This is a genomic window from Sphingobacterium hotanense (assembly GCF_008274825.1).
Taxonomy (GTDB): Bacteria; Bacteroidota; Bacteroidia; order Sphingobacteriales; family Sphingobacteriaceae; genus Sphingobacterium; species Sphingobacterium hotanense.
In genome coordinates this window covers 3,227,535-3,342,877 of the sequence record NZ_CP030848.1, presented here as the reverse complement: position 1 = coordinate 3,342,877, position 115,343 = coordinate 3,227,535, and the positions used below count along the sequence as shown (strand labels likewise).

Below are 115,343 nucleotides of genomic sequence, written 5' to 3'. Positions count from 1 at the left end.
TCTTTTGTAAGGCCGTCCAGTCGCATCAGCTTGAACTTGCTGGTTGGTTTTATCAATTGACGGTTACCATCTTTATCAAAAATATGAACCGGCATATCGAAGTTTTCCACTTCTGAAATCCAGCGAATCATGAATACTCCAGGGCTGTTTTCAATGATCTCTAACGTAGGGATGCTCCTGTGTTGAACATACTGTTCGAAGACCTTCGTCAGATCGATTCCACTTTGCTCGTTCATGTAGTTTAGGATGTCTTGATAATTGACGGTCTGATGATAGAATTTTGCATTCATTCCGCGTAGCAACGATCGCCACTTTTCATCGTCATCGATCATGGTGCGGATCATATTGTGCAGAACGCCGCCCTTGTTATACATGTCGCCCGAACCTTCTTTATTTACGTTATATGGACCCTGAAGCGGGATATCATTTTGGATGCCACGTCGATTCCCATTGACATAAGCTTGACTTGCCTTTTTGCCGTAAAAATAATCGATAAAAAGTGCTTCGGAATAGTTCGTGAAACTCTCATGTATCCACATATCGCCTAGGTCTTTGGCTGTGATGTTGTTTCCAAACCACTCATGTCCAGACTCGTGGACAACAATGAAGTCCCATTTTAGACCCCATCCTGACCGTGAGGCATCGCTTCCCAAATAGCCGTTTTTAAATTTATTTCCGTAGGCGATTGCACTCTGATGCTCCATGCCTAAATGCGCAGTTTCTACAAGTTTATAACCATCCTCATAAAAGGGATATGGGCCAAACCAGTGTTCGAATGCCTTTAGTGTTTCGTTTGCATTCTTTTTCAGATGTTCAATCTTATCCTTGTTTTCCTGCAATACATAATAGTCTAACGACAGCGGCCCCTTCTCGCCAGCATAAGTCTCTTGGAAATGTGCGTAATCAGCAATATTTAAAGCGATATTATAATTGTTGATCGGATTGTCCACTTTCCAATGATACTTGGTATATCCGCCCTTTATCTTCTCGGTTTTAACCAACCTGCCATTCGAAACATTCATCAATCCGTTGGGAACTGCTACAGAGATCAACATGCCATCCACTTCATCGGATTGATGGTCCTTGTTCGGCCACCATACGCTCGCACCAAGCCCCTGACAAGCCGTTGCTACCCAAGGCTTACCCTGACTATCTTTCTTCCAATCAAACCCTCCGTCCCAAGGAGCACGCGTCGCCTGAATTGGATTGCCCGAATAATGGACAGTAAAGGAGTCTAATTTTCCCTTTTCAATATAACCTGGAAACGTGACGAAGACCGCATTGTACTCTCGTGTAAATGGTAGAGCCTTGCCCCGATACTCCACCTTGTCGACCGATAGATTGTCGAACAGATCAAATTGAAGTTTATTGAAGCGATCTTCGGCTGCAAACTTAAATAGATTGCTGCCAGAGATAAACTTATTATCAATATCAACTTTCACATCCAGGTGATAATATTTGATGTCATAGCAGGTGCGTAGGGGAGTAAGTTCTCCGCGTAATGAATCTGCTTTGGTATATATTTCTTTTGCCTTCATCAGTTGCGCCTGTGGCGCTGAAATGCCAGAAAGCATCGCTAAACCGATGAATAACGGTTTCAAATTGATCATAAATAGACTTTTAAATTAATTTAAGCATTAAGCCTTCGACTTGCGATTATTGAAGTAGGTCGTAATCTCCTCTAACGAAAAAGCATTCAGACATCTTTCCGCAGATAGACCTCCCTTTCTTGCCACGTAGATGCCGAATTCCATATCCAGGAAGCCTTCCTTGCGGTGAGCATCCGGGTTTACTGAAAGTAAAACTCCTTTATCTAAAGCGTATTGATGCCAACGCCAATCTAGGTCTAAGCGAAGAGGATTTGCGTTGATTTCAATCACAACATTGTTCGCTGCGCATGCGTCGATCACTTTCTTAAAATCGATTGGATAGCCCGCGCGAGACAAGAGTAATCGGCCCGTAGGATGTCCTAGCATTGTGGTGTAGGGGTTTTCGATTGCTTTGATCAAGCGCGTGGTCGCCTTTTCTTCATCCATCTTTAAGTTGCTATGGATAGAGGCAACAACGAAGTCAAACTTTGCTAACACGTCATCGGGATAATCGAGAGAGCCGTCGGAAAGAATATCCGACTCAATGCCCTTGAATATTTTGAAGGGTGCCAGTTCTGCATTTAATCTGTCGATCTCCGCCCATTGTTGTTCTAAGCGCTCGATAGAAAGACCATTTGCATAGACCGCGGTCTTGGAGTGATCACATATACCTAAGTACTCCATCTTCAATTCATCACGAAGATATTGCGCCATTTCTTTTAAGCTGTGAACCCCATCGCTATAAGTCGAGTGGTTATGCAGCGAGCCTTTCAGATCAGCATAAGTAATTAAACGAGGAAGGGCGCTGTTTTTTGCAAGCTCGATTTCATTCGTTCCTTCGCGCAGCTCGGGTTCAATATAAGCTAAGCCCAATGCTGAATAGATGGCATCCTCGCTATCTAATGATGGTATTTCTCCAAAGCCCTTTAATAGTTCAATATGCAAAGCAGAGCCGGTAGTCAATAGCAAATTCTTAGCGAAGTCATCCGTCTTGCTCAGGTGGACCTTAAAAGGCGTATTATTTTCGTCACGAAAGTTAAGGGTCAAGTGTTCAGTGTCGACGGCAAACTCATTATCAAGCGCTCTAATCGCTTCTATGGCGACTTCGTTTGGCGCGTCAGTAATAAGCTCCACATGTTGTAATACCTCCGCTTTGCGACGGAAATCACCCGTAAATTCTACCTGATAATCTTTCAAGCTTGCCTTCAGTGAAGCAAGGATCGTATGAGCAGAGTTTAAGACTTTAGCAAACAAATACCAACCCTGATTGGCAATCGAGAATTCGATCGCCTTCTTGATGTCTTCTTGCGTCTTTAATCCAAACCCTTTCGCTTCGACCAATCTATTCTCATTGCAAGCATAATATAGTTCGCCGACTGACTCAATTGCCAGATCATTCCAAATAATTTGAATCTTCTTAGGGCCTAATCCTTTTATCTTCAGCATTTCAACAATACCCTCAGGCGTTTTCTCCAACAACTTCTCCAAATCAGGGAAAGTTCCTGTCGTTATCACCTGCATAATCTTTTCGGCGGTGCTTTTCCCAATATTCGGTTGCTCGCTAAGCTCTTCTAGATTAGATCCGCTAGCAGCAAACGGCAATTTGTCGATACGAAAGGCAGCGCCTGCCATAGCTTTTGTTCGGAAAGGATTCTCATTGTGAAGCTCCATAAGCTGTCCACATAATTTGAATACTTTAGCTATGTCTTTATTTGTCATGATGATGTTGTTGGTGAAACTCAAAAATACAAATCTTATTTCAATAAAAGCTTTGCAGGACTTGTTGGAGCAGTAATAGCTGGCGCATGGACTACAAACCATCTGAAAGCCACCTTACATAAAAAATCCTGAGGCGGGGAACCTCAGGATTTTTACCAAACCAATTATTAACCTAAATTATGAAATTTTTACTCTTTTACTTTTTACTACACTAATAACGCAATACTGATGCCTTTCGTCTCAACAACGGGTCAGATTAACATCTTTTAACAGATCAGCCTCTCAAAGACCCTAGATAGCAATAAAAAAGGCTATCTATTTCTATAGACAGCCTTCTCATATGTTTAGTTTGTTTTGTTTTCAATTATTGTTGTTCAGAAACCGATACAACAGGTTTGCTCGGCTCCGGGCGATTGTATTTGTGGATAATTAAACGGATACCTGAGTTTCTCGTTAAGAATTTAATTGTCCAGTTCACAAAAGTAACCACACGATTTCTGAATCCAAATATAGAAACTAAGTGAACAAACATCCAAGTAGCCCAAGCTAAAAATCCTTTCATGTGGAAGTTGCCCAAATCTACAACCGCTCTAGCACGTCCGACAGTGGCCATTGAACCCTTGTCAAAGTATTTAAAGTTTTCAGTGCTTTGTTTATTTAAGGAGTTGATAATATGTCCTGCAACATACTTACCTTGTTGTTGAGCAACAGGTGCTACACCTGGCAATCCTCTCGGATTTTCGTCCGTTATCAATGCTGATACATCACCGATAGCATATATATCATTCTCACCCTCTACACGGCACTGCTCATCGATCTTGATGCGGTTACCACGTTGGATGATCTCTTCTTTAATCCCTGTTGGCATCTGTCCCATCACACCAGCACCCCAAATCACCGTTTTTGTAGGGATTTGTTCACCAGAAGATAAGGTCACAGTGTTACCGTCGTATCCATTAACCGTGGTGTTCAAAACGATATTAACACCGAGTTCTTTCAAATAACGCTCCGCATCGCGGGAAGACTTCTCTGAAAGTGCACCTAAGATTTTTCCAGTACCCTCTACCAAGTGGACTTTCATCTCATAAGTAGACAATTCCGGATAGTCGATCTTAAGCATGTGTTGCTGATATTCGGCAATCGCCCCAGAAAGCTCAACACCTGTAGGTCCACCACCAACAACTACGAAATTCAAATAACGCTCGCGGTCAGAGGCATTTTTACGTAATACTGCTTCCTCTAAGTTCTGCAATAGGTAACTACGAATATTGAGTGCCTCTACAATGTTTTTCATTGGTAAGGCGTATTTCTCAACTTCTTTATTGCCGAAGAAATTCGACGTAGCACCCGTAGCAACAACTAAGTAATCATAGTCGTAATCTGCAACAGATGTCTGTACGATTTTGTTAGCTGTATCAATATGAAGTACTTCTGCTAATCGGAAACGGAAGTTCTTTTGGTTCTTGAACATCTTCCGAATAGGGAACGAGATAGAATCTGACGCCAATGTCCCGGTAGCAACTTGGTACATCAAGGGCTGAAAAGTATGGTAGTTGTTTCGGTCTATCAGTAAAACCTCCACCTCTTTGTTCTTCAATTGTCTCGCAACTTCAACACCACCGAATCCAGCTCCAATTACGATAACTCTAGGAAAGTTTCTTTCAGAACGATTTAATAACATAATGCTCTCTTGTTATAAGAATTTTAAAATAAGGCACAAATATCCAACATTTTATCGTCTAATTCATTAAAATATTACATTATTTTAAGTTTAAACGATTGTTAATTGCCGGAATTGAATCTATTTATCTTCTAATCAGTAGTTTACATTATGTCTATTTAGTGTTAAAAATACACTATCAAATCGCTACTGCAAACTACCTCGAATTTTTACCCTTAAGCCCTCATTACTATTGTTTAACCTTAATTGGCAGGCAAGCCTGCTCGAATCGGTTAAATCGGGCAAAGTATCTAACATGTCCAACTCCTGATCTTCTGGCTCGGACAAGTTCTCAGCACCTTCTAAAACCTCCACATGGCAGGTCGCGCATAAAGCCATTCCGCCACAGGTAGCTAAGATGTCGTACTCCGAAGCCTTCAAGATTTCCATTAGGCTTAAGTTGATGTCCGTAGGGACTTCAACCGTCCTTGTTGTTCCGTCGCGATCTTCGACTTCAATGTTAATGATATTCTCCATAGTTAAAACGCATTGATACCATTAACGGTAGTGTATTTAAAGCTTAATTTCTGATCCGGATAAACATACTTGAATGCCGATTGCGCCATTAATGCGGCTTCGTGGTAACCACATAGAATCAGCTTCAATTTACCTGGATAAGTATTGATATCCCCAATTGCAAAAATGCGTTCAATATTTGTCGAATAGTCAAATGTGTTGACCTCGATCGCATTCTTATCGATTGTCAATCCCCAGTCGGCAATTGGTCCAAGCTTCGGACTCAATCCATACAATGGAATGAAATGATCCGTAGGAACAATAACTTCTTCTTTCGCTTTATTTAGCAAGTGGATACTCTCTAAGGTTCCATTTCCATCCAGCTTTTGCAGATTATGAGAAAGCAACAAATTTATCTTTCCATCCTGCGCCAGGTTAAAGACTTTCTCTGCCGAATCTGGTGCTCCGCGGAAGCTATCGCTGCGGTGAACTAAAGTCACTTCCTTAGCAATATCGGCTAGGAAGATTGTCCAATCTAATGCCGAGTCGCCACCACCTGCTATCACAATGCGTTGATCTCTGAATCGCTCAGGGTTCTTCACCATATAATGAACATTCTGACCCTCAAAACGTTCTAAATTTTCTAATTCTGGCTTTCTAGGTTCGAAACAGCCCAAACCACCAGCGATTACTACCACTTGGCAATGTATAACTGTACCTTCGGTTCCAATGACATAGTATGAGCCATCATCTAATTTCTGTAGTTGATCGACGCGCTCACCAAGTGTAAAGGTAGGGTGGAAGGGAGCAATCTGCTCCATCTGATTGTCGATTAACTGCTGCGCAGTAATACTTGGGTAACCCGGGATATCGTAAATAGGCTTGTGTGGATAGATCTCTGACAGCTGACCTCCAATCTGAGGCAATGCATCGATCAAATGACATCTCATCTTTAACAAACCGGCTTCAAATACTGCAAATAGACCAACTGGTCCTGCTCCGATGATACAAATATCTGTTGTAATCATATCTATTTTGTTTCTAGATTATTATAAATAGTGTTCAATATTCTCGTAAAATGGTCGAAATCTTCCTGCGAAAGGTTCTCCCATGCTTTCATCCGAAATTCTTTAACTAAAGGAGCCAATGCTTCTACTTTAGACCTTCCTGCTTCAGTTAGATGCAAAAGCAAACAGCGGCGATCCGTAGGATGTTCAACGCGGACAACATAGCCCTTTTTCAAGAGAAGGTCAATGATTCTCGTCATTGTAGGTTGGTCCTTTCCGCACAATTCCGCTAGTTCCCGATGCGTATGATCTGCATCTTCGTACAAGGTTTTCAATACAGACCATTGATCGACCGTCAAATCAATGCCATGTGCAGCGAACGAACCTTGCGCACACTGCTTCACACGACGTGCCGTCTGATCTAAAATGAAAGAATATTGATTAAATGATTCCGTTAGCATAACAATTATTAGTATGTCAAGTAAAGCTAAGGAATATTTGTGTGATAACAGATAATTAACGAAGTTTTGACATAGAATTAACTTTAACGCTGAGAGTTAGCGGAAAAGGAATCAGAAATGCGCTAGACATAAAAAAAAGCTGTCTTTCGACAGCTTCTTCATATATTTTTGATAGCGGAATCACTATCCATAAATCCATTTGAAATTATATTGCTTTTCAGGAATACTCATTCTATCCGCCAAGCGTGTTAGACGATCAGGAAGACGCATTAAATAATCTCTAGCTTTCTCGCCCTTTTCGTTCAGCCCGGACACCTGATCGATTTTCCAATCAGCAATAAGTTCCTTTAAAATATCTACGTAATCTAAAGCCGTGTAAACACCTAAGCGCTGTGCAGCGTCGGAGAAGTGTGCAAATGCCTCGCCTTGCGGCTCGCCCGACTCTCTTAAGAAATGCGCCGGCATCACAATTTTCTTACGCATCATATCTTCAAATGCAATCATGACCTCCGAAGGATCAACAGCCATTGCATGCGAGATAAATGACATATAGGCTTTCGCATGGCGAGCCTCATCGGCTGCAATTACGCCACACATTTTCGCCAACAATTTGTCGCCGCTCTTTTTCGAAATACCAGCAACACGACGGTGCGATACATTCGTTGCTAACTCCTGAAATGAGGTATAGATAAAGTTACGATAAGGATCTGCCCCTGTACCGATATCAAATCCGTCTTTAATTAAGTATTGTACTGAGATTTCGAACTGACGCATATCAATACGTCCGGAAAGGTAAAGGTACTTGTTCAATAGGTCGCCGTGACGGTTCTCTTCAGCTGTCCAAGCGCGAACCCATTTCATCCATCCACCTTGTTCGTTCTTCTCCACGTCATCAACCATTGTCAACCAAGATTCGTAAGTAGGAAGTGCCTCTTCAGTTACTGTATCACCGATCAATACCGCTACTAAATCATAAGGAAGTTCTTTTGCGCTTTCTTGTAAATCGCGCACCTCCTCAAAAAAAGTGTCGCGTGAAGAGTCCGGTAAGAAATCGGCAGGTTGCCACATTTCTTCAACCGGCTTTAAATACTCAGACATTTCATTGATCATGAAAGGTTCTAAGTAAGCCATCACTTCTTTTCTTGAGCCCTCTGGTATGTTTAATGGTAATTCTTGCATAATTACAACAAAGTTAATCAAAGTAAATTTAATATAAGTTTTATATTTTCATAATTCCTGCCGGAATAATTAGCCATATCCTTAATCTAAAAGACAGCAATAAACGCCATTTGTTTGCGCTTTTGTCCCTAATTATTACGTTTATATTAGATAATATATACTAAGATTGTAGGCATTATTGTTAACTTTGCCTTCACATCAATACGGAATAAATTGAGTAATCTAGATATACAGAAAATCCGTGAGGATTTCCCCATATTAAAACGCCAAGTGAATGGTAAACCGCTGATTTACCTAGACAATGGTGCTACAACACAGAAACCTAAGCTAGTGATTGATGCAATCATGTCATATTATACCGATATGAACAGCAATGTGCATCGCGGTGTTCACTACTTAAGCCAAATCTCTACCGATGCCTTCGAAGTTACACGTAGAAAGCTGCAGGAATTTATCAATGCCGCGCATGATTACGAGGTCATCATCACCAAAGGAACAACCGACAGTATTAATTTAGTTGCGACCTGTTACGGACGCGAGTTTGTGCATGCGGGTGATGAGATTATTGTTTCGGCAATGGAGCATCACTCGAACATTGTGCCCTGGCAGATGCTTTGTGAAGAACGCGGAGCTACATTAAAGGTAATACCGATGAATGAGGAAGGCGAACTGGATATGGAAGCCTACAAAGCCTTGTTGAACGAGAAGACGAAGTTAGTTTCTGTAAACTATGTTTCCAACGCGTTAGGAACGATCAACCCTGTTCGAGAAATTATTAAACTTGCGCATGCGCAGGGCGTACCGGTTTTATTGGATGCGGCTCAGGCAGTACAACATATCAAGATCGATGTGCAGGAACTGGACGTGGATTTTCTAGCGTTTTCCGGTCACAAGATGTACGGCCCGACAGGAGTTGGTGTGTTATACGGCAAAGAAGAATGGTTGAATAAGATTCCTCCTTATCAAGGCGGTGGTGATATGATTAAAGATGTAACCTTCGAGAAAACAACCTATAACGAGCTACCGTTTAAGTTCGAAGCCGGAACACCGAACATTGAGGCGGGAATTGCGCTAAACGCTGCAATAGACTATATCAACGATCTGGGAATCGACAATATTAAAGCTTATGAAGACGAACTTTTAGCCTATGCTACAGAACAGTTGAGCACGGTGGAAGGTATTCGTTTTATAGGAACAGCTAAAGAAAAATCCTCTGTTATCTCCTTCGTAGTCGATGGAACACACCCATACGACATCGGAGTGATTCTGGATAAATTAGGAATCGCCGTTCGTACGGGGCACCATTGTGCGCAGCCGGTGATGGATCAATTCCATATTCCTGGTACGGTGCGTGCTAGTTTAGCGGTCTATAATACAAAAGAAGAAATTGATGCGTTAGTCGCTGGCGTAAAACGCGCGACGGCAATGCTGGTATAAAAGGATATGACAATTAACGAAATACAAGACGAGTTAATCGAAGATTTTGCTTTCTACCAAGACTGGATGGAGAAATATGAATATATCATCCAGCTAGGGAAGGAACTCCCTTTGATCGACGAAGCAAACAAACAAGACCAATATATCATTAAAGGGTGCCAATCTAAGGTATGGTTATTCCCTGAGGTAAAAGACGGTAAATTATTCTTTACGGCAGACTCGGATGCTGTTATCACCAAAGGCTTGGTCAGTCTGATGGTAAAAGTACTATCCGGCCATAGTCCTAAAGAAATAGCAGAAGCCGATCTATATTTTATTGAACAGATAGGTTTAAAAGAACATTTGTCGCCAACACGTGCCAACGGATTGTTGTCTATGGTGAAGCAGATGAAGCTCTATGCACTGGCTTTTCAAGCACAAGGCATTTAACAAACTATATATACAAGGAAAGAAGGTGTCTAAAAAGGCACCTTCTTCTGTTTTATAGCTTTTGCGATTTCATTACTGTTTTCATTTTTGAGTTTTAAGCAGTAAGTCGATATTTTATGGTTTTAACGCTCCTGACTCGAATTTTTATTGTATATAGTGTTTTATCGCTATAACCATTCCCAAAGAAGACATCGTTTGCCCACTTTTTCGCCCATTTTCTGAGGTTATGGGCAATGGCCATCAATCCGAACTCCACAGCGACTTTCTCCAGTCCTTTCATTGTGAACCGGGTAAACCTGTTGTTGCTTTTCATCTGACCGAAAACGGATTCCACTTCTATGGGTCGCTTGCTTCGATGGTACATTCCCTCTTCCGATACCAGTCTTTCCCGGGCTTTATCCTTGAGCTGATTGAGTCTATGGTTCACTTCAATGAGCCGATCGCCTTTTGCTTTATGACACCCACTGCGCATCGGGCAGCCTTCGCATCGCTGAGCCTGATAACAGCTGACCTGGGCTGTGTATCCGTTGGCACTAACTCTGGTTGCATGACCGATAAAGCTGAGCTTCTGTCCTGCGGGACATACATAATAGTCATCTTGCTGGTTGTAATACAGATTCTGTACCGAGAAAGGATCCTGTTTATGCTTGCGCTTCTGTTCCACATGAAAGTAATTGTACTTGACAAAGGCAGTTATGCCCTGTTTTTCCATCAATTCATAGTTCTGCTCGCTACCATAACCGGCGTCTGCTACAAGCTGTTCGCTTTGTTTTCCGTAATGGCACTCAAAGCCTCCCAAATGTTCCGGCAGGGTTGTGGTGTCGGCAGTTGTTTGATGGATGCTGTAATGGGTGATGAACTGATCTTCGGTGCTGATTTGGGTATTATAGGCTGGCTTAAGCTGGCCATTCTTCATGTGGTCCTCTTTCATCCGCATAAACACAGCATCGGTATCGGTCTTGCTATAACTATTGCGATCTCCCAGTACTTCCAGTTGCTCTTCATATTTCTCTAGTCGAGGCAAATAGTCCTCTTCAAGTTTCTTAAGTTGCTTATCAGTAGATTTATTGGCTCCTTTGAACTTGGCATTGATCGCTTCGATCTTTTCCTTCAACTGACTGCTATCGATGGCCTTACTAACTTCTTGATTACCTAATGAAGATTGGTCTTGGGCGATCTGAGCCTCGATTTCCGAAAGAACCGAAGCAATGTTTGCTTCTAACTTTACCTTATTCTTCTCGACCGATTTCTTCCAAACGAACGTATAACGACCAGCGACAGACTCGATCTTGGTACCATCTACATATTGAACTTTCAAGCTAACATACTCCATATCATGTAGCATACGAACGATACTGGCAAACAGCTCTTGTATCTGTCCTTTAAGACGCTTCCTCTGAAATAATTGATCGTACGATAATCAGGTGTACTGTTCCCTGAAAGCCACATGAAATGGATGTTCTCGTGAAGGGCCTGCTCGATTTTTCGGCAAGAATAGATATTGCTTAAATAGGCGTAGAAGAGCACCTTAATGAGCATTCTAGGGTGAAAACTAGTGGTGCCTCCGCCTTTATACTGACGGATAATAGGTTCAAGATCCAACTGGTCAACAACCTGACTCACCAAACGAACCGGATGATTCATTGGAATACGATCTAAAATATTCTCAGGAAATAGACTCGGACTATTGGATGGAAGCGCTTTGAATTGTATGTTTGCCATATTGTTTTTTTGGGTGCACCTTAAGATACAAAATCTTAAGGACAAAAAAACAGAAAAACCCCGCCATTTTTTAATGACGGGGTTCTTTCTTTAAGAGACCTTTTTAGACAGCCTCTTTCTTTGTTTATCTAAAGTTATCTAGACTTTGATCGTCTCAGACGCAATTCTCTTTCCAAAGAAAATCTCCGCCTTTTCATTGAAATCATTCGCATCATCGGTCGTGAAGAATTGCAGCTTGCTACCTTTGCTACACTGTGCCTCTACCTCCGGATGTCGTTTTAGATAATCGACCAGACTATCAGCAACAAGCTTCCCTTGCGATATAATATTGATGCCTTCAGGCACATATTTTTCTATGATAGGCAATAGCAGTGGGTAGTGTGTGCAGGCCAATAAGATCGTGTCGATATTCGGAGAAAGTGCAAGAAGCTCTTCAATATCTTGTTGCACAAAGTAATGAGCGCCCTCGCTCTGCAATTCGTTATTCTCCACCAAGGGTACCCAAAAAGGACAAGCATGCTGAAAAACATCAATCTGCGGATGAAACTTGTTGATCTCGATAACATAGGATTCGGAGTTTACCGTTCCTTGTGTTGCCAAAATGCCAACCTTATTGCTTTTGGTAAATTGGTCCACAATCTCCGATGTTGGTCTGATGACGCCCAGTACCTTTTTTCCTAGAGGCAAATCATTTTGTTGAATAGAACGTAAAGCTTTTGCAGAAGCCGTATTGCAAGCTAAGATAACCAGGTTGCAACCCAAATCAAATAACTTGAAAACACACTCTTTGGTGAATTCATATACGGTTTCAAAAGACCTAGTCCCATAAGGCACGCGTGCATTATCTCCTAAATAGATGTAATCATATTGAGGAAGCTGTTTATGTATTTCTTTAAATACCGTGAGGCCACCGTATCCGGAATCAAATATCCCGATCGGGCCTGCTATTGTTGTGTCGCTCATAGAGAATTTTGATGAAGCAGCTTCTCTAACTCCACTGCTTCCATATGTAGACAAAGATGAGGTTTCTTTTTTCCTTTGTCAATAGAAAAAGGCTGCCCGAAAGGCAGCCTTCAACTATATCTCCAGATTAGACTTTCAAAAGATGCGGTTTTTCTTTGTATAATTTCCACATCAATTCACCGAATAAGGTGTTGGTCCAAGCAAACCAATGACGCGTAAATTTCTTAGGGTCATCCTTATGGAACGACTCGTGCATAAAGCCTGTGCCGCCATGCGTATTTTTTAGCATTTGAACACATTTCTTAATCTCCGCATCGTCCTTTGATGTAAATGCGCGCATAATGATAGACATTGGCCATATCATATCCCGACCGATATGCGGTCCGCCGATACCTTCGCCAGCCGAGCCTTTGAAGAAAAATGGATTCTTCTCCGAAAGAATGAATGCACGCGTGCGTTGGTAAACTTCATCATTCACATCGACAGCACCCAAGTAGGGAAGAGCTAGCAAGCTAGGCACGTTCGCATCGTCCATCATCAAATAGCTACCGAAACCATCGACCTCAAATGCATAAACACGTCCATGTGTTGGGTGGTCTACAATACCATATTGTTTGACTGCTGCCTCTACCTCGTTCGCTAAGGCTTCAAATTTTGCAGCTACATCAGGCTTGTTTTTAACTTTTCTCATGATTTCCGCAGACTGACGTAAGCTCACCACAGCAAATAGATTCGAAGGAATCAAGAAAGGGAAGATGCTGCAGTCGTCCGACGGGCGGAAGCTCGATACGATCAATCCGACAGGGTTCACCGGATAACCATAACCATCAACCTGAAGCGTGTCTGTTCCACGTGCTGTCGTCCGTTCAAATTTATAAGGACCAAGGTTTTCTTTACGCTGCTGTTCGACAAAAGTTTTGTAGATCAATTCTTGCGCCTGTACCCATGTATCGTCGAATGGGGTCGTGTCGTTCGTAGTTTTCCAATAATGATAAGCCAAGCGGATAGGGTAGCATAGCGAATCGATCTCCCATTTACGCTCATGTAGCCCCGGTTTCATGTCTGTGTGATCCGAAAACCATTCTCCTTTTTTAGTAGGGTCGTTGTAGAATGCATTTGCATAGGGATCAATTAATATACATTCCGACTGCTTATTGATCAAACCCAAAACCAGGTCCTGAAGATTCTTGTCCTTTTTCATAAAAGGCAAGTAGGGCCATACCTGCGCACTACTATCTCTCAGCCACATCGCATCGATATCCCCAGTGATTACATAGGTCAATCGACGGTTAGGCTTATTTTCTAAATAAATAGTTGTATCAAGCGTATTAGGTAAGCAATTGTTAAATAGCCAGCCTAATTCTTTATCCGCTACATTTTTCTGGAATTCTTTTATCATCCCTTCAATTACCTTGCTATTGAAGTGGCGCTTTGGTTCCGCTGTTCGAACCACCGGAAAGCTAGGGTTTGTTTCCGCAAAGGAAAACTTGCTGGCGAGAACGCCGGCACCTAACAAAGCAGAGTTCTGAATAAATGCTCTTCGTTTCATATCTTTATTCGTGAGGTTTTATAATTTCAATCGTTAGCAAGATACAAATTGTAGTCGATTCTAGAAATAACAAATCGTTTTAGCGTAGCATTACTAGTTAATACGGGTGGATTGAGAATTAAAAACTATTTTTGTTCCGTTTTAGGAATAGTATTTGTTAGTATAGGCCCAAACACCCAATCCATTATATGAAGCATATTATCAATGGTGCTTTAGCTACGGTTTTACTTATCGGAACCGCAGACTCTTTGCAAGCACAGATTAGAAATCAGCCTTTCTCGCATCAACAATATCAAAAGTTGAATGAGGAATTGTATTCCCCATATACCCGTTATCATACTTCTTCAAAGCCGGTCTTATTCAAAGGCGCTTTGTTGGACAAACTTGATTCCATAGAAACAGCGAATCAGACGATGTCGGATAATTGGTTTATGCGAAAGATATTCAATGAGCATCTGATCGAAGTTGAAAAAGAAGATCATACATTTTATTTGGATGTATTACCTGATTTTCAAATCGGGTCGGAATTGATAGCGGCGGACAAAAGAACGACTTGGTTAAATACGCGTGGTATTCAAGCGGGGTTGACGATCAAGGATAAATTTACCTTCTATGGTAACTTCTTCGAGAACCAAGGTGTTTTCCCGGAGCATATTGATGATTACGTTGCTAGGAGTATGGTTGTTCCAGGACAGGCAGCATCAAAAAGACATACGGAACAAAAGAAGGATTGGATGTATGCAACTGCTAACTTGACCTATGACTTTAGCGATTATTTCCAAGCAACTTTAGCCTACGATAAGAACTTTATAGGAGATGGATACCGTTCGGTATTACTATCGGATTTCTCTTCAAACTACGCACATTTAAAATTTACCGGTAAAATTGGTAATGTACAATATACCTCTATTTGGGCTTATATGCTAGACCCGACGAATCCTCGTGTTGATTCTCTAGACTCGGGCGGTCGCTATGGCGACGGCATCAAATGGGGAGCATTCCAGTACTTAGATTATAACGTAACGAACCGTTTGTCGGTGGGTTTCTTCCAATCTGTAATTTGGGCAAATAGAAATGAAGCTGGACACCGTGGTTTCGATTTTAACTACGTTAGTCCGGTTATATTCCTGCGTCCGGTTGAAAACTCCAACCGCTCTTCACCGGATAAGATGTTCCTAGGTCTGAATGCAAAATACAAAGTTTTAGATAATGCAACGGTATACGGACAATTCTTGCTAGGAGAATTCACCGCAAAAGAGTTTTTCGCAAACAATGGCTATGTGCATAATAAATGGGGTGCACAGTTAGGTGCAAAAGCATTTAATATCTTCGGTGTGAAGAATTTGAACATCTTAGGAGAGTACAATATGGTTCGCCCTTATACTTACCAACACTATGTTTCGATTTCCAACTACAGCAATAGAGGCGAGCCTTTAGCCCACCCTCGTGGAGCAAACTTCCGCGAACTTCTAGGTATTGCAAATTACTCTTGGAACAGATTTGATTTCTCCGTACAAGGCTTATATAGCCGTTATGGAACCGATGAAGCTACTCCGTCAGGAATCATTAACTGGGGTGGCGATATCTTCCAATCATACCGTAGCGCGCCAAATACCTATGGCAATAAAATCGGACAAGGTGTACAAAATGATTTATACTATGCAGATTTCAAAGCTGCCTATGTTTTGAACCCTAAATATAACTTGCGCTTAGAACTTGGCTACACACAGCGATACAATAAAATAGAGAACCAGCCAACTCAAAAATCAGGAGTAATCAACGTTGGATTACGTTCTAGTTTCCGCAATTTCTATGGTGATATGTAAGATTCTATTATCTTTATTGTATTAATCAAAACCATGAAGAAAATACTGATACTAAACGGGCCGAATCTGAATCTATTGGGCGTTCGCGAAAAAGGGATATATGGAGATCAATCTTTCGAAACCTATTTCGAAACCTTGAAAGAACGATTTGCCGATAATGCAGAATTAAGCTACTTTCAAAGCAATACCGAAGGATTTATCATTGATAAACTCCACGAAGTAGGATTCAGCTATGACGGTATTGTATTAAATGCCGGAGCTTACACGCATACTTCCGTGGCTATTGCTGATGCAATCGCTGCCATCAATACGCCGGTAATAGAAGTCCATATTTCCAATGTACATCAGCGGGAAGCGTTTAGACATCATTCTTACCTATCTAAAAATTGCAAGGGAGTCATTTTAGGCTTCGGGCTTGATAGTTATCGACTCGGAATTGAGAGTTTAATATAAAACTTTCATGTTTCCTTTGAAACACCAACAGGGATGAAAGTTCTTGATGGCCTCTGAAAACAGACACTTTCAGAAAAAAGAGAAGGGGCTGACGATAATCAGCCCCTTCTCTTTTATATACTTTCATACATTTTTATAAATCTACTTTTACCGTCCGTCTCGCGATCAGGTGCAGAATCAAAGAGATTACCGCGCCGGCACACATAACCGAAAGCATTGGCCAAGGTGTTTCATTGTGCAAGACGCTTACCATCCCGGACGAAAATGCCCCGATTGCCATTTGAATACAGCCCAATAGTGCGGAAGCACTGCCAGCGAGATGGCGCATAGGCGACAATGCAATCGCGGAAGTATTCGGAAAGATAAAACCATAACCAAAAAGGAAGAGAAAGATTAATCCCAACAATACCGGAAAGCTCAAAAATCCAGCTCCCAAGGCGATAATCATACAAACACCGATAGCTGCTTGCCAGATGTTTGCATATTTACTAATGTCTGCACTCGTACGATTCTTCAGCAACCATCGATTCAACTGTGTCGCCACGACCATGGCCGAGGCAACGAAGGCGAATGCAAGCCCATATTGACTTTTATCCAATCCAAAGTATTTCTGCATGACGAAGGAAGATCCTGCCAAGTAGGCGTAAGTGCCCGATGAAGCAATGGATCCGATCAAGCAATAGGTGATAAACACTTTATTGCTCAGTACTTTCCAAAAGGTTTGGAGAATAGATTTTGGTGCAAGCGATAAATTCTTATTTCCGGCATAGGTTTCGGGGAGTAGGAACATGGTTCCCAAGAAAATCAAAGATGCCATGATTGCTAGCAGAAGAAAGATATAGTGCCAGTCTAGGTAATTCAATAACATCGCTCCCGCACTCGGTGCAAGAATAGGGGAGATACCGATCACGAGCATCAGCAAGCTGAACACCCTTGCAGCCTCCCTGCTGTTATAATAATCGGTTACCATAGCTCGGGCACCGACCATCCCTCCGCAGCTTCCTAATGCCTGTAAAAAGCGTAGAAAGATCAAGTGATTGATGTCGCGTGTGAATACGCATAAGATCGACGCGACCACGTAAATCCCTAAACCGACCAGTAGGGGTTTCTTCCTGCCGAATTTATCCAGTAAGGGACCGTAGATAATCTGGCCGAATGCAATACCGATAAAGAAGCTGGTTAAGGACAATTGAACTTTTTCTAATGGACTGTTGAAGTCATTAGCAATATTTTCAAATGCCGGTAGATACATGTCTATAGAAAATGGACCGATTGCCGACAATAGCCCCAAGATGAGCAGTGTGACCTTTCTATTGTTTCTCAGTTTTTGCATAGTATTAAAAATGCCCTCTTTTTAGGGAGGGCAAATGTAGTATTTTAAACGCGTTTAGTTTCCTTTGGTTTTCGAAGTAACAAAAATATTCCAACCAAAATAAACGGTATACTCAATATCTGTCCCATATTCAGCAACATGCCTGCTTCAAATTCGACCTGATCTATCTTCACATACTCGATTACGAAGCGGGCTCCAAATAATAGAATTAAGAAAAGACCAAAAAGTTTGCCTGGAATAGGTTTATGATTCTTTTGGTACATGCTCCACAAGAGAATAAAGATCAGCGTATAGGCGATCGCTTCATACATTTGTGCCGGATGCCTAGGGATGTTGTCGATATTGCTGAATACGACTGCCCATGGTAATTCTGTCGGGTTTCCAATTATTTCCGAATTGAAGAAGTTACCCAGGCGGATGAATGCACCGGCAATCGGTACGACTAGCACCAAGCGGTCGGCAAGCCATATGAAGTCGGTTTTGGTATTGCGACAAAAGAGCCACATCGCGGTCAGGATTCCTAAGGCACCGCCATGACTCGCAAGTCCTGTAAAACCAGTCATATGCCAATTGCCGGCAGGATCTTTTTGGAACGGAATAAAAATTTCTAGGATATGATCCTTGTAGTATTCGAAATCGTAAAATAAACAATGCCCTAAACGAGCACCTACTAACGTACCGACGAAAATATAGATCGTAAGCTTGTCTAAAAGGTCTTGAGATTTGTTTTCCTTCTTAAATACCTTTAACATAAAGTAATATGAAGCAGCAAATGCCAATAACCAGCAAACGGAATAATAACGAAGGCCGAAAGAGCCAATTTTAAAGATTTCAGGCTTAGGATCCCAAATTATATAGCTTAATAAATCCTGCATAATTGTGTTTATTGTTCGGTAAAGATAAGCTTTCGGTTTTTATTTTTGCGAAAATTAAGGAAATACTTAATTTGCAAGAATTAACAACAATATGATGGCAAAGAAGAAGATAAAAGAGGAATCTACACCTACCGTTGTGACCGAAGAATCATTAGCTTTTTTTGAAAAATATATCAACAACCCATCGCCGACAGGCTTCGAATGGGAAGGGCAGCGCATGTGGTTAGATTATTTGAAACCATATGTGGACGACACCTATATTGATAACTACGGAACAGCAGTAGGGATCATCAATCCGAAGGCAACCTACAAGGTAGTCATTGAAGCACATGCCGATGAGATTTCCTGGTTTGTAAACTACATCTCTAAGGATGGTTTAATTTACGTAATTCGTAATGGTGGTTCTGATCATCAGATTGCACCCTCCAAGCGTGTGAATATCCACACGGATAAAGGTATTGTGAAAGCGGTATTCGGTTGGCCGGCAATTCATACCCGCGCGGGGGAGAAGGAAGAAGCTCCAACCCTAAAGAATATTTTCTTGGACTGTGGCTGCACCTCGAAAGAAGAAGTAGAAGAACTCGGCATACATGTCGGATGCGTAGTGACTTATGAAGACGAGTTTATGGTCTTAAATAACCGTTACTATGTAGGTCGTGCATTGGATAACCGTGCCGGTGGTTTTATGATTGCGGAGGTAGCGAGATTGCTAAAAGAAAACAAGCAGAAACTTCCATTTGGATTATATATCGTCAATTCTGTACAGGAAGAGATTGGGCTTCGTGGAGCAGAGATGATCGCGCAATATATTAAACCCAATGTGGCTATCGTAACTGACGTAACGCATGATACAAACACACCGATGATCAATAAAATTACACAGGGTGATCTAGCCTGCGGTAAAGGTCCGGTGGTATCTTATGCCCCTGCGGTACAGATCAATTTGAATAGACAATTGATCGAAGTGGCGAATAAGAACAATATTCCAATCCAACGTCAAGCGTCTTCCAGATATACCGGAACGGATACCGATGCATTCGCTTATTCAAATGGTGGGGTACCATCTGCATTGATTTCCTTACCTTTGCGCTACATGCACACAACGGTGGAGATGGTTCATAAAGACGACGTAGATAATGTGATCAAATTGATTTATGAAGTACTACTTTCCATCGAGAAAGATCAGGACTTTAGAACATTTAGTAAATAATAGTAAAAAACCAATTAACCATGGAAGACAATAATGTAAACAATCCGGAAGGTCAAGAGATTAGCATCGAGCTAAACGAAGATATTGCGGAAGGGGTATATTCGAACCTAGCGATCATTACACATTCTAACACGGAATTTGTAATCGATTTTGTGCGCATCATGCCAGGTGTGCCGAAAGCGAAAGTGAAATCTAGAATCGTATTAACTCCCGAGCATGCCAAGCGCCTGATGACCGCGCTGCAAGATAACATCAACCGATTTGAAGGTCAAAACGGAAAGATTGACTCGAAAGATGTCGCATTTCCTCTGAATTTTGGCGGAACAAAAGGCGAAGCGTAAATTTTAGACCTTATAGCCAGGTTTGAGATCAATGAGATCTCCAATGAATAACAAGATTAAATGAGTGAAGCTGCCCCAAAAGGGCAGCTTCTATTGTTTTGGATAATTCAATTAATCCTTCAGTCTCCTGTAAATATCCGAACAACCCTTAAAACACCAATCGTTACTGATAAAAAGCGTATTATTATCTCTAAACCCAGCAGGATGTTCGCGTATATATTCCACTGAAGGCTTGCCATTCACTTCACAAAGCTGTGTGATTATTATGCTGTAAACTTTATGGGTTAGGTTTTCCCTCGCTACAAAACTATATCGACCTGCACATCCCATTCTGGAGCTATTGATAATACCTTTGGAATCTAATGTCATAATTATGTTTTCGCTTGTTCTGTCACTTACAGTTAGGTCGCCTCCTCCATTATCAGTTTCAGTACTCACCAATTTCCATTTGCCAACAATACCAACTTTCTCGTTTCCAGTAGCATACTCATTATCTTTTTCTTCTTCTTTACTACATGAAGTAAAAAGTAACAATAGCACAAATAAATATAACTTACTCATTTGATAATTTTTAAGGTGTATAATTAGGTATATTAAACATAAGAATATTACTCTATGTTTAGAAGTTTTCCCATCAAATAATATTGATTCATGTCAAGATTTTTTTTTCTCAACGAAGCTTATTTCAAAATATTTATTAGATCCGTCTATTTTCTGTGTCGGATTACTAATAGTTGATAATTTAAGGCGTTTGGATTTTAGACTAGTGGCTACTCTTATTTATAAGTATGAAAAACGTTAAATACGTTTATGATGTGAGATTTAATTTCAGAAATTTAAAGGAAAATCGAGATAAGCCAAAAGGTTTGTTGGTTGAAGGAAAAGAAAAAATATTTTCAATAATTCTTTAATATCTAATTGTTCAATTCATTTAGATATTCTAAAATCATATCATTCTGTTTTTCAGAATAACCCCTAAATTCTTTCAATATTTCTCCTTCTTTATCAATTAAAAATGCTTTAGGTATCGCTTGAATCCTATATTTCAGAGCTTCAGGAGAATAATGCCCTTGTAAATCTGAAACATTGGCCCAAGCTATCTGATCATCTTTTGAGGCTTTACTCCATGCATCATACTTCTTATCTATACTGAAGGAAAAGATCTCAAAGCCTTTATCCTTATAGTTTTCATACAGCGTGATTAGTTGTTTATTGCTTTGTCTACAAGGGCCACACCAAGCAGCCCAAAAATCTAACAGCACTAGCTTACCCTTGAAATCACTTAATTTTAAAGAATCCCCTTTCAATGTTTTCCCTTTGATATCAGGAGCCAAATCACCTATTTTTAGAGTTTCCGTTTCTATGAAATCATTGATATATTTCCCATTGGAGCTATTCTTAATTGCTTCAGGGAATCTATAGAAAGCCAATCTAAGGCTATCCTTAGGTAAGGAATTCCTTAAGAAGTATAGTTCCTGCATCAAACGGTAAGATGGTTCTAAAGTGAAAACATTCATTTTCCTGATATTGTCGATGGAAACACTAAACACGGAAAGTTTATTAAAGAGAAGTTTTTTTTCTTCCTCATTTTCTTCTTTATCTGCTTCATTATATAACTCATCATACCGTTTCCATAAAGAGTCGAGTTGGTTATCAATGGCTTTATGTTCCTTATTTATTTTTGAGTTCATTATTTCGGTCCTACTAAAAGATGCACTGTCTCCCAAAAGGTTCCATATGCCTTTATCTATCCAAATAGAACAATAAGGACCAGTTTTAGCTTGTGATCGATAAATTGTTGGCTCATCTACTATTCCACTAAAAGACACTTTTCCCTCATTTAATGTTGAGATATAACTATTATTGCTTTTTCCAAGACTGGATAGGTAAAAATCGGTGCCATTAGAAATGCCTTTTAAATGTGCAATTAATGTAAAACTCGATTCTTGAGCTTGAACACCGATAAAGGTTATAAGAAAAATAATTGAGGATAAAATTTTCATAAAAAAAGGTTTTGCATTATGAACATAAATTTATTTCCTGAATTAGCACTTTCAGAACTCTCCAATAGATCGAGACATGGAATTGATTGTCCAATATCGACTAATCTAGGCGGTGATCAAATTCATGATCAATAATAATGGTTTTTAAAAGCCTACGCTTTCATGGAAAGTTTCGCTTAATTTAAGAAAAATTATTTTAACGAATAAATAATTTTTGTAGTCAAATATTCGCTTTCGTATAATATTTGCTTATACCAATTGTTAGTTGTTTCCAAAACAAATAGATTCTAATCTATTATTAATCATTACGCTAAAAAGTAAATCTTATTTCCGTTGTAGTTGGAACCTACAAGGGGAATTAAAATCTAATAAAATATGAACAATCAGTTCTTTAATAGTAATGGTGCTGAAATAGAAATCGAGGCGTTTCACCCAGGTGAATTTCTATTAGAGGAGATAGAATATCGCCAAATTCAAAAAAAGGATTTTGCAAAACAAATTGGTATATATCCTAATAATTTAAGTCTCATTTTCGCAGGAAAGAGAGATATTTCCGCGCACCTTGCCATAAAACTTGGTAAAGCACTCGGTACCTCAGGCGAGTTATGGTATAACATGCAATCTGCATTTAATTTCCAAAAAGCAATGCAGGAAGAATGCAAAAACGCTTAAAATTTATTTAATAATCCATATGAGAGCCTCGTTTAAGCGGGGCTTTTTATTATTGCAAATAGCTAAGGAACACTAATCTTTCAATCGCTTAAATTCATATACGCAAACTTCAATACACTGTATTGCATTCAGAACAAGACGGTTATTGTCTGCAAAACCCATGCTATATTTATAATCTCGTAAATCTATTTCAGTATTTGTCTTATTACAATCAAAAGATATTGATAGTATATTTCGTTTATTTTCAGGCTCTGATGCGTCTTCAACAACAAAGTATTTCCCCTCACAGGAAATTCGCGAATCAGTAGAGTTACCTAAAGAGTCAAAAGAAATAACATAATTTTCACTAGTTTTATCTTGTGTCACATAATTTCCCCAACTATCAACAGTAACATACTCGACTAATTTCCATTTGCCAACAATACCAACTTTATCGTTCCCGGTAGCATACTCATTCGTCTCATCTTCTTCTTTGGTACATGAGGTAAAAAGTAACAGTAGCGCAAATAAATACAACTTATTCATTTGATAATTTTTAAGGTTTATAATTAGTTAGTTTGAAAATAAGGATATTGCTATTTGTTTAGAGTTTTTCTTGTCAATAATATTGTTTAATGTCAAGATTTTTTGCTTCGAATACTTTTCAAAATGTTCATTAGATCCGTCGATTTCCTATGCCGGATTAACATTAGTTGATTATTTAAGTTGTTTGAATTTTCGAGTAGTGGCAACTCTTATTTATAAGTAAGGCAAACGTTAAATACGGTAATCTAACCTCCTGATTTTAAACTAAAAGAAGAGCCTGGAATTAACAATCTAGGCTTTGTTTTTTCAAAAACGCTCATCAATTCAATAGTGTTTTTATATCCCTCAAATATTATTACGAATAAAAGCTTAGAAGTAGACGTAGTAAGTTTTCATCGTCCATTTGTCGAAACTAGTTCGACACTAAACCCTTATTAACCCAATTCAAACCCAATACAAACCCAAATCAAAACCGTTTGAAAAGGGCTTTGATTTGGGTTAGTAAGGGGTATACATTAGATTTAACTAATCGCATCTCCAATAGAATATGGATATAGGCTGCTTCAGAAAATCTAATAATTTAAAGTAGAGTAGTCCCTGGCAGCTAAACTAAAAGCCAAAGTTTCAATTCCAGTAAACTCAAATTCAGGCTAAGACTTTAACTTTTTCTTCTGCTAATCCATTGAAAATTAAGATATCCAAAAAAATAAAATCTCCGTTGGTTCGAATTTTTATATTTTTGCAGGGTTCAAAATCATCATCATTTAACGGCTAAAAACTCAATTCTGACCCAATAAGTGGAATGGCTTTTGTATTATATTCGGTAACATATGGATATTAAAGTAAGGAACCTAAGTAAGAGAGATTACAAGGATTTGAAGACTTCCATGGAGGAAGCTTATCATGGATTAGTAGGAGATGCCTGGACGAAGGAGAATATCGTCGATTTGATCGATATATTTCCGGAGGGGCAAATTGCAGTGGAGGTGAATGGAAAGGTGGTAGCTTGTGCGCTATCCATTATTATCGACTCGACCAAAACCAATATATACGATAAATATTACTCGATAATCGACGACGGAAAGTTCGATAAGCACGATTATGAAGGGGATACCATGTATGGTATCGAGGTCTTTGTGCACCCGGATTTCCGCTCATTAAGATTGGGTAGACGTTTATATGATGCGCGAAAGGAATTATGTGAGGAAATGAACCTGCAGCGTATTGTTGCCGGCGGACGTATTCCGAACTATCATAATTACGCGGATTCGATGACACCGCGTACCTATATCGAGAAAGTAAAGCGGAAGGAGATTTATGACCCTACCCTTACGTTTCAGCTTTCCAATGACTTCCACGTAAAGAAAGTACTAAAGAACTACCTGCCTGAGGACACTGAGTCGAAGGAAGTGGCGACGTTATTGGAGTGGAACAACATCTACTATGAACCAGACTCGCGTTCGGGCTCTGCCTCTAAGCGTACCATTCGTTTGGGCTTGGTGCAATGGCAAATGCGTTTGTTCAAGGATCTGCAGGAGTTTTATGATCAGGTGGAATTCTTCGTTGATACCGTAAGTGATTATGGTACAGACTTTATCATGTTTCCGGAGTTTTTCAATACCCCATTGATGAGCCCGTATAATGAGTTGCCGGAGCGTATGGCGATGGAGAAACTTGCCGAACATACCAAGGAAATCATTGAAAAGATACAGCAATTCGCAGTGTCTTACAACGTCAATATTATTGCCGGTTCGATGCCGTTGATGGAACGTGGTAAGTTATACAACGTCTCTTATTTATGCCATCGTAACGGTAGCTTAGACTCTTATAAAAAGGTGCATATTACGCCTAATGAGATGCGGTATTATGGTTTGGTAGGCGGAAATGAGATTAAAGTTTTCGATACAGACTGTGGTAAGATTGGATTATTGATCTGTTATGATGTGGAATTCCCTGAGCTAGGTCGTATTCTGGCAGATCAAGGGATGCAGATCCTGTTTGTACCTTTTATGACAGATACACAGAACGGTTATATCCGTGTCCGTTCTTGTGCACAGGCACGAGCGATTGAAAATGAGTGCTATGTGGCTATTGCAGGTTCGGTGGGCAACTTGCCGAGAGTGAATAATATGGATATTCAATATTCCCAATCGGCTGTATTCACACCTTCCGATTTTGCGTTCCCAAATAATGCAATCAAAGCCGAAGCAACACCAAATACCGAGATGGTATTGATTGCGGACGTGGATTTATATGCCTTGAAGGATCTGAACGAATACGGAACGGTGAAGATCTTACGCGACCGTCGAAAAGATCTTTATGAAGTGAAGCTTTTAAAAGATTAGAGTAAAAATAAAGAGCCGTAGTTGAATACGGCTCTTTATTTTTATCCTGATTTCTGATTATCCTCGTTTCAAAACCGATTGCTTATAATTCCCGTACCCAGATATTTCTAAAGCTTACTAAATCGCCATGATCTTGGAGCGATATGGAGCCTGGCCCATGTACTCTTATCTTAGGTAGACCAATATACTCTGTTGTTCCTTGCAGTTCTGTATTATATTGAACCACGACACCATTGTGCAATAATGTAACCTGCCCTCTTTTGATTAGATGTCCGTCCTTATTGAACTTTGGCGCTGTATATAAAAGATCATAGGTATGCCATCCGTCGGCAGGTTTCCGCGCTTCGACCAAGGGAGGTGCTTGTTTATATAAACTGCCCGCTTGTCCGTTCACATAAGTTTTATTATCGTCATTGTCTAAGATTTGGATTTCGTAGGCTCCATCGCTCAGGAATAGTCCGCTGTTGCCGCGACCTTGTCCCTCACCTTTGATAACTTCGGGGCTTTTCCATTCGATATGCAATTGCATATCGCCGAATTTGCGCTTCGTTTGAATTCCGCCGGTCTTTGGAGTTACCGTCAGTACACCATTCTTTATGGTCCATTGCGGCGCGCTGGATTTATCTTTCTCGCTTACCCATTCGTTTAAGTTGCTGCCATCAAATAATACGATTGCATCGCTAGGGGCAGCGTTGGCTTGCGTCGTTACCACACGAATTTTTGGTTCATAAAATTCGGTATCCTGCGGTTGAAATTTAGTCTGCGCGTTCGTGGTAAGGGCCAAGCCTACTAGCGCTAATATCATGCTGAATCTGTTCATAGGTTTAAGTTAATTTAGGTTAATATAAGAAATATGTCTAATTTTATCTGAAAATATCCGCTTAAACTTTTGATAATGGCTCAGATAACACAGAAAATCGCACTCGATAACGTACGTTTCTTTTCACCTATTGGCTTCTACGAAGAAGAACAATTATTAGGGAACGAGTTTTTTGTGAATGTTTCTGTGAGCTTCCCCTTCAAAAATCCAGATGCCGAAGACCTTAACAATACCCTCAATTACGAAGATTTATATCGGATACTAGCCGAAGTGATGAGCCCCCGCCGGAAGTTACTGGAGTCCGCAGCTGAAGACATTCTCAATAAATTATTAGAAGGCTATGCTTATCTAGAGCAAATTGAGGTTAGCATTAAAAAGATGAATCCTCCTTTTGGTGGCGATTTGGCGAACTCGGTAGTCTCACTTTCCTTTCAACGTTAAACTTTTATTACCCATATTAAACCGAATAATTTTTGCGTTATCTTCTATAAAGAAGAGCGCTTAACTGTTTTTGTTCGGACATTTTGACTTATTAAAACCTTGATTAAGTGTCAAAATAGCAGTTTGTTGCTTCTAAATTCGCTTGGTACATAAGTTGAATAGTAGCTAGTGTATTTGATTTTAAAAAATAAATAAGTAAAAAATATAAGGAGGAAATATAAAATGGCATTAATTAAATTACCTGGAAAATCTTACAACACTGATGCAGTGAACCCATTTGTTAACAACGTGTTTGACAATTTATTCAACGATTCATTTATTTCTGATCGTTTGGTAACTCGAGTTCCTGCAGTAAACATTACAGAATCAGCAGAGGCATTCAGCATTGAAGTAGCAGCTCCTGGTTTACAAAAATCAGATTTCAAGATCAATGTGGACAAGAACATTATCTCGATTTCTGTAGAAAAACAAGAAGAAAAAGTAGAAGAAGGAAAAGTTTATAGCAAAAAGGAATTTAGCTATACATCTTTCTCAAGATCCTTCACTTTACCGGAAATTGTTGACTATTCGAACATCGATGCTGTTTATGAAAATGGCGTGTTAGAGGTTAAGATCGGTAAAAAAGAGGAAGCGATCGTAGCAAAGAGACTTATAGAGGTTAAGTAAGAAGATTAGTTGTGGTTAGTTGAAGAAGGGCCGTCTTTTAGACGGCCCTTTGTTGTTATTTGTCATTTGAATGTCTTAAGATTAAAGAATGCTTTTATTACTTAACGGTGTTAAGTAGTTTTGTTTGGTAAAAATAGAAATGAAAGACAAAAAACAAAAGCATAAAGAAGATCTTAAGTTGGCCATTTTAGAGGCCGCGAAGAAGTTGTTTGTACAGGAAGGGTATGAGGCTACGTCTATTCGGAAGATCGCCAAGGAAATCGAATTTAGCCCCACAACCATTTACCTATACTATAAAGACAAGAATGATATTGTTTATGCCTTACATCAAGAGGGATTTCAACTCCTACGTCAGCAGTTTATGGCTTTGGATTCGGTTGATGATCCTTTTCAACGATTCAAGGCGCTAGGGCGTAATTATATTGATTTTGCCTTCCGTAATCCTGATTATTATCAGGTTATGTTTATGATGAAAGAGCCCATGGAATTCTTGGATGCTAACTGTATCGAGGAGCAATGGCCCGAAGGAGAGCGTGTGTTTGACTTTCTGCGCCTGACTATCGCTCAGTGCCAGGAGCAAGGATGGTTTAAAGATAAAGAAACGGATTTAGTTGCATTTCAAGCTTGGGGCGCCGTACATGGTCTTGTTACGCTATACCTGTCAAATCATTTAAGTAAAATAACTGAAACGCTAGAGATGCAGTACACTGTAAGGGATTTAGTCAATAAAACCTTTGAAGTTTACGTGTCTTTTATAGAGCAGACGAAATAAAAAATTTTAAATCATAACTTAACACTGTTAATAATGAAAACCTTCCTTATACAGTTTTACAGCATAGCCTTTTTTATATTGCTAGGGCTTCCCTCTAAAGCACAAGAGCCCATTCTTGACCAATATATAAGGCAGGGTTTGGATAGTAACTTGGTGCTGATTGAAAAGGATCTTTCTTTGAAGAAGGCTATGAACGGATTGGAGGTCGCACGAAGCATGTTTCTACCAAACATTACATTTGATTTGACCTATTCGCATGCCGATGGCGGTAGATCAATTGACTTGCCGATTGGGGACATGCTAAATCCAGTCTACGCTACGCTCAACCAACTTACCAATTCGCAGAACTTCCCGCAAATCGAAAACGAACAGATCAACTTTTTGCCCAAAAACTATTACGACGCAAAAATTAGAACGGCGGTCCCTATCATCAATACGGATATCAAACATAATCGCACGATTCGCGAGACGATGGTAAAGATGTCGAAGCGCGAAATAGAATTATATCAACGTGAGCTCGTAAAGGATATTAAAGTGGCTTATTTTAATTATCTGAGTGCGTTGGATGCCGTTGCTATCTATAAGAATGCAATCGTCTTAGCAGGAGAGGGAAAACGGGTGAACGAGAAGTTACTGGAAGCGGGAAAAGGCTTGCCGGCCTATGTCATTCGTGCGAACGCCGAGATTGCGCAACATGAGGCTAAGCTGGCTGAAGCCGAACAGCAATTGCGCAATGCACAGTATTATTTCAATGCCCTGCTGAATCGTCCCGCAGACGCTGCTATCGATCTTATCCCCCAAAATAAGGATTTGCAATCCAATGGCGAGGCTTTAGCCGTGGAAGTTGAGGGACGGGAAGAATTGAAGTCGCTCAACGATAATATCGAAATTCAGGAAACCATGCTTGCGATGAGCAAACAGGTTTTTGTGCCGAAGTTGAGTGCGTTTCTTGACTTGGGTTCGCAAGCGGAAGGGTTGCGCATCAACAGCAATTCTCAATATTATATGATCGGCGCACAGCTCAGCTTTCCCATCTTCGCAGGGAATAGAAACCGCTTAAAAATTCAGGAAAACCAAATCGCTGTCGCGGAGGCACAGAATAAATTGGATCAGGCACGACAACAATTGGAGCTAGCTGCAAGTGTGGCAAAAAATGAACTGATCGCGACCCAAAAGAACTTTGAGAGCTCAAAAGTTCAATTAGATGCTGCAGCTACATACCAACGATTGATACAGCGCGGGTTTAACGAGGGAGTCAATACTTATCTAGAGACGATAGACGCGCGATCGCAATATACCAACGCTAAATTGGCCAACAATATCGCGGCATACAAACTATTATCCGCTATGGCAAAATTCGAGAGAGAAACTGCAAGCTACCCATTAAACTAATCAAGACATGAGAACAACACTAACAAGCATAGCATTCGGAATATTTTTATTGAGCAGCTGCCATCAGGCGGAACGCAGTGCGGGGATTCCGGTTCAGGATACAATCCCTGTAAAACTGGTTCCCTTGCAGCAGAACGGAACGATAAGTGTGGTGGAAGCCACCGGCGTTTTTACAACCGATGATGAAACCTTATTAGGATTTAAGAATGGCGGCGTTATCTCGCGTATATTCGTCAAAGAGGGCGATGCTGTTCGTAAAGGACAGGTATTAGCGGCAGTACATACTTCCGAGGTAGATGCGAAGGCCGGTCAAGCACGATTGGGAGTAGAAAAGGCTAGAAGAGATTATGAGCGAGCGGAAAAGCTCTACAGAGATAGCGTAGCTACACTGGAACAGCTGCAGAATGCAAGAACCGTTCTAGCGGTGGCACAGGAAGACCTCAAATCAGTCGGTTTCAATCAACAGCAATCACAGATACATTCTCCTGTATCGGGTTTTGTATTGGCGAAATTGGCTAATGAAGGGCAGGTTGTAGGGCCGGGTACTCCGGTTCTACAGGTTAATGGCGCTAGCAACGGCACCTGGATGCTGAAAGTAGGGGTAAGCGACAGCCAGTGGGCGCAAATTAAGGTGGGCGATAAAGCGACCATTCAGACGGATGCCATCCCAAACAGTACCCTAGCCGCCGCGGTTGCTAAGAAGTCCGAAGGTTTAGATCCTCAGTCAGGAACATTTACTATTCATTTGGCGCTCCAAGGCAAACCTGCCGGGAAACTAGCCTCCGGGGTATTTGGTAAATCGCAGATTGCAGTAAGCCAGAGCAGCGCTAGCAACGGCTGGCGTATTCCATTTTCTTCCTTATTAGATGGCAATGGAGCGGAGGGCTATGTCTTCATTAGTAAAGATGGAAAGACCGCCAGAAAGCAGAAAGTCAAAGTTGCTTCGATGGAGAAGGATGAGGTACTTATTGAATCCGGATTGGAAGATGCCAGTGCGTTGATCGTATCGGGCTCGCCCTATTTACAGGATGGCTCGCCAATTAAGGTGATAAAATAGGAGGAGAGGACATGAGTTTAATTAAATATCCCATAAAGAACTACCAATTCACCATGATTATGGTGCTTATGATCATGTTGGTAGCTGCGACCTCCTTGCTCACCATGCCGAGGGCAGAGGACCCAGATATGAAAGCCGTCAGCTTCCCGGTCATTGTTGTTCAGCCTGGGACGAACCCCAAGGATATGGAGCAATTAATTGTAAAGCCTTTGGAGGCGCGATTCTATGCGTTGGATGATATCAAAAGAATAAAAACGACCATCAATAATAGCGTGGCTTTTTTCTTTGTCGAATTCGAGTACGGAACGGATTATGATGATAAATATCAGGAATTGGTGCGTGAGCTGAACGCTGCAACTCCGGAGCTTCCGGAGAATATCTACAGCATGGAAGTGCAAAAGATCGATCCTACCAATGTATCGGTCATTCAGCTTGCGCTTGTTTCGGAAAATGCTTCTCAGACGACGATCAAGGAGCTTGCTGATAAATTGAAACAAGATCTGGAGAAGGTTAAAGCATTAAAGGAAGTTGAGATATCGGGGCTTCCGGATCAGCAAATCCGTATTGACATCGATCAGGCGAAAATAGCGGAACTCGGCATTCCAATGAATCGTATTATCCAATCGGTGCAGAGTGAAAATCAGAATATCCCAGCCGGCTCTGTCATTGCGGGCGACAAGACTTTCAGCGTTAAGACATCTGGTAATTACCAGCAGATTGACGATATCAAAAATACAATCGTTGCCAGCGGGCAGGGTAAGAATATTACTTTGAAGGAAGTAGCCAGTGTTTATCCAACGTTCGGAACGAATAACCATATCACACGTCTGAACGGTTATAACGCGGTATTGATAAATGCCGCACAGAAAATAGGGATGAATATTTCTGATACTCAGAAGGAATATCAGAAGGTCTTGGATAAGTTTGAACAATCGCTTCCCGCTAATGTCGATATGATCGTGAATTTCGATCAGGCAAACAATGTCAACAAGCGCTTGAGTGGGCTCGGTATTGACTTTGCCATTGCTATCGTCTTGGTGCTTTTCACCCTCTTGCCATTAGGAACGCGCGCCTCCCTTGTCGTTATGATCGCTATTCCGCTTTCGCTCGGACTGGGGGTTATTGCGATGAACTCCTTCGGATACTCCTTGAACCAGTTGAGTATCGTAGGCTTTGTGGTTGCCCTGGGGCTAGTCGTAGATGATAGCATTGTGGTCGTCGAGAATATAGAGCGATGGATGCGTGAAGGTTATAGCCGTTTGGAGGCTTCCATCAAAGGGACTGAACAAATAGCTTTAGCGGTGCTAGGCTGTACGGTTACTCTTGTAATTGCATTCATGCCATTGGTTTTTATGCCCGAAATGGCGGGTGAATTTATACGTAGTATGCCGATTGCCGTTATCACCTCCGTGATCGGCTCCATGCTGATCGCCCTATTGGTGGTTCCTTTCTTATCCAGCAAACTCCTTAAGCCGCATGAGCATGAGGGAGGAAATGCTATTCTGCGAGGTATGCAGAATATTATCCATAAAAGCTATGGTGTATTTTTGGATAAGGCGCTGAAGCATCCTGGCAGAACGACGCTGATAGCACTTGCGATATTCCTAGGCTCCTTAGCCTTGATTCCCGTAGTGGGCTTTAGTCTGTTTCCACCTTCGGAAAAGCCTCAATTCATGATTCATATCAGTAGTGAGTTGCAGGATAATATACATACTACCAATCGTATCAGCAGAGAGATTGAGAAGGAACTTAAAGCGATGGACGATGTGAAGTACTTTACGACCAATGTCGGCAAAGGGAATCCTCGGGTTTACTACAATATGCAACAGGGCCAGGAGAATGTTTCCTATGCGGATATATTCGTCCAATTGCATGAGGATGTAAAGTCCAGCGATAAGATTCAGATCATCGAGAACTTGAGGAAGAAATGGACGCCTTACTTAGGTGCGAAGGTGGAAGTGCGAAACTTTGAGCAGGGGGTGCCGGTCATTTCGCCCGTGGAGATACGTATTTTCGGAGATAATCTAGATACGTTGCGCTCGCTCGCAGCGAAAGCGGAACTATTGCTGAAGAATACTCCAGGAGCGGAGTATGTGAACAACCCGATAAAGAACAACAAGACAGATATTCGGGTAAATATTAATCGGGAGAAGGCGATGGCCTTAGGCGTTCCGACTTCTTCTATCGATCAGACCATTCGTGTGGCATTGGCGGGCTATCAGGTAGGCACATACTCAGATCCTGAAAAGGACGACAATGATTACGATATCATTGTTTCTGTTCCTCGCGCGCAGGATGCCACCCTCGAAACGCTAGAAGGGATCTTCGTGGACAATGTCGCAGGGCAGGCCATTCCACTTTCGCAACTCGCTAGTCTCGAGTTCGAAGTTTCGCCTTCTAATATCTATCATATCGATAAGGAACGTACGGTTTCGGTGAACTCCTTTGTGCAGAAGGGCTATAATAACGATGAGGTCATCAACGCAGTCATTGAACAGATGGATAAATTCCCTTTTCCTGCGGGCTATAGCTATGAAATGGGCGGCGAGGTGGAAAGTAGAGAAATGGCTTTTGGAGGCTTCGGAACCATTATCCTGATTACCGTCTTTATGTTTATCGCCGTACTGATTTTAGAGTTCAAAACCTTTAAAAGCACATTGATCGTGCTTTCTGTTATTCCATTAGGAATTGTAGGAGCTGTGCTCGCCTTGCTCGTTACTGGAAATACGCTCTCCTTCGTAGCGACGATCGGTATTGTTGCGCTTGCTGGTATTGAGGTGAAGAATACCATCCTTTTGGTCGATTTTACCAATCAATTGAGAAGGGAAGGGACGGAGTTGAATGAAGCTATCGAGAAAGCGGGGGAGATTAGGTTTCTTCCTATTATTCTGACTTCGCTCACCGCGATCGGCGGTTTGATGCCGATAGCATGGTCGTCAAATCCTTTGATCTCACCGCTAGCGATCGTAATGATTGGTGGCTTGATCAGTTCGACATTGTTGTCCCGCATCGTGACGCCGGTTGTTTATAAGCTGATTCCACCAAAAATTGAAGTGGAAGAAGCGGAGAGTAAGGAATAAATAAGCTTGGATGAGGCTTCGTTAGTTGCACAGGCTTTACAGTAGAGATTGAGTTAAAAGAAAAATGCCTGAATAGTATGGGTGTAGGCACTAACTATTCAGGCATTTTCTTTTTAGCGATTTACTTGGCGTCGTAGTATTTCTGTACTTGATCCCAATTTACGATAGACCAGAAGTTTCCTACATAATCAGGACGTTTGTTTTGATATTTCAAATAATAAGCATGCTCCCAAACGTCTAAGCCCAAGATTGGCTTTCCTTGTAAGGCAATACCTTTCATCAAAGGATTATCTTGATTTGGCGTTCCGCCAACTTTCAGCTTCCCATTCTCGACAACCAACCATGCCCATCCCGAGCCAAATTGTGAAGTTGCAGCTTTAGCAAATTGCTCTTTAAATTGATCGAATCCACCAAAATCTTTGTTGATAGCTTGTAATAGCGTTCCGCTAGGTTTATTATCAGCCTTAGTCGGACGCAATAACTTCCAGAACATCGCATGATTAAAGGCACCGCCTGCGTTGTTTCTTAATTTCGCACTGTATTTGTCCATGGACTTGAATATGCTCTTTGCATCTTTTGCTTGAACTTTCTCTTCTACGATAGCATCATTCGCATTTTTTACATAAGCGCCATAATGTCTCTCGTAATGTATCTGCATGGTTTGCGCATCGATAGCCCCTTCTAATGCATTAAATGCATAACCAAGCGGTTCCATCTCGAACTTAAATGCTGTTTGTCCCAACCCTAAAAGGCTCTCAGTCGCACCGGTGTTTTTTGCAATTAACACCCCTGCAGCTAATCCTAAGCTATTTTTGATAAAATTTCTTCTGTTTGCCATTTTATAATTATTAGTTTTTTATTCGTTCAACATATTTAGAAAGATGTTCTAAAGATAATTGTTAAAACATTCAAAGCATTATTAAATTATTATGAATTCGTCACAAGAACGTCATTTGGAATATTATTGAATTGCGATAAATAGGAATTGTATGAGATCGACTATGACTCATTGCTTTTTCATTATTCATGCACAGCCTTTGTTTAACCCAATCAAACCCAATTTGAAGCGGCTTTCATCGGGTTGTTAATGGGAAGAGAAAGGGTTTTACAAAGGGTTTAAGTGAAAGAAATTCAAAGCTAAATAACTTGAGAGTGCATGGTATATATATTTTCTAAGTCACAAAAAAAGCCACTCGTTGAGAGTGGCTTTTAATCTGTTTTTCCGTGCAACAGAGAGATATAGGGTTTTATCACTTGTTCTTTATGCTGCGGTAATATTCTGTTTTTAAGTCTTCAAAACGGTTTTTCCAATCCTTAGACACGCCGTCTGCAATTACTTTCAGGCGTTTTAATTGATAGGAAAGAACGATAGATCCAATTCCTGAGGAGATAATTGCAAGCCCCGTCCACACGACGAGGGTAAGTCCTGCGAAAACAGGATTCCAGATTAGGATAAAACTGAAAAGGATTCCCATGACGGCAAATGCGGTTATCCAGCGCCATTGCTGAACGCCATATGTTTTCATATCCATCGAAACCGATAGGAGCTGAAAGGATTTGAACATCGTATAAAATCCAAGGATAAGGGGCAGGGTAGCCATAGAAATGGCAGGATTTCCTAATAAAATACAGCCGAATAGCGCATTCAATATTCCTCCTGCTAAATACCATCCCCAACCTTCCACTTCATTTCTATTATTCAATGCAAAGATGATTTCCAGCAATCCGGAAATTAAGAAATACATGCTGAATATACTAGCCAATGCTAAATAGGAAGCAAGGGGACTAGCCAAGGTATATATGCCTAATATGATAAGAAGGATACCAATGATAAGAGGGATGTACCATTGTTTGATGGAGCTTTTGATTGTTTTTAAAAATCCGGTTTCCATAAAAAAAAGGTTAAATAGATGTTTGAACAATTAGTTGAAATAGTCAAACTTTGAATAAAGTTATATAAAATTTAGATAAATAAGAGAATGGATTAATACTGATTTTAGGTAATTCTGAATATTGAGTTAAAATATCTTTATTTGAACAATCTTATTTACCAGGTGTTTATAAAATAAAAAGACAATGAAAAAATTATTGATATTAGGAATTTCATTTTTATTGTTCTCCTGTAATCAGGAGAATAAACAAGGGCAAAACACGAATAACATGCCAACTACGGAGCCTTTGCCTTCGTCGGCTTCGTCGAGTACGCCTGCAGGCTTACCCGAAGGTGCAAAGAGTTTTATAGCAACGCATTTTCCTGAGGCAGGAATCACAAAAACAGAAGATAAGATGTCGCCATCAAAAGATGGGACTATGCACGAAGCAAAACTTAGCGAGGGCACGGAGATAGACTTCGATAAGGATGGAAATTGGACGGAGATCAGCACCGAAGGCATGGTGGCTATACCATTGGCGGTTCTGCCACAGGCAATACAAGACTTTTAACGGATTGGCAGTGCAGTCAGCTGATAAAGAACCAACAGGCTATGAGTTGGAATTAGCGAATGAAACGGAATTATATTACGATTTAAATGGTAAGTTTATTCGACAAGGGCGATAAAATACTTATACTAAAAAAGAAAGGGCTATCAATCTGATAGCCCTCTCTTTTTTAGTATTTACTGATTAGCCTAAGCTTAATAAGCTCTCTTCTAAGATTTGGATCTTCGCTTCCGCATCAGCTTTTTTATTTTTCTCGTTTTCTACGATTTCAGGTTTCGCATTCTGTACAAAGCGCTCGTTAGAAAGCTTTTTGTCTACTGAATTAAGGAACCCTTTTAGGTATTCAATTTCTTTTCCGATACGTTCTTTCTCCGAATCGACATCGATATTGTTCTCCAATGCAACATAACATTCATTCTTACCTGCTAAGAAACTAACGGCACCTGATACTTTCTCATTAACAAAAGTCAGATCCTCAATATTTGCTAGTTTGATGATGCTCTCTTTGAATTTTGCATAGTCCAACTCCGCGCCATTGATAGCCAATGGAAGTGCGATTTTCGGAGAGATACCTTTTGAGTTTCGGATATTGCGAACTTCTGAAATAATCTGCTGAACGATCGTAAAGTCTTTGATGATTTTCTCGTCGTATCCTTCAACGGCAGGGAAATCAGCGACGATAATACAGTCTTTGGACTCGCGCTGTCCGAATAACTCATCATGCCATAATTCTTCCGTTAAGAATGGCATGAACGGATGTGCAAGTTTCAATACTTTTTGGAATAGAGCTTTCACCGTCTCCAAAGTTTCAGCTTCGATAGGTGCTTGATAAGCTGGTTTTACAAGTTCTAGATACCATGCACAGAAATCATCCCAAATCAGTTTATATGTAGCCATTAAGGCATCCGATAGACGATAGTTTGCAAAGTGCTCGTCGATTTCTGTAAGTGCTTGGTTAAAGCGGCTTTCGAACCATTGAGCAGCAGTCTTCTGTGCTTCCGTTGCTGGCGCATCGGTTGTTTCCCAACCTTTTACTAGACGAAATGCATTCCAAATCTTATTAGCGAAGTTACGGCCTTGTTCACAGTAAGAAACATCGAACATTAAGTCGTTTCCTGCTGGTGATGATAGTAGCATCCCCACGCGCACACCGTCGGTACCATACTGCTCCATCAATTCGATTGGATCAGGTGAGTTACCTAAAGATTTAGACATTTTGCGTCCTAACTTATCGCGAACTATTCCCGTCAAGTATACATTACGGAAAGGCGGCTTATGGGTATAATCATGCCCCATGATAATCATACGTGCTACCCAGAAGAATAAAATCTCTGGTGCAGTAACTAGATCGTTCGTAGGGTAGTAGTATTTGAATTCTTCATTCTCCGGGTTTCTAACACCATCGAATACCGAAAGAGGCCATAATCCCGAAGAAAACCAAGTATCTAGTACGTCGTCTTCTTGGCGAATTGCTGTAGTTGACTTTCCTTGTTGTTCAAACTCAGCAATAGCTTCAGCTTCTGTTTTAGCAACAACCCACTCGTTCTTGTCGTTGAACCAGGCTGGAATTCGTTGTCCCCACCAAAGCTGACGAGAAATACACCAGTCTTTAACATTCTCCATCCAGTGTTTATAGGATGCGAAGAACTTATCAGGGATTAACTTAATTTCGCCATTTTCAACATATTCTAAAGCTGGTTTTGCCAAGTGGTCCATCTTCAAGAACCACTGCATAGATAGCTTCGGCTCAATCACAGCATCTGTACGCTCTGAGAATCCTACCTGTGATTTATAATCTTCGATTTTCTCGATTTGTCCAGCTTCTTCTAATAAAGCGATAACTTTTTTGCGCGCAGCAAAGCGATCTTCACCTACTAATATTTGAGCTTTGTCGTTTAAAGTACCGTCATCATTTAAGATATCGATTACTTCAAGGTTATGCTTTTGGCCTAACTCGTAGTCATTTAAATCGTGTGCTGGAGTCACTTTAAGACATCCTGTACCGAACTCCATCTCTACATACTCATCTTGGATAACGGGAATCTCACGATTTACTAATGGTACTAATACTGATTTTCCTTGTAAATGCTTATAACGATCATCCAATGGATTGATACAAATCGCTGTATCAGCCATGATAGTCTCCGGACGTGTTGTGGCAATGATGATGTACTCGTTGCTATCTTTGATAAAATAACGGACGTAGTAAAGCTTTTGATTTACTTCTTTACGGATTACTTCTTCGTCGGAAAGCGCTGTTTTACCCTGTGGATCCCAGTTTACCATACGAACTCCACGGTAGATATAACCTTCTTTGTAGAATTTAATGAACGTATCGATTACGGCTTCGGACAGATCAGGATCCATGGTAAACTTCGTGCGATCCCAGTCGCATGATGCACCAAGCTTCTCTAATTGTTTTAAGATAATACCTCCGTATTTCTCTTTCCACTCCCAAGCGTATTTTAAGAACTCATCGCGTGTAATAGACTTCTTATCGATTCCTTTTTCCTTTAGCATAGCGACGACTTTAGCCTCCGTAGCAATTGAGGCGTGGTCGGTTCCAGGAACCCAACATGCATTTTTACCCTGCATACGAGCGCGACGAATCAACACGTCTTGTATCGTGTTGTTCAACATGTGGCCCATGTGCAATACGCCAGTTACATTTGGTGGCGGCATTACGATAGTGTATGGCTCTCGCTCATCAGGAACAGAACGGAAGAATCCGTTTTCCATCCAATAAGAATACCATTTGTCTTCTGCTTCTCTAGGATTGTACGTTTTTGCTATGCTCATTATCTAATTATAAATAATCTAAAAAGGAGTACAAAAATACGGATTTAACCGCTCATTTCCCATTATCTAGAAGCAAATAAATCAGCATTCATTAATATAAAGTATAAAAATTGTTAAGATAATATTTACAGTGCTGAATTAAATGTAAATTTGCGCGTTTAGCGTATTACTTTCACATGCAAGATGTTGTAAATGAGCTGAAAGCCTTTGTTCGATTTTTTGGTTTTTGGCTTCTTATTTGTTTTATTGACCGTTTAATTTTCGTCTCCTTCTTTTACGATAAGATTGGTGGGGCGCGCAGCAAGGAAATATTCCGTATGTTCTATCATGGCTTGAGCCTTGATCTGTCGACGGTCGCTTATATTAGTGCATTACCCTTCGTAGTTTATTGTTTATTATCCTTCGTGAAGAAATGGAAATTTAGCCATAGGGCGCTTAATATCTATACTTTAGTTGTTCTTATCCTGTTCTTTGTCGTTTCTTTTATTAACGTTAATGTTTATAGGGAATGGGGCGATAAGATTTCAAAGCGTGCGGTTGATGCGTTCTTTGCATCACCTTCTGGTGCAGTGGCATCGGCGGAATCCACGCCGATCTTTCTCCCTATCCTAGGGATGATCGTGGGAATCGTCGGCTCGTATTATCTCTATCTACGTCTATTTAAAGGAATAAAGTTTGGAAATATTCGAACCTATTGGGGTATGGGGCTTCGCCTTCTTATTGGCGCATTTATCATATTTACCTTTATACGCGGTGGCTATGGTCGTGCTACTTTGAATCCAAGTAAAGCATACTATTCAGAGGAAGCATTCAATAACCATGCGGCGGTAAGCACCCAATGGGCACTATTGCGTGACTATTTTAAAAGTAGCACTTTATTGAAGTCTCCATATCGCTATTATCCAGACAGCGAGAACCTCTCGGAATATCTTCAACCTATTTTTGCTAATGATCCCGATTCTGCTGTAAATATCCTAACCACCCAAAGGCCCAATATTGTTTTCGTGCTTTTAGAAGGTTTTGTTGGCGACTTAGTCGAGTCGATGGGCGGCGAGAAAGGGATTACGCCCAATATGGAATCTTTTATCAAAGAAGGCGTGTTTTTTGATCGCATATATTCTGCATCCGATCGTTCGGATAAGGGGGTGATAGGCACGTTCAGTGCATTCCCCGCGCAGGGACCTGAAAGTGTAATCAAGTATATCAGTAAGCACGAGAACATGCATGCTTTTATGCAGGAACTCGATTCTGCAGGCTATCATAACTCCTTTTATCATGGTGGACAAAGCGAGTTTTATAACGTTAAATCCTACATGTTAACCCATGGTGTAGAGCGTGTTGTGGATAATGCGAATTTCTCGCCAACAGAAGAACGGGTATCTTGGGGAGTAACTGATGCTGTCGTTCTTAACCGGATGATAAAAGATCTTCGGAAAGAGCAAACCCCATTCTACAGCAGCATATTTACTCTGGTTAACCATGAGCCGTTCCAATTAAAAGGAGCCTATAAGTTTGGCTCAGATAATAACGCGAATAAGTTCAGAAGTACCGCATATTATACCGATTCCGTGTTGAATGATTTCGTAGAGAAAGCTAAGAAGGAAGCTTGGTATAAGAACACCTTGTTTGTGATGATTGCCGATCATGGGCATCGTCTTCCTGCTGAGAAATACGAAATATCCCACCCGAATCGTTTCCACATCCCGTTGTTGATGTTCGGCGAAGTAATCAAGCCCGAATATCGAGGCAAGAAGATATCGAGGATAGGTAGTCAAACAGATTTGGCGGCGACACTCTTGAAGCAACTGGGCTTACCGAGCGATAATTACGTATGGAGTCGCGACTTGTTCAATCCAACGACCCCGCAGATAGCTTTTTACAACTCCAAGGATGCTTTTGGAATCATCACACCCGAACAGTCGATTTCCTACGACAATGTTGGCAGTGTGATCAATTACAAGGCACATCCTGACTATCCCGTGGCTAAGACCGATAGTCTGTTGAATATCGCTAAAGCGTATTATCAATCGGTCTACAACCAATTTTTAAAGTATTAAAATGAAGGGAAAGATTATCCTCAAGGGACTTTTTGCCCCATATATCGCGTTGATTATACGCTTTACGATGATGTTGCTGATTTATCAGCTTCTCCGAGTCGGTTTCTACGCTTATAATGTCGATCAATTTCCACACGTGACCTTCTCCGAAATGATTCGCATGATGCTCGGTGGGCTAAAGTTCGACCTGGCAGCATTATTTTACCTCAATAGCTTGTATATCTTGATGATGGGGATTCCCTTACCTTTCAAGTATAAAGCCAGCTATCAGAAGGTAGCGAAGTGGGTATTCATCATCACGAACAGCATCGGGATTGGACTCAACCTGATCGATTATGCTTATTATCCCTTCACGTTAAAGCGTACTACAGGAACTGTATTCAGTCAGTTTGCTAATGAGCAAAACCTTTTTAAACTAATGACCGATTTCTTAATCGGCTACTGGTATTTGTTGTTGGAATTCGTACTGATCGTCTGGATCTTGATCAAGCTTTACGATCTGATCAAGATCGAATACAAGCGCTTTACAGGCTGGACATTCTATGCCGTTCACTTGGTAAGTTTGCTATTGGTTGCTTTCCTTTTTGTAGGCGGGGTTCGCGGAGGATGGGCACATAGCACGCGCCCAATTACACTTAGTAATGCCGGAGATTATGTAAAATCACCGGAAGAGATGAATATCGTTTTGAATACGCCTTTTTCTATCCTGAAGACTCTCAAGGCCGTAACATTGAAAGAGAAGAACTACTTCCCGGAGGATGAACTGGAAGCCATTTATCCGGTCATACATCAGCCGAAAGATTCTGCGGAATTCAAGCCGTTGAACGTTGTGTTCCTCATCATGGAAAGCTTCGGGAAAGAGCATATCGGATTCTTTAATAAAGAGCTCGATGCCGGTCAATACAAGGGATATACTCCATTTTTGGATTCTCTCATCGAGCATTCTTATACCTTTACGCGTTCCTATGCAAATGGACGTAAATCCATCGATGCCCTTCCATCTATCATCACCGGAATACCTTCTATCGCTGAGCCTTTTGTCCTGTCCATATATTCAGGAAATAAAACGACGAGCATTGCGAAGTTATTAGGCGAGAAGGGCTATGAAACAGCATTCTTCCACGGAGCACCAAACGGCAGCATGGGCTTTTCGGCCTATATGCAGTTGGCAGGAATCAAGAACTATTTCGGAAAAAATGAATATAACAACGATGATGATTTCGATGGTATCTGGGGAATCTGGGATGAGCCTTTCATGCAATTCATGGCGAAAAAGATAGACACCTTTAAGCAGCCATTCTTTAGCAGCTTCTTTTCCTTATCTTCTCATCACCCTTTTAAAGTTCCGGAGCAATATGCTGGGAAATTTCCGAAAGGGCAGTTACCATTGCATGAACCGATAGGCTATGCCGATAATGCCTTACGCCAATTTTTTAATACGGCTTCCAAAAGCGAATGGTATAATAATACATTATTTGTAATCGTGGCTGATCATGCCAGCATGATCCATTTTCCAGAATACAATACCACGCCAAACTTCTTTTCCATTCCGATCATATTCTACTATCCGGGAGGAGAACTTAAAGGTTTGTCGGATAAATTAGTACAACAAATCGATATTATGCCGACAGTGTTGAATTACCTGCAATATGATAAGCCCTACTTCGCTTTCGGTTCAGATGCCTTCGACCCTAGACGCGATAATTTCTTGGTCAATAACATTGGAGGAAGTTATAACTTCTTTATGGGCGATTACTTCATGACCTTCGATAATGAACGCCCGAGCTCCTTACACAATTTGAAAACAGATCCGTCGCTGTCGAAAGATTTAATGAAGGAAGAACCCCAAACGTTAGATTCGCTGAAACGACATTTAGAAGCTTTTATTCAGCAGTATAATAATCGGATGATTCATAATAAGCTTACGGCAGAATAAGGCTTCTAATCCTTTATTTTTCCGCCGAATTTATAGCGAAGGGTAAATTGCTGTTGATTGTCGATCTGTCCTGGTGAAAAGTGAAAGGAAGCTATAAACTTACCTTCGATTTTGTCGGATTTGAAGGGCATCCAGCCAAGATCCAAGCGATCATAGCGATCGCGATGATAAAAGGAGTCGCCGTTTGGAAGATTTAAAGCATCGCCCAGGTATAGCGTGTTAGCAATGAAGAACCGCTTATAGCCCAAGTGAATGTTAGAGATAAAGCCAGTGCCTTTATTATCATATTCTGAACGCAAGCGATCATATCCAAAAGCCGCACCAGCATCGATGGTTAACGAATCGAGGAAAGTCTTCTCGCTTAAGTCAGCCCCAAGTTTCAACATCAAAATAGCATTATCTTGAATATGCTCGTCGAGGCTGTCATTGCTTGTTAAAGCATTGTGATAAAGCAAACCGTCATTGCTGATATAGAAATTGCCCATGCTATACTTACCTGAAATACCGGCAACAAATTGTTCACGTTTGGTATAGCTTTGTTTGCTCAGCCAATCGATGTAAACCGCTTGCTTGAAGTTGCTGTTCCTGTACTGAAAATACATCCCCTCCACATTTGGACGGTCATACATCAGGGTATCTGCTAATACCATCTTCGGTACGTCTTTCAAACGCTCATAACGAGGGATAAATCCAATTGCAAAATCAATATGCTCGGTTGCGTAGTTGTAATACGCTATAGGTTTTACACGCATCTTATTATCCCCATGCGATCCAAACTCCTGGTTAACATGTACACCGCCATACACACGATGCTTCTCTTCCAATTGGAAGTAAAGATGGGGAGATAAGGTCGCGCCAAATAGGGTCTTCGGAACGGTATAAGGAGCCTGATATTCGCGATTATCCGCATAGCCAAAAAAGTCGATGCCATAACCGATCTGTTGGGCTTTGCTATTGTTGATAAATCCTAATAAAATGAAGAGGAAGAAGGCGCGAAGAATAGGATACTTATTATTTAACATGTTAAGAATTAAAGGTACTGTAGTATTCCTACAAATATAAAAGAATTTGCGGTCTGGAAACTTCTTAGAAACGAGATATTTGCTAATCAATATGTCAAAGAACCTTTGTGGCGTTCTTCGCCGAACGTCCGGCTTGCCTAATGTTATGCATTAATAGCAATTCTTTAATTTATACTGGTCAAAACTATACTAATTGCACAGTAAAGAACTGTTAATTTTTAACTTATTCACGGGAATCCCAGTTGTCGTTTAATGTGTACCCCGCTATCCAGAATGTCGCAGAGCTGCTTTGTAACTAAAAAACTTTCATGTTTCCATTGAAACACCAACAGGGATGAAGGTTCTTGATGGCCTTTAAAAACAGACACTTTCAGAAAAAAAGAAGCCATCCTTTCGGGATGGCTTCTTTTCTAAATATGCTACTCGGAAGATTATACTTCCAATAATAATCTTGCAGGATCTTCTAATAGTTGTTTAACACGAACTAGGAAGCTTACTGACTCACGACCGTCAATGATACGGTGATCATAAGATAACGCGATGTACATCATCGGACGGATAACTACTTGACCATTTTCAGCAATAGGGCGTTGCACGATGTTGTGCATACCTAAGATTGCTGATTGAGGAGCATTGATGATAGGAGTAGACATCATCGATCCAAATACACCACCGTTAGTGATTGTAAATGTACCGCCAGTCATTTCTTCGATCGTCAATTTGTTATCACGAGCTTTACCCGCTAATTCAGCGATTGCTTTTTCAATTTCGTATAATGCCATCGACTCTGCATTTCTGATAACCGGAACCACTAATCCTTTTGGAGCAGAAACCGCGATAGAAATATCAGCGAAATCAGAATAAACGATTTCATTTTCTTCGATACGAGCATTTACAGCAGGCCATTCTTTCAATGCAGTAGTTACTGCTTTCGTGAAGAATGACATAAAGCCTAGACCAATACCGTGTTTTTCTTTGAAGGTATCTTTGTATTTCGCTCTTAAGTCCATGATCGGCTGCATGTTCACTTCGTTGAACGTAGTCAACATCGCAGTTTCATTTTTAACAGCTACTAAACGCTTAGCGATAGTTTTACGCAAGGAGCTCATTTTCTCACGGCGCTCATTTCTTGAACCGGCAACTGCAGGCGCAGCAGCAGGAGCAGGGCTTGCCGCAGGTTTTGCAGCAGCTGGCTTAGCAGCAGCACCAGCTTGTGCTTTCTCAGCATCCTCTTTAGTGATTCTACCGTCTTTACCTGTACCTTTTATTGTAGAAGGGTCAATACCTTTTTCTCTTAAAATCTTAGCAGCAGCAGGAGATGCAGTACCAGCAGCATATGTCTCTGGGCTTTCATCTTCTTCCGCTTTAGCAGCAGGAGCAGCTTCTTTTGCAGGAGCTTCTTCTTTTTTCTCGCCTGAAGCAGCAGGTGCATCACCGTCTTCGATTGTACAAACAACAGCACCAATTTCTAAGGTGTCGCCTTCTTGTGCAATGATACGTAAGATACCAGCTTTCTCTGCAGGTAGTTCAAAAGTAGCTTTATCTGATTCCAATTCGGCGATATTTTCGTCCATCTCGACGTAATCACCATCTTGTTTTAGCCATTGGGCTAAAGTCACTTCCGTAATTGACTCTCCAACTGTAGGGACTTTAATTTCTAAGCTCATATGTTATTTTTTTAAACCAGCCGTTATACACTATAAAGATACAACGGCTGGTTAAATAAATTGTTTATTCGAATGATTTATTTACGATTGCTTCTTGTTGTGCAACATGTTTTTTCATGTATCCTGTTGCCGGACTACCACTAGCTGTACGCGCGATATAATCAGTGAATTCAATATCTGTTTTACGTAATGTACGGCAGTAATAAGGCCATGCTCCCATGTTCTCATTTTCTTCCTGAACCCAGATAAATTCTTTCGCCTTGTTATATTTTTTGTGGATTGCTTTTAATTGCTCGATTGGGCTAGGGTATAGCTGCTCAATTCTAACAATAGCTACATCTGTACGCTTATCTGCTTGTTGTTTCTCTAATAGATCGTAGTAGATCTTTCCAGAACAGAACAATACACGTTTTACGGATGCTGCTTTTACGTAGCTGTCATCGATAACTTCTTGGAAGTTTACTTTCGTGAAATCTGCTAATTTAGAAACCACTTTTGGATGACGTAATAAGCTTTTCGGTGTGAATACTACTAATGGTTTACGGAAGTCGCGAACTAACTGACGACGTAGTAAGTGGAAGTAGTTTGCTGGAGTAGTACAGTTGGCAATGATTAAGTTGTCGTTTGCACATAATTCCAAGAAACGCTCAATACGACCTGAAGAGTGTTCAGGACCCTGACCTTCCATACCATGAGGTAGCATCATTACTAATCCATTCGAACGTCTCCATTTCGTTTCCGCACTACTTAAGTATTGGTCAACAATAATCTGAGCCCCGTTGTAGAAGTCACCAAACTGTGCTTCCCAAACCGTTAATGAGCTAGGATTTGCCAACGCATAACCGTATTCAAAACCTAATACCGCATACTCTGATAATAAAGAGTTGTAGATATTGAAACGCTCACCACCATTAACCTGTGCTAATGGGATATATTTCTCTTCCGAATCTTCTAATGTCAATACAGCGTGACGGTGCGAGAATGTTCCACGTTGAACATCCTGACCCGAGATACGAACGCGTTTGCCTTCGTTCAACAAAGTCGCATAAGCCATCAACTCGCCCATCGCCCAATCGTAAGAATCGTTCTTGATCATCGCTGCGCGATCTTCAAATAACTTAGAAATTTTGCGGAAGAACTTTTTGTCTTTAGGTAGCGTAGTAATTTCTGTCGCTAGCGTCTTGAACTCTTTCTCAGAAACTTTCGTCACAGCCTCGCCGAAGATATCTGTCTTCTTAGCCTGACGAAGACCTTTCCACGCGCCACCAAACATCGGAACCTCATCTTCTAAGCTTTCTGTCTGCTTCGATTCGTCTAACTGCGATTGTAAATAATCTTTAAATTCTTTCTCTACCGCTTTAGCATATGCCGCGTCGATCGTACCTTCTTCCTGAAGTTTCTTAGCATAAACTTCTTTCGGATTAGCGTGCTTTTCGATTGCTTTGTACAACAATGGCTGTGTGAACTTAGGCTCATCTGCCTCGTTGTGACCATAACGTCTGTAACATAATAAATCGATAAATACATCAGTTTTATATTTCTGACGGTATTCTACCGCTAAATTGATTGCATATACTACTGCTTCAGCATCATCACCATTCACATGGAATACTGGAGAAGAAGTAATCTTAGCAACGTCAGTACAGTAAGTACCAGAACGCGCATCTTTATAGTTTGTCGTGAAACCTACTTGGTTGTTGATAACGATGTGAATCGTACCACCAGTACGGTAGCCTTCAAGCTTTGACATTTGAGTAACCTCGTAAACAACACCTTGACCAGCAATAGCCGCATCACCATGAATTAAGATAGGAGCGATCTTCGATGCATCACCATCGTATTTCATGTCGATCTTAGAACGAACAATACCCTCAACAATTGGATCTACAGTTTCCAAGTGTGATGGGTTTGGCGCTAATGACAAGTGAATTTGTTTTCCAGAGTCTGTCGTGATATCAGAAGAATAACCTAAGTGATATTTTACGTCACCACCAAATTGTAATTCAGGATCTTCCTCTGCATACATCTTACCTTCAAACTCGGAAAGGATAGTTTTATAAGGTTTACCCATGATGTTTGCCAATACGTTCAAACGACCACGGTGAGCCATACCGATCATGAACTCTTGGATGCCTAGGTTTCCACCTATTTCCAATACCGAGTCAAGAGCAGGAATTAAGGCTTCTGCACCCTCTAAAGAGAAACGTTTTTGACCTAAGAATTTTGTACCTAGGAAGTTTTCAAAAACAACCGCTCTATTTAATTTCTTTAATATACGTTCTTTGGTTTCCTTATCGTAGTTCGGCTTGTTGCGATCAGCCTCCATACGGTCTTGAAGCCATTTAATCTTCTCGGGGTTACGAATGTATTTAAACTCCGCACCGATAGAACGGCAATAAGTATCTTCAATTAATTGGCGGATATCGCGCAATTTTGCCGGACCTAATCCAACCTCAACACCTGCATTGAATACAGTGTCCATGTCAGCTTCAGATAATCCGAAAGTCTCTAATTCTTTGCCAGGGTAGTATTTGCGACGCTCGCGAACCGGGTTAGTGTGAGTGAAAAGGTGACCACGGTCTCTGTAACCGTGAATCATATTAAGAACATCGATTTCCTTTAAAGCGTGTTCTGATACATTTTCAACATCTACAGAACCTGAAACGCCTTCAGAACCTTGTCCAAATTCAAATCCTTCAAAAAACTTTTGCCAGCCAAAGTCTACTGCGTTTGGATCGGCTTTGTACGCTTGATATAATCCATCGATATAACTCGAATCGGCATTACTCAAATATGTCAATTTGTCCATGTGGATAGGTAAGATAAAATTTTGCCAAATTTATAAATAATAATAGAGTTTTCCTCATTTAATACCGATAAAATACAATGTTTTAACCGGATTTTCGACAATTATTAAATATTTAAAATTAAATGTCGATTTTAAATAAACAACCTATGTTTTACCGTAAATAAGACAATATTTCAAAATGTAAATTTATAATTATGCTTTCTGTGTTTCTAGTTTTTTTGCGAGCTCCTGCCAGTTGCTCGAAACGTTCTCTTTATCGCTTGTTCCTACTCCGGCTACGTGCGACCAATATCCATAATTTGAAGCTGGATTATAGTCCAGCAAATGCTCCTCAAAAAAGGATGCTCCCAACAACCAGTTGCTACTGATTTCTTGTATGTAGTAACTCGCCAATAATCGACGGTTCAAATAAGTCAGGTTGCCGTTCCGTAATAGCTGTGCCATCGTCTCGTCAATCACTTCTTCTCCTGTCGTTCCGCTCATCCACTTGCGGATAGCTTCAGAATCCAGCTCTTCCGAAAAATGCTTATCCTCTTGCAACCCATTAGGCTTAAAAAAGATATTCGGATACTTCTTCAGCATAAAGCGGAAATAGTCTCTCCACAGCAAGGCCGTAAGTAAACGTTCGTAGCGTTTTTTATTTTGGCTGAGACTCGATCGGGTCATCTCATCGTACACGAACATCGGGGACAAAGCACCAACCGCAATATAATGCGAAATATAGGTGAAGTTTCGGCAATCAGTGAAGTTCGGGTCTAGCAAGTTTGTTAGCTTTTCGATCGCTTTTTCCTCGCCGCCATCAAATGATCGGCCTTGTAGACTTTGTATTTCATCCTCCGAAAAACCTAAGCTCGCCAGGCTCGGAATCTCCGTTGCCTCCAAATGCTGCGGACTCGCAATCGATGAGGGCGCTGCTAACGGTTTGCGAACCATGCTCTCGCGTTCTATTTTTTTTCTGAAAATGTTGAATTTGTTGGGGATGTCCTTGATAGGAAAGGGGAGATCTTCTTTATGGTATAGCGTGTGACCGATAAAATGCTTAAGATTGATTTTATTGTCCCAGAGTGCCGCTTCCACGAGCTCCGAGACCATCGTCTCTCGGTAGGCTACTTCGCGGTGATGATAAACCTCATCGACTTCGTACTTTGCACATAGCTGCGGCAGAATTTCTTCAGGATAGCCAATGAAAGTCATCAAGTCGCTCTGCATCCCTTGGAGTTTCTCTTTTAAATGAGAGACCGATTCTAAGAGGAAGGATGCGCGTAGGATACCGGTATTCTTCTGCGCGAATTTGTTCGTTTTAAAATAGCGTGGATCAAAACAATAAACGGGAATAATCAGGTCGGATTTATTTATCGCCTCCACTAAAACTTCGTTATCATGCAAACGTAAATCATTCCTGAACCAAACTAATACAACTTTCTTACCCATTTTAATTATTTTCCCCAAATAGTGCTAAGCAACAAATATAAGGTATCAGACCCACCTATGCCGGATAGAAGCGGTATTTTTACATGTTGTAGACAATGTTTTATTAGGGAAATTGTTTTCATTTGTAAAATTATCAAATAGAAGAAACATTCGTCTCCGTTTGTCTGTTAAAGGATTCAAGATGGAACGTAATTGTGGATTTTGATGTAGGATCGATGGAAGTAATCATATCCGGCTTGAATTCCTATCTAGGAAGAAGAGCCATGAGTAATTTACATAAAGAGGATTTTCAAGTACATGGGATCGTGCGCGACGTGGATTTATTCCGCGCCAGATCAACAGAAGAACTAACAGGAACCTTAAATAAAGTAGATCTCTTAAGAAAAGGGAAGGAATTCGACGAATTTAAATTGCATACGAACGCCGATTTGGCGATCTATATTACCCATGTCCCTGATTTAGGAGAAATGGTCAATCTAAATCTGGAGGTTATTACCCTAAGTAATTTTATTGAATTAGCGCGCCGCAACGGGTGCAACCGAATCATATACATAGCGCGTTTGATGGATAAGCCTTTTATTCATACCATAAGGTCGGTATTGGATTCTTGCGGTATTGCTTATACCATTGTGCTCAAAAATCTCGCTATTGGCAAAGGAAGCGTGCTCGATCGCTACATGCGCCAAGTGTTGAATAGCAAGTATTTACCCTATGATTCTGCCCTTGCGAAGTTGAAATTTAGCCCTATTTCGGCATTAGATCTGTTGCGGTGGATCTATAATGTCGATTGGAATAAAAACTTCATCAATGAAGTAATAGAAATCGGCGGACCCAATACGCTGACTGTTCAGGAAATGTTCCGCTTATATCGGAAGAATCTGTTCCCGAATTCGCCTGTGAAGAGCATCAAGCTCCCGCATTCTATCATGAGCATTTTCTACAAGAAGTTTTACCATATCAACTCAGAAGATCTCGTCGAATTTAAACGCCTGATGAAACGGGAATATCCAATTGATAACTCCCATTGGAAACAAATTATCCTATTTTCTTTCACACCCCTCGACCAGGTAATTAGTGGCGGTTAATGGCCTTCTAAATTTCCTTTATACGCTGATTTGCGTTACATTTGTAGCTAAGCTATTTTATTGATATGGGATATAAAAGCTTACACGAATGTGTAATTGATCTTGAAAACAACGGGCATTTAATCAGAATAAAAGAGGAGGTAGACCCCTACCTAGAAATGGCCGCCATCCACATGCGTGTTTATGATGCGCAAGGACCTGCAATATATTTCGAAAACATCAAAGGATCTAAGTTTCCGGCAGTTTCCAACCTGTTCGGCACGCTTGAACGGTCGAAGTTCATGTTCAGAGACTCCTTGGAACACGTCAAACGCTTGGTCGATGTTAAGATGAACCCCATGTCGGTGTTGAAAAATCCATTTCGATATGCCGGCTCTTCTATGGTTGCCTTAGGAGCCTTGCCATGGAAGAAAAAATCTAATGCTCCGATTCTTTACGGTCGCACGAGCATCGCCGAATTGCCGCAGATTGTCAATTGGCCGATGGACGGTGGCCCTTTCGTAACCATGCCACAAGTATATACAGAGGACGTTACGAAGCCCGGTATCATGAATGCCAATTTAGGGATGTACAGAATTCAGTTGGCAGGCAACGATTATATCCAAAACGAAGAAATTGGATTGCACTATCAATTGCACCGAGGCATTGGTGTACACCAAACCAAAGCAAATCAGTTAGGCAAGCCATTGAAAGTCAGCATATTCGTCGGAGGACCTCCCTCGCACCCACTATCTGCCGTGATGCCCTTGCCGGAAGGTTTATCGGAGATGATATTTGCAGGAACTTTGGGTAACCGCCGCTTTCGGTATTTCTATGATGATGAGGGATTTTGCATTTCTGCAGATGCCGACTTCGTGATTACTGGTACGGTGTATCCGAACGAAAATAAACCGGAAGGACCATTTGGCGATCATATCGGTTACTACTCCTTAGTGCATGATTTTCCGTTGATGAAAGTGCATAAGGTTTACCACAAGAAAGATCCAATCTGGTCTTTCACGGTCGTTGGCCGTCCGCCACAGGAGGATACTAGCTTTGGTGCGCTCATCCATGAAATAACAGGAAATGCTATCCCGCAACAAATTGCGGGTTTACATGCCGTACATGCCGTCGATCCTGCAGGCGTTCACCCCTTGCTTTTTGCGATAGGAAGCGAACGCTACACCCCATACCAAAAGGTGGAAAGACCGCAGGAGGTATTGACAATCGCTAACCAAATTTTGGGAACAAACCAACTTAGCTTAGCGAAGTTCTTGTTCATTTCCGCTTTTGAAGATAACCCAAAACTTGATATCCATGACATCGAAGGTTTCTTTACCCATATTTTCGAACGTATCGATTTAACGCGCGATCTACACTTCCTAACCAATACCACCATTGATACTTTGGATTATACAGGCGATGGATTAAATGCAGGATCGAAAGTGACTTTTGCTGCGGTAGGCGATAAAAAGCGCGAACTTGCTCGTTCCTTGCCTGCAGGTTTTGATCTTCCACGCCCTTTCCAACATGCTAAACTTGCATTGCCGGGAATCGTTGTCGTGGATGGAAAGGCATTCAGTACTTACGCAGAAGAGGCGAAAGTGTTAGAAGAATGGACCCATGCAGCGAAAGCTGCGGATTGGACCGGTATTCAATGTATAGTTCTTGCTGATGATGCTGGCTTTGTCGCCGAGAATGTAAACAACTTCGTCTGGACGACTTTCACAAGAAGCAATCCGTCGCATGATATCTATGGAATCGATAGCTTTACCGAATACAAACATTGGGGATGCCGTGGTCCGGTTATTATCGACGCCAGAGCGAAACCTCATCACGCACCAGATCTTATAAAAGATCCTGCTGTAGAACGTCGTGTCGATCAGTTAGGTACTAAAGGTGGTTCGCTGCACGGAATTATCTAATGAAATAGAAGTTCTTCGCTTCTAGAGTTATTCATAATGCCTCTAGGTAATCAGTAATTGGCTGATTACCTGGAGGCATTCTTTTTTCTGAAACTGTCTGTTTTCAAAGGCCATCAAGAACTTTTCATACCTGGTTCGACAGTCATTCATATGATAACCCATATAAAGCCCAATCATAACCCTTTCGAAGCGGGTTTGATTGGGTTTTATATTGGGTTTGAAAGGGCTTTGAAAGGGGAGTGAGACGTAGCGCTGTCTTTTCAAGTTTGTTGTTCTTTGTTTTAATGAAACGTTCTTTTTCGTATCAAAACGTTAACAAAAATGTATTTATATTATTAATATTTCAATAAAATTTAAAAAACATTATGATATTAATTATTTAATCGTTTACTTTGTATCATTAATTAAACAAAAACAAGCATTAGATATTAAAATTGAAATTTTATGTGTGGAATCGTAGGTGCATTTGATTTGAAACAGTCCGCTGAGGGTTTAAGGCCTCAGGTATTAGAGATGTCGAAAAGAATTCGTCATAGAGGACCGGATTGGTCAGGAATCTTTAGTTCTGACCGTGCTATTTTAGCTCATGAGCGATTAGCGATTGTTGACCCTAAGTCGGGAAGTCAGCCTTTGTTCAGCCCTGATGGACAAGTTGTATTAGCTGTAAATGGAGAGATCTATAACCACCAAGACCTACGAAATTCTCTACCAAATTATCAGTTTTCAACGCAGTCTGATTCAGAAGTTGTATTGGCATTATACTTGGAAAAAGGTCCTTCTTTTGTCGAGGAATTAAACGGAATCTTTGGGTTCGCTTTATATGATGGACGTGACGATTCTTTCTTCTTCGCCCGTGACCACATGGGAATCATCCCACTATATTACGGTAAAGATGAGTTCGGACAGCTTTTTGTTGCATCTGAACTGAAATCTCTGGAAGGTTTTTGTGTAGAAATAGATCAGTTTCCTCCAGGACATTATCTATACAGCAAGGAGGGCTTAACACCACAACGTTGGTACAGCCGTGATTGGGAATCCTATGATACAGTGAAGGATGCAGCAACGGACATTGCAGTATTGAGAAAGGGACTGGAAGATGCGGTGCATCGTCAGCTTATGTCGGATGTTCCCTATGGTGTGCTATTATCGGGAGGATTAGATTCCTCAGTCATTGCAGCTGTAACCAAGAAATTTGCATCGAAACGTATTGAGAGCCAAGATCAGGAAGATGCATGGTATCCACAATTGCATTCCTTCGCTGTGGGATTGGTAGGCTCACCGGATCTTATCGCCGCACAAAAGGCAGCAGACCATATCGGCACTATCCACCATGAGGTGAACTTCACCATACAGGAGGGATTGGATGCCATTCGAGATGTAATCTACCATCTGGAAACCTATGATGTGACTACCATTCGCGCTTCGACGCCCATGTATCTTCTGGCCCGCGTAATCAAGTCTATGGGTATTAAGATGGTATTGTCGGGAGAAGGGTCGGATGAGTTATTCGGTGGTTACCTGTATTTCCATAAGGCACCAAACGCACAAGAGTTTCATGAGGAAACGGTTCGCAAGCTGAAAAAGCTGTATCTATACGATTGTCTACGTGCTAACAAATCACTCGCCGCTTGGGGAGTTGAAGGAAGGGTGCCGTTTTTGGACAAGGAGTTTATGGATATCGCGATGAGCATCAACCCGGAAGATAAGATGATTAAAGATGGACGTATGGAGAAATGGGTAGTCCGTAAGGCATTCGAGGATTATCTGCCAGAGAGCATCGCTTGGCGCCAGAAGGAGCAGTTTTCAGATGGAGTAGGCTATTCGTGGATCGACACGCTGAAAGAACAAGCCGAACGCTTAGTGAGCGACACAGACTTCGAAACAGCGGCAAGCCGTTTCCCTATCAATACACCGAAAAATAAAGAGGAATATCTATACCGCAGTATCTTTGAATCACACTTCCCTTCGGATGCAGCAGCGAAGACCGTGCCTTCCGTTAAATCAGTGGCATGCAGCACGCCCGAGGCTTTATTATGGGACGCTTCATTCCAGAACTTAAATGACCCGTCGGGTAGAGCAGTAGCATCAGTGCATAATGAGAGTTATGAGAAAGTTTCTGTTTTAGATATTAGACATTAGATTTTAGACATTAGAGTATGTCGGGTGTCTTTGAATCAGGAAAGGAAGGATGTAAGGATTGGCAGGATCATGTTGAAAGAAAAAATGGGGCTGTTTCTGAACCAAGAAAGGAAGGATATAAAGATTGACAGGATCCTGTTCATCCTTACATCCTTCCTTTCCTGGTTCAAAACAAAAAGCACTCCTTCAAAACATACTTTCCTTTTTTGGTTCAAAACAATCCTCCCTTCCAGTTCAAAGTAAAAGCTCAGACCACATCAAAATATCATAACTGATATCAAAAAAGAATGGCGCCTAATCGGCGCCATACAAAGTCTAATGTCTAAAATCTAATATCTAAAATCTAAACCCCAAAGGTTTTTTCTAAAATCTCGAAAGCTATTTCGGCCATCTTATTTCCTTGTTTATCCAGTAGAGGGTTGACCTCGACAATTTCAAAACACTTTACGCGTTCATCCTTCATCAGGTCGATAATAATCTCTTGGACCTCGCTAGGGAGAAAGCCTTTTGGTACCGGCGTGCCTGTACCTTCGGATACTAGATCGCTGTCCATGCTATCGACGTCGAAGGAAACGTAAAGAATGTCGCAGTCGGCTAGTCTTTCTTGGCATTCTGCGATGCAAGCAGGTATTCCTTTTCTTCTGACCTCATCTACTTTATAGTTTTTGATGCCTAGTTTTTCAATGAGTTGGTCTTCCTCGATCTCTGTATCACGCACACCGAAATAAACAATATGTTCTTTTTCGACCCGCGTGCCGTGGTCGCTCATCGCTTTCAGTTTATTCCAATAGGCCTGCGTTTCCGGATTGATGTCGTTTTTTTGTGCAGAGGTATTATCGATACCTAGGATCGCCGCAATTGGCATCCCATGCATATTTCCTGATGGGGTGGTATATGGCGAATGTATATCCGCATGTGCGTCGATCCATATAATCCCTAATTTCTTGTTTGGGAATTTCGCACGAATACCGGCTACTGTTCCAATAGCTGAGGAATGGTCTCCCGAGAAAACAAGTGGGAAGTTTGCCTTCATCAGGCTATTCTCGACGATAGAACACAGATCTTTACACTGCTGGTAAATCTGTTTGATGTGCTTTGCGCAGGTGTTCCCTTCGATTTCGTAAACCGATTCGTTTCGGGTCGGCACGTCGATAAATGGATGTTTTTTGAAAAAGAAGCTCCCCTTATTGATTGCTGCAATTTCCATTGCATCAATCCCCAAGTCGGCACCGCGTGTGCCAGCACCGATATCCGACCTGTTCTTGATCAGTTCAATTGGTCTTTCCATATTATGATGCAAAGTTAACTAAAGACTTTTCGATAATGTGAAGACATTCCTCGATTTGTTCTTTTGTAATGACCAAAGGGGGAGCTAAGCGTATTTTATTACCATGCGTAGGTTTCGCCAATAGTCCGTTTTCTTTAAAGGCTAAGCAGATGTTCCAAGCGGTATCATCATCTTCAGCTGCATCTATCACGATAGCTGTTAGCAATCCTTTTCCGCGTACGGTAGTGATGAGTTTGCAGCGTGTTGCGATATCGGTCAAGCCTGCTCTGAAAAGTTTGCCCATTTCTTCGGCACGATTGGCAAGGTCTTCATCGATAACCGTTTTAACAGCTTCCAATGCTACCGCACAGGCAAGCGGGTTACCTCCATAAGTAGATCCATGTTCTCCAGGTTTGATGGTCAACATCACTTCATCATTTGCTAACACCGCAGACACAGGCAGCACACCTCCGGACAAAGCTTTGCCCAGGATAATGACATCTGGTTTACTCTTTGAATCCTTATCGTTTATATCGTATGAGGCAAGCATGCTTCCGGTACGTGCTATTCCGGTTTGGATTTCATCTGCGATGAATAGAACATTATATTGTGAACACAACGCTCTTACTTGCTGTAGGTAGTCCTCGCTAGGTACGATGATGCCAGCCTCGCCTTGTATAGGTTCTACAATAAAACCCGCGATATGTGGGTCAGATTTTAGCAAGCTTTCGAAAGCTTTGATATCGTTGTATGGCACCTGAACAATACCCTCTAGGAAAGGGCCAAAGTTCGTAGTCGCCGTGCTGTCGTTTGAAGCGGAGATTACAGATAATGTTCTGCCATGGAAATTATCTTTAGCAAATACTATCTTCGCACTGTTTTCCGGAAGACCCTTCACTTGGTATGCCCATTTTCTACATAGCTTCATCGCAGTCTCCACCGCTTCCACACCTGAGTTCATCATCAATGCCTTGTCAAATCCGAATAGATTGCATAGGAACTCTTCCAACTCGCCGAGCTTATTGTTGTAGAATGCACGAGAGGTAAGTGTTAGTTTTTCTGCTTGCGATTTTAGCGCATTGATAATGCGTGGATGGCAATGTCCTTGATTGACCGCTGAGTATGCTGAAAGGAAGTCATAATATCTTTTGCCTTCAACATCCCACACAAATACGCCTTCACCTTTTTCTAATACAACGGGCAGAGGATGATAGTTATGTGCTCCATATTTTTCTTCTAAGTCAATAAAGTGCTGAGCGTTGAGATTTTTACTAGAGATATTCATAATTGTTATTTTTTACGTAGGTTCGAAAACCAAAATTAAGTTATTTTTATTCAAAAACAACATTTCAGTATGTAATTTGACTTTATTGTTTGTATTTTTGAGTTAAATTAACGTCAGCATAAACCTATGAATAGCATAAATAAACTAGACGAGTTTGATGTAAATATCCTAAAGATTCTTGAGCGGGATGGTCGAATAGCCTATTCTGCAATCGCGACTGAATTGGGCGTTTCGAATACCATGGTTCATCAAAGAATCAACAGATTGACTGAGCAGGGGATTTTGGAAGGGGTAAGACCTGTGCTGAATGAGAAGGCGTTAGGCTATGATTGGGGCGCTTTTACAGGGATAAGTTTGGAAAAAGATGGCGACTCGAAGCGGGTTATTGAAGAGTTACAAAAGATTCCGGAGGTTACCGAGTGTTATTACATCACCGGTAATTACACGCTATACATCAAGATCATAGCTAAGAATCATGAGCATATGCGGCAGTTGCTCTATGAAAAAATAGATAATATACCAGGGATAGCAAAGACAGACTCAATTATAGAATTAGGATGCGCCTTTAAGCGCAATGTTATTCTCTAGGGCCTATTAGCGAGGGAATGCTTCTAAGTATTAGCTGGAGTAGGCTAGCTGATAATTCTTGTCTAAGATCTTTCCGAATCCGGTAAATACGGCATTACTGAAATCTGTAAGATGTTCGTAATCTGTAGTTTCCGGAATTTCATTAAGTAGATTCTTAAATTGTTGCCAATGTTGCATAAAGTCAGCCTGATCGCCTCTGAAAAAGTTAAGCCCGCGTTGAATCCCTCTTTTTTCTAGCATTTTTGCAATGTAGGGGCCGCCTAGCGAAGAGCCTTCTAATACATATAGAGCCACTAATGCTTCGGGATAATTTTGTGGAATCGGCAGTGCCGAGAGTCCACCAATGGCTATGGCTTTACCTGTTTGCAGTTCCTCAAAATCCTGTAAAATAAGTGGAGATCTTTTTTCACAAAGTTCTGCGGCAGCTTGCTGCTCCTGCAGATATGGAAAACTCAATTCCTCAATCCCCTGATAGAACAAATAGAATTTCTCTAGCAAGGCTATATAGTCATCCTCATTATTTATCTTCTTGATTTGATCGATAACAAGTTTCTCTACTTGCTTATGAGATGTTAAAGTTTCCGACTTCAGGATTTCAGAAAGGTTCGCCATGTTTTTATTTTTGAATTGAGACAACGTTATGATTTGGAAAATAGAGATGAATTTCAGTACCCATTCCTAAGTTACTTTGAATAGATATCTTGATACCTAGTTTATCGACGATTCTTTTTACTATCGCCATCCCAACACCAGATCCGTCGAATCCTGCGGAATTTGACATGCGTTTAAAAATCTCGTATATCGTGTCCAATTCTTCCTTAGCCATCCCAATGCCATTATCCTTAATGACATAAATTACACCATTGTTTTCCATGTAAGATTGAATCTCCACAAAGGGTTGGTCTGCTTTTGCCGAGTATTTAATCGCATTGCCGATAATGTTGAGGAATAGTTGATAGACCAATGTCTTTTCACCACAAACAGGTAAAAGTTCTTTACAGAAAACAGTTGTATTATTTGCCGAGAACCGTTCTTTGCTGTGGATGACGATTTCCTCAATGAACTTGTCGGTATTGATTAGTTCGGGCTCATATTGAAACACATTTGCTTTGGAAAACTCATGAATCTTATCTAACATATTAACAATCGTATCCACGCCATCTAAGATGTTAGTCGTCATGCGCTTGCGCATTTGGTCAGGGACATTGTCCTTACTGCGTAGAAATTCTCCGGATAGCTTGATAGCTGATAGGGGATTTTTCAAATCATGACTGATGGTATAAGAATAAGTGTCGAGGGCATTATTCATCTCGATCAACTGCTCATTAAGGTTTGATATCTCAGACGCTTTTTTAAGTAAAGTTTCTTGTAATAAATCCCTCAGGCGTCCGATGAAATGTGATTCGCGGAATGTCCATTTGGCTGATGTACCTTTCACCTGCTCCATCCAAACGTCGAAAGAAGTTCGTGGGGACGGTACAGTACTGTTCGACTTTTCGTCGAATGTGTAGTTTTTTTCAGGTTTTCCTGCCCATTTTTTGACTGTTTCTATCTCTCTTCTAAACCAGATCAGATGAAATCCTAGGGGACCAATGATTGGAAGACAGGCTATGCCTGGAAATTCTTTGAAACTAGTCTTCACACCTTCTATAGAATCAGTATGATGATGATTGGAGAGGTAGATGTTGGGTTTGTGCTTCCTTATGGCATCAACAAAAGCTGCAATATGCATGCGCGGAGGCGTAGAACCAAAGATATGGATATCATTATCCTGTATCAGAGCAAAACCGTCGCTCTGCATAAATTCATTCAGATCCGCACTGTAGGCTTTCAACTGCTGATAGACGTTGTTTTTCAGCAGTATAGTTTCCTTTATCTTGAGTTCCAAGTTCAGGGCATCCTCCATGTAAACTAAGCGTTTTTCATTCTTGAGATGCTGGAAGTGTGCCGCAGCGTAATGCGTTGCTGTCAATGCTAGATTTCTCTGCTGCAAATCAACGTGTAGCGCTTCGGGATGTTGGCAACATACTAATCCCCATAGTTTTCCCATCACCATAATAGAGATGCTTAAACTGGATTTGAAACCTGCATTTTGCAAATATTGGAGATGAATTGGGGATAATGAGCGAATGGCTACTTGTTGTAGGTCAAACTCTCTGTTAGCTGCTGTTTTTAATGTGGTCGGTTTAGCAGTAGCATCCACGATAAAACGAAGATGATTCTTGCTGTATAATTCGCGTGCCTGCTTCGGAATGTCGAATTCTGGATAGTTATACCCGAGGAATCGTTCAAGTTGTTCGTTGGCCACAGTTTCGGCAACTACTATTCCGCTGCTGTCCTCATTAAACTTGTAGACCATGATACGTTCGTAAGGAAGAAGCTCGCTAATTATTCGCGAAAGCTCTTGCCATAAGGTATCGGAGGAGCGGGATAGCGTGTTTAGATGACTATTGAATGATAGATTCTGAGCGGATTTATATAGAGGCTTTATTTCAAATTCCAAGTGGAAAAGATCGTTGACGCCATATACGGAAATGTAAAATGCGGTATCTCCAAGCATTATTTCCTCTGAAAAACGTAGTGTGTTTTGTTTTTCAATGCTCTGTAATGCTGCTTCTAGCTGTAGATTTAATTCTTTCCATTCTTCTACAATGACGTCAGACACCCTTTTGCCAACGATTTCGGTCGTATTATATACGCATTGGGCGGTCGCCGGGATGTCGCTATGTGCTAAGATATTCTGCTCTCGGTCTATAATGACTAAGAAACCAATAGGCTGAACAAGTCCAAGTAGATGAATTTTTTCATCCTCGCATTTTTGGGCATCAAAAATCATGTCTTACGTTAGAAGAAATAGTTAATAGTGATCACTATCTAAAAAATGGTGTGTGGGCATTTTATAGAGTTTATTCGACAAGATAGTCAATTTTTCCAGATTTTACCGATTTTATATATTGTAGCGAAAAAGTTGCAGGCAATCTGGAAATTTTTGTAAAGACGGATAATGTAATAGGGGTAAGGCCTTTTATTTTGAATGGATATAAATTGTTTTCAGTTTTAAGCATTGTTTATTATAATGTTTAAATTTGATTTAATGAGAAAATTGTTTGCAATTTTGTTTTTGTCAGTATATGTGTTTTCAACCACTGAATTGATTCAGTTGCTGAAACTACCACTGCTGATTGAACATTATTTGGAACATAAGACGCGGAACGCTACGCTTAGCCTCTCATCATTCATGGCTATTCATTATGCAGATGATCATTTAGAAAACCATCCTCAAGATGAAGATTATGATCAAGATAAGAGATTGCCATTTATGGTACATTCGTCAACATTGAATTTCATCTTCCTTTCGCCTACAGTGTGCAAGCTTGAGGTGATAAAGATGGATCAGGATGTTCCAGAAACGAAGATACCCTTCGCAGACGATCGTTTGATCGTATCTTCCTACCTATCCAATATTTGGCAACCGCCAAGAATCGTTTAACTCTATCCTACAGCCTTGCGTGTATTCGCCTGACTTTTCATTTAGGTCGATGGATTGCTGTAGGCCTATTTTCTAATTAAAGAGTTAATAAAAATAATCAGTTATGCTTACTAAGATTATTGAGTTTTCCATACGGAATAAGCTCATTATAGCATTGTTGGTTTTTGGACTTATTGGGGTAGGAGCTTATCAGGTAACGAAGTTACCGATAGATGCGGTTCCCGATATTACCAATAACCAAGTGCAAGTTATTACAGTTGCGCCGTCATTCGGCGCATCGGATATTGAACGTCTCATCACATTTCCTATTGAACAAGCGAACAGCAACATTGCCGGTCGTAAAGAGATACGGAGTTTTTCGCGGTTTGGATTATCCTTAGTTACTATAGTGTTTGAAGATGATGTCGATATCTATTGGGCGCGGCAGCAAGTTGCTGAGCGTCTGCAACAGGTGCAACAAGAAATACCTGAAGGTATCGGAACACCAGAATTGGGGCCTATCTCTACCGGGTTAGGTGAGATCTTTCAATATGTCGTTCGTCCTAAGGCGGGCTACGAAAAGAAATACAATGTAACAGAGCTTCGTACAATTCAAGATTGGATTATCCGGCGGCAGCTCATGGGAGTAAAAGGCGTTGCGGAGGTGAGTAGTTTTGGTGGGAAGTTGAAGCAATACGAAATTGCAGTTAACACGGATAAATTAAATGCATTCGGAATCAGTATCAACGATGTTTTTAATGCGGTAAATGATAACAATCAGAATACTGGAGGGGCTTATATTGAAAAGGGGCCTACCGTTTTATATATCCGTAGCGAGGGGCTGGTCGAATCTGTATCGGATATTGAGCAGATTGCCATACATCGTTCGTCCGGGCAAAGTCCACTCTTTCTCCGAGATGTAGCAGAGGTGAAGATCGGCCATGCCACACGTTATGGAGCGATGACCTACAATGATATGGGCGAAGTTTCAGGCGCGGTTGTTATGATGCTGAAAGGCGCGAACAGTAGCGAAGTAATTAATGCAGTTAAAGAGAAGGTCGTTGAGATTCAGAAAACACTGCCTGAAGGGGTCATACTTGAACCATTTCTTGATCGGACCAAGATGGTGGATAACGCCATCAGTACGGTGGAGAAGAATCTCTTAGAAGGTGCGCTAATTGTGGTATTCGTCCTCGTGATTTTCTTAGGAAATCTGCGAGCAGGGTTATTGGTTGCTTCCGTTATTCCTTTGGCGATGCTCTTTGCGATTTGTATGATGAATCTATTTGGAGTGAGTGGGAATTTGATGAGCCTAGGTGCTCTAGATTTTGGATTGATCATCGATGGTGCTGTTATTATCGTGGAGGCGGTAATGCATCAGCTGCTGCTGCATCCGAAGTATCGAAATATGCTTAAAATTCCGGTTAAGGAAATGGATGCTGTGGTCAGTGAATCTGCAGGGAGGATGATGAACAGTGCGGTATTTGGTCAATTAATTATTCTAATAGTTTATCTCCCAATCTTAACACTTCAAGGTATTGAGGGTAAAATGTTCAAACCTATGGCGGAAACTGTTGCTTTTGCATTGTTCGGGGCGTTCCTGTTATCACTTACCTATATACCGATGATGAGTGCAATTCTTCTTCGCAAGCGCAGTCTGAAGCCTTCATTTTCCGATCGCATGATGAAGAAGCTTGAGACTATCTATCTAAAAACGTTATTGAAGGTATTGAGAATTCCCAAGACGGTGTTCGCTGTTGTTCTGGTTTTATTTGTTGCTGCCTTATTCATTCTCAGTCGAATGGGAGGGGAGTTCATTCCTTCATTAGAAGAAGGGGATTTTGCTGTCGACACGCGCGTTCTTCCAGGTAGCAATTTGCAGACCACGATAGAAAGTACGCAGAAGGCCTCGCATATACTCCTAAGCCGCTTTCCTGAAGTCGAAAAAGTCGTTACAAAAATTGGCAGTGGAGAGGTACCTACAGACCCGATGCCAATGGAAGCATCGGATATGATGGTGATTTTGAAGGATAAGGAAGATTGGGTTTCGGCAAAGACTTTTCCAGCGCTTGCTGAAAAGATGTCCACTGCCTTAGAGGATGTGCCGGGAATTACTGTTGGGTTCCAATATCCTGTACAGATGCGTTTCAATGAATTGATGACCGGGGCGCGCCAGGATGTCGTGCTCAAGATATTTGGTGAGGACTTTGAAATATTGACTGATCAAGCGGAGCAGGTCAGGAAGCTCGTGGAGAGCGTTGCGGGCACACAGAACTTATATATCGAGCCGATAGCAGGTTTATCGCAGGTGGTTATAAAATACAACCGACCGCTTATAGCGCAGTATGGATTATCAATTGCTGAGGTGAATAGGGTTGTAAATGCGGCATTTGCAGGGCAACAAGCCGGAATGCTGTTCGAGGGGGAAAAACGCTTTGATATGGTCGTTCGTCTGGATGCCTCACATCGTCTGAATTTGAATCAGATTCGCCAGCTCTTAATTCCAACGGCAACAGGGAATCAGATTCCGCTGTCGCAATTGGCAAGCGTCGATATTGTTGAAGGACCAAATCAAATCCAGCGCGAGAATGCGCAACGTCGTATCGTGATTGGCTTTAATATTAACGGTCGAGATGTGCAAAGCATCGTTGAAGAGTTGAAAACGAAGGTAGAACAACATATCACACTTCCACCAGGCTATACCATAAGCTATGGAGGTTCCTTTGAGAATCTGAATAATGCCAAACAGCGGTTGATGATTGCGGTTCCGGTAGCATTAGCCTTAATATTTATCCTGTTGTTTCTAGCGTTTAAGTCGATTAGAGAAAGCGTGCTGATCTATACGGCAATTCCATTATCGATTATTGGCGGGGTCTTTCTGCTGGCGCTTCGCGGTATGCCATTCAGTATTAGTGCAGGAATAGGATTCATTGCTCTATTTGGAGTTGCTGTACTGAACGGGATTGTGCTGATTTCAGAATTTAACAGACTGCGAAAACAGGGGTTAAAGAATATTGTCCGAATTGTAATCGATGCTGGAGAAAGTCGGCTGCGTCCGGTATTGATGACCGCCTTCGTCGCATCCTTCGGTTTTATTCCTATGGCGTTGAGTAATGGCGCAGGTGCGGAAGTTCAACGTCCCTTAGCGACAGTGGTCATTGGAGGGCTCTTAATAGCAACGCTATTAACCTTATTTGTCTTGCCGCTATTATTTGTGACACTAGAGAAAGGCTTTAAAACGAAGAAGATGAAGGGTCAAACTAAAGCGATAATCTTGTTGTTTCTTAGTCTATCTATAGTTCCGAACTTACAAGGACAGACGACTATTAGCTTAGAACAAGCGCTGCAAATAGCTGTTGAAAATAACGGTCAACTGAAGAATGAAAGATTAAGAGCCGAGCATGCTAAAGCATTAATTCGTAGCTCCTCTGCCGATATCCCTCATTTAGCTATCAGCAGCGAATTCGGGCAGATCAATTCTACGAACAATGATCTGATGTTCTCTGCTTCACAGAGCTTTGCATTTCCCTCAGTTTATAAACAGCTGAAGGGACTCTATCGTGAAACTTGGAAGGAGTCTGAGCTTCAAGTCGAGCTTACTGCTTTTGATTTGAAACGTGAGGTTAGTTTAGCCTATTATGGTTTGCTGTATTGGTCAGAGAAGGCAGGTATTTTAGAAGAAATACATAAGCTTTATGCCGATTTTTTGAAGAAAGCTTCCTTGCGGGAGCAAGCCGGTGAATCAAATGTTTTAGAGCGTGCGACAGCGATAAATCAAGAATCCGCAATCCTATTGCAACAAGAACAGGTCAAGGCTGAAATGAAGCGGTTACAGTCGCGTTTGCAATGGCTGTTAAATTCTGATATTCCTTACGCGCCAGACAGTAGGGAGCGGCGACTAAAACTCGTTAGGCATGATACCCTACATCCATTGCTTCAAGTTATAGAACAAAAGCAAATGGTAAGTGCAAAACAAACGGGCGCTGAAAGAATGAAATTGCTTCCAGAATTGCAGGTAGGTTATAACCTAAACAGTTTCAAAGGGGTCGGCGCTGATGGAAAGTATTATGGTATGACACCTCAGTTTCAATCTGTACAGATTGGTTTCTCCCTGCCGATATTTTCCTCAGGGCAAAAAGCACGCATCCAAGCTGCAAAAATCAACGAGCGTATTGTATATAATGAATACCAGTATATCGACCGAGCGCTAAAAATACAGCGAGAACAGCTATTGCAATCTTATGAAAACAGCCTGTCCATAGTTACGCGATTTGAGCAAGTTGATTTAAAGAATGCACAATTAATCTTAGAAACTGCGAATCGACAGTTCCTTTCTGGTGAGATTAATTATTTAGAGTTTGTGATGCTGGTCAATCAATATGTGGCAGTGAAAAGTGGATATGTCGAAGCCTTATGGCGCCTAAATGAAGACATCGTTCAAATAATATATCAACAATTAGAACAATAGAAATGAAATTTATTGAATCAAATTATAAAGCCCTGCTGATGTTTTTCTTTGTCATCATGGTTTCTTGTAATGAGCAGGACAACCAGCAGCAGCAGACTATACAACAAAATCCGGGAGATGTAAATGTGGTGAAGTTGACAGATGCTCAGCTAAAGAATGCACCAATCGAGACAATGACCTTATCAAATCAATCAATCTCGCAGATACTCCGCTTAAATGGAAAAATAGATGTGCCACCTCAAAATATTCAGTCGGTAAGCGCTGCGTTGGGCGGATATCTAAAAAGCACCAACCTCATAGCGGGTATGCCTGTTTCGAATGGACAAGTAATAGCAACTATAGAGAATCCTGAGTTCATTAAGCTTCAACAGGATTACTTGACAGCCAAGTCCAAATATCAGTTTGCAGAGCTTGATTTTAATAGGCAAAAGACTTTAAATGAATCAAAGGCAAGTAGTGACAAAGTGATGCAGTTGGCTAAGGCCGAGATGGACAATCAACAAATACAGATGAACGCTATTGCACAGTCTTTACGATTGGTCAATATCAATCCAGCACATGTGAGTGCTGAGCGAATTACGAAGAGCGCGCCTCTTTACAGCAGTATAACAGGCTATGTTAGTAAGATCAATGTGAATATCGGCAAATATGTAACAGCTTCCGATGTGCTCTTCGAGTTGGTAAATCCGGATCGGGTATATCTGAATTTATCAGTGTTCGAGAAAGACCTGCAGAAGTTGACTATTGGACAGCGACTATCCGCCTTTAATAATACGGAGCCGGAGAAGCGCTATGAGGGAACTATACAATTAATCAGTAGAAACATTGATGAAGAAGGAATGGCAACCGTGCAATGCGCGTTGGTTGGCAACGACAGGCGTCTGGTCCCTGGTAGCTATATGAATGCTGAAATTGCTGTAGCGACTTCCTTTGAAGATGCGGTTCCGGCGGAGAGTGTGGTAAATTTCGAGGGCAAGAATTTCCTATTTGTGGAGGAGTCGAAGCAAGTTTACCGACTAGTACCCGTTGAAATTGGTCTGGAAGAAAATGGTTATGTGCAAGTGATGAATGCAGCTGAATTAGCAGGGAAGAATATCGTGATTAAAAATGCATATACACTGTTGATGAAGCTAAAGAATACGGAGGGTGAAGATTAGTTGAGTCTTTGAAGCATTGTTACAATGTGAGAGAATCAAGATTCTTAAGTGATATTGTACACATAAGAAGAAATCTTGGATGTAAGAAAGTTTGTGTTTTTAATAGTTCTTTTTACAAGAAAACTGTGCTAGTTTTGGTCTGTAGCGTTCGATTTGGGTTGCAATAAATCCAATGAGATGACATGACCTTCCGTGAGGATTCGATCAGTATCGCTCTTTGATTTCTTGAAGAAAAGACCTACGGAGATTTTAATAGTTGGGTGCTGTTTCACACTTTAACTAGCCAAGCGGGTTGCGTCGAACATCTTGATTGTCGACGACCGTTCCAAGGGTAATAGCATATTGTGCTAACATATAGGTGCACATAATCATAAGACCCGAATTGGCGATATAGGCGACAAATTTGTTGGCGGCAAGGATAGAATCGGAAACAATGAACAGCAGTGCGCCAAAGAATATGAGCAAGAAACTGCTTGTATTGGTCTGATGCTTCCTAGTGTAAGAAAAGAGCCCCATTAGTGCAATAACAATAATGTAAGCAATTACGGGGTACTTTTCTACCCCAAGGCTGGGCGCTAGAATCGTATAGAAATAATACGAATAGACGGCTAAGAAACCGGCTACTAAGATGTATAGTTTATCTCGGCTTAATGCAAATGGCGAAGTCTGCCTAATAAAAGCGATGACATACAAAATATGTCCGATCAGAAATGCTGCCAATCCAAACAAGAACTTGTTGGGCAACATCAGAAAAATGTCGCCTAGCCAGCCGAAGAATAAACCTCCAGCAATGAGTTTTTGGAAAACGCTTTTTAATCCTGTAGAAATCCAAAGGTAGGCAATCAAGCTGATGCATATCAAAGGCTTTGTGACCATTCTAACTGTCGATAAATCTTCAATAATGCTGTAGAGATGCACAGCAAACAGCAGAAAATAGACGATATGAGGAATAGCTTTCTTCAAGTTTTGACTTTGCCTTATAGCCTAGATTGCTTCGCCTTATTGCGTTCGACAAGCTTATAACTAATAAACAGAATGAGAATCCATAGTGGTATAAGCTCAACCGAGATTTTTAATCCGGTAAACCACATCATTACCAAAACGCCAACTAAGAATATTAAGCTGAAGTAATTGCTCAACGGATAGAATATGGTTGGGAATTTTGTCTTTATACCTTCCTGATCTTTCTTATTACGGAAGAACATATGTGTCAATGTGATCATAATCCAGTTGATTACTAAAGCAGATACGACCAATGACATAAGAATTCCTAATGCTTCCTTGGGGATCACTTTGTTGATAACGACAGTAATCGCTACGATTGCTGCCGATACAAGGATTGCATTAACAGGAGAGTGATTCTTGTTCAGTTTTTTTAGAAATTTAGGCGCATTGCCTTGTTCCGCCAATCCGTAAAGCATACGGGAGTTACTGTAGACACAACTGTTGTACACAGACAGAGCGGCCGTTAAAACGATAATGTTTAAGGCATTTGCAATGATTGTAGTGAAATAGAACGTCTTTCCGAAAAGTTGAAATTCAAAACCTTTTAGGGTTGCAAATACTTCGACAAACGGGCTGGTGTCGGCTGTAATAGAACGCCATGGCATAAGAGAGAATAAGATGAACAGAGCACCAACATAGAATACTAAAATACGCCATAGCACTTGATTGGTTGCTTTCGGGATGTTCTTTTCGGGATGCTCGGCCTCTGCAGCTGTGATCCCGACGAGCTCTAATCCACCGAAGGAGAACATAATGATCACCAGTGCGGCGAGTAATCCTTGATAGCCTCCGGCACCATCGAATTCCAGCCAGCCTTTGGGAAGAAAACCACCATCATTGTACAAGTTGGCTACTGTTGCTCGATCACCGCCATTGCCTGAAATAAGCAGGTAGCTGCCGAAAATGATCATCGCAATAATAGCTAGTACTTTAACGATTGAAAACCAGAACTCGGTCTCTCCATAGACCTTAACCGAAGCTAGGTTGATCGCGTTGATAACGAAGAAAAAGAAAAGAGAGGATGCCCACAAAGGAATCTCGGGCCACCAGAACTGAACATACTTGCCGATAGCGGTTAATTCCGCCATACTCACAAGAATATAGAGAATCCAGTAGTTCCATCCAGAAGCAAAGCCTGCAAATGGCCCCCAGTATTTATTTGCAAAGGAACTAAAGCTACCCGATATAGGTTCTTCAACGACCATTTCCCCAAGCTGACGCATGATGAAAAAGGCAACTAATCCGGCTATTGCATAGCCTAAAATAACGGAGGGACCGGCAAGAATTGCTGCCTGGCCAACGCCTAAGAATAAACCTGTACCAATAGCTCCGCCTAAGGCAATAAGCTGAATATGGCGATTGCTTAAGCCTCTTTTAAGTTCTTTGTCCTGATTTTCTTGCACTTTTATAGATTAATTTTTAGCAAATGAAAGGAACGGGCATAGGTTGTTTCCCTGCTAAATGGCCGCTCTCTGTTGCAAGATATATTTTTCAATTTGAATTTTAACAATAGCGAGCCTGAATTATTTCGGAGAGGGGAGGATCGCTTTTGGCGAATCCGATCTATTCGCTGTGCTTAAGGGTTTCATGAAACACTTAAGCACAGCGGTATGAAAGAAGTTTTATTCTCAAATCCTTATTTCTGAGACATATCTACCGAGCAGCCACAGCCTTTGCTGCAACCAGCGCTATTCTTCTTTTTTCCAGGAAAAAAAGAACGGAAGATAAAAAATAAGGCCCCTACAAACAGTAGGAAAATAATAACGTATTGGATGATTAAACTTAGTTCCATTACTTTAAAATTTGATACGCAATGAATGCGGCAAGATACGCAAGCCCAGTCATGAAGACTGTTTGGATCAATGTCCAGCGCCATGAGCCTGTTTCCTTACGAACAACAGCGATGGTTGCCATACATTGCATTGCAAAGGCGTAAAACAATAATAAAGATATTCCCGAAGCCATGTTATAGGCCGGTTGTCCGGTATTTGCGTTGATTTCAGAACGCATTTTAGATAATAACGTATTCTTTTGTTCGTCGTCTTCAATGTCGACATCATCACCAAGGCTATAAACCACAGCCATAGTGCCGACGAAAACTTCCCTCGCCGCAAAGGACGAGATCAGTCCGATACCCATCTTCCAATCGTATCCCAATGGACGTACTAATGGTTCTATACCCATGCCGATGTAGCCTAAGAAAGAGTGCTCCAATTGATAAGATGATACCGCTTTTGCTAGTTCATCGCCCTCCAACTGAGGTGCTGACTGAACAACATAGTCTTCTGCTTTGTAGAATTTGTCGTTCGGACCAAAGTTGCCTAATACCCATAATACGATGGATATTAATAATATGATTTTACCGGCATCAATTAAGAAGCCCGATGCTTTATCCCAAACATTCGTTGCCACATTTTTCCAATCCGGCATTTTATAAGTTGGTAGTTCGAAGATCAGGAAAGAAGAGCGAACGCTTTTGATAATCTTGTTGAGGATAAGCGCAGAAAATAACGCGCCGATAATACCTAGGATATACATGGCAAATAGGGCAATCCCTTGCATATTGAATCCTAAGAATTTCTCGTCGGGGATAACCAACCCGATAATTACGATATAGATTGGCAAACGTGCCGAACAGGTCATAAATGGAGTGACCAACATCGTCAGCAATCTTTCCTTTGGATTTTCAATGTTTCTCGCAGACATTACGGCTGGTATAGCACATGCCGCACCTGACATCAAAGGAATTACAGACTTGCCGTTTAGACCAAATGGCTTTAACCAACGGTCCATTAAGAATACGACGCGGCTCATATAGCCCGACTCCTCCATAATGGAAAGAAACAGGAACAGAATAACGATCTGCGGTACGAAAATAACAATACCGCCGATACCTGCTACAATACCATAGATGAACAAAGATGCTAAAGGGCCATCAGGTAATTTATCGTCGAGGAACGCCGTGAGATCACCAAAGGCGCCGTCGATCCAGTCCATCAATGGTCCGGACCAGGCATAGATTGCCTGGAAAATAAGGAATAATAGCCCAAAGAAAATGACATATCCAAAGATAGGATGCATCAAAAACTTGTCGATACTATTTGTATTTCCTAGTTTCTGGTTTTCCGTTTTATTGATGAAGGCATCAAGATCTTGACTTGTTTGATCGTGACGCGCTAAAGACTCTTGCTTTTGTAAATCATGCGGATTAAGCGAATAACGCTGCCTGATTTCCGCTAATTTTTGTTGTGTTTCCGCTGGTAGGATACTTACCTGCTCTTGGGCAAGGTACTGCCAGGTTAAATATTCAGTTGCTAACGGGAAGAGCTTCTTTGCTTCTTCCATAGCGGGTTGATAGTCTGATGAGATGCGGTAATTTCCAAAATAGTGCCCTACTTTTTGATCCAACCCTTTGATCAATTCGTCGATTCCTTTTCCAGTACGCGCATTGGTCTTATAAACTTTCGTCTGTAAATAAGCTTCTAGCTTCTTGAAATCGATCTGCATTCCTTTTTCTTCTAGCTCGTCGATCATGTTCAAGACGAATACGGCAGGAACGCCCAGTTCGCGAGCTTGCTGATACAAAATAATCGAACGTTTGATGGTCGATGGTTCAGCTACGACAAGCGTAAGATCTGGGTATATTGGATTATTCTTGTCGCTTAGAACATTGAATACAATTTCCTCATCTAATGAACTCGGAAACAAGGTATATGTTCCGGGCAAATCGACAACATGATACTTTTTGCCGTTCACATTCAAGGTACCTTCGCGTTTCTCAACAGTGATACCTGGATAGTTACCTACTTTTTGATTAAGTTTTGTAAGTCGATTGAATAGGGATGTTTTTCCAACATTAGGATTCCCTAGTAGAATGATTGTTGGGTTTGCCATTAGATTTTTTCTGCGACGATAAGTTTAGCTTCTGATTTGCGGATAGCGATTAAAGCATTGTTTTCAAGGATGTTTAGACAGATCGGGCCATTTAAAGGTGCTTTATGTTTCACTTCTACAACCGATCCCGGGTAGAAACCAAGTTCATAAAATTTTGCGGGAATGTCTAGGGATTGTATTTCGTTGATTTTGACTCTATCACCAATTTTTAGCTTGTCTAGGCTAATCACATCTTGCATCTGTACTTATTTAGATTAAATTTTAATAAAAATATCTCAACGGAAGCAAATATAAAGAATTAAAATCTTTTAATTTGTAAGCTAAGTCACACTAATGTATTAAAATATGCCAAAGATCGAGGAGCTAGTAAAGGTCAGAAAATTTGCTAGTGCTTGGCATCGTGCAACTATAAACATAATATACAGCAGCAACTGGCTGAATGTGGTATTAGAGAAGAGGGCCGGTGCGAAGCAGCTGACACTGCAACAGTTTAACGTGTTGCGGGTATTGAGGGGACAATACCCAAACCCGGTAACAAACAATTTACTTAAGGAACGCTTGCTAACGAAGACACCCGACATCAGTCGCCTGGTGGATCGTATTGTAAGCAAAGGTCTGGTGACCCGAGAGAAAAACAGTGCCGATAAGCGCGCTGTAGACTTGTTAATCACGCAAAAGGGACTAGATCTTCTCGCAGAAATTGAAAACACGATGATGCTGGACGATTTATTGCCTAAACACATCTCCGAAGAGGAATGCTTACAATTAAGTGCGCTTTTAGATAAGTTTAGAGGTCCAGAAGGGGAAGAGACTTCCGAAGCTTAATGCGCATGGTCGTGATCATGGTCATGTCCTTCATGTCCATGATCATGACCTTCGTGATTATGTTCATCTTCAGCATGTGAGTGGTCATGACCATCATGAGAATGGTCGTGCTGTTCCTGTGCTGGTCCATGATTATGATGATCGTGGTCGTGCGGGAATAAGAAATTCGCCAATGATACCAATACACCTAAGAGTACTGCCGCCATTTTCTTCTTGTTGAAAGTATGGTGATCTGCGGATCCCGATTCAAATAGAATGGTTGTCGAAATGTGCAAGAAGATACCGATTACTACGGCCATCATCTTGTCGAAATACTGCGCAACATTACCAATATCGCCTTGCGAAAGCCCCTTGCTAACAATAAAACCTAGCGGTGTCATCGCAGCAAAAGCAGCAATGAATAATGTGATTGTTTGTCTTGATAATTTGGTGTTAATCAGTAGACTACCCAATGCAAAGGCAGCAGGAATATGATGAATAGCAATACCGAATACTAGCTCATTTCTATGCCCTGATGCTAACGGAAAACCTTCCAAGAAAGCATGCAAACATAAACTGATTAAGATTCCGATTGGAAACTTATGCTCATGTTGATGAATATGTCCATGCTCGATACCCTGAGAGAAATGTTCTAAAACAAGCTGAAATAAGAATCCTCCTAATATGTATAATCCTATAACTTCGCCTGATGTCTGTCCGCTATGGTAAACTTCTGGAATTAAGTGAAGTACAGTAATCGCGAAGAGGTATGCACCACTGAACGATAAGATAAGTTTTAATAGCTGGGTGTTATCTTTTTTTACAAAGAATACCGCGATACCGGCCACTAGGGCGGAGAAAAATAAGATGGATACAATCAGGAAACTACTCATGCAGGTTTTGTTGCTGGAATTTGGTTAGTGGGTTCGAAAAATTTCGGAAAAAAACGCTTAAAGAGATATCCCGTTCCTAAACCAATCAGCATGCCTAATATTGCCCCACAGAGAATGTCGAGCGGATAATGCACACCTACATAGATTTGAGAAAACGCGATTGAAGCGGCCCATAAGATGCATAACCATAAGGTATGGCGCCATTTTCTACGGAATAGAACAATCCAGAAGAATGCCATCGCAAAATGGTTGGTCGCATGGGACGAGGTAAAACTATAGCCTGACCCGCAGCGCGCTCTTAAGTTGACTTCATTTTTGAATACAACGTCGTTACATGGCCTTACCCGTTTCACCGATTTCTTAATCAAATGAGAAGAAGTGGCATCCGAGATTCCAAAAGTTGCTAAAGTACAAGCAACGATCAAAACGCCTACTTTTCCATAATGTTTAATGAAAAAGATGATCAGGAATAAGTAAAGAGGTGACCAAGTATAAGGATTACGTAATATCGGCAATAACCAATCAAAAACGGGATTGCTAAGTCCTTGATTGATAGCTAGGAAAAAATCTTGATCGAATTGAATTATTTTATCTAACATATTTATGAAATAGATTTGTCTGAAAATTATCAAACCAAATCTATAAAAAAAATGCAACTAGCCTTTCGATTATTGCAAATGAAACATTGTTGCAACAAAGATAGGCAAATAATGGAAAAAAAGAATAATAATCGAATTAATTGTTTAAATCCTTTAAATTTACCGCCATTATATCAATTTGAACATCTATGGCATTAATAAAATCTATTTCTGGAATCCGCGGAACAATTGGAGGACGACCTGGTGACAACTTAACCCCGGTTGACATTGTGAAATTCACAGCTGCATACGGTAAAATTGTTACGGAAGGTGCTGAAAACAAAACAATCGTTGTTGGACGCGATGCTCGTGTATCGGGCGAAATGGTGTCTAACTTAGTTATCGGAACGTTGCAAAGCATTGGTATCGATGTAATCGATTTAGGGCTTTCAACAACACCAACGGTAGAGATTGCTGTTCCTAAATTGCAAGCAGCAGGAGGGATTATCCTGACAGCATCGCATAATCCAGGACAGTGGAATGCCTTAAAATTATTGAATAACAAAGGCGAATTTATCGATGATGCGAAGGGTAAGGAAGTTCTCGAATTAGGAGAGAGCCTTGACTTTGATTTCGCACAGGTAGAGGACTTGGGCAAGGTTACTAAGGATGACACATTCTTGCAAAGACATATTGATGATGTGCTAGCGTTGGAATTTGTTGATGTGGAAGCAATTAAGCAAGCAAACTTTAAAGTTGCGGTAGACGCTGTTAATAGTACAGGTGGAGTTTTTATTCCTGAGCTTCTTAAGGCCTTAGGGGTGGAGACGGTTTATAAGATCCACTGCGAGCCAAATGGTTTATTCCCTCACAATCCTGAACCTTTAAAAGAGCATTTGACCGATCTTTCGAAAGCAGTATTAGACAATAAAGCTGACTTAGGAATCGCAGTAGATCCGGATGTTGATCGCTTAGTATTTATGATGGAGGATGGCGAACTATTTGGTGAAGAATACACTTTAGTGGCTGTTTCGGATTTCATCTTAACTCATAAAAAGGGAAATACCGTATCCAATCTCTCCTCAACTCGCGCCTTGCGTGATGTAACCTTGAAGCACGGCGGTGAATACTTTGCTGCTGCAGTAGGCGAGGTGAATGTGGTAACAAAAATGAAGGAAGTTGATGCTGTGATGGGTGGCGAAGGTAACGGTGGAGTAATCTATCCAGCTTCTCACTACGGTCGCGATGCATTAGTAGGTGTTGCCTTATTTTTAACGCATTTAGCGAAGTTAGGGAAGAAGGCTTCAGAGTACCGTGCAGAACTTCCTCAATATTTCATGTCGAAGAACAAAATCACCCTTACACCAGGGTTAGATATCGATAATCTATTAGCGAAGATGCAAGAGAAATACGCACATGAGGAACACTCTACGATTGACGGTTTGAAAATAGATTTCGAGAATGAATGGGTTCACCTTCGTAAATCCAATACAGAACCTATTATTCGTATCTATTCGGAAGGACATACACCTGAAGCAGCGGAAGCGATTGCTCAGAAAATCATGAACGAAATTCAAGAGATTGTTGGCTAATTAAAAGGCTATACATCCCTTTTATATAAATCCCCCAAAACAGCTATTTTTTCTGTTGGGGGATTTTTCTTTTTTTACACTATGAAATTCAAGAACTTCTTCATGCTATTTTCGCTGTGCTCGATTTGTTCATACGCAATCGCACAACAATCCGTTAGCATCAAAGCGAAACAGGACTACAAGTTAGTCGCTTCTGTAAATCATAGTTTGACGTTGAGAAAGTCACCTTTTAAATTAATGTTCCACGTTAAAGGGTTAGAATCTTTTTGTATTGCTTTTACAAGCGACGAGGACGTCTATCGCTCCGCGATTGGCGAGGCGGATATGGAAGTGATGTGGTTCGAGAATACAGGAATGGCAGAAGGACTTTTCAACGAGGATAAAACGATTATGTTGTCCAATGAAGCGCCGAGCTATTGGTTCTACAGCTCGCTGCAAGAACATCGCTTTGATAAACACCCGCAAGGAACAAGGAAGGAATGGACTGCAGAACGTTCAATAGAGAATTTCTATGATGCGGATCAAGATGAAAACTACTCGGTCAAGCAGATAAAGCGGTCGATTTATTACGTAGTTTATGTGCCGCAATACGACGAAGACTATAACCAAATCGACAAAAAAATCTATACCTACGGTGAGATTCTGTGGAAGCCGTAATTCTGTTAAGTTTTCGTAAAGTTTTCATCATTTACAAGAAAAATGGATAAAATACGTTCATGTAAGGAACATCAACGTATTTTAAACATAAAATGACGAATAAAATCTCCTCACTATTTAGAATTACTTTGTTATCTATTTCCTTGTATTCGCTGAGTTCTTGCGCGAAAGACGATTTCGACGCGAATCATCAGCTTGTTGATCCTAGTTTGTCGGAACAGAAAATCAATACCGGCTTTACGAACCAAGAGGTGCCGATCAAAGCTGATAATTGGTCGATCACTTATGTAAAAGATGGAATAACAGGCGAGCCTTTAAACAATAAAGCAGGGGAGCCCTTTAAGTTATCGGAGGCCGGAATTATGGAGCTGGAAAGTGGTTGGTTAAAAATGGAGAAGACGGCAGATAACAAACTCATTGTTTCGCTTTTGGAAAACTTTAGCGACCATCCCCGCAAGTTTGTTGTGGGATTAGTGTCTGACAATAAGCAGGACGAGATCACCTATATCCAATCGCGAGGGGAAAGCTATGAGATTGTAAAAAAGGATATACAGGAAGTTGAAGGAAGTAGAAAGGTCTATAGCAGCACAGAAGGTTGTAGCACGGTGACCGTTAAAAATGATACCGATTTGGAAAAGAGCTTCGATATTACAGCGATCTTTGAGGGCGTAAAATATAGTTCAGAATTTACGAGTGAAGATTACGGAGCCTTCGATTGGATCGGAGCAGCAGACTCCCTGATTTCGATGGATCAACTCATTGTCGACGGATCAGTTCGCTGGGATGGTCGGGTCGTTTACAAAAAAGGAACTACGCTAGAAGATTTTGTGAAAGAAAGTAGCAAGGAGGAAATTAAGATTGCTCCGAATTCCACGGTGCAGGTCAGCGGAGAAATGGAATACTTGGAAAGAACTTGCGAATATACATTTACCATAAAGAACTCTTCATCTGGTCATCAATTTCCAGTAAAAGGAATCTGGAAACAAAAGGTACCATTAAGCCCACATACAATATTAAATTAAAGCATGAAGCTGCCCCTTAAAAGGCAGCTTTTTTTTGTGTGCCCAGCATGGGCAATAACTCTAGGGTGTAAGTCCCGAACACGCCTTTACAGTGGGAAGTGTTAGCTTAGGACAAGGGTGTCCACCGCGAGGTGGAATCTGAAGGAAGTCTGAGGCAAAACCTCGGTCCGACGAACAGAAACTACATACAAGGCCGCAAGTGTTGGGTGAGGCTGCAAAACAAGCCAAAGCCCCAAACTGTACGGAAACACTATGGTAAATGTAGCGGATATATGAGGTGAAAGTTATTGTTCTTACCTGGGGAGATCTGACTAAACTCTGTCAAAGGTATACGCGAATGCCCGCGAAGAAACATATAGCAGAATAATGATGCTAGTATGCTTTAGTCAGAAGTCAGCAGAGGACAGTGTGTCACGAACAAAGCATGATATTGCTTTGGTGCTGTTTAAATGATGAGGGTAGGCCCCTCGAAGTCGACGTTCAGGCGCAGGCTTCAAACCACCTTTATGTTGCTGGGTTAAAGAGATCTGGTGAGAAGCGATAAAGGAAAAGGCATAGTTAAAGATGTCAGGTATGTAATAGAGAGACGAACGAAAGAGAACCATCGATGAAGCGTCGAAAGCTGAATAGATGATATCGAAACCAGAGTCTTGACCTTGCTCTGGGACAAATGGAAGGGAAACCTGATTACTGCTTCCGTGATATCCGGCGTAAAGATGGCGTGAAGCTATTATAGGCATTTAGGCGGAACGTGAGAACGTGTCGTTTCGATGTTAAGGGAAACCCTCAAGTGGTAGCCCCACAAGAGCAAAAGTACCGATGCGAAGCACACGGGCGGAACATCTCGTAGTAGTGATGAAGTCTCTGTAATGGAGATGGAGCGAAGGGGGTGTATTATCCAGTTCTTATCACAAAGAAAACTATGGTACAAACCATAGGAGGTACAGGAATGATTAAGACAAAACCATTTATTATTTCTCAGTCCATAGTACTGGAAGCCTACCAGCGGGTACAACAAAACCGTGGTAGTGCTGGAGTAGATGGCATGAGCTTAGAGGATTTCAAAGCAGATAGCTGGAAACACCTCTATCGACTATGGAATCGGATGAGTTCTGGCAGCTATATGCCCATGCCAGTTCTACTAGTAGAAATTCCCAAGAAAGGAGGGGGGACACGTCCACTTGGAGTACCCACGATAACAGATCGCATTGCTCAAACGGTGGTCACACTGTTTCTGGAACCAAAGTTGGATAAGATATTTCATAAGGACTCTTATGGCTATCGCCCCAACAAAAGTGCAAAGGAGGCGGTGGGAACAGCTAGAGAGCGATGTTGGAAGTATGATTGGGTTCTGGATCTTGATATCAAAGGTTTCTTCGACAACATACCACACGAGCTGCTTATGAGAGCAGTTCGTAAGCACACAGATTGCCCATGGATCTTGCTGTATATTGAAAGGTGGCTTAAAACACCGGTACAGCAATCCAATGGGATTCTTACAGAGAGATCAAAAGGGACGCCGCAAGGAGCAGTTATCAGTCCGCTGCTCGCTAACCTCTTTTTACACTACTGTATGGATGAATGGTTACGAATTAACTATCCGGACTGTCCGTTTGAACGATATGCTGATGATAGTGTGATACACTGTAAAACAGAAATACAAACAGTGGAACTGAAGAAAGCATTAGAACACAGACTAAAAGCCTGTGGACTTGAACTGCATCCAGAGAAAACCAAGATCGTGTATTGTGGCAGAAAAGAACGACAGAAATCCTATCCCATAATTGCCTTCGACTTTCTAGGGTATACGTTCAAAAGACGAAAAGCTCAGACCAAACAGGGATTGAACTTTACCAGTTTTCTTCCTGCAGTCAGCAATAAAGCTAAAGTTTCCATACGAGAAAAGATGCGGACATGGCAATTGCACAGAAGAGGAGGCAGTGACTTAGAAACGTTGTCCCGGTATATAAATCCAGTCCTCAGAGGATGGATCAATTACTACGGAGCTTTCTACAAAACAGAGCTACACAAAGTACTTCAGCACATGAACAGGTTACTGGTAAGATGGGCTATGCGGAAATATAAAAGGCTACGGAACCGAAAAGTCAGAGCCATAAAATGGATGTCAGAGATTTCCGAAAGAAGTCCGCATCTGTTTGAACACTGGTATATAGGGATAAAGTTGTCGGTTGGATAATAAGAGCCGTGTAAAGGGAGATCTTTACGCACGGTTCTGTGAGAGGTTTGGACTGAAATGTCCTTATCTACTCGACTAGTACCCTGTTTCTCTATTTTCTACAGGGGAAGGTCTGAATGTTAGAATGGCAAAGGAACCAAGAAGTTTATGACGAAGCGCTAAAAGCCGAACCACTTAAGAGAACTGCTTACATGAGGGTAGGTCGGAAACCGATAGTAGAATGTAAGAGGAGCTTAGCCTAGTTGTGCAACCAATGGACACAATGCCTGAGGAATTTTTTTTAGTAATACTATGCTGGAAGAGATATTACACATCCGAAATGTCAAACACGCAGTTGATCGTGTCATCTCTAATGGAGGTGCCAGCGGAATTGATGGTATGCAGATCGATAACCTTCGTGACTACCTCAATACGAATTGGAAAACCCTTCGATCGGATATTCTCTCTGGCACTTACCTCCCACAAGCTGTTCGGAAAGTAGAGATTCCCAAAGCAAGTGGCGGCAAGCGTATGCTGGGTATCCCCACGGTCATCGACCGAGTTATTCAGCAAAGCATTTCCCAATGGCTTGGGTTAAAGTATGAGGGTGATTTTCACGATAACAGCTACGGCTTCCGTGCGAATCGTAATGCTCATCAGGCCGTCAGTAAAGCGCAAGAGTATCTGAACTTGGGCTACACGTGGGTCGTTGAACTTGATTTGGAACAATTCTTCGATCAAGTGAACCACGACAAACTGATGCACCTTTTGAGCAAGAAGATTACGGATCGTCGAGTCCTAGCCCTGATCGGGAAATACCTTCGTTGTGGGATTATGGATCATGGTCTTGAACAAAAGCGAACCAAGGGCACACCACAGGGCAGTCCTTTAAGTCCACTTTTGTCAAACATCATCCTGAACGAACTGGATACGGAACTCAGCTCCCGTGGACATCGATTTGTACGTTATGCGGATGACTGTAGTATCTACACGAAGAGCAATAAATCCGCCACTCGTATTATGCGCAACATCACCAGTTACATCGAATCTACACTAAAGCTGAAAGTGAACCGTGAAAAGAGTAAGGTAAGCAAACCTTCCCAAAGTAGTTTACTCGGCTTTAGTTTCTTCAAAACTCAAGGAGATTGGCAGATTCGTATCTCTGCAAAGAGTATCGAACGAATCCGAGAGAAGTTACGTCAAAATACTCGACGTAATACAGTTACTCCTATGCACGAGCGACTGACTAAACTACGGCAAATTACTCACGGCTGGGTGGATTACTTTCGTATAGCAACGAATAAGAAGGTGATGGTAGCACTAGATAAACTAGTGCGAAGACGCTTGCGTGTTCTGCTTTGGAAACAATGGAAGACCACAGGTAATCGAATTCGGAACTTAATGAAACTGGGAGCCCAACGCTGGCTTGCCTACCAACACGCGAACACCCGTAAATCCTATACTCGGACAGGGACAAGTCCTATCGTTCAAACAACGCTAACAAACTCATACTTTACTAAACTAGGTTACGAAGGATTTGCAGACTACTATTACTGGAGAACAACGCGTCAAACGACGTTATTCTAACAAACCGCCTTGGTACGGATCCGTATGCCGGGTGGTGTGAGAGGACAGATAGGGAAATAATCCCTATCTTCCTACTCGATTGTGAAAATGTATGGGTTATACGGTCATCAAGAAGTTTATGTTTCAATTGAGACATAAAACTTTTGTATTGAATTCCTTAGCTATTGAATGTCTCCAATCGATAATCTAAGGTCTAGATTAGAATCACTTAATCCCAATGTAAACCCAATACAAACCCAATACATACCCAAATCAAAACCCTTCTGAATAGGGTTTGATATGGGTATACTTGGTTTAATGAAAGAATGTTATTTTATCTAGGTCTATCGTTTTATTTTAACCCCTTTCTGCGCGTTTTTTCTCTACCTCCAGAATATTTCGTTGTGTGCTACGGGCATCACAATGGCGTGGAAATATTGGTTTTTGATTATTTTGTTCAACATAGTTATGCGCTATGCATTAAAGATATCAAAATAAGTTTGTTTGAATAAGAAATATATTCTATCTTTGCCACTCATTAAATAATAACAATTAATTCATAACAATGTACGCAATAGTAAATATAGCAGGACAGCAATTTAAAGTTGCTAAAGACCAATACCTTTTTGTACACCGTTTACAAGGAGATGAAGGCGCTAGTATTGAATTTGACAATGTATTGTTAGCAGAGGACGGTGGTAAATTTACTGTTGGTACGCCAAGTATCTCAGGTGCTAAAGTTTCAGCTACGATTTTGTCTCATTTAAAAGGTGAAAAAGTAATCGTTTTCAAGAAAAAACGTCGTAAAGGCTACAAAAAGAAAAACGGTCACCGTCAACAATTCACTAAAATCCAGATTACTGGTATCAGTTTATAATTGAATTTTTAATCTGACGTAAGTCATAAATTAGAATAAAGAAATGGCACACAAAAAAGGTGCGGGTAGTTCCAAGAACGGCCGTGAGTCACATAGTAAGAGATTAGGTATCAAGATTTTTGGTGGTCAACAAGCAATCGCTGGAAATATCATCGTTCGCCAACGTGGTACTCAACATAACCCAGATTCTAACGTAGGTATCGGTAAAGACCATACATTATACGCTTTGATCGACGGTACAGTAGTTTTCCGCAAAAAAGCTAACAACAAATCTTATGTTTCTGTATTACCTACAGAAGAAAACAACTAAGATATCTTAAGATCCAAAAAAAGAGGCTAACACAATGTGTTAGCCTCTTTTTTTTGGACTTATATGCTGGATGCCTGTTTCCCAAATTAGTGTTTTAATCTAAATTGTTTATTTTCGAAAGAATGATGTGAATCTCAAAAAGATTTTTATTTTCATAGATTGTTTAATATTTAGAATTAACGACAATTGAAAGCATTTTCTTCTATCAAGCAACTATTGGGTACATTATCCCGTGAGCAGAAACTCATTAGCGAGATATTCGAAAAGCGAAAGCTGCTTTCTTATAGATACAACGATGCGCTTGAAGTAGTGGACTTTGATGAGGATAAACTTCACATTCTTCTAGAATTTAATGTCCTACGGCAGAATGGGGCATTTTTGGAGCTGGATGATCAGTTTTTACAGTTCTTTGAGCAAATATTGGAAGTAAACGAAGAGATCAATGTATTTTTCATCAATGAGAATCTACAGTCTATACATCAAAATATTGTCTATTACCTGCAGGAAAATAGTGAAACACGCCGCTATAACTATCTTCGGCAGATAAAGAATGCGCTTCGGAAAATAGGGCTTATTGCCATTCGGAATGTCGTTGATTTGAAAAGGAATATTGATAATACATTCAAAAATGAACCTAACTATAAAATAAAGAAGTCCAAACTAGAACACCTAGATGTTAAGCGCAACGACATCTCGACCCTGATAAACCTTGCAGATGCTTTAATCTCAGGAGATAAGGAACAAACTTTTTTTAAAGTGGCCATAGATGAAGAGCTGCAGCAGATTATTTTGTTCTTAAAGAGTCAACTCAATTCTTGTCGACATAATCTTATAGAAAATCAGAAGCAGATCATAGAGTACTTAAATAGACTTCGTGCGCAAAATTTAATGGTGGAGAAGATTCGTCAACTTAAATATCTAAAGGATCAATTTGAACTACGTTCAAAAACCGATATTCTCGAAATACTCCGAACAGAAAACTCCCTGCTTTTTGAGCCGAATCCGTCTTATTCCCTTAAACTTTCTATTGAACAGCTCCAGAATGATGATGCAACTTTGGAATTGGTTAAAAAAGTTCATGCACTAAAAAGATTTGGTAGTAGAATAAAGCAATCTGTTGCGGAAACCGATCTTAGTGAATATTTGTATTCAGAATCGGAGCACCTTCCTCAGGTCAATTTAGAAGAAGTGAAAAATAGCTTTTTAGCTGGTAGCAACAATCTTTTTGATTTTCTACAAGCTTATGATTTTGGTATGGAGATTAATTTTGAAGAGAGGTTGACTTTATACTGTCAGTTGGTTTCCCAGTTTGATATTTATTTCAGGCTTACGGATGAATATAAGATTAAACATGAAACCGAATATTTAATGATATATCCTGCTTAATATGAGTATAATACCCAAACATTCTGCCAATGTATTTGAGATTTTGAATAAGGGCCAATTCATTTGTTCAAATAGTACCAAAGACAACATTCGAAAACTCTATTTAGCAATAAACGAAGACTTCGATGCCTACTATGACTATTTTCTTGGGATCAATATGATCCTCGAAGAAGGTGATGAGTATTACCATTTTGTTCGATCGGAAAACAGGGTCGAACTAGAGAGAAAGCTCGAAATAGCGATGAAATGGATCGATATATTGGACTTTCTAAAAACTTTCGATAATGGTTTTTGCGCAGGTATTCGTTTTAGGATGGCCGATATATTGGCTAGATTAGGTGTGGATGCGGATCTCAAGGGTAAACTTGAAAGCCTGAAAAAATATACGTCCGGCAAGGACAAGCATTCAGAAATAGTTGCGAAAATACTTGACTTATTAGAACGGGATAATTTTATCGAACTCGAAAATGATATATCTCAAGAATATAAAGCGTTGGCATCGTTCGCCTACTTGGAAAAGTTAGTTCTGGCGATTAATATACCTGAGGAGATACAGTATGAGATACCTGAATAAAGTAGTATTTATAAATAGTGCGAGTATTGCATATGCCGAGATAGGTCTTTCGGGGAATGTTCATTTTATAGGAACACAGGGTGTCGGCAAGAGTACATGTTTAAGGGCAATTTTGTTTTTTTACAATGCGGATAAAATAAGACTAGGTATCGAAAAGGGCAAACGTTCTTTCGATGACTATTATTTGCCACATGCTAACTCATTCATTGTTTATGAGGTGATTACTGAGACGGGACCTTTTTGTGTAATTGTCTATAAATCTCAAGGTCGGGCGGCATTTCGATTTATTGACGCTGCCTATAATAAGGAAAATTTGATAGGTTCGGGTTTTAAAGCAATGGTTTGGGAACAGATTAGAAACACCTTTCCTCAAAATCTATTCTACAGCCGAAAGGTTGAACGTTACGAAGAATATCGAGACATAATTTATGGAAATAATAAAGGGTTACCATCTACATTCCGAAAATATGCTCTAATTGAGAGTAAATCGTATCTGAATTTACCGCGTACTATTCAAAATGTCTTTCTAAACTCGAAACTTGAGGCAGAGTTTATAAAACAGACGATAATAATGTCGCTGAGTGAAGAGGACGTAAGAATAGACTTGGATCAATATTCGCTACATCTTAGAAATTTCGAACAACAACTGGCAGATATAGGTAAATGGTCAGAGCAAAATAAGTCAGGAGAAATTGTTGTTCGTGAGCTGGCTGCAAAGATTTCATCGCTGCATAAGATAGTGGGGTTTCTATCTATCGAAAAGAGGCAACTTATTCAATCGTTAATCAACACACATAGGTCTCTTGAGCAAATGCATCCATTGTTAGTCAAGCGGCTTGATCAGCAGCAAGCAAAATATGTTGCTATCGAAAATAAACTAAAAGATTCGGATGAGAAGTTTCAGGAGAGAAAAGATAATATCAATAAGGAGATTACGTTGATGGCCGGCAAGATTTCGGACGCAAGACGCAAGAATCAAGAGTATCAATTGATGGATATAACAAGTATTATTGATCGGATATCTAAAAAGGCTCTATGGGAAAATAAAAAGAATAATCTGCATTCTGAACGTAATTTACTTTCTTTCCGTTATCAGGAAATTATGGATAAATATACTGCTTTGCAGCAGCAGCTGAATAATCAACTAGATCAATTTGTCAATGAAAAAAACAAGGAAGGAAATAATCTAAAGTCAGATTCTTACTTAAGAAAGGATACGATTAGAAAGCAGTATGAAAAGATTTCGGCCGACATTGTACTTGAACAAGCAGATATTAAACACAATGCCGAGATGAAAGTGGTAGAAAAAACACAATCCCTACATCAATTTGAATTGCAAAGAAAAGCTGCTGAGTTCAAGCGCTGGTTTGAAGACGAATTGAAAACTGAAGAACAGATAATTGCAAAAGGTAGGCAAGAACTGGTTGTGATTAGAAATGAGAGAGTAAGTAATCGGAAGCAGATTGAATCGCTTCAAAAAAGTTGGGGACTCGACGAAAAGACGGTAGAACTTGATTTTGATTCAAAAAAAACTAATCTTGAAGAATTAATAATTTCGGAAAATCGAAAAATTGAAAAATGCACGACAATATTAGCCGACAGTAGTAATTCATTCTTTGGATGGCTCAACGAAAATAAACCTGGATGGGAAGAGAATATTGGAAAAGTGATAAATGAGCAATCGATACTGTTCAATTCGGGACTTACGCCAAGAAGTGTTTCGGTACAGGGAAATCTGCTATATGGTGTGGAGCTTGACCTTTCACAGGTAGAATATAATGTCAAAACCATTGCAGATTATGAACTGGATATCCGAAAAAGTAAGGAAGATATTGAGTTATTACAGGCCAAACTTGCCGCTATTACAGAAAAGAACTTTAAAGAAATGGGTAAGATTAAAAAAATATATCAAACGCAGATAAAGGTATTGAAGGATTTGATCTCCGTTGGAGATTATAATGAAACAAAAATAAATGGGGAGCTTGATAAAGCTGTTGTAAATCGTGATGAATGGATAAGAAAAGCCCAAGAAACACAGAAGACAGAACTTGAGAAACTAAAAACGGCAATAATTAACGCTTCAGAAGAAAAGGCGATTGCAGAAGAGCAATTACTAGTAGTGCAAAAAAATATTGATAAGCGTTTGGATGAGAAAAAGCGGGAAAGAGATCATAAAATTTTGGAAGTAGATCAAACGTTAGTTGCTACACTAGATTCAATAAATGTTACTATTGCCGAAGAGAAGAATAGGATCCAAAGACGAAAAGAGCGTATTGAAGGACAGCAGAAAAGGGATTTGGAAAATGATGGTGCAGATGTAGTACGCATAGCAGCTATAGATGTTGAACTTGCTAGTATTGAACAGGAGTTAAACTATATCGAAGTAAACAGAGATAAGCTGGCGGAATACAATAAAGACAAACGTGAGTTATTTGATCGTGTTGATGAATTTAAGGAAAAGAAAAAGCTCGCAGAAGTAAAACTGTCGGGTGAACAGGAGCGGCATATGTTTGCAAAGACTAAGCTACAGGAAAGGATTAGCGACCTGAGAACTGCTATTGCTGCCTTGGAGCTCGAACGGCGCGAAACCTTGGAAGACTTAGAGGCATTCGAAAACTTTACCAAAACGGATCTCTATCTTAGTATGTTATCCGATGTGCCTATCATTGAGAAGGATAATCCTGTATCAATTCGTTTGACTAAAATCATAGCATCTATTCATGAAAAAATAAATGAATCAACAGCACGTATGACTGATTTACGTGGGAATATAAATCGGTTTTTGAGTAATTTCTCTACAGGAAATATTTTCGGATTTGAAACTATTCTCGTGGATGACGTGGAATATCGTCGTTTTGCTGACAACCTTAGCGAGTTTCTCGAAGAGAATAAAATTGAGGAATACGAGCGGCGGACAAATGAACTCTTTGGAAGTTTGATTTCTCAGATAGGAAAAGAGACCACAGAGTTAGTGTCTAAAGAAGCGATTATTAATAAAGTTATCAATGATATTAATCGTGATTTTGTCGAGCGCAATTTCGCTGGGGTAATAAAAGGAATTGAGCTTAGGATGACAAATAGCGCAAGTAAGATTGTAACTCTTTTGCAAGAGCTACGTGTTTTTAACGATGAATATGCATTGAGCCTTGGTAAAGCAAACTTATTTAGCAATGAAGATACGGCTCAGAATAATAAAAAAGCTGTGATGTATCTCAAGAGCTTCGCACAGGAGATTGCCGCATCTAAGCAGAGTGAGGTATCTCTTTCTGATACTTTCGAACTGCAGTTTAAGATAGTCGAAAACGACAATGATAGCGGTTGGGTTGAGAAGCTGACAAATGTAGGTTCTGAAGGGACCGATGTACTGGTCAAGGCAATGATCAATATTATGTTGCTGAATGTATTTAAAGAAAATGCATCTAGAAAATTTAAGGATTTCAGGTTGCATTGTATGATGGACGAAATTGGAAAATTGCATCCTAATAATGTAAAAGGAATTCTGAAGTTTGCCAACGACCGCAATATTGTATTAATAAATAGTTCGCCGACCTCCTATAGTGCTATCGATTATAAACATACCTATCTGTTGAGTAAGGATAAAAAACATACTACGATTGTAAAGCGATTGATTACTAACAATCAAACACATGGAAATTAGTAAAGCGCTTGCAGATAAATTGGTGCGTTTGGCGAAGGGAGAACGTTTGCCGGCCAGTTCCATGCGCTCGAGACTTGTCTCTGATTTAATAATTGAGGGTATTATCATTGATCAAAGAATTGGACGGAACAGAAGTATGCTATATGTGGCTGATGTTGATGCACTGAAAGGTTTCCTACGGAATCATTTTTCGATACAAGATATTGAATCGTATGCAACGGTTTTAAAACGAAGTGGATCTTCCAGAGCTGAACTTACGAGGTGCTCATCAGATTCTAAACTTATTCCGGTTAGAACTTTTAAAGGGTTTCTCGTTAACAGTTTTATGCCGATCCGTGCCATGTTGGATAATAAGGAAATTATCATTCATCCAATTTCTGGTACTTTTCAATTTATCCACAATTATGAAACATTCATTCCCGCGACCGAAGTGGTAATTGTCAACGTTGAAAATTCTGAAAATTTTAGTCGTATAGCACATCAGCAGTTTCTATTCGAAGGAATGTCAGTACTTTTCGTAAGTCGCTATCCTCAAAATCAGAGTAAGGATTTATTAAAGTGGCTTCAAAGTATTCCAAACAATTACCTGCACTATGGCGATTTTGATTATGCTGGGATCAATATTTATATAAACGAATATAAACGGGAGCTGGGTGAGCGTGCTAAATTCTTTATCCCGGATAATTTGGAATTGCTGCTTTCAAGCTATGGTAGCAAGGCACTATACGATAGACAAAATCTAAATGTTGATGTAGGTGAAATAAAAGAAACTGGGGTAATTGATCTTATCAGACTAATTCAGCTTTATAAAAAGGGATTGGAACAAGAGGTGCTTATTGACCTCGTTTAAATTTATTTCTATATGGGTTCTGCTGATATAATCTGCAAATCGCGATAATATATGCGGTCAAATCCTCCATGTTCTGTATAGGAGATTTTCAGAAAGTGCTACAGTTTATCAATTTGTTACACATTTTGATAGGATAATCAAAAATGTATGAACGCTATTGCATTCGAATTCTGAAGTTTAACCATTTATTTCGTTTTAGTTGGTGTTAGCTTCAAGCGTCGTTCACGATCGCTCTAGTTATTTAGAAACAGCATTCTATCCAATTTAAACAAACACGATAGTGTGATTTTTCGATTTGTTGGAGAACTAAATTGTATCTTGTACGTTTCATTTTTTCCTTTGCTTTGGAAAAACTATTTCCTAAGTTTGATAGGTGTCGAGGTATTAATTTTAATTAATTGCACAAGCAAGGGGAGTTGACTATTGCTTCACCGATGAAATTAAACCGTTGCTGTGAAGAAAATGTCATTACTTTTAACAAAACTAAAAAATTCAGCAAAGTATGAGCTTTAAAATTGATAGGAGTAAAGCTATAAATTCAATGCTTTATATTATCGAATCACTGACTAATATTGGAATTCCATCGGACATCCATAAGCTGATGAAATTAATGTATTTTGCTGATAGGGATCATTTAGTAAAATACGGATTCCCTATTACAGGCGATACGTACATTAAACTACCTTATGGTCCGGTTCCATCATTCTCGAATTTTGTGTTAAGGAATGAAAATGACGACTTTAGAGACATTTTCTCTAGGTCTGGTTATATAATCTCGTCCGATCAAAAAGCTGATATGGATGATCTTTCTGAGAGTGAAATTGAATGTCTTAATTTAGCAATCGATAACTTCGGACATTACACCTTTGAAGAGTTAACGAAAATTTCTCATGCATATGCTTACGAATCTAGCGATTGGGATATCTCCTATGAGAAAATTGCGGAGGAAGGTGGCGCTGATAACGATATGAAAGCATTTATTAAGGAACAGATCCTTAATGATCATATCTCATTTTCTTAGTTTTCAATGAGTCTAGGAGACTTATTTCCGAAAAATTTTAAAGAAGATCATTTCAAAAGAATAGATTTAGGGGCTGCGATTTTGGTTGAAATTCCTAATTTCAATATAAATCACAAAAAGTTTGCGATTTATTTCGCTAATGATAATATAATTGAGGGAAATTGTGGATTAGTCATTATAAATTCTGAAATTAATGAAAATGTTAACAGAAACAAATTCCTTAGATCGCAACATATTCCTATTGATGTTGAGCGACATCAGTTTTTAGAATACGATAGTTTCATTGATTGTACTCAAATTCATAATAAGGTAATTCAAGAAATTGTAGATTTTTTAGTTCGCGATCCGAAGAGGTTACTAGGGAATGTTGCTCCAGATGTTCTATTGAAGGTTCACGATAAATTAGTGAACAGTAGATTAATCTCTAAAAAGGAAAAGTTGAGATACTCGTTAATATAAATAGCGCCGATCTCGAAGTTGTACGCAATTATCTACTTTCATCTCTAAGTAACCACATAATCTCAAACATTATTCAATAATTTTAGGGGGCCGAGCTATTCTTGGTCTTTAGTCTAAACGAAAGAATAAGGTTATAGGGTGGATATTCTGGAGTAAGCTGACCCCAGCAATCTGGACAAAAAAGAAATCACCATCTGCATTTAGAGGCTGTTAAAGCATGGCATTCTGGCGGATATTGACCCCTCAAATAAGGGTTTGAACAATTTATTCTGGAGCAAGCTGACCCCTCTTTCGAGATATGGTCATTTTATTCTGGACGATGTTGACCCCTTTTGCACTCATTTTTCATGGGTTTCTGTTTTTTGGTTTATTTGGGCTAGACCTAATCGATATATTCCAATGGCCGGTAAATCAAGACCCATGAGTCAGATCAAACAGTTAATACGATTGCACAGGGAGAATTATCCCATTAAAACAATAGCCCGTCATCTATCCATCAGCAAGAATACGGTAAAGTCCTATCTAAAGAAGGTAACGGACCTGAATCTATCTCTGGAAAGGATACTGGAGTTGGAAGATCCAGTTCTTGAGCGGATGCTCAGATCAGGGAACCCCGCCTATCGGGACGAGCGTTTCGAGTATCTAAAAGAAAGGCTTCCTTATTTTGAAAAAGAACTATCACGAATAGGTGTAAACCGGAGACTTTTGTGGGAAGAGTATTTAGTAGCTCATCCACAGGGATATAGCTATGCCCAGTTCTGTTTCCATCTAAAGCAATTACTGGTCTCACGTCGCGATGGAAGCATGATACTGGACCACGAACCCGGTGACAAGCTTTTCATCGATTTCTCCGGCAAGAAGCTGGGTTACATCGACCATGAGACTGGTGAAATCATTTTATGCGAGATATTTGTTGCGTGCCTACCATATTCCAACTATTGTTTTGCCATGGCCGTTCCCAGTCAGCGATCCCCCGATTTTCTCTATGCACTGGACTGCTGCCTGCAGTTTCTTGGAGGGGTCCCTAGAGCGATTGTCCCGGACAACCTCAAGTCAGCCGTCATACGAACCGATCGGTATGAACCAGAGATCAACAGGTCCATGGAAGATCTGGCAAACCATTATGATACGGTCGTAGTGCCTGCAAGACCTGCCAGGCCCCGGGATAAAAGTGCCGTAGAGAACCATGTGAAGATCATCTATACCCAGGTATTTGCCCGGTTACGCAACAGGCAGTTCTTTGATCTCCCCTCACTCAACCTTGCTATCGGAGAGTGTATCGAGAGATTGAACCAGACCAGAATGCAGGACAGGAACTATTGCCGTCAGGAACGGTTTCTCAGCAACGAGCTGTCCAGTCTCAGACCACTTCCTCGGGACCGCTTTTCGATGAAATATTATACGACCCTCAAAGTGGGAACCAATGGACATGTACATCTCAAAAGGGACAGGCATTCCTATAGCGTTCCTTATGTCCATATTGGCAAACAGGCCCTAGTGGTCTATACTGAGCGTTTAGTCCACATCTATATTGAGAACGTACAGGTAGCCCTGCACAGCAGGAGTTTTGTTGCCAACAAATACTCGACGCATCCCGAACATCTTGCTTCCAAGCACCAGCAGTATGGCACCCGTTCGCCAGATTATTATATCAAGCGCGCTCTGGATATCCATTCGGACTTTCACTTACTGGTCGTTCGGGTCTTTGGACAAAGTGACCGATATCCGGAACAACTCTACAGAACGTGCGAAGGACTCTTTAGGCTGCACCGTAGCTATGGGGAAACATTCTTCAAAGCATGTGAAATTGCCTTAAGGAACGACATGCTGTCCTATAAGTTCCTACAAAGAATATTGGAAAACGGAATGGTGGAGCAACAGCAAGAGCGGGCGGATAACAAGCAATTGCCACAACATGAAAATATCAGGGGAGCATCCTATTACTCATAAAAATGAACTATAAAACTTAGAAACAGATGAATGTAGAACAACAATTGAACACGCTCCGCTTCCATGGAATGGAGCGTCAATGGAAAGCGATGAAAGAAACACGGCAGATCGGAAAACTGGCTCTGGAAGAAGGCCTTACCCTGTTGCTGCAGGCCGAATCTGACAGTCGCTTCGAACTGCGGTTCGAGAGGTTAAAGAAGAATGCAGCCTTCCGTTACCAGGCCTCTATTGAAGAGATCAATATGGATCCATCCAGGGGGATCGACAAGATCCAATTGATGGACTTGGCCACAGGCCAATATATCGAAAGGGCCGAGCCGATCATTATCGTTGGTGCAACAGGCTGCGGAAAATCTTTCATGGCGTCTGCTCTGGGGCTCAGGGCTTGTGCCCAAGGTAAGAGAGTCGCTTACTTCAGTATGCAAAAATTGCTTTTGAGAACAAAAATGGCCAGGTTGGATGGATCGATCCACAAGCTTCTTATGAAACTCTCCAAGGTAGAACTGCTTATAATGGATGACTTCGGCCTGGTAAACCTCGACCAACAGCAAAGGATTGACCTGATGGAAATCATAGAGGACAGACATGCCAAATGTTCAACAATCATTGCAAGCCAATTACCTGTGGCCAGTTGGCATGCTGTGATTGGGGATGATACATTATCGGATGCTATTCTGGATAGGATAGTTCACACATCCCACCGGATCGAACTTAAAGGTGAAAGTCTAAGAAAAAAGAAGTAATATTGTCAGGCCATTTGTAGGCAATCCTGTAAACCAAAAATCAGGGGGTCAATATTGCCAGAAAGGGGTCAACATGACCAGAATATCCATATAGGGGTCCTATAAAGAGAAAAAGCGTTAATTTATTGAAAATTAACGCTTTATAATAACTCTTTGTGGAGAATACCGGATTCGAACCGGTGGCCTCTTGCCTGCCAGGCAAGCGCTCTAGCCAGCTGAGCTAATCCCCCTTTTGGCGTTCACCAAAGATATAAATTAGTTTTACTTTTTGTCGATAAACGGCAAAATATATCGATAAGAATCGCTGAAAGATGCATCTTTCATGAATTCACTGAATGCTGCGTAGCTTTCTGCCGGGTATTCGCCTTCTTTGATTTGAATTTTTCTATAACACACCAACTTTCCATCTTTCATTTTCATAGACATTTCGTAGTAGCCCATTGGAATTTCCTTTTTTATATCCGCAGGTTTAATTCTACTATCCAAATTCTCTGGAAGTTCAATTTCAATCTCATCGATGTCGGTGTATCCTCTTGTGATCTTAACCGGGTTTATGCGTCTTGCCAGTTCAGTGATGGCTGATGAGCGGTTGAAAACATTCGGATAGATGGTTAAATTATTAGCATTCTTAATCGCATAATTAGGAATCTCAATGCTTAGGTTTTCTGTGAATACTAATTTATCTTCATCGAGATTATATTTAATATCGGTGAATTCGATGCGGTCGATATCATATTGCTTACGTAGCGCCTTCTTTTGATTATCTAAGCTTTCTTCAAAATTGGCAAAGTGATTTTCCAATTGAGTTCCTTCAAATCTGGTTTCAAGTGTTCCTGTCAATTTACCGTTTTCATCCAGTTTCAGTGACGATTTGCGATGTTGTAGATTTTGCTCATAATTAAAGCGCTGCGTGCGCATAATTTTTCCGCCTTCAGGAGTGAAGGCAACTACAAGACGATCGTCTGTGAAGTCTCCTAGATAGCCGAATGGCGCATTTGAACTTGTGCATTCGAGCCAGGTCGTGTCATTTTCAAAAGGTAGACAAAGGATAATGTGGTTCCCACCAAGATTGGCAAAGTTTTCATCTAAATCTACTTTCGTTTCTCCGGCTTGTACAATGGAATAGTAGGACGGTATCTCGACAACATCCAATAAGGCCTGCATATAGTTCACTAATGCCTTACAATCACCATATCCTAAACGATCTACCTGCTCGGCAGGGAAAGGTTCATTGCCCCCAATTCCCACCTGTATACTGATATAACGCGTCTTCTTTTGCATGAATTCATATAAGGCTTTTGCTTTTTCGCGCGGTGTCGCCAGGTTTGCCGTCATGGCTTTAACTTGGCTCACGGTAGCGGGAGAGAGCGTTTTCTTATCTTTCATCAATGTCTCATTAGCCCACAGTCCATAGGACTTCCAGTCGCTGAAATCGCCTTTATACTTGAAGTATTGGAAATTTTGTGGAATTACCTCCACCAATATTCCGGTCAGACGGCGGCTAGGGCTGAAGGGTTCGCTACGTTCGGCACGAAGGTTCTCCACGCTCCAGGTATAACTGGTAGCCTTCGGTTCCTTTTTGATCACGGCGGGACTAATTAAGTTTCTTTCATTGATGCGTAAAGCAACATCAGGTGCCGAAACAACCTGAAAGGAACTTTTTTCTATCGATACATCGGTGGAATAATCGGGTCTCCAACTAGGAAGGCCAAGTGTCTGCTGCTGACGAATCTCATATTCATAAACTAAGGTGTATGGAAAGTTTTGAATCATTGGGCTATAGGTCTTGACGCGATCATCAGCGTAAAGATTCGACTGCCCGCTTGCACTATAATCTTTAAAATCCTTCAAGCTGAATTTGCGAATAACTTTGCCATCCTCATCTTGGATTTCACCCTTCACTTCCTTGATTTGGCGAACCTTATCGTAAAAGAAGTACAACTCAGCGTAGTCTTCACCAGCTTTGTTGTGTATGGTAATAACTTTTTTTCCTCGTTCTATCGCATCGTTAGGAGCTTTAATTTCCAGTACTTTCTCTTCCAATCTTACGGTAGCCGTAGCACGACTCAACATTTCCTTTGAAATTGAACTTGCAGCATACTGTGCCTTTGTAGCATTCGTTGCTAATAGAAGTAAGACTATAAATGTAGAGGCTAATTTTCTCATAGTTTTTTGAAAAGGAAATCAGTATTCTGGTGCTGAATCAATAAAGAGAAGAACTCTTTCAAGTGGAAGTACTCTTCGGGTGAATAGATGGCATGGTTCAAGTTGGTGATCTGTTGAACCATTAAAATATTATCTGAGAAGGTTGAGCGATATTGGTATCTGGCGGCTCCTTCCGGCAAGGAATATGCAGTATTTTTTGGGGAACTCTCCACCTTATACCCCTCAGGGAATGTGATGTTGATATTGAATTGTTCATTCTGTGCAGAACCTAGATCCACATGGAAATTACGTTCGGTCAAACTGAAAGGATTCTTCAACTGACGTTCAAATAATATAGGGTTGATCAAAATCTGGTTATCGGTGAAGTTTTCTCGCAAATCCATTTCAAATTCCATTATCTCTACTAATGCATCATCCAGCTCTTTTAAGTTTTTCACCTTATTGCTTAATACTTTGATTCTCGGGCTCTTTTCTATAACATCCTCTTCATATTCCTCAAGAGTAGGGAATTCTTCAATTTTAGTGCGTTGAACCCATGCTCCCAAACCGAAATAGTACTTTTCAATTTTCCCTTTGAGTTTCCCATCTGGCGAGACAACTCCAAAAATGTTGAAGGTCTTTTTGGATGGTGATTCGTTTTTCAGTTCGATCCAATCGGAACTTTGTTTAGAATAAATGATACGACCGCGGTCGTTGATCGACCGTAGAGAGAGCAAGCCAAATGGTAGCGTCTTATCGCAGGCATCCAACAGATAAGTCTTTCCATCTATTACTGCCGCAGCGATGACCGCATTGAAATCTGATAATACAGGATGTATCATGTTGGGCATTCCATTATTTCGCGTAGATATTATTACGGGATACGCTTCGATATCAGCAGTGTTCAATGCTGCGACCAAGCTTAAGTTGATGTCAGCGACATTGCCTTTTTTCTTTTCGAGGGCATCTTTAATGCCGTTTTCAGTATATTTTCCTAGCGTTTTGTTCCAAACGATATTCTGTTGGATATAGCTGTATATTTTCTTCGCATTATAAAGTTTCGAAGAGTCTGCCGAGATAATCGAAGGCAATAGTTTCGCATATACTGATTTATTCTTAATCTGTCCGCCAAACTCCTTTTCGTTCAACAAGTCTCTGTCGACGTCTTTCCAAACTCGTGTATAGTTCTTGATGGCACCATTAGGCTCATGGAAGGTTCGCAATTCGAAGTTAATTGCCGAAATATAATTGATAGGGGCTAACATAAAATCCTCTTCCTTAAATGCCGGCACGTCTTTCATCGTATAGGTCATTCTAGAACAATCATGTCGTTGACCATTCAGCAAGAAATGTTCATTTAGCTTAGCTGATTTGACATCGCTGATGGCATAATGACCTTTTAAAGTCACATTATAATCAAATAAGGACGGGATAACAGCGACGTATTCGCTATGTAGCTTAGGGATCTCATCTTGGAAATACCAGGATCTTAGATTCCATATCGCTGGAGTAGTCACTCGGTAACTGTATTCGATAATGGAATTTTCTTGGATATTGGGGAGCGTAAATTTTACGACGTTTAAATATTCACTGGATTTCTCCGTAAAGATAGCCTCCTTTTTTAGCTCGTCGGCCTTAATTTGGCCATCCACCATATTATAAGTGGTCCCTTTGATTTCTCGAACACGTTCGAAATCATTTCCGTATTTGTAGGTGGGAACTTCAATTGTGGCATGTTTATCACCTTCTTTTTTCAAGATCTTGATACGGACATGGCAATAGTGGGTCACACCGAGGGTTCTTTCCGACTCGAGGACTTCGACTTCGGAGCGTCCAAACTCATAAAGCACAATTGCGTTTGCCGCTGTGTCTTTGCTTTGATGATCGGTAGTGAAATGGCTAGCGTCTAGTTTTGGCATAGACGAACTTTGGGCATGGCCCAGGTGGCTTAAAATAATTAAGCAACAGGTTAATAAAAAGCATCTCATAATTTTGCGTGGCTAATATGCGCTAACACAAAATAAATGAAATCTTTTGAAATATTATGAAATTCAGAGAGAAATAATTTTTCCTTAAATTAAGTTATGATTCTAGTAATTGTTTCTCGTAAAGAGAACTATATTCTCCTCCCAAGGCGAGTAATTCTTGATGGGTGCCGCGTTCGATGATTCGGCCCTGATCGATTACTAAAATCTGGTCTGCATTTTTGATAGTCGAAATTCGGTGTGCGATGATGATGGACGTTTTTCCTTTCATAATACGACCGAGATTATGAAGAATCTCTTCTTCGGTTTTAGTATCAACCGCAGATAGGCAGTCGTCAAAGATGAGGATATTTGGGTCTTTTACTAAGGCTCGAGCTATAGAGACACGTTGTTTCTGACCTCCCGAGAGGGTAATCCCGCGTTCACCGATATGTGTTTCAAAACCTTCTTCAAAGCCCTTGATATTATCATAAACTGCAGCATCTTTAGCAGCTTGCTCAATGCGTGGCATGTCAACCTCATCCAATCCGAAGGCAATGTTGCGAGCAATGGTATCGGAAAATAGAAATACCTGCTGCGGTACAAAACCGATCTGCTCGCGTACGGCATGAGTTTTATAGGTTTTAATATCCTTTCCATCATAAAGAACTGCTCCGGAATCGACGTCGTACATCCGTAATAGTAGATTTGCAATCGTGGATTTTCCTGATCCTGTCTTACCAATAATCGCCATGGTCTTGCCAACAGGGATGTGAAAACTGATATCATCTACCGCTTTAATGCCGGTATCAGGATAAGTAAAAGATATATTGTCCACACGAATATCGCCCGCTATTATTGCATCGCTGCTTCCTTCTTCAATTTCAGAACGCGTTTTTAGGAACTCGTTGATACGCTTCTGCGAAGCGGCTGCGCGCTGAATAAGTGATGTAACCCACGCTAAAGACATGGCAGGAAAGGTCAGTTGATTCACATAGATAATGAACTCTGCAATGTTCCCGGCGGTGATATTTCCATCGTTCACCTCCAAACCGCCAATGTAAACCGTTATAATGGTACTAAATCCTACCAAAAAGATAATCAATGGAAAGAAGATAGCCTGCACCTTAACGAGATTCAGGTTAATGTCTTTGTAGCGATCGCTTTCTACTTTAAAAGAATTCATCTTGTCCTTTTCGCGCGTATAAGTTTTGATTACGCGAATTCCGGAAAATGTTTCTTGAACAAAAGAGGAAAGATGTGATAATTGACGCTGTATTCGTTCGCTCCGTCTATTGATAACCTTATTTACAAAAAGTATCAATACCGAGATAATAGGGATGGGAAGTAGGGAGTAGGTCGCTAACTTCGCATTAACATTATACATGGCATAGATAATCATGATCGACAATACCACTGTATTGATCGCATACATAATTGCCGGACCTAAGTAATTTCTCACCTGGTTAACATCTTCGGTCGCACGGTTCATCAGATCGCCAGTATTGTTTCGACGATAGAAAGCAAAGTCAAGCTCCTGGTAATGTTGATATATTTCGTTCTTTAAGTCGTATTCTATATGACGTGACGTTAGAATCAAGGTTTGGCGCATCATGAAAAGGAATATCCCTCTCAATAAGGCTAGCACGAGAACTACAATACCAAAGAACAGCAGACTATTTCCGAATATTTGATAGATCAAACCTTGACGTTCGAAGCCATCGTACAAGCGATAAAGGTCGATATTCTCTTTTACCAAGTCGAAAGCTTCTCGTATAACCTGCGCTGGTAAAATACCAAAGTAGTTGGATATGATGACGAAGATGACACCAGGGATAATTTGCCAGCGATATTTATAGAAAAACTTATTGAGGTAGGCGAGTTGTTTCATGCAAGAACAAAAGTAAGGGATAATTTTAATATTAGTAGGATGAAGGCAAACCTTAGTGTTAAATAGATGTCAATATAGGTTCTATCTCTTCAAAATAGGAGCAGTAGCAAATTTATTTTAATTGCTGTAATTGTTTAGCAGGTTGATAATACAAAGCGGTAAACATTTTAGAATTTGAAGTAAATTGGAATACAAGCTATATAAAATTTCAAATCTAACGTCGGTAACCTAATTATTTGCGTGTAGATACGATTCCATGCAAAAATATTGCTACTTTTGTAGCTGTAAAATTATGTTCAATTATGCAAAGGGATAATTCCTCACTTTTCGACTTGATGCGTATATCTGACCATCAAAACCTATTTTTCTGTAACGACAAAGAGGTCGGATTAAAAGCAATCGTAGCAATTCATGACACCACATTAGGGCCAGCGATCGGCGGTGTCCGTATGTTACCATACGCAACAGAGGCTGAAGCTATTGAGGATGCATTGCGTCTTTCAAAAGCGATTACCTATAAATCCTCACTTGCAGGTTTAAATTTAGGTGGTGGTAGTGCAATCATTATCGGTAATAATAGAACAGAGAAATCAGAAGTATTGATGCGTCGCTTTGGACGTTTCATCAATGGTTTGAATGGTAATTTTATTGCTTCTATCGATGTAGGTACTACGCAAAAAGATCTAGAACATATCCATGCAGAAACAAACTACGTAGCTGGTTTGCCAACTTCATTGAATGGGGCAGGTGACACTACAGTATTTGCTGCAAAAGGTGTTTACTACGGAATTAAAGCGGCTATCAAAGAGCTTTACGGAGATGATAACCTTGCAGGTAGAAAAATTGCTGTACAAGGTGTAGGAAGCGTAGGCGAGCATTTGGTATCCTTATTACGTGCAGAGAATGCGCGTGTATATGTTTCGGATATGACTGAAGAGCGTAAGATGAAGATCGCTGCGAAATATAAAGCAGAGCCTATTACTTATTCCACAAGTTTTGAACTAGATGCTGACGTGTATGCGCCATGTGCTTTGGGTGGAACAGTTAACCCAGATACAGTTCCGCGTATGCGTTGTAAGATCATCGCCGGTTCAGCAAACAATCAGTTGTTAGACGAAGAGGTAACAACTCTATTATTAAAAGATAACAATATTCTTTATACGCCAGACTTTTTGATCAACTCAGGAGCTTTAATTAGCTGCTTCTCGGAGTTGGAAGGCTATGGTGCTGATCGTACAGATTACTTGATCCGCCATATCTACACAGCGACAAGACACGTGATCCAAAAGGCTAACGAAGAAAATATTTCTACACATCAAGCAGCAAAAGAGCTTGCGGAAAAGCGTATTTCCGACATGAAGAAATTAAGATAATAGTATAATATCGTTCTTTATTAAACATTCGTTCTTTATAAAATTATGCTAAATAGAAGACACCTTCGGGTTAAGGTCATGCAAGTATTGTATGCCTACAGTTTATCGGAAGATAAAAACCTTCCTGATTTTGAGAAAAGTCTACTGAAAAATGTAGAGGAAGTTGATGAGATGTACATATGGACACTGAATCTATTGGATGAAGTGGCAGAGTATGTATTGATAGATGTGGAAGGTATTGCCAATAAATGGATCCCTTCGGTGAAAGATCAGACGTTTTCTTCAACGAAATTAAATAGCAATACGTTCATTGAGTCTTTACGTCAAAATCGTGAGTACTTAGAGAAGGTAAAGCGTTATAAAGTTGATTGGAGCTATGACCCAGAAATTGTCCGTTCTATCTTCGCTCAGCTTAAAGAGTCTGAGGCTTACTTAGAATACTTAGAACAAGAGGATCGCTCTATCTCAACGGAGAAAGATATCATCAAATATATCTTCAAGAAATTAATTCTAAAATCAACAGACGTAGAACAGGCTTTCGAAGCTCGTTTTATCAACTGGCCGGTAGACCGCGAGGTTTTACAAGCCATGATCGCCAAAACATTCAAAAACTTTAGTAGCGAAGTTCCCGCAAAAAATCAGCTAGCAGACTTAACGCCAAGTTGGATTGAGGATAAAGATTTTATCCTAGACCTATTGAAGCTGACGATTAAATATGCAAAAGAGTATCAGGAACTTATCTCTGAGAAGACCAAGAATTGGGAAGCCGATCGTATCGCATTGATCGATAACTTATTGATGCGCATGGCTATAACCGAGTTAATCCACTTCCCAACGATCCCTGTAAAAGTAACAATTAACGAGTATATTGAACTTTCTAAGGCATTTAGTACTCTAAAAAGTAGTACCTTTATCAATGGTATCTTAGACAAGATTTTATCCGACCTTACTACTCAACGTCGTATTAAGAAGGAGGGTAGAGGTCTAATCGCATAATTACTATGAAAAAACTAAGCCTAGTATTGTTTGCAAGTGCTTTAATGTTTACAGCTTGCAATAATAACAACAAAGAAAATACGAACGGAAGTCAAGATTCTACAGCAGTTGCTAAGGCACAAGAGGGGGCAGGAAGAATGGAGTTTGAAGAAGAAGCTTTCAACTTCGGAACCATCAAAGAAGGCGAAGTTGTAGAGCATGTTTTCAAATTTAAGAATACGGGGGATTTCCCGGTAGTATTGGCTCAAGTATCCGCTAGCTGCGGTTGTACAACTCCAACTTATACTTCTACCCCAGTAAAACCAGGGGAATCTGGAGAAATTTCCGTGAAGTTTGATAGCAACGGCCAAGTAGGACAACAACAGAAAATTATCACTATCGCTTCTAATGCAGAAAAGCCAGTAACAACGGTACAGCTTAAAGGCGAAGTTGTAGTGAACTAACAGCAAACAAATAAATTATAATAAAACAAGATGATTTCAACTATTTTATTACAAGCAGCAAGTGGAGGTGGATTAATGCAATTCCTTCCAATTTTATTAATGGTAGTGGTATTCTATTTCTTTATGATTAGACCACAAATGAAAAAGCAAAAAGACCATAAAAAATATATCGAAGAATTAACTGTAAACTCTAAAGTGGTAACTACAGCGGGTATTCACGGAAGAATCGTTGAAGTAGGTGATACTACGTTCTTAGTAGATGTAGGTAATGGTGTTAAGATCCGTTTTGATAAAACTGCCGTTGCATTAGATGCTTCTAAGGCTGCAAATGCGAAAACTGCGTAAGCAGCGCAAAATAGCGTATAAAGAAAAGGGCTATCTGCATGTCAGATAGCCCTTTTCTTATTTCTTGTCACTTAGTTTCCAAGCGAGGATCCTATTGATCTTATTGCCTTGCGACATATTGATCACTTGAATGTCCGCCACTTTATGGTATTCTAGAATAGCCCGCAGTGGTTTAATATTCTCCTTGTTGGATACCAAGGTTGTACAATATCCTATCTGATTTTTAAACGTGAAGCTATCGTAGATTAGCTGGGTAATGAACTTCTTTTCACCACCATCTGTCCACAACTCAGTGGAGAGCCCTTGGTAGTTGGAGTTCGCGTCTTGTGATATACGAAGGTTTTTATTTTTTCTCGACACTTGTGCTTCATGATCCTCTTGCGACTTAAAAAATGGAGGATTACACATGATCGCATCATAATATTCCTTCGGGAGGATGATGTCCTTCAGTATATTTTTCGGATTATTCTGCTGTCTTAAACGGATGGACTTTGCCAATTCCGGATTATCCTTAAGAATCGCATTGCCATTCATGAGTGAAGGGACATGCGTTTCAGATCCCGTAAAAAGCCAGCCATATTCTTTAACGCCTAAAATAGGGTAGATGATGCTAGAGCCGGTGCCTATATCTAAAATATGGACGCCTCTACCTGTTTTTCCACCAAGCAAATCCGCTAGATAATGTATATAATTTAAACGACCAGGAACCGTTGGTACCAAACTTTTTGGCAAAACGCGCCAACCTTTGATACCATAAGTTGTTTTTAATAAAGCCTTGTTCAGGTGGAATACGGCCTCTGGGTGCGTGAAGTCTATCGACAAATGGTCATGGTCCACCTGAATGATATACTTGCGCAAATCGGGCGTATTCTTAGCCAGTTGTTCAATAATGTAAGCCTTATTGAACTTATTTCTGGGATGTAAATTTTTTGAGATATTTTCCATTAATTTTATGCACACAAAGATACCTATTAATAAATGATTGAATCTAATATTTTGTTGGTCATGGTGCTATTTTTCTTCATGGCCATGTTATTCGTGATTAGTCAGCGCTTTAGTATTTCATATCCTATCCTGTTGGTTATCGGTGGATTAGCGATATCGTTGATTCCCGGAATGCCCGAAGTTAGCATCAATCCTGATATTGTATTTCTTATTTTCCTGCCGCCTTTGCTCTTTGAAGCCGCCTGGTATACCTCATGGAACAGCTTCTGGAAGTATAAAAGGTCTATTATGATCATGGGCTTCGGTTTGGTGTTTGTTACATCGCTAGCCGTCGCTTATCTTTCTGTACAGATTATTCCGGGCTTTACGCTAGCCTTAGGATTTCTCTTGGGTGGGATTATTTCCCCACCGGATGCTGTCGCTGCAACCTCTGTTCTCAAAGGCGTAAATATGCCGAAACGTGGTATCACATTGTTGGAGGGCGAAAGCTTAGTCAATGATGCAGCCTCTCTTACCGTATTCCGACTAGCTTTAGCGGTGATCATTACAGGAAGTTTCGAACCGCAAGAGGCCATCGTCAATTTCTTTACGCTTGCCATTATGGGGATATTTGTCGGCTTGGTGATTGGGCATATCCTTTATTTTTTCCTCCGTTATGTTGCTAAATCGTCGAGTATCACAACCCCCATCACATTGATCGCCCCATATATTATGTATATCGTTGCGGAGCATTTCGAATGGTCGGGTGTGCTAGCTGTCGTAGCGGGTGGTCTGTTTTTATCATTTCGCGCGAAGGATTATATGGATTATCATACGCGCATTCAAACGCGCGAAGTATGGGATACAGTAGGATTTCTGTTGAACGGCTTCGTGTTTATCCTCATTGGTCTTGAGCTTCCCATAATTATTGCGGGGATTGAAGACGTCTCGATGGAGTGGGCAATTCAGATGGCCTTATGTATTACAGCGATTATTATCGTCTTACGGATCGTATTTATCTATGGAGCGGCTTTTATCCCAAGAATGATTTTCAAAAGCGTTCGGAAGAACGAAGCCTCGCCGGGATGGAAACTTCCCCTAGTCATTGGTTGGGCAGGTATGCGGGGTGTTGTGTCGCTGGCCTCAGCGCTGGCAATCCCCCTTACTTTGAGCGATGGAACAGCATTCCCGCATCGTAACCTTATATTATTCATCACCTTCGTTGTCATTCTGATCACCCTCGTCGTACAAGGGCTTTCATTGCCGTGGCTTATTAAAGGAATAAAATTGGAAGGTAATTCCGAGGAGATTCCGGAAGAGGTTCAGATTGAAGCGATCCGCTATCGTTTGGCACGCGAGGGTATGAAGCTTGTCGAAGAAAAATATGCCAATGAACTGCGGGAGAGCTTTACTGTAAAAGCGATTTACACGCAAATGAAGCGACGATTAGATACTTCGGCTTCCAGTATCGACGAAGAGTCTAAAATCCGAATCGCCAATGAAAAAGACCTCTATAAAAGAGTGACACAAGACGTCATCAATCAACGCCGGAAAACATTATATGCCATGCATACCGAGAAGAAATACGACGATGCGCTCCTTAGAGAATTGGAACATAATCTTGATCTCGAGGAATCGAGATTAAACCGAAAGTAAATAAATAGGTATCCCCAAGGTAACTGGAAACCTTTAGTAACTCATAGTGTAGGAATCAAATAAAGATTGTAACTTAACAAATAATTAATAATAATCGTTTTTAGGGAGTTTATTATACTTATAGATTCCTATCATTCATGAGATATAGTTTCCACACTGTATATTAATATAAACGACGTTTTTAAAATGGTAATGAGAATAGCTATCCTCGAAAGAGGGTAGCTGTTTTTTTTATGCTTACGCGAGCGAAATGTTCGAAGGATTATCAGGATCGGGAGTTTTGTCTGAACCAGGAAAGGAAGGATGAAAGGATTATCAGGAAAGGGAATTTTGTCTGAACCAGGAAAGGAATGATGAAAGGATTATCAGGATCGGGAGTTTTGTCTGAACCGGGAAAGGAAGGATGAAAGAATTATCAGGATGGGAATTTTGTCTGAACCAGGAAAGGAAAGATGAAAAGATTGTCAGGATCGCGTCTGATATCTAATGTCTCCTATCTAATATCTTGTCCGAACCAGGAAAGGAAAGATGAAAAGATTGTCAGGATCGGGTCTGATATCTAATGTCTTATATCTAAGATCTAACTTCCGATTTAGGGTCTAAATACTAACTACTAAATACTAACTACTACCCAAAGGCTAGGCTTGCAGCTGCGCGTGGCGGTTTTTGATTCGCTTGTTGAATAAAAAATAAAACAGACTTCCGAAAAATGGCACCAGTACAATGATCAACGCGATAAGAATCGAGTTGAAAAGATTTAGATGCTTATTTCTAGCGACCTGTATCAAAGCTATGATCATCATAGCCAACGCGCAGATAACAAAGCATTGCCATAAGAACAAAGGAGATGAAAATTGATTTAATACAGCGTCCACAATGGTAAGTCCTAATTTGTGATTAAAGATACATATTTATTTTATCTTTTAAATTTTTGGTGTTGTCTTTCAAAGAATTGTAGGGTTCTATCGGATAAACCATCATCTAGATCAATTTCAAGGGCACTTGACACACCTTCAGCAAACCGCTGAAAAACCTTCAACAGGGCGAAGGAAGCTTGCCAGTTTTCGTTCATATCGGCACCGGCAAATGTAGCTTTTACGAGCGACCATTCTTCTTTCGATAGGTATTTTTCGAACAATCGACCACGCTTATTGCTGCTGACTCCCCAATCGTTATTGGCGCCGATATACCATTCAATCATGGGTTCTAAATAGTCCAAACGAATGATGTGCTCAAACATAAACTTATAGTAGAACAGATCGCCTCGGTTTAGGCACTTTGGTAAGTAACTAACATCCCACCAGAAATCCCGATAGACCTTATTGAACTGCGCTTCGCTTGGCTTCTTGATAATTGAAACCTGATAGGAGGGTGGTAGAAGATTTTGTGTGAGATTATCTTTATCGATCAGCACCCGATAGCCGATATCCCAGTCCTCGGGAAGCTGATTCTTCTGCGTCTCGGCGATGAATTGTTGTTTGCCATATAACTTAAAATCGATTTTATCACCATCTGTATATTGCACCATTTTCATGGCATGTATGCCGTCAAAATAACTTTCATCCTCTTCATATATATTTAAAGGCTCACCAAACTGGTAGATCCTTTCTTTACTATGCTTGTAAATTGTTGGATCGTCGAAGACCAACTCGATATCTAAGTCACTATAAACATCGACAGGCGCCAAGGGATTTACTAGGGAGCTGGTCAACAAGGCTGCTCGTATGTCCGGATTGCTGGTAATCCATGTTTCAACTTCTTTTAGTTTTGTATCTCGACTAGACATTTTGTTGTTATCCATAAACTACAATTTAACGAAAAAATCCAACTCTCGAATGATATAACTTTATGCAGGAGAGTATTCTAAACAACTTGTTTGAACACCGAATTTATTTAAACCGAAATTACCATATACTGCATTTAATTTGCGTGAGTTATAGGAATTTAATTACAAGAAATACCTATGAAAAGAAATCCTCTTATTTTGCTTTTAACTGGGATTGTTATGCTTTTTTCTGTGAGTTGTTCTAAGGACGACGTAGGAGAAGATTTAGCGAATGCAAGCCACAAAAACGTAACTTACACAGTCGCAGTAGCACCTTATCGTTCGGCAGGTGCACGTGTATATCTGAGCGAACAGCCTTTTACAACTTACGACAAGTTTACTCCATTGAAATCTTTGCCAGTTGGTGCCTTCAAGACCGGAACTGATTCTGTTACATTTAATGTCAGTGAGTACGTCGGAAAGACCCTTTACGCAATTACTTTGCGTAAGAAATTGCTTAGCGATGGTTACTATTGCATCACCAGCACCTCGAAGACACAGTCGCCGAGCTTGCTTAAGTTTACAGTGAAAGAAGGCGAACCGGTTTCACATGTTGCCATGGTCATTAGCGAGCCCGCTGCCGGAACTTATACAAGGGATGTTGCGAAGTTAGCATTGACCGTGAAAAAAGGATCGACGCCAGTGGCTAATCGTGAAATCTACTGGTATGGCGCAGGAAATCGCTTATCCGATGCGCTGATCAAGAATATCGAAACGCACTATGCCCTAACGAAAGGTGAGGTGCTTCAGAAATTGATTACCAAAACCAATGCGAGTGGTGTAGCAAACATGAACATCACGATTGATGAAAGAGGCATATATGGTTCGGGAAATAACGCGCAAAACTTCAACGAGAATGTATTCTTCGTAATGGAAGGTGGAAAAGTGAAAGTAATCAATATTGATATGAATGCTTTAACAGTCGCAAAAACACTGTCTATCTAACGAATCTTCGATTAATCACATGATAAATAACAAGGGGCTTTCTTTTTAGAAAGCCCCTTGTTTCATATTGCGTTATTTCCAACTTATTTGTTTTGATTTTCGATCCATTGGCGCGCATTAACAAATGCTTCTAACCAAGGAGTCACTTCGTCTTGACGTCCTTCTGGATAGTTAGCCCAGTTCCATTGGAAAGTGGAGCGTTCGATATGTGGCATAGTCACTAAGTGGCGACCTGTCTTATCACACATCATCGCGGTGTTGAAGTCAGATCCATTAGGATTATGCGGATATTGATCATAAGCATACTTCGCAACGATGTTGTACTGATCCTCAGATTCTGGAAGATTGAATTTTCCTTCACCATGTGAAATCCATACACCTAAAGTGCTGCCTGCTAATGTTGACAACATAATCGAATTGTTCTCCTGTACTTTCACCGAAACAAAGTTAGACTCGTGTTTCTGCGAATTGTTATGACGCATCTTGCCATGAACCTTATGCTCAGGGTTGATCAATTCCAACTCCATGAACAATTGACATCCATTACAGATACCCACCGATAGTGTGTCTGGACGAGCAAAGAATTTATCCAAGGCTGTTTTTGCTTTCTCATTGTACAAGAATGCCCCAGCCCAACCTTTTGCCGAACCTAATACGTCAGAGTTGGAGAAACCTCCAACAGCTCCTATAAATTGGATGTCTTCTAAGGTTTCGCGTCCGCTGATTAAGTCGGTCATATGCACGTCTTTCACGTCAAAGCCAGCAAGATACATAGCGTTAGCCATTTCGCGCTCCGAGTTAGAACCTTTCTCGCGAATAATAGCCGCTTTCGGGCGTGCCTTATTTCCATCGATTGCAGGTTTCTTTCCATCAAAATGCGATGGGAAGTTAAATTGCAATGGTTGGTTCTTGTAGTTGTCGAAACGCGCTTGCGCCGTTCCGTTCTTCGACTGCTTCTGATCCAAAAGGAACGATGTTTTGAACCATGTATCGCGGGTTTCTGCAACATCAAATGTGAAGTTGTCCGCATTGTTTTTGAAGCTTACCGAAGTACCTTCAATTGCCTGTCCAATCTTCACCGCGTCGATCTGCGCCTCAGCCATTGTTTTCTCGAATACAGCATCGTCTTTCGCTTGAAGAACAACCGCTATATTTTCGTTAAACAAGGCTTTTACGCTGTCTTGTTCGTTCAATCCACTCAAATCGTAGTTTGCAGCAAGATTAACGTCAGCAAAACACATCTCTAATAATGTCGTAACTAAACCGCCTGAGCCAATATCATGACCTGCAGCAATTTGATCTTCTTGAATTAGATCCTGAATCGTATTGAATGCGGTTTTGAAGTAGTTCGCATCTTTTACAGTAGGTACTTCCGAACCGATCTTATTGTTGATCTGCGCAAAAGAAGAACCTCCTAATTTGAAGCTATCTTTAGAAAGGTTGATATAATAAATCGAACCAGCTCTTTTGTTCAACGTAGGTTCTACTACTTTATTAATGTTTGTACAGTTTCCTGCGGCCGAAATAATCACTGTTCCCGGTGCAATAACGTTTTCTCCGTTCGGATACTTCTGTTTCATCGACAAGGAGTCTTTACCTGTTGGGATGTTGATTCCTAAAGCGATCGCAAAGTCAGAACAACCTTTAACGGCTTGGTACAAACGAGCATCTTCGCCCTCATTATTACATGCCCACATCCAGTTGGCCGATAAAGAAATACCGCTTAATCCGTTTTTGATCGGCGCGAAAACAATGTTCGACAATGCTTCAGCAATCGCGTTTCTAGAACCAGCTACAGGATCGACTAAAGCCGTTAGCGGCGAATGTCCTACGGTCGTAGCGATACCTTCTGTCGACTTGTAATCCAGCGCCATCACGCCCACATTGTTCAATGGTAATTGCAATGGACCCGTACATTGTTGCTTTGCAACACGTCCACCCACACAACGGTCTACTTTATTTGTTAACCAATCTTTAGACGCGACAGCCTCCAATTGAAGAACTTGATTTAAGTATGCAGGGATTTGATCCGCCTGATAAGATAGGTCAGCGTACTTGCGCTCGACTTTCTTATCGTTCATGATGGTCTTTGGAGATGATCCGAAGAAATCCTCTAAAGCGTAGTCCATCGGTTTAGCACCGGAAGTCGCTGATTCGAAAGTAAAGCGATGATCGTTTGTCACATCACCTACGGCATACATAGGAGCGCGTTCGCGATCAGCAACATCTTTTAGCTTCTGTATATCTTCTTGAGCGATAACCAATCCCATACGTTCTTGGGACTCATTACCAATAATTTCTTTTGCTGATAAGGTTGGGTCACCTACCGGAAGTTTATCAAGGTCGATTAAACCACCTGTATCTTCCACTAGTTCTGATAAACAGTTTAAGTGTCCACCAGCACCATGATCATGGATCGACACAATAGGGTTATGATCGGACTCTACAAATGCACGAATAGCATTCGCAGCACGCTTCTGCATTTCTGGGTTTGAACGTTGGATAGCATTCAACTCGATACCTGAACCGAATGCACCAGTATCCGCTGAAGACACCGCTGCACCGCCCATACCAATACGGTAATTTTCACCACCTAAGATAACGATCTTGTCGCCAGCCTCTGGCTGATGTTTTTTAGCTTGATCCAATTTACCATAGCCAATACCGCCAGCCTGCATGATGACCTTGTCGTATCCCAATTTGCGGCCATCTTCCTCATGCTCGAAAGTCAATACCGAACCAGTAATCAATGGCTGTCCGAATTTATTTCCGAAATCCGAAGCCCCGTTAGATGCTTTGATCAAAATATCCATTGGCGTTTGGTAAAGCCACTTGCGCTCTTCCATACCCTTTTCCCATGGACGATCTGCCAATAAGCGAGAGTAAGCCGTCATGTAGATTGCTGTACCTGCTAAAGGCAATGCACCTTGACCACCAGCAAGGCGGTCGCGGATTTCACCACCAGAACCTGTAGCGGCACCTGAAAACGGCTCAACCGTCGTAGGGAAGTTGTGCGTTTCTGCTTTTACAGAAATAACCGAGTCAAATTCTTTCTCCTCGTAGTAGTCAGGTTTATCGCCCGATTTGGGTGCAAACTGTGTAACTCGTGGCCCCTTTACAAAAGCCACGTTGTCTTTATATGCAGAGACAATATCGTTAGGATTTGTCTCTGATGTCTTTTTGATCAATTTGAATAGGGAAGTAGGTTGCTCTTCGCCATCGATAACGAATGTTCCGTTGAAGATTTTATGGCGGCAATGCTCAGAGTTTGCCTGTGAGAAAGCAAAAACTTCCGAATCTGTCAACTTGCGCCCAATCTTGTCTGAAAGGCGGTTAAGGTAATCTACTTCTTCAGGGCTTAATGCTAAGCCTTCAGATTTGTTGTAAGCATCAATATCGGCGATATCCAAGATAGGTTCCGGCGTGATATTAATGGTAAACATATCTTGTGTCAACGCGCTATACTTCTGAGAGATCATCGGATCGAACTCATGGAATTCCGCATCAACTGCTTGAAACTCTTCGATACGAATAATCCCTTCAATGCCCATGTTTTGAGTAATCTCTACGGCGTTAGTACTCCATGGAGTTACCATTGCGGCGCGAGGCCCTACATAGTAGTCATTTAAAGTTTGATCGTCGAGTTTGTTAGCATTTCCAAAAAGCCAGTTTAGTTTAGCGATATCCTCGGTAGAAAGGTCTTTCTGGGTTTGAACAGCATATACTGTGTTCGATTGGTTCACGAAGAAATGAATCATTATGAAAGTGAATTTTGAACGTCCTTCAATTAAAGCACAAAGTTACATATTATTTTATCAATATAAGGCGGAGGATAAGGAACTTTTTGCCTATCCAATCGCTTTTTTTACGCTAATCGGACGATAGCCCAACGATGTGATTTTTAGTTTCAAAATAGTACATTTGTAAAATGGCGATGAGGCGAATCAGTAAAGTGCAAAGACGTAAATTATCTATTTTTTTACGATGCGTACTTATTTCATTTCTAGCGTGGACACTATTTGCGATTTCTAGCGACTATACCTTCTCTAAGAAGGCGAGCATGTCCTACGTAAATCTACCGGAAAGTAAAGCCTTTCACCCTCTGCAATCAGATACCGTTACGGTTAAGTTGAAGATGTCAGGTTGGAAAGTCCTGATGGAGCGCATTCGACCCGATACCGCAAAAATCCAAGTGGATCTAAGCGGTTTGAAAACAAGAAACTTTATCGTATTTGGAAGTCAAATTGGCTTTATCAATAGGCAGTTTCGCCAGGAGGAACAGGTTGTTGCTGTATCTCCGGATACCCTCTACTTCGATTTCTCTAAGCAAACGCAGCGTAAGGTTCCTGTTAAGGCGGTGCATAATCTAACATTCCAAAAACAGTATGGTATTATTGGCGCAACCAAAGCCAGCCCTGAATATGTGACCATCACTGGACCATTAGAGGATGTTGCCAGCATTGAATACTTAGAAACGGATACCATAAAAGGGAAGGATGTCAATACAGATGTTCGTACAGTTGCATATCTCAATAAGCAGCAGCGGACAAACATTACGATTTATCCAACATTCTCGGAGATTGTAATTCCCGTTGGGGAAATTACTGAAAAGGTAATCGAGTTGCCAATAAAGGTGGAGAATGGAAAGCAATATACCTCTGTTCGTATCCTGCCGGGCAAGGTGAAAGCGACGATCCTCGTTGCAGTCAAGGACTATAACAAATGGACTTCCCGAGATTTTGAAGCCGTGGTTGATTTGGAAGCTTGGAAGGATCATAATGTAGAGAGCCTGCCGGTCATACTAACCAAGGTGCCCGAGTTCTGTCAGGTGTTGAGTATTGAACCTCAAAATGTAGATTTCTTTGTTCGTAAGTAGTATGGGATTAAAGATTGGAATTACAGGTGGCATCGGTGTGGGAAAAAGCATAGTAACCAAGCTTTTTAAAGTTTTGGGTATTGCGACCTATGATGCCGACAAGGAAGCGAAGGACATCATGGTCAAGAGTGATGATGTTAGAAAGGCGCTGGTTGAGACCTTCGGTGAGAAGGTTTACTTCGAGAACGGTTCTTTAAACCGTGCTTGGTTGTCAGCTCGCGTTTTCAAGGACGAAACTGAACTCAAAAAGCTGAGTGGAATCGTACATCCAGCGGTTATTAAGGCCGCAGAGGATTGGGCTGAAGCCCAGCAAGGGCCTTACAGTTTGAAAGAAGCTGCATTATTATTCGAGAGCGGCTCTTACAAAAGTTTAGATTACTGTATCCTTGTGAGCTCGCCTGAGGATGTTCGCATACAACGCGTGATGGAGCGCGACCAGGTTAGCGAAGAAGAGGTGCGACATCGAATGAGCAAACAAATGCCCGAAGAGGAAAAAGAGGCTTTAGCCGACTTTATTATATACAATGATGATCAGCACAGCCTAATCGAACAAGTGATGGCGCTTCATCAACAATTCTTATCGACTAAATAGCTGTATGGCTGAAATAATTGAAGATTTTCTAGTAAAAAGAGATAAAGGTTACTACTGCGCCTATGGCGACTTTTATGTAGATCCACTCTACCCCGTACAAAGGGCAGTTGTATCGCATGCGCATGGCGATCATGCGAGTCCCGGACATCGAGAAATATATTGCACCAAAGCCACCTCGGCTTTTATGCAGGTTCGGTATCCAAAACAGCCCTTACAATCTTATCAAGTTTTTGACTTCGAAGAGGGGTTCAATATCAATGGGGTGGAGATTGTATTCATCCCCGCCGGACATATATTGGGTTCCGCACAAATTCTGATGGTATACAAAGGGGTAAAATACCTGTACACCGGCGATTATAAACTGCAGGAGGATCCAACTTGTGAGCCCATCAAAATCATCGAAGCAGATGTATTAATAACCGAGACGACCTTTGCGGATCCTAATGTAAAACATCCGGATCCAAAAGTCGAGATATTAAAATTGGATGTTCCAAGCAACATTATGTTGGGATGTTACTCGCTGGGAAAGGCACAGCGTATTACCGCTTTGATGAATCTTTATCTTCCTGATCGAGAAATTCTCGTGCACCATAGTATGTTGCCCCTCCATCGTATTTATGATAGCTATGCAAACTTTCCGATGAAGTATGCACTCTATAACAGGAAGTCGATGAAAGGCGATGAGAAAAATAAAGTTTATCTGGTACCTCCGCTTACATTTAACAGCTATAGACGCGCTAAAAACGTCGTACGGGTATTTGCATCGGGCTGGGCTAGATTACAAGCCAGCAACGATATCAGCTTATATCTCTCTGATCATGTCGATTGGGAAGATATTTTGACCTTTGTGAAAGCTGTTAAACCTAAGGCTATCTGGACTTTACATGGTGATGGCCGGCAGCTGCATGCACATTTATCAGAAAATTTAATAATCCGCGACATTTTCGAGCAAACATATAGACCTGATTATTGTTAGTTAATAAATACTAACAATAATAGGAGAGCTATATGAACAAATTCTTTAGAGCATTAATTGCAGGATGGGGAGCCAAAAAGATGGGCTTGGGATGTTTCGGAACCATCATTGTCTTTATCATTATCTATTACCTTTTAGGATATTTGTAGGAAAAAAAACTTTCATGTTCCATTGAGTTAAACCATAAAAATGAAAGTTCTTGATGGCCAAGAAAAAGACACGCGGAAAAAAAATGAAGGTGTCTAAAAAGGCACCTTCTTCTGTTTTATAGCTTTTGCGATTTCATTACTGTTTTCATTTTTGAGTTTTAAGCAGTAAGTCGATATTTTATGGTTTTAACGCTCCTGACTCGAATTTTTATTGTATATAGTGTTTTATCGCTATAACCATTCCCAAAGAAGACATCGTTTGCCCACTTTTTCGCCCATTTTCTGAGGTTATGGGCAATGGCCATCAATCCGAACTCCACAGCGACTTTCTCCAGTCCTTTCATTGTGAACCGGGTAAACCTGTTGTTGCTTTTCATCTGACCGAAAACGGATTCCACTTCTATGGGGCGCTTGCTTCGATGGTACATTCCCTCTTCCGATACCAGCCTTTCCCGGGCTTTATCCTTGAGCTGATTGAGTCTATGGTTCACTTCAATGAGCCGATCGCCTTTAGCTTTATGACACCCACTGCGCATCGGGCAGCCTTCGCATCGCTGAGCCTGATAACAGCTGACCTGGGCTGTGTATCCGTTGGCACTAACTCTGGTTGCATGACCGATAAAGCTGAGCTTCTGTCCTGCGGGACATACATAATAGTCATCTT

General features: G+C 40.8%; 91 protein-coding genes, 1 tRNA gene and 2 pseudogenes (2 of these 94 cut by a window edge). 50 read left to right on the top strand and 44 right to left on the bottom strand.

The features are described 5' to 3' along the window. From DSM08_RS14125 to DSM08_RS14095, 7 genes are all read right to left on the bottom strand, one after another. Nucleotides 1-1,610, bottom strand: the 5' portion of a protein-coding gene (locus DSM08_RS14125) for a M1 family metallopeptidase (protein WP_317131780.1). It extends 52 nt beyond the left edge of the window; only the first 1,610 of its 1,662 coding nucleotides appear in the window; it begins with the start codon at nucleotides 1,608-1,610; its stop codon lies beyond the left edge, outside the window. A 27-nt stretch (nucleotides 1,611-1,637) separates the two neighbouring features. After that, nucleotides 1,638-3,308 (bottom strand): DNA polymerase/3'-5' exonuclease PolX, encoded by a 1,671-nt coding sequence (locus DSM08_RS14120; protein ID WP_149526760.1) that lies wholly within the window; start codon nucleotides 3,306-3,308, stop codon nucleotides 1,638-1,640. Nucleotides 3,309-3,672: 364 nt separating this feature from the next. Beyond that, the gene (locus DSM08_RS14115) at nucleotides 3,673-4,989 is read right to left on the bottom strand and encodes an NAD(P)/FAD-dependent oxidoreductase (protein WP_149526759.1); all 1,317 of its coding nucleotides are present in this window, start codon (nucleotides 4,987-4,989) and stop codon (nucleotides 3,673-3,675) included. Between the two features lie 186 nt (nucleotides 4,990-5,175). Further along, nucleotides 5,176-5,505, bottom strand: coding sequence for a 2Fe-2S iron-sulfur cluster-binding protein (locus DSM08_RS14110; RefSeq protein ID WP_149526758.1), 330 nt, complete (start codon nucleotides 5,503-5,505; stop codon nucleotides 5,176-5,178). Nucleotides 5,506-5,507: 2 nt separating this feature from the next. Beyond that, on the bottom strand, nucleotides 5,508-6,512 hold the full coding sequence (locus DSM08_RS14105) for an NAD(P)/FAD-dependent oxidoreductase (RefSeq protein ID WP_149526757.1): 1,005 nt from the start codon (nucleotides 6,510-6,512) through the stop codon (nucleotides 5,508-5,510). 2 nt (nucleotides 6,513-6,514) lie between these two features. Continuing rightward, nucleotides 6,515-6,952, bottom strand: coding sequence for a MarR family winged helix-turn-helix transcriptional regulator (locus DSM08_RS14100; protein ID WP_149526756.1), 438 nt, complete (start codon nucleotides 6,950-6,952; stop codon nucleotides 6,515-6,517). 183 nt (nucleotides 6,953-7,135) lie between these two features. Then, nucleotides 7,136-8,131: an acyl-ACP desaturase gene (locus DSM08_RS14095; RefSeq protein WP_149526755.1), complete on the bottom strand. Its 996-nt coding sequence runs from the start codon at nucleotides 8,129-8,131 to the stop codon at nucleotides 7,136-7,138. Nucleotides 8,132-8,344: 213 nt separating this feature from the next. Here DSM08_RS14095 and DSM08_RS14090 point away from each other — a divergent pair, with 213 nt between their 5' ends. Together DSM08_RS14090 and DSM08_RS14085 are read left to right on the top strand one after the other, a co-directional pair. Further along, nucleotides 8,345-9,568: an aminotransferase class V-fold PLP-dependent enzyme gene (locus DSM08_RS14090; protein ID WP_149526754.1), complete on the top strand. Its 1,224-nt coding sequence runs from the start codon at nucleotides 8,345-8,347 to the stop codon at nucleotides 9,566-9,568. 6 nt (nucleotides 9,569-9,574) lie between these two features. Then, on the top strand, nucleotides 9,575-9,997 hold the full coding sequence (locus tag DSM08_RS14085; protein ID WP_149526753.1) for a SufE family protein: 423 nt from the start codon (nucleotides 9,575-9,577) through the stop codon (nucleotides 9,995-9,997). Nucleotides 9,998-10,178: 181 nt separating this feature from the next. On the opposite strand, the pseudogene DSM08_RS14080 reads toward DSM08_RS14085, so the two are convergent. From DSM08_RS14080 to DSM08_RS14070, 3 genes and pseudogenes are all read right to left on the bottom strand, one after another. Beyond that, nucleotides 10,179-11,719, bottom strand: a pseudogene (locus DSM08_RS14080) (IS1182 family transposase); the annotation flags it as partial. A 138-nt stretch (nucleotides 11,720-11,857) separates the two neighbouring features. Continuing rightward, on the bottom strand, nucleotides 11,858-12,682 hold the full coding sequence (gene murI / locus DSM08_RS14075) for a glutamate racemase (protein ID WP_149527738.1): 825 nt from the start codon (nucleotides 12,680-12,682) through the stop codon (nucleotides 11,858-11,860). Nucleotides 12,683-12,809: 127 nt separating this feature from the next. Beyond that, nucleotides 12,810-14,231, bottom strand: a complete 1,422-nt coding sequence (locus DSM08_RS14070; protein ID WP_149526752.1) for a glycoside hydrolase family 125 protein — start codon at nucleotides 14,229-14,231, stop codon at nucleotides 12,810-12,812. Nucleotides 14,232-14,419: 188 nt separating this feature from the next. Here DSM08_RS14070 and DSM08_RS14065 point away from each other — a divergent pair, with 188 nt between their 5' ends. Together DSM08_RS14065 and aroQ are read left to right on the top strand one after the other, a co-directional pair. Then, entirely contained in the window at nucleotides 14,420-16,057 is a 1,638-nt protein-coding gene (locus tag DSM08_RS14065) for a gliding motility protein RemB (RefSeq protein WP_149526751.1), read from the top strand. Nucleotides 16,058-16,090: 33 nt separating this feature from the next. Next, complete coding sequence (gene aroQ / locus DSM08_RS14060; RefSeq protein ID WP_149526750.1) at nucleotides 16,091-16,510, top strand: type II 3-dehydroquinate dehydratase; 420 nt, start codon at nucleotides 16,091-16,093, stop codon at nucleotides 16,508-16,510. A 133-nt stretch (nucleotides 16,511-16,643) separates the two neighbouring features. Here the strand turns inward: aroQ and DSM08_RS14055 are convergent, their stop codons facing one another. Both DSM08_RS14055 and lgt read right to left on the bottom strand, forming a co-directional pair. Further along, nucleotides 16,644-17,843, bottom strand: coding sequence for a multidrug effflux MFS transporter (locus DSM08_RS14055; RefSeq protein ID WP_149526749.1), 1,200 nt, complete (start codon nucleotides 17,841-17,843; stop codon nucleotides 16,644-16,646). Between the two features lie 44 nt (nucleotides 17,844-17,887). Next, nucleotides 17,888-18,718 (bottom strand): prolipoprotein diacylglyceryl transferase, encoded by an 831-nt coding sequence (gene lgt, locus DSM08_RS14050; RefSeq protein ID WP_149526748.1) that lies wholly within the window; start codon nucleotides 18,716-18,718, stop codon nucleotides 17,888-17,890. Between the two features lie 94 nt (nucleotides 18,719-18,812). Between lgt and DSM08_RS14045 the strand changes: the two genes are divergently transcribed. Beyond that, nucleotides 18,813-19,928, top strand: a complete 1,116-nt coding sequence (locus DSM08_RS14045) for a M42 family metallopeptidase (protein ID WP_149527737.1) — start codon at nucleotides 18,813-18,815, stop codon at nucleotides 19,926-19,928. Between the two features lie 20 nt (nucleotides 19,929-19,948). Further along, nucleotides 19,949-20,269: a DUF3467 domain-containing protein gene (locus DSM08_RS14040; RefSeq protein ID WP_149526747.1), complete on the top strand. Its 321-nt coding sequence runs from the start codon at nucleotides 19,949-19,951 to the stop codon at nucleotides 20,267-20,269. Nucleotides 20,270-20,380: 111 nt separating this feature from the next. On the opposite strand, the gene DSM08_RS14035 is transcribed toward DSM08_RS14040, so the two are convergent. Together DSM08_RS14035 and DSM08_RS14030 are read right to left on the bottom strand one after the other, a co-directional pair. Next, on the bottom strand, nucleotides 20,381-20,830 hold the full coding sequence (locus DSM08_RS14035; RefSeq protein ID WP_149526746.1) for a hypothetical protein: 450 nt from the start codon (nucleotides 20,828-20,830) through the stop codon (nucleotides 20,381-20,383). A gap of 353 nt (nucleotides 20,831-21,183) precedes the next feature. Continuing rightward, complete coding sequence (locus tag DSM08_RS14030) at nucleotides 21,184-22,272, bottom strand: TlpA family protein disulfide reductase (protein ID WP_149526745.1); 1,089 nt, start codon at nucleotides 22,270-22,272, stop codon at nucleotides 21,184-21,186. A 375-nt stretch (nucleotides 22,273-22,647) separates the two neighbouring features. Between DSM08_RS14030 and DSM08_RS14025 the strand changes: the two genes are divergently transcribed. Beyond that, nucleotides 22,648-22,944, top strand: a complete 297-nt coding sequence (locus tag DSM08_RS14025; protein WP_149526744.1) for a HigA family addiction module antitoxin — start codon at nucleotides 22,648-22,650, stop codon at nucleotides 22,942-22,944. 72 nt (nucleotides 22,945-23,016) lie between these two features. On the opposite strand, the gene DSM08_RS14020 is transcribed toward DSM08_RS14025, so the two are convergent. Continuing rightward, nucleotides 23,017-23,469: a hypothetical protein gene (locus DSM08_RS14020; protein ID WP_149526743.1), complete on the bottom strand. Its 453-nt coding sequence runs from the start codon at nucleotides 23,467-23,469 to the stop codon at nucleotides 23,017-23,019. 830 nt (nucleotides 23,470-24,299) lie between these two features. On the opposite strand from DSM08_RS14020, the gene DSM08_RS14015 reads away from it, so the two are divergent. After that, entirely contained in the window at nucleotides 24,300-25,814 is a 1,515-nt protein-coding gene (locus DSM08_RS14015; protein ID WP_149526742.1) for a carbon-nitrogen hydrolase family protein, read from the top strand. An 82-nt stretch (nucleotides 25,815-25,896) separates the two neighbouring features. Here DSM08_RS14015 and DSM08_RS14010 read toward each other — a convergent pair whose 3' ends face one another. Next, nucleotides 25,897-26,634: a 3-keto-disaccharide hydrolase gene (locus DSM08_RS14010; protein WP_149526741.1), complete on the bottom strand. Its 738-nt coding sequence runs from the start codon at nucleotides 26,632-26,634 to the stop codon at nucleotides 25,897-25,899. Between the two features lie 75 nt (nucleotides 26,635-26,709). Between DSM08_RS14010 and folB the strand changes: the two genes are divergently transcribed. The 6 genes from folB to DSM08_RS13980 all read left to right on the top strand — a co-directional run bounded on the left by folB (nucleotide 26,710) and on the right by DSM08_RS13980 (nucleotide 34,042). After that, nucleotides 26,710-27,075 carry a dihydroneopterin aldolase gene (gene folB / locus DSM08_RS14005; protein WP_149526740.1) on the top strand — a complete coding sequence of 122 codons (366 nt, stop codon included), beginning with the start codon at nucleotides 26,710-26,712 and terminating at the stop codon, nucleotides 27,073-27,075. Between the two features lie 222 nt (nucleotides 27,076-27,297). Further along, nucleotides 27,298-27,741 carry an Hsp20/alpha crystallin family protein gene (locus DSM08_RS14000; RefSeq protein ID WP_149526739.1) on the top strand — a complete coding sequence of 148 codons (444 nt, stop codon included), beginning with the start codon at nucleotides 27,298-27,300 and terminating at the stop codon, nucleotides 27,739-27,741. A gap of 139 nt (nucleotides 27,742-27,880) precedes the next feature. Next, a complete protein-coding gene (locus DSM08_RS13995; protein WP_246172275.1) occupies nucleotides 27,881-28,513 on the top strand; it encodes a TetR/AcrR family transcriptional regulator in 633 nt (210 codons plus the stop codon). 33 nt (nucleotides 28,514-28,546) lie between these two features. Beyond that, nucleotides 28,547-29,905, top strand: a complete 1,359-nt coding sequence (locus tag DSM08_RS13990; RefSeq protein ID WP_149526738.1) for a TolC family protein — start codon at nucleotides 28,547-28,549, stop codon at nucleotides 29,903-29,905. 7 nt (nucleotides 29,906-29,912) lie between these two features. Continuing rightward, nucleotides 29,913-30,962, top strand: coding sequence for an efflux RND transporter periplasmic adaptor subunit (locus tag DSM08_RS13985; protein WP_149526737.1), 1,050 nt, complete (start codon nucleotides 29,913-29,915; stop codon nucleotides 30,960-30,962). Between the two features lie 11 nt (nucleotides 30,963-30,973). Then, on the top strand, nucleotides 30,974-34,042 hold the full coding sequence (locus DSM08_RS13980) for an efflux RND transporter permease subunit (protein ID WP_149526736.1): 3,069 nt from the start codon (nucleotides 30,974-30,976) through the stop codon (nucleotides 34,040-34,042). A 121-nt stretch (nucleotides 34,043-34,163) separates the two neighbouring features. Here DSM08_RS13980 and DSM08_RS13975 read toward each other — a convergent pair whose 3' ends face one another. Further along, complete coding sequence (locus DSM08_RS13975; protein ID WP_149526735.1) at nucleotides 34,164-34,880, bottom strand: superoxide dismutase; 717 nt, start codon at nucleotides 34,878-34,880, stop codon at nucleotides 34,164-34,166. A 412-nt stretch (nucleotides 34,881-35,292) separates the two neighbouring features. Then, nucleotides 35,293-35,934, bottom strand: a complete 642-nt coding sequence (locus DSM08_RS13970) for an HdeD family acid-resistance protein (protein WP_149526734.1) — start codon at nucleotides 35,932-35,934, stop codon at nucleotides 35,293-35,295. 184 nt (nucleotides 35,935-36,118) lie between these two features. Here DSM08_RS13970 and DSM08_RS13965 point away from each other — a divergent pair, with 184 nt between their 5' ends. Beyond that, the gene (locus tag DSM08_RS13965) at nucleotides 36,119-36,484 is read left to right on the top strand and encodes a PepSY-like domain-containing protein (protein WP_149526733.1); all 366 of its coding nucleotides are present in this window, start codon (nucleotides 36,119-36,121) and stop codon (nucleotides 36,482-36,484) included. Between the two features lie 4 nt (nucleotides 36,485-36,488). After that, the gene (locus DSM08_RS19180) at nucleotides 36,489-36,599 is read left to right on the top strand and encodes a PepSY-like domain-containing protein (protein ID WP_223110818.1); all 111 of its coding nucleotides are present in this window, start codon (nucleotides 36,489-36,491) and stop codon (nucleotides 36,597-36,599) included. Between the two features lie 65 nt (nucleotides 36,600-36,664). On the opposite strand, the gene DSM08_RS13960 is transcribed toward DSM08_RS19180, so the two are convergent. Further along, nucleotides 36,665-39,280 carry a valine--tRNA ligase gene (locus DSM08_RS13960; protein ID WP_149526732.1) on the bottom strand — a complete coding sequence of 872 codons (2,616 nt, stop codon included), beginning with the start codon at nucleotides 39,278-39,280 and terminating at the stop codon, nucleotides 36,665-36,667. Nucleotides 39,281-39,456: 176 nt separating this feature from the next. Here DSM08_RS13960 and DSM08_RS13955 point away from each other — a divergent pair, with 176 nt between their 5' ends. Together DSM08_RS13955 and DSM08_RS13950 are read left to right on the top strand one after the other, a co-directional pair. Continuing rightward, nucleotides 39,457-41,337, top strand: coding sequence for an LTA synthase family protein (locus DSM08_RS13955; protein WP_149526731.1), 1,881 nt, complete (start codon nucleotides 39,457-39,459; stop codon nucleotides 41,335-41,337). 1 nt (nucleotide 41,338) lies between these two features. Then, entirely contained in the window at nucleotides 41,339-43,273 is a 1,935-nt protein-coding gene (locus tag DSM08_RS13950) for an LTA synthase family protein (protein WP_149526730.1), read from the top strand. A 5-nt stretch (nucleotides 43,274-43,278) separates the two neighbouring features. On the opposite strand, the gene DSM08_RS13945 is transcribed toward DSM08_RS13950, so the two are convergent. The 4 genes from DSM08_RS13945 to DSM08_RS13930 all read right to left on the bottom strand — a co-directional run bounded on the left by DSM08_RS13945 (nucleotide 43,279) and on the right by DSM08_RS13930 (nucleotide 50,202). Next, complete coding sequence (locus DSM08_RS13945; protein ID WP_246172274.1) at nucleotides 43,279-44,295, bottom strand: hypothetical protein; 1,017 nt, start codon at nucleotides 44,293-44,295, stop codon at nucleotides 43,279-43,281. Nucleotides 44,296-44,726: 431 nt separating this feature from the next. Further along, complete coding sequence (odhB, locus tag DSM08_RS13940) at nucleotides 44,727-45,962, bottom strand: 2-oxoglutarate dehydrogenase complex dihydrolipoyllysine-residue succinyltransferase (protein WP_149526729.1); 1,236 nt, start codon at nucleotides 45,960-45,962, stop codon at nucleotides 44,727-44,729. A 64-nt stretch (nucleotides 45,963-46,026) separates the two neighbouring features. Next, nucleotides 46,027-48,771: a 2-oxoglutarate dehydrogenase E1 component gene (locus tag DSM08_RS13935; protein WP_149526728.1), complete on the bottom strand. Its 2,745-nt coding sequence runs from the start codon at nucleotides 48,769-48,771 to the stop codon at nucleotides 46,027-46,029. A gap of 192 nt (nucleotides 48,772-48,963) precedes the next feature. Continuing rightward, the gene (locus DSM08_RS13930; protein ID WP_149526727.1) at nucleotides 48,964-50,202 is read right to left on the bottom strand and encodes a deoxyribodipyrimidine photo-lyase; all 1,239 of its coding nucleotides are present in this window, start codon (nucleotides 50,200-50,202) and stop codon (nucleotides 48,964-48,966) included. Nucleotides 50,203-50,465: 263 nt separating this feature from the next. On the opposite strand from DSM08_RS13930, the gene DSM08_RS13925 reads away from it, so the two are divergent. The 3 genes from DSM08_RS13925 (at nucleotide 50,466) to asnB (ending at nucleotide 55,330) form a co-directional block, all read left to right on the top strand. Next, nucleotides 50,466-51,287, top strand: coding sequence for a Rossmann-fold NAD(P)-binding domain-containing protein (locus DSM08_RS13925; RefSeq protein ID WP_149526726.1), 822 nt, complete (start codon nucleotides 50,466-50,468; stop codon nucleotides 51,285-51,287). A gap of 65 nt (nucleotides 51,288-51,352) precedes the next feature. Then, complete coding sequence (locus DSM08_RS13920; protein ID WP_149526725.1) at nucleotides 51,353-53,191, top strand: UbiD family decarboxylase; 1,839 nt, start codon at nucleotides 51,353-51,355, stop codon at nucleotides 53,189-53,191. 444 nt (nucleotides 53,192-53,635) lie between these two features. Beyond that, nucleotides 53,636-55,330: an asparagine synthase B gene (gene asnB / locus DSM08_RS13915; RefSeq protein ID WP_149526724.1), complete on the top strand. Its 1,695-nt coding sequence runs from the start codon at nucleotides 53,636-53,638 to the stop codon at nucleotides 55,328-55,330. 343 nt (nucleotides 55,331-55,673) lie between these two features. Here the strand turns inward: asnB and DSM08_RS13910 are convergent, their stop codons facing one another. Both DSM08_RS13910 and rocD read right to left on the bottom strand, forming a co-directional pair. Beyond that, the gene (locus tag DSM08_RS13910) at nucleotides 55,674-56,618 is read right to left on the bottom strand and encodes an arginase (protein WP_149526723.1); all 945 of its coding nucleotides are present in this window, start codon (nucleotides 56,616-56,618) and stop codon (nucleotides 55,674-55,676) included. 1 nt (nucleotide 56,619) lies between these two features. Beyond that, nucleotides 56,620-57,882, bottom strand: coding sequence for an ornithine--oxo-acid transaminase (gene rocD / locus DSM08_RS13905; protein WP_149526722.1), 1,263 nt, complete (start codon nucleotides 57,880-57,882; stop codon nucleotides 56,620-56,622). A 126-nt stretch (nucleotides 57,883-58,008) separates the two neighbouring features. Between rocD and DSM08_RS13900 the strand changes: the two genes are divergently transcribed. Continuing rightward, a complete protein-coding gene (locus DSM08_RS13900) occupies nucleotides 58,009-58,470 on the top strand; it encodes an Lrp/AsnC family transcriptional regulator (protein ID WP_246172272.1) in 462 nt (153 codons plus the stop codon). Between the two features lie 30 nt (nucleotides 58,471-58,500). On the opposite strand, the gene DSM08_RS13895 is transcribed toward DSM08_RS13900, so the two are convergent. Beyond that, nucleotides 58,501-59,082, bottom strand: a complete 582-nt coding sequence (locus tag DSM08_RS13895; protein WP_149526721.1) for a biliverdin-producing heme oxygenase — start codon at nucleotides 59,080-59,082, stop codon at nucleotides 58,501-58,503. Nucleotides 59,083-59,086: 4 nt separating this feature from the next. Next, nucleotides 59,087-61,306, bottom strand: a complete 2,220-nt coding sequence (locus DSM08_RS13890; RefSeq protein WP_149526720.1) for an ATP-binding protein — start codon at nucleotides 61,304-61,306, stop codon at nucleotides 59,087-59,089. Between the two features lie 258 nt (nucleotides 61,307-61,564). Here DSM08_RS13890 and DSM08_RS13885 point away from each other — a divergent pair, with 258 nt between their 5' ends. The 3 genes from DSM08_RS13885 to DSM08_RS13875 all read left to right on the top strand — a co-directional run bounded on the left by DSM08_RS13885 (nucleotide 61,565) and on the right by DSM08_RS13875 (nucleotide 67,564). Then, a complete protein-coding gene (locus tag DSM08_RS13885; RefSeq protein ID WP_149526719.1) occupies nucleotides 61,565-61,960 on the top strand; it encodes a hypothetical protein in 396 nt (131 codons plus the stop codon). Between the two features lie 103 nt (nucleotides 61,961-62,063). Next, complete coding sequence (locus DSM08_RS13880) at nucleotides 62,064-66,407, top strand: CusA/CzcA family heavy metal efflux RND transporter (protein WP_149526718.1); 4,344 nt, start codon at nucleotides 62,064-62,066, stop codon at nucleotides 66,405-66,407. Nucleotides 66,408-66,409: 2 nt separating this feature from the next. Further along, nucleotides 66,410-67,564 carry an efflux RND transporter periplasmic adaptor subunit gene (locus DSM08_RS13875; RefSeq protein WP_223110817.1) on the top strand — a complete coding sequence of 385 codons (1,155 nt, stop codon included), beginning with the start codon at nucleotides 66,410-66,412 and terminating at the stop codon, nucleotides 67,562-67,564. Between the two features lie 279 nt (nucleotides 67,565-67,843). Here DSM08_RS13875 and DSM08_RS13870 read toward each other — a convergent pair whose 3' ends face one another. From DSM08_RS13870 to DSM08_RS13850, 5 genes are all read right to left on the bottom strand, one after another. Beyond that, nucleotides 67,844-68,527: a lysoplasmalogenase gene (locus DSM08_RS13870; protein ID WP_149526717.1), complete on the bottom strand. Its 684-nt coding sequence runs from the start codon at nucleotides 68,525-68,527 to the stop codon at nucleotides 67,844-67,846. A gap of 14 nt (nucleotides 68,528-68,541) precedes the next feature. Further along, complete coding sequence (locus tag DSM08_RS13865; protein WP_149526716.1) at nucleotides 68,542-69,972, bottom strand: amino acid permease; 1,431 nt, start codon at nucleotides 69,970-69,972, stop codon at nucleotides 68,542-68,544. Nucleotides 69,973-70,205: 233 nt separating this feature from the next. Then, a complete protein-coding gene (locus DSM08_RS19480; protein ID WP_223110816.1) occupies nucleotides 70,206-70,361 on the bottom strand; it encodes a FeoB-associated Cys-rich membrane protein in 156 nt (51 codons plus the stop codon). Next, a complete protein-coding gene (feoB, locus tag DSM08_RS13855) occupies nucleotides 70,361-72,463 on the bottom strand; it encodes a ferrous iron transport protein B (protein WP_149526715.1) in 2,103 nt (700 codons plus the stop codon). The genes DSM08_RS19480 and feoB overlap by 1 nt, the downstream gene beginning before the upstream one ends. Further along, nucleotides 72,463-72,702, bottom strand: a complete 240-nt coding sequence (locus DSM08_RS13850) for a FeoA family protein (protein ID WP_149526714.1) — start codon at nucleotides 72,700-72,702, stop codon at nucleotides 72,463-72,465. The genes feoB and DSM08_RS13850 overlap by 1 nt, the downstream gene beginning before the upstream one ends. A 106-nt stretch (nucleotides 72,703-72,808) precedes the next feature. Between DSM08_RS13850 and DSM08_RS13845 the strand changes: the two genes are divergently transcribed. Beyond that, nucleotides 72,809-73,288, top strand: a complete 480-nt coding sequence (locus DSM08_RS13845; protein WP_149526713.1) for a MarR family winged helix-turn-helix transcriptional regulator — start codon at nucleotides 72,809-72,811, stop codon at nucleotides 73,286-73,288. On the opposite strand, the gene DSM08_RS13840 is transcribed toward DSM08_RS13845, so the two are convergent. Together DSM08_RS13840 and DSM08_RS13835 are read right to left on the bottom strand one after the other, a co-directional pair. Beyond that, the gene (locus tag DSM08_RS13840) at nucleotides 73,285-74,160 is read right to left on the bottom strand and encodes a ZIP family metal transporter (RefSeq protein WP_149526712.1); all 876 of its coding nucleotides are present in this window, start codon (nucleotides 74,158-74,160) and stop codon (nucleotides 73,285-73,287) included. The two genes, DSM08_RS13845 and DSM08_RS13840, sit on opposite strands and share 4 nt — an antisense overlap. Continuing rightward, on the bottom strand, nucleotides 74,157-74,759 hold the full coding sequence (locus DSM08_RS13835) for a phosphatase PAP2 family protein (protein ID WP_149526711.1): 603 nt from the start codon (nucleotides 74,757-74,759) through the stop codon (nucleotides 74,157-74,159). The genes DSM08_RS13840 and DSM08_RS13835 overlap by 4 nt, the downstream gene beginning before the upstream one ends. A 188-nt stretch (nucleotides 74,760-74,947) precedes the next feature. On the opposite strand from DSM08_RS13835, the gene glmM reads away from it, so the two are divergent. From glmM to DSM08_RS13820, 3 genes are all read left to right on the top strand, one after another. Further along, nucleotides 74,948-76,330, top strand: coding sequence for a phosphoglucosamine mutase (gene glmM, locus DSM08_RS13830; protein ID WP_149526710.1), 1,383 nt, complete (start codon nucleotides 74,948-74,950; stop codon nucleotides 76,328-76,330). A gap of 81 nt (nucleotides 76,331-76,411) precedes the next feature. Beyond that, nucleotides 76,412-76,987, top strand: coding sequence for a hypothetical protein (locus tag DSM08_RS13825; protein WP_149526709.1), 576 nt, complete (start codon nucleotides 76,412-76,414; stop codon nucleotides 76,985-76,987). Between the two features lie 92 nt (nucleotides 76,988-77,079). Then, nucleotides 77,080-78,009 (top strand): hypothetical protein, encoded by a 930-nt coding sequence (locus tag DSM08_RS13820; protein ID WP_149526708.1) that lies wholly within the window; start codon nucleotides 77,080-77,082, stop codon nucleotides 78,007-78,009. 386 nt (nucleotides 78,010-78,395) lie between these two features. Here the strand turns inward: DSM08_RS13820 and DSM08_RS13815 are convergent, their stop codons facing one another. Beyond that, complete coding sequence (locus DSM08_RS13815; RefSeq protein ID WP_149526028.1) at nucleotides 78,396-78,749, bottom strand: hypothetical protein; 354 nt, start codon at nucleotides 78,747-78,749, stop codon at nucleotides 78,396-78,398. A 182-nt stretch (nucleotides 78,750-78,931) separates the two neighbouring features. Here DSM08_RS13815 and ltrA (DSM08_RS13810) point away from each other — a divergent pair, with 182 nt between their 5' ends. The 12 genes from ltrA (DSM08_RS13810) to istB all read left to right on the top strand — a co-directional run bounded on the left by ltrA (DSM08_RS13810) (nucleotide 78,932) and on the right by istB (nucleotide 93,579). Then, on the top strand, nucleotides 78,932-80,206 hold the full coding sequence (ltrA, locus tag DSM08_RS13810; protein ID WP_246172205.1) for a group II intron reverse transcriptase/maturase: 1,275 nt from the start codon (nucleotides 78,932-78,934) through the stop codon (nucleotides 80,204-80,206). 291 nt (nucleotides 80,207-80,497) lie between these two features. Further along, entirely contained in the window at nucleotides 80,498-81,772 is a 1,275-nt protein-coding gene (gene ltrA / locus DSM08_RS13805; protein WP_223110815.1) for a group II intron reverse transcriptase/maturase, read from the top strand. Nucleotides 81,773-82,316: 544 nt separating this feature from the next. Beyond that, complete coding sequence (gene rplU, locus DSM08_RS13795; protein ID WP_093098124.1) at nucleotides 82,317-82,628, top strand: 50S ribosomal protein L21; 312 nt, start codon at nucleotides 82,317-82,319, stop codon at nucleotides 82,626-82,628. A 43-nt stretch (nucleotides 82,629-82,671) separates the two neighbouring features. Further along, a complete protein-coding gene (gene rpmA / locus DSM08_RS13790) occupies nucleotides 82,672-82,938 on the top strand; it encodes a 50S ribosomal protein L27 (RefSeq protein ID WP_149526707.1) in 267 nt (88 codons plus the stop codon). A 186-nt stretch (nucleotides 82,939-83,124) separates the two neighbouring features. Then, on the top strand, nucleotides 83,125-84,324 hold the full coding sequence (locus tag DSM08_RS13785) for a hypothetical protein (protein WP_246172270.1): 1,200 nt from the start codon (nucleotides 83,125-83,127) through the stop codon (nucleotides 84,322-84,324). A 1-nt stretch (nucleotide 84,325) separates the two neighbouring features. Beyond that, nucleotides 84,326-84,898, top strand: coding sequence for a condensin complex protein MksE (locus DSM08_RS13780; RefSeq protein WP_149526706.1), 573 nt, complete (start codon nucleotides 84,326-84,328; stop codon nucleotides 84,896-84,898). Next, nucleotides 84,882-88,556 carry an ATP-binding protein gene (locus DSM08_RS13775; RefSeq protein ID WP_149526705.1) on the top strand — a complete coding sequence of 1,225 codons (3,675 nt, stop codon included), beginning with the start codon at nucleotides 84,882-84,884 and terminating at the stop codon, nucleotides 88,554-88,556. The genes DSM08_RS13780 and DSM08_RS13775 overlap by 17 nt, the downstream gene beginning before the upstream one ends. Further along, nucleotides 88,546-89,406 carry a DUF7281 domain-containing protein gene (locus DSM08_RS13770; protein ID WP_149526704.1) on the top strand — a complete coding sequence of 287 codons (861 nt, stop codon included), beginning with the start codon at nucleotides 88,546-88,548 and terminating at the stop codon, nucleotides 89,404-89,406. Before DSM08_RS13775 ends, DSM08_RS13770 begins: the two co-directional genes overlap by 11 nt. A gap of 541 nt (nucleotides 89,407-89,947) precedes the next feature. After that, a complete protein-coding gene (locus DSM08_RS13765) occupies nucleotides 89,948-90,427 on the top strand; it encodes a Panacea domain-containing protein (protein ID WP_187773872.1) in 480 nt (159 codons plus the stop codon). A 6-nt stretch (nucleotides 90,428-90,433) separates the two neighbouring features. After that, the gene (locus tag DSM08_RS13760; protein WP_149526702.1) at nucleotides 90,434-90,886 is read left to right on the top strand and encodes a hypothetical protein; all 453 of its coding nucleotides are present in this window, start codon (nucleotides 90,434-90,436) and stop codon (nucleotides 90,884-90,886) included. 420 nt (nucleotides 90,887-91,306) lie between these two features. Continuing rightward, complete coding sequence (gene istA / locus DSM08_RS13755) at nucleotides 91,307-92,836, top strand: IS21 family transposase (RefSeq protein ID WP_246172268.1); 1,530 nt, start codon at nucleotides 91,307-91,309, stop codon at nucleotides 92,834-92,836. Nucleotides 92,837-92,862: 26 nt separating this feature from the next. Continuing rightward, the gene (istB, locus tag DSM08_RS13750; protein WP_149524271.1) at nucleotides 92,863-93,579 is read left to right on the top strand and encodes an IS21-like element helper ATPase IstB; all 717 of its coding nucleotides are present in this window, start codon (nucleotides 92,863-92,865) and stop codon (nucleotides 93,577-93,579) included. Nucleotides 93,580-93,735: 156 nt separating this feature from the next. Here istB and DSM08_RS13745 read toward each other — a convergent pair. The 4 genes from DSM08_RS13745 to DSM08_RS13730 form a co-directional block, all read right to left on the bottom strand. Beyond that, a tRNA-Ala gene (locus tag DSM08_RS13745) sits at nucleotides 93,736-93,809 on the bottom strand. Nucleotides 93,810-93,840: 31 nt separating this feature from the next. Beyond that, nucleotides 93,841-95,745, bottom strand: coding sequence for a DUF3857 domain-containing protein (locus DSM08_RS13740; protein ID WP_149526701.1), 1,905 nt, complete (start codon nucleotides 95,743-95,745; stop codon nucleotides 93,841-93,843). Beyond that, complete coding sequence (locus tag DSM08_RS13735) at nucleotides 95,742-97,643, bottom strand: DUF3857 domain-containing protein (protein ID WP_187773871.1); 1,902 nt, start codon at nucleotides 97,641-97,643, stop codon at nucleotides 95,742-95,744. The genes DSM08_RS13740 and DSM08_RS13735 overlap by 4 nt, the downstream gene beginning before the upstream one ends. Nucleotides 97,644-97,806: 163 nt before the next feature. Further along, complete coding sequence (locus tag DSM08_RS13730; protein WP_149526699.1) at nucleotides 97,807-99,579, bottom strand: ABC transporter ATP-binding protein; 1,773 nt, start codon at nucleotides 99,577-99,579, stop codon at nucleotides 97,807-97,809. A gap of 302 nt (nucleotides 99,580-99,881) precedes the next feature. On the opposite strand from DSM08_RS13730, the gene DSM08_RS13725 reads away from it, so the two are divergent. The 4 genes from DSM08_RS13725 to yajC are packed head-to-tail and all read left to right on the top strand — an operon-like array spanning nucleotide 99,882 to nucleotide 102,736. After that, nucleotides 99,882-100,952 (top strand): Glu/Leu/Phe/Val family dehydrogenase, encoded by a 1,071-nt coding sequence (locus tag DSM08_RS13725; RefSeq protein WP_149526698.1) that lies wholly within the window; start codon nucleotides 99,882-99,884, stop codon nucleotides 100,950-100,952. A 45-nt stretch (nucleotides 100,953-100,997) separates the two neighbouring features. Further along, nucleotides 100,998-101,948: a transcription antitermination factor NusB gene (gene nusB / locus DSM08_RS13720; RefSeq protein ID WP_187773870.1), complete on the top strand. Its 951-nt coding sequence runs from the start codon at nucleotides 100,998-101,000 to the stop codon at nucleotides 101,946-101,948. A gap of 5 nt (nucleotides 101,949-101,953) precedes the next feature. Further along, entirely contained in the window at nucleotides 101,954-102,391 is a 438-nt protein-coding gene (locus DSM08_RS13715) for a DUF1573 domain-containing protein (protein WP_246172266.1), read from the top strand. A gap of 30 nt (nucleotides 102,392-102,421) precedes the next feature. Next, a complete protein-coding gene (yajC, locus tag DSM08_RS13710) occupies nucleotides 102,422-102,736 on the top strand; it encodes a preprotein translocase subunit YajC (protein WP_149526696.1) in 315 nt (104 codons plus the stop codon). A gap of 57 nt (nucleotides 102,737-102,793) precedes the next feature. Here the strand turns inward: yajC and rlmF are convergent, their stop codons facing one another. Next, nucleotides 102,794-103,681: a 23S rRNA (adenine(1618)-N(6))-methyltransferase RlmF gene (gene rlmF, locus DSM08_RS13705; protein ID WP_149526695.1), complete on the bottom strand. Its 888-nt coding sequence runs from the start codon at nucleotides 103,679-103,681 to the stop codon at nucleotides 102,794-102,796. Between the two features lie 33 nt (nucleotides 103,682-103,714). On the opposite strand from rlmF, the gene DSM08_RS13700 reads away from it, so the two are divergent. Continuing rightward, a complete protein-coding gene (locus tag DSM08_RS13700) occupies nucleotides 103,715-105,316 on the top strand; it encodes a Na+/H+ antiporter (RefSeq protein ID WP_149526694.1) in 1,602 nt (533 codons plus the stop codon). A gap of 638 nt (nucleotides 105,317-105,954) precedes the next feature. On the opposite strand, the gene DSM08_RS19475 is transcribed toward DSM08_RS13700, so the two are convergent. Beyond that, on the bottom strand, nucleotides 105,955-106,116 hold the full coding sequence (locus tag DSM08_RS19475; RefSeq protein WP_394344169.1) for a PLDc N-terminal domain-containing protein: 162 nt from the start codon (nucleotides 106,114-106,116) through the stop codon (nucleotides 105,955-105,957). 116 nt (nucleotides 106,117-106,232) lie between these two features. Further along, the gene (locus DSM08_RS13690; RefSeq protein ID WP_394344168.1) at nucleotides 106,233-107,102 is read right to left on the bottom strand and encodes an aminoglycoside 6-adenylyltransferase; all 870 of its coding nucleotides are present in this window, start codon (nucleotides 107,100-107,102) and stop codon (nucleotides 106,233-106,235) included. Nucleotides 107,103-107,279: 177 nt separating this feature from the next. Here DSM08_RS13690 and DSM08_RS13685 point away from each other — a divergent pair, with 177 nt between their 5' ends. Further along, nucleotides 107,280-108,086: a hypothetical protein gene (locus DSM08_RS13685; protein ID WP_149526691.1), complete on the top strand. Its 807-nt coding sequence runs from the start codon at nucleotides 107,280-107,282 to the stop codon at nucleotides 108,084-108,086. An 83-nt stretch (nucleotides 108,087-108,169) separates the two neighbouring features. On the opposite strand, the gene purL is transcribed toward DSM08_RS13685, so the two are convergent. Further along, a complete protein-coding gene (purL, locus tag DSM08_RS13680; RefSeq protein ID WP_149526690.1) occupies nucleotides 108,170-111,844 on the bottom strand; it encodes a phosphoribosylformylglycinamidine synthase in 3,675 nt (1,224 codons plus the stop codon). Nucleotides 111,845-112,146: 302 nt separating this feature from the next. Here purL and DSM08_RS13675 point away from each other — a divergent pair, with 302 nt between their 5' ends. From DSM08_RS13675 to DSM08_RS13665, 3 genes are read left to right on the top strand one after another with little or no spacing between them, the layout of a single operon-like run. Then, a complete protein-coding gene (locus tag DSM08_RS13675; RefSeq protein ID WP_246172264.1) occupies nucleotides 112,147-112,962 on the top strand; it encodes a YbbR-like domain-containing protein in 816 nt (271 codons plus the stop codon). A gap of 1 nt (nucleotide 112,963) precedes the next feature. Further along, nucleotides 112,964-113,554, top strand: coding sequence for a dephospho-CoA kinase (coaE, locus tag DSM08_RS13670; protein WP_149526688.1), 591 nt, complete (start codon nucleotides 112,964-112,966; stop codon nucleotides 113,552-113,554). Between the two features lie 4 nt (nucleotides 113,555-113,558). Beyond that, on the top strand, nucleotides 113,559-114,530 hold the full coding sequence (locus tag DSM08_RS13665) for an MBL fold metallo-hydrolase (RefSeq protein ID WP_149526687.1): 972 nt from the start codon (nucleotides 113,559-113,561) through the stop codon (nucleotides 114,528-114,530). A gap of 394 nt (nucleotides 114,531-114,924) precedes the next feature. Here DSM08_RS13665 and DSM08_RS13660 read toward each other — a convergent pair. Then, nucleotides 114,925-115,343 (bottom strand): annotated as a pseudogene (locus tag DSM08_RS13660) (IS1182 family transposase); its annotated part runs 1,123 nt beyond the window's last position; the annotation flags it as partial.

What these genes read in the sequence shown, in the direction of transcription:
- DSM08_RS14120 (WP_149526760.1), bottom strand. Translation starts at nt 3,308, where the DNA reads ATGACAAATAAAGACATAGCTAAAGTATTCAAATTATGTGGACAGCTT.
- DSM08_RS14115 (WP_149526759.1), bottom strand. Translation starts at nt 4,989, where the DNA reads ATGTTATTAAATCGTTCTGAAAGAAACTTTCCTAGAGTTATCGTAATT.
- DSM08_RS14110 (WP_149526758.1), bottom strand. Translation starts at nt 5,505, where the DNA reads ATGGAGAATATCATTAACATTGAAGTCGAAGATCGCGACGGAACAACA.
- DSM08_RS14105 (WP_149526757.1), bottom strand. Translation starts at nt 6,512, where the DNA reads ATGATTACAACAGATATTTGTATCATCGGAGCAGGACCAGTTGGTCTA.
- DSM08_RS14100 (WP_149526756.1), bottom strand. Translation starts at nt 6,952, where the DNA reads ATGCTAACGGAATCATTTAATCAATATTCTTTCATTTTAGATCAGACG.
- DSM08_RS14095 (WP_149526755.1), bottom strand. Translation starts at nt 8,131, where the DNA reads ATGCAAGAATTACCATTAAACATACCAGAGGGCTCAAGAAAAGAAGTG.
- DSM08_RS14085 (WP_149526753.1), top strand. Translation starts at nt 9,575, where the DNA reads ATGACAATTAACGAAATACAAGACGAGTTAATCGAAGATTTTGCTTTC.
- murI (WP_149527738.1), bottom strand. Translation starts at nt 12,682, where the DNA reads ATGAGCGACACAACAATAGCAGGCCCGATCGGGATATTTGATTCCGGA.
- DSM08_RS14070 (WP_149526752.1), bottom strand. Translation starts at nt 14,231, where the DNA reads ATGAAACGAAGAGCATTTATTCAGAACTCTGCTTTGTTAGGTGCCGGC.
- DSM08_RS14065 (WP_149526751.1), top strand. Translation starts at nt 14,420, where the DNA reads ATGAAGCATATTATCAATGGTGCTTTAGCTACGGTTTTACTTATCGGA.
- aroQ (WP_149526750.1), top strand. Translation starts at nt 16,091, where the DNA reads ATGAAGAAAATACTGATACTAAACGGGCCGAATCTGAATCTATTGGGC.
- DSM08_RS14055 (WP_149526749.1), bottom strand. Translation starts at nt 17,843, where the DNA reads ATGCAAAAACTGAGAAACAATAGAAAGGTCACACTGCTCATCTTGGGG.
- lgt (WP_149526748.1), bottom strand. Translation starts at nt 18,718, where the DNA reads ATGCAGGATTTATTAAGCTATATAATTTGGGATCCTAAGCCTGAAATC.
- DSM08_RS14045 (WP_149527737.1), top strand. Translation starts at nt 18,813, where the DNA reads ATGGCAAAGAAGAAGATAAAAGAGGAATCTACACCTACCGTTGTGACC.
- DSM08_RS14040 (WP_149526747.1), top strand. Translation starts at nt 19,949, where the DNA reads ATGGAAGACAATAATGTAAACAATCCGGAAGGTCAAGAGATTAGCATC.
- DSM08_RS14035 (WP_149526746.1), bottom strand. Translation starts at nt 20,830, where the DNA reads ATGAGTAAGTTATATTTATTTGTGCTATTGTTACTTTTTACTTCATGT.
- DSM08_RS14030 (WP_149526745.1), bottom strand. Translation starts at nt 22,272, where the DNA reads ATGAAAATTTTATCCTCAATTATTTTTCTTATAACCTTTATCGGTGTT.
- DSM08_RS14025 (WP_149526744.1), top strand. Translation starts at nt 22,648, where the DNA reads ATGAACAATCAGTTCTTTAATAGTAATGGTGCTGAAATAGAAATCGAG.
- DSM08_RS14020 (WP_149526743.1), bottom strand. Translation starts at nt 23,469, where the DNA reads ATGAATAAGTTGTATTTATTTGCGCTACTGTTACTTTTTACCTCATGT.
- DSM08_RS14015 (WP_149526742.1), top strand. Translation starts at nt 24,300, where the DNA reads ATGGATATTAAAGTAAGGAACCTAAGTAAGAGAGATTACAAGGATTTG.
- DSM08_RS14010 (WP_149526741.1), bottom strand. Translation starts at nt 26,634, where the DNA reads ATGAACAGATTCAGCATGATATTAGCGCTAGTAGGCTTGGCCCTTACC.
- folB (WP_149526740.1), top strand. Translation starts at nt 26,710, where the DNA reads ATGGCTCAGATAACACAGAAAATCGCACTCGATAACGTACGTTTCTTT.
- DSM08_RS14000 (WP_149526739.1), top strand. Translation starts at nt 27,298, where the DNA reads ATGGCATTAATTAAATTACCTGGAAAATCTTACAACACTGATGCAGTG.
- DSM08_RS13995 (WP_246172275.1), top strand. Translation starts at nt 27,881, where the DNA reads ATGAAAGACAAAAAACAAAAGCATAAAGAAGATCTTAAGTTGGCCATT.
- DSM08_RS13990 (WP_149526738.1), top strand. Translation starts at nt 28,547, where the DNA reads ATGAAAACCTTCCTTATACAGTTTTACAGCATAGCCTTTTTTATATTG.
- DSM08_RS13985 (WP_149526737.1), top strand. Translation starts at nt 29,913, where the DNA reads ATGAGAACAACACTAACAAGCATAGCATTCGGAATATTTTTATTGAGC.
- DSM08_RS13980 (WP_149526736.1), top strand. Translation starts at nt 30,974, where the DNA reads ATGAGTTTAATTAAATATCCCATAAAGAACTACCAATTCACCATGATT.
- DSM08_RS13975 (WP_149526735.1), bottom strand. Translation starts at nt 34,880, where the DNA reads ATGGCAAACAGAAGAAATTTTATCAAAAATAGCTTAGGATTAGCTGCA.
- DSM08_RS13970 (WP_149526734.1), bottom strand. Translation starts at nt 35,934, where the DNA reads ATGGAAACCGGATTTTTAAAAACAATCAAAAGCTCCATCAAACAATGG.
- DSM08_RS13965 (WP_149526733.1), top strand. Translation starts at nt 36,119, where the DNA reads ATGAAAAAATTATTGATATTAGGAATTTCATTTTTATTGTTCTCCTGT.
- DSM08_RS13960 (WP_149526732.1), bottom strand. Translation starts at nt 39,280, where the DNA reads ATGAGCATAGCAAAAACGTACAATCCTAGAGAAGCAGAAGACAAATGG.
- DSM08_RS13955 (WP_149526731.1), top strand. Translation starts at nt 39,457, where the DNA reads ATGCAAGATGTTGTAAATGAGCTGAAAGCCTTTGTTCGATTTTTTGGT.
- DSM08_RS13950 (WP_149526730.1), top strand. Translation starts at nt 41,339, where the DNA reads ATGAAGGGAAAGATTATCCTCAAGGGACTTTTTGCCCCATATATCGCG.
- DSM08_RS13945 (WP_246172274.1), bottom strand. Translation starts at nt 44,295, where the DNA reads ATGTTAAATAATAAGTATCCTATTCTTCGCGCCTTCTTCCTCTTCATT.
- odhB (WP_149526729.1), bottom strand. Translation starts at nt 45,962, where the DNA reads ATGAGCTTAGAAATTAAAGTCCCTACAGTTGGAGAGTCAATTACGGAA.
- DSM08_RS13935 (WP_149526728.1), bottom strand. Translation starts at nt 48,771, where the DNA reads ATGGACAAATTGACATATTTGAGTAATGCCGATTCGAGTTATATCGAT.
- DSM08_RS13930 (WP_149526727.1), bottom strand. Translation starts at nt 50,202, where the DNA reads ATGGGTAAGAAAGTTGTATTAGTTTGGTTCAGGAATGATTTACGTTTG.
- DSM08_RS13925 (WP_149526726.1), top strand. Translation starts at nt 50,466, where the DNA reads ATGAGTAATTTACATAAAGAGGATTTTCAAGTACATGGGATCGTGCGC.
- DSM08_RS13920 (WP_149526725.1), top strand. Translation starts at nt 51,353, where the DNA reads ATGGGATATAAAAGCTTACACGAATGTGTAATTGATCTTGAAAACAAC.
- asnB (WP_149526724.1), top strand. Translation starts at nt 53,636, where the DNA reads ATGTGTGGAATCGTAGGTGCATTTGATTTGAAACAGTCCGCTGAGGGT.
- DSM08_RS13910 (WP_149526723.1), bottom strand. Translation starts at nt 56,618, where the DNA reads ATGGAAAGACCAATTGAACTGATCAAGAACAGGTCGGATATCGGTGCT.
- rocD (WP_149526722.1), bottom strand. Translation starts at nt 57,882, where the DNA reads ATGAATATCTCTAGTAAAAATCTCAACGCTCAGCACTTTATTGACTTA.
- DSM08_RS13900 (WP_246172272.1), top strand. Translation starts at nt 58,009, where the DNA reads ATGAATAGCATAAATAAACTAGACGAGTTTGATGTAAATATCCTAAAG.
- DSM08_RS13895 (WP_149526721.1), bottom strand. Translation starts at nt 59,082, where the DNA reads ATGGCGAACCTTTCTGAAATCCTGAAGTCGGAAACTTTAACATCTCAT.
- DSM08_RS13890 (WP_149526720.1), bottom strand. Translation starts at nt 61,306, where the DNA reads ATGATTTTTGATGCCCAAAAATGCGAGGATGAAAAAATTCATCTACTT.
- DSM08_RS13885 (WP_149526719.1), top strand. Translation starts at nt 61,565, where the DNA reads ATGAGAAAATTGTTTGCAATTTTGTTTTTGTCAGTATATGTGTTTTCA.
- DSM08_RS13880 (WP_149526718.1), top strand. Translation starts at nt 62,064, where the DNA reads ATGCTTACTAAGATTATTGAGTTTTCCATACGGAATAAGCTCATTATA.
- DSM08_RS13875 (WP_223110817.1), top strand. Translation starts at nt 66,410, where the DNA reads ATGAAATTTATTGAATCAAATTATAAAGCCCTGCTGATGTTTTTCTTT.
- DSM08_RS19480 (WP_223110816.1), bottom strand. Translation starts at nt 70,361, where the DNA reads ATGGAACTAAGTTTAATCATCCAATACGTTATTATTTTCCTACTGTTT.
- feoB (WP_149526715.1), bottom strand. Translation starts at nt 72,463, where the DNA reads ATGGCAAACCCAACAATCATTCTACTAGGGAATCCTAATGTTGGAAAA.
- DSM08_RS13850 (WP_149526714.1), bottom strand. Translation starts at nt 72,702, where the DNA reads ATGCAAGATGTGATTAGCCTAGACAAGCTAAAAATTGGTGATAGAGTC.
- DSM08_RS13845 (WP_149526713.1), top strand. Translation starts at nt 72,809, where the DNA reads ATGCCAAAGATCGAGGAGCTAGTAAAGGTCAGAAAATTTGCTAGTGCT.
- DSM08_RS13840 (WP_149526712.1), bottom strand. Translation starts at nt 74,160, where the DNA reads ATGAGTAGTTTCCTGATTGTATCCATCTTATTTTTCTCCGCCCTAGTG.
- DSM08_RS13835 (WP_149526711.1), bottom strand. Translation starts at nt 74,759, where the DNA reads ATGTTAGATAAAATAATTCAATTCGATCAAGATTTTTTCCTAGCTATC.
- glmM (WP_149526710.1), top strand. Translation starts at nt 74,948, where the DNA reads ATGGCATTAATAAAATCTATTTCTGGAATCCGCGGAACAATTGGAGGA.
- DSM08_RS13825 (WP_149526709.1), top strand. Translation starts at nt 76,412, where the DNA reads ATGAAATTCAAGAACTTCTTCATGCTATTTTCGCTGTGCTCGATTTGT.
- DSM08_RS13820 (WP_149526708.1), top strand. Translation starts at nt 77,080, where the DNA reads ATGACGAATAAAATCTCCTCACTATTTAGAATTACTTTGTTATCTATT.
- DSM08_RS13815 (WP_149526028.1), bottom strand. Translation starts at nt 78,749, where the DNA reads ATGCCTATAATAGCTTCACGCCATCTTTACGCCGGATATCACGGAAGC.
- ltrA (WP_246172205.1), top strand. Translation starts at nt 78,932, where the DNA reads ATGGTACAAACCATAGGAGGTACAGGAATGATTAAGACAAAACCATTT.
- ltrA (WP_223110815.1), top strand. Translation starts at nt 80,498, where the DNA reads ATGCTGGAAGAGATATTACACATCCGAAATGTCAAACACGCAGTTGAT.
- rplU (WP_093098124.1), top strand. Translation starts at nt 82,317, where the DNA reads ATGTACGCAATAGTAAATATAGCAGGACAGCAATTTAAAGTTGCTAAA.
- rpmA (WP_149526707.1), top strand. Translation starts at nt 82,672, where the DNA reads ATGGCACACAAAAAAGGTGCGGGTAGTTCCAAGAACGGCCGTGAGTCA.
- DSM08_RS13780 (WP_149526706.1), top strand. Translation starts at nt 84,326, where the DNA reads ATGAGTATAATACCCAAACATTCTGCCAATGTATTTGAGATTTTGAAT.
- DSM08_RS13775 (WP_149526705.1), top strand. Translation starts at nt 84,882, where the DNA reads ATGAGATACCTGAATAAAGTAGTATTTATAAATAGTGCGAGTATTGCA.
- DSM08_RS13770 (WP_149526704.1), top strand. Translation starts at nt 88,546, where the DNA reads ATGGAAATTAGTAAAGCGCTTGCAGATAAATTGGTGCGTTTGGCGAAG.
- DSM08_RS13765 (WP_187773872.1), top strand. Translation starts at nt 89,948, where the DNA reads ATGCTTTATATTATCGAATCACTGACTAATATTGGAATTCCATCGGAC.
- DSM08_RS13760 (WP_149526702.1), top strand. Translation starts at nt 90,434, where the DNA reads ATGAGTCTAGGAGACTTATTTCCGAAAAATTTTAAAGAAGATCATTTC.
- istA (WP_246172268.1), top strand. Translation starts at nt 91,307, where the DNA reads ATGAGTCAGATCAAACAGTTAATACGATTGCACAGGGAGAATTATCCC.
- istB (WP_149524271.1), top strand. Translation starts at nt 92,863, where the DNA reads ATGAATGTAGAACAACAATTGAACACGCTCCGCTTCCATGGAATGGAG.
- DSM08_RS13740 (WP_149526701.1), bottom strand. Translation starts at nt 95,745, where the DNA reads ATGAGAAAATTAGCCTCTACATTTATAGTCTTACTTCTATTAGCAACG.
- DSM08_RS13735 (WP_187773871.1), bottom strand. Translation starts at nt 97,643, where the DNA reads ATGCCAAAACTAGACGCTAGCCATTTCACTACCGATCATCAAAGCAAA.
- DSM08_RS13730 (WP_149526699.1), bottom strand. Translation starts at nt 99,579, where the DNA reads ATGAAACAACTCGCCTACCTCAATAAGTTTTTCTATAAATATCGCTGG.
- DSM08_RS13725 (WP_149526698.1), top strand. Translation starts at nt 99,882, where the DNA reads ATGCAAAGGGATAATTCCTCACTTTTCGACTTGATGCGTATATCTGAC.
- nusB (WP_187773870.1), top strand. Translation starts at nt 100,998, where the DNA reads ATGCTAAATAGAAGACACCTTCGGGTTAAGGTCATGCAAGTATTGTAT.
- DSM08_RS13715 (WP_246172266.1), top strand. Translation starts at nt 101,954, where the DNA reads ATGAAAAAACTAAGCCTAGTATTGTTTGCAAGTGCTTTAATGTTTACA.
- yajC (WP_149526696.1), top strand. Translation starts at nt 102,422, where the DNA reads ATGATTTCAACTATTTTATTACAAGCAGCAAGTGGAGGTGGATTAATG.
- rlmF (WP_149526695.1), bottom strand. Translation starts at nt 103,681, where the DNA reads ATGGAAAATATCTCAAAAAATTTACATCCCAGAAATAAGTTCAATAAG.
- DSM08_RS13700 (WP_149526694.1), top strand. Translation starts at nt 103,715, where the DNA reads ATGATTGAATCTAATATTTTGTTGGTCATGGTGCTATTTTTCTTCATG.
- DSM08_RS19475 (WP_394344169.1), bottom strand. Translation starts at nt 106,116, where the DNA reads ATGATCATAGCTTTGATACAGGTCGCTAGAAATAAGCATCTAAATCTT.
- DSM08_RS13690 (WP_394344168.1), bottom strand. Translation starts at nt 107,102, where the DNA reads ATGTCTAGTCGAGATACAAAACTAAAAGAAGTTGAAACATGGATTACC.
- DSM08_RS13685 (WP_149526691.1), top strand. Translation starts at nt 107,280, where the DNA reads ATGAAAAGAAATCCTCTTATTTTGCTTTTAACTGGGATTGTTATGCTT.
- purL (WP_149526690.1), bottom strand. Translation starts at nt 111,844, where the DNA reads ATGATTCATTTCTTCGTGAACCAATCGAACACAGTATATGCTGTTCAA.
- DSM08_RS13675 (WP_246172264.1), top strand. Translation starts at nt 112,147, where the DNA reads ATGTCCTACGTAAATCTACCGGAAAGTAAAGCCTTTCACCCTCTGCAA.
- coaE (WP_149526688.1), top strand. Translation starts at nt 112,964, where the DNA reads ATGGGATTAAAGATTGGAATTACAGGTGGCATCGGTGTGGGAAAAAGC.
- DSM08_RS13665 (WP_149526687.1), top strand. Translation starts at nt 113,559, where the DNA reads ATGGCTGAAATAATTGAAGATTTTCTAGTAAAAAGAGATAAAGGTTAC.